Source organism: Pseudomonas sp. URIL14HWK12:I5 (genome assembly GCF_900176445.1).
Taxonomy (GTDB): Bacteria; Pseudomonadota; Gammaproteobacteria; order Pseudomonadales; family Pseudomonadaceae; genus Aquipseudomonas; species Aquipseudomonas monteilii.
In genome coordinates this window covers 172,710-288,052 of the sequence record NZ_FWXQ01000009.1, presented here as the reverse complement: position 1 = coordinate 288,052, position 115,343 = coordinate 172,710, and the positions used below count along the sequence as shown (strand labels likewise).

At 62.9% G+C, this 115,343-nt stretch carries 100 protein-coding genes, 3 pseudogenes and 1 riboswitch (2 of these 104 cut by a window edge); of the genes and pseudogenes, 55 read left to right on the top strand and 48 right to left on the bottom strand.

Features of this window, described 5'->3' with window-relative positions; all coding sequences use genetic code 11:
* Positions 1–838, bottom strand: the 5' portion of a protein-coding gene (locus tag B9A31_RS21215; protein WP_019099251.1) for an LLM class flavin-dependent oxidoreductase. The gene continues 497 nt to the left of window position 1, outside the view; only the first 838 of its 1,335 coding nucleotides appear in the window; its start codon is at positions 836–838; its stop codon lies off the left edge, out of view.
* A 31-nt stretch (positions 839–869) separates the two neighbouring features.
* The gene (locus B9A31_RS21210; protein ID WP_027609794.1) at positions 870–3,086 is read right to left on the bottom strand and encodes a TonB-dependent receptor; all 2,217 of its coding nucleotides are present in this window, start codon (positions 3,084–3,086) and stop codon (positions 870–872) included.
* Between the two features lie 260 nt (positions 3,087–3,346).
* Here B9A31_RS21210 and B9A31_RS21205 point away from each other — a divergent pair, with 260 nt between their 5' ends.
* The 8 genes from B9A31_RS21205 (at position 3,347) to B9A31_RS21170 (ending at position 11,253) form a co-directional block, all read left to right on the top strand.
* Entirely contained in the window at positions 3,347–4,393 is a 1,047-nt protein-coding gene (locus B9A31_RS21205) for a LacI family DNA-binding transcriptional regulator (RefSeq protein ID WP_025752926.1), read from the top strand.
* Between the two features lie 53 nt (positions 4,394–4,446).
* Positions 4,447–4,671: riboswitch (cobalamin riboswitch) on the top strand.
* 92 nt (positions 4,672–4,763) lie between these two features.
* Positions 4,764–4,952 carry a CbtB domain-containing protein gene (locus B9A31_RS21200; protein WP_084297334.1) on the top strand — a complete coding sequence of 63 codons (189 nt, stop codon included), beginning with the start codon at positions 4,764–4,766 and terminating at the stop codon, positions 4,950–4,952.
* Positions 4,953–4,961: 9 nt separating this feature from the next.
* The gene (locus tag B9A31_RS21195; protein ID WP_027615203.1) at positions 4,962–5,648 is read left to right on the top strand and encodes a CbtA family protein; all 687 of its coding nucleotides are present in this window, start codon (positions 4,962–4,964) and stop codon (positions 5,646–5,648) included.
* Positions 5,648–6,034, top strand: coding sequence for a cobalamin biosynthesis protein (locus tag B9A31_RS21190; protein ID WP_025752929.1), 387 nt, complete (start codon positions 5,648–5,650; stop codon positions 6,032–6,034). Before B9A31_RS21195 ends, B9A31_RS21190 begins: the two co-directional genes overlap by 1 nt.
* A 32-nt stretch (positions 6,035–6,066) precedes the next feature.
* Entirely contained in the window at positions 6,067–6,819 is a 753-nt protein-coding gene (gene cobM, locus B9A31_RS21185; protein ID WP_019099256.1) for a precorrin-4 C(11)-methyltransferase, read from the top strand.
* Positions 6,820–6,885: 66 nt separating this feature from the next.
* Complete coding sequence (locus tag B9A31_RS21180; RefSeq protein ID WP_084297333.1) at positions 6,886–7,128, top strand: DUF1272 domain-containing protein; 243 nt, start codon at positions 6,886–6,888, stop codon at positions 7,126–7,128.
* A 221-nt stretch (positions 7,129–7,349) separates the two neighbouring features.
* Positions 7,350–7,964 (top strand): response regulator transcription factor, encoded by a 615-nt coding sequence (locus tag B9A31_RS21175; RefSeq protein ID WP_019099258.1) that lies wholly within the window; start codon positions 7,350–7,352, stop codon positions 7,962–7,964.
* A 13-nt stretch (positions 7,965–7,977) separates the two neighbouring features.
* Positions 7,978–11,253, top strand: a complete 3,276-nt coding sequence (locus B9A31_RS21170; protein ID WP_019099259.1) for a transporter substrate-binding domain-containing protein — start codon at positions 7,978–7,980, stop codon at positions 11,251–11,253.
* Here the strand turns inward: B9A31_RS21170 and B9A31_RS27820 are convergent.
* The 3 genes and pseudogenes from B9A31_RS27820 to B9A31_RS21160 form a co-directional block, all read right to left on the bottom strand.
* A pseudogene (locus tag B9A31_RS27820) lies at positions 11,228–11,659 on the bottom strand (methyl-accepting chemotaxis protein); the annotation flags it as partial. The gene B9A31_RS21170 and the pseudogene B9A31_RS27820 overlap by 26 nt on opposite strands.
* A 102-nt stretch (positions 11,660–11,761) precedes the next feature.
* Positions 11,762–12,547, bottom strand: a pseudogene (locus B9A31_RS27815) (PAS domain-containing protein); the annotation flags it as partial.
* A 135-nt stretch (positions 12,548–12,682) separates the two neighbouring features.
* Positions 12,683–13,702, bottom strand: a complete 1,020-nt coding sequence (locus tag B9A31_RS21160) for an HTH-type transcriptional regulator GntR (protein ID WP_025752930.1) — start codon at positions 13,700–13,702, stop codon at positions 12,683–12,685.
* Positions 13,703–13,909: 207 nt separating this feature from the next.
* Between B9A31_RS21160 and B9A31_RS21155 the strand changes: the two genes are divergently transcribed.
* The 3 genes from B9A31_RS21155 (at position 13,910) to B9A31_RS21145 (ending at position 16,296) form a co-directional block, all read left to right on the top strand.
* Positions 13,910–14,449: a gluconokinase gene (locus tag B9A31_RS21155; protein WP_019099261.1), complete on the top strand. Its 540-nt coding sequence runs from the start codon at positions 13,910–13,912 to the stop codon at positions 14,447–14,449.
* Positions 14,450–14,559: 110 nt separating this feature from the next.
* Complete coding sequence (locus tag B9A31_RS21150; protein WP_019099262.1) at positions 14,560–15,912, top strand: GntP family permease; 1,353 nt, start codon at positions 14,560–14,562, stop codon at positions 15,910–15,912.
* Between the two features lie 84 nt (positions 15,913–15,996).
* On the top strand, positions 15,997–16,296 hold the full coding sequence (locus B9A31_RS21145) for a hypothetical protein (protein ID WP_019099263.1): 300 nt from the start codon (positions 15,997–15,999) through the stop codon (positions 16,294–16,296).
* A gap of 9 nt (positions 16,297–16,305) precedes the next feature.
* On the opposite strand, the gene B9A31_RS21140 is transcribed toward B9A31_RS21145, so the two are convergent.
* From B9A31_RS21140 to B9A31_RS21125, 4 genes are all read right to left on the bottom strand, one after another.
* A complete protein-coding gene (locus B9A31_RS21140; protein ID WP_019099264.1) occupies positions 16,306–17,733 on the bottom strand; it encodes a sigma-54-dependent transcriptional regulator in 1,428 nt (475 codons plus the stop codon).
* On the bottom strand, positions 17,702–19,195 hold the full coding sequence (locus tag B9A31_RS21135; RefSeq protein WP_027609797.1) for a sensor histidine kinase: 1,494 nt from the start codon (positions 19,193–19,195) through the stop codon (positions 17,702–17,704). Before B9A31_RS21135 ends, B9A31_RS21140 begins: the two co-directional genes overlap by 32 nt.
* Positions 19,196–19,486: 291 nt before the next feature.
* Positions 19,487–20,947 (bottom strand): sensor histidine kinase, encoded by a 1,461-nt coding sequence (locus B9A31_RS21130; RefSeq protein WP_019099266.1) that lies wholly within the window; start codon positions 20,945–20,947, stop codon positions 19,487–19,489.
* Between the two features lie 149 nt (positions 20,948–21,096).
* Complete coding sequence (locus B9A31_RS21125; RefSeq protein WP_019099267.1) at positions 21,097–21,690, bottom strand: lytic transglycosylase domain-containing protein; 594 nt, start codon at positions 21,688–21,690, stop codon at positions 21,097–21,099.
* Between the two features lie 185 nt (positions 21,691–21,875).
* On the opposite strand from B9A31_RS21125, the gene gspG reads away from it, so the two are divergent.
* From gspG to B9A31_RS21090, 7 genes are all read left to right on the top strand, one after another.
* Entirely contained in the window at positions 21,876–22,301 is a 426-nt protein-coding gene (gspG, locus tag B9A31_RS21120) for a type II secretion system major pseudopilin GspG (protein ID WP_003253843.1), read from the top strand.
* 11 nt (positions 22,302–22,312) lie between these two features.
* Complete coding sequence (locus B9A31_RS21115) at positions 22,313–23,503, top strand: type II secretion system F family protein (RefSeq protein ID WP_019099269.1); 1,191 nt, start codon at positions 22,313–22,315, stop codon at positions 23,501–23,503.
* 185 nt (positions 23,504–23,688) lie between these two features.
* Positions 23,689–24,930: a multidrug efflux RND transporter periplasmic adaptor subunit MexE gene (gene mexE / locus B9A31_RS21110; protein ID WP_019099270.1), complete on the top strand. Its 1,242-nt coding sequence runs from the start codon at positions 23,689–23,691 to the stop codon at positions 24,928–24,930.
* 12 nt (positions 24,931–24,942) lie between these two features.
* The gene (locus B9A31_RS21105; protein WP_027609798.1) at positions 24,943–28,122 is read left to right on the top strand and encodes an efflux RND transporter permease subunit; all 3,180 of its coding nucleotides are present in this window, start codon (positions 24,943–24,945) and stop codon (positions 28,120–28,122) included.
* Positions 28,119–29,534, top strand: a complete 1,416-nt coding sequence (locus tag B9A31_RS21100) for an efflux transporter outer membrane subunit (protein ID WP_025752935.1) — start codon at positions 28,119–28,121, stop codon at positions 29,532–29,534. Before B9A31_RS21105 ends, B9A31_RS21100 begins: the two co-directional genes overlap by 4 nt.
* 189 nt (positions 29,535–29,723) lie before the next feature.
* Positions 29,724–30,779, top strand: a complete 1,056-nt coding sequence (locus B9A31_RS21095) for a tetratricopeptide repeat protein (protein ID WP_019099272.1) — start codon at positions 29,724–29,726, stop codon at positions 30,777–30,779.
* 79 nt (positions 30,780–30,858) lie between these two features.
* Positions 30,859–32,475, top strand: coding sequence for a response regulator (locus B9A31_RS21090; protein WP_019099273.1), 1,617 nt, complete (start codon positions 30,859–30,861; stop codon positions 32,473–32,475).
* Between the two features lie 6 nt (positions 32,476–32,481).
* Here B9A31_RS21090 and B9A31_RS21085 read toward each other — a convergent pair whose 3' ends face one another.
* On the bottom strand, positions 32,482–34,545 hold the full coding sequence (locus tag B9A31_RS21085) for an ATP-binding protein (RefSeq protein ID WP_019099274.1): 2,064 nt from the start codon (positions 34,543–34,545) through the stop codon (positions 32,482–32,484).
* A 193-nt stretch (positions 34,546–34,738) separates the two neighbouring features.
* Here B9A31_RS21085 and B9A31_RS21080 point away from each other — a divergent pair, with 193 nt between their 5' ends.
* Both B9A31_RS21080 and B9A31_RS21075 read left to right on the top strand, forming a co-directional pair.
* Positions 34,739–35,431, top strand: coding sequence for a type 1 glutamine amidotransferase domain-containing protein (locus B9A31_RS21080; protein WP_019099275.1), 693 nt, complete (start codon positions 34,739–34,741; stop codon positions 35,429–35,431).
* A gap of 126 nt (positions 35,432–35,557) precedes the next feature.
* Positions 35,558–36,364 (top strand): CSS-motif domain-containing protein, encoded by an 807-nt coding sequence (locus B9A31_RS21075; protein WP_019099276.1) that lies wholly within the window; start codon positions 35,558–35,560, stop codon positions 36,362–36,364.
* A 22-nt stretch (positions 36,365–36,386) separates the two neighbouring features.
* Here B9A31_RS21075 and hppD read toward each other — a convergent pair whose 3' ends face one another.
* Positions 36,387–37,463 (bottom strand): 4-hydroxyphenylpyruvate dioxygenase, encoded by a 1,077-nt coding sequence (gene hppD, locus B9A31_RS21070; protein WP_016714000.1) that lies wholly within the window; start codon positions 37,461–37,463, stop codon positions 36,387–36,389.
* 299 nt (positions 37,464–37,762) lie between these two features.
* Here hppD and B9A31_RS21065 point away from each other — a divergent pair, with 299 nt between their 5' ends.
* Both B9A31_RS21065 and rarD read left to right on the top strand, forming a co-directional pair.
* A complete protein-coding gene (locus B9A31_RS21065) occupies positions 37,763–39,349 on the top strand; it encodes an EAL domain-containing protein (RefSeq protein ID WP_019099277.1) in 1,587 nt (528 codons plus the stop codon).
* Between the two features lie 33 nt (positions 39,350–39,382).
* A complete protein-coding gene (rarD, locus tag B9A31_RS21060) occupies positions 39,383–40,270 on the top strand; it encodes an EamA family transporter RarD (RefSeq protein ID WP_025752941.1) in 888 nt (295 codons plus the stop codon).
* Here rarD and B9A31_RS21055 read toward each other — a convergent pair.
* Positions 40,233–41,804: a TerC family protein gene (locus B9A31_RS21055; RefSeq protein WP_019099279.1), complete on the bottom strand. Its 1,572-nt coding sequence runs from the start codon at positions 41,802–41,804 to the stop codon at positions 40,233–40,235. The genes rarD and B9A31_RS21055 overlap by 38 nt on opposite strands.
* Positions 41,805–42,073: 269 nt before the next feature.
* On the opposite strand from B9A31_RS21055, the gene B9A31_RS21050 reads away from it, so the two are divergent.
* On the top strand, positions 42,074–42,655 hold the full coding sequence (locus tag B9A31_RS21050) for a LysE family translocator (protein ID WP_027609801.1): 582 nt from the start codon (positions 42,074–42,076) through the stop codon (positions 42,653–42,655).
* On the opposite strand, the gene B9A31_RS21045 is transcribed toward B9A31_RS21050, so the two are convergent.
* The 3 genes from B9A31_RS21045 to B9A31_RS21035 form a co-directional block, all read right to left on the bottom strand.
* Entirely contained in the window at positions 42,648–43,436 is a 789-nt protein-coding gene (locus tag B9A31_RS21045; protein ID WP_019099281.1) for an AraC family transcriptional regulator, read from the bottom strand. The two genes, B9A31_RS21050 and B9A31_RS21045, sit on opposite strands and share 8 nt — an antisense overlap.
* Before the next feature lie 43 nt (positions 43,437–43,479).
* Positions 43,480–44,598: a glycosyltransferase 61 family protein gene (locus B9A31_RS21040; RefSeq protein ID WP_019099282.1), complete on the bottom strand. Its 1,119-nt coding sequence runs from the start codon at positions 44,596–44,598 to the stop codon at positions 43,480–43,482.
* Positions 44,599–44,671: 73 nt separating this feature from the next.
* Complete coding sequence (locus B9A31_RS21035; protein WP_019099283.1) at positions 44,672–45,826, bottom strand: GNAT family protein; 1,155 nt, start codon at positions 45,824–45,826, stop codon at positions 44,672–44,674.
* Between the two features lie 457 nt (positions 45,827–46,283).
* Here B9A31_RS21035 and B9A31_RS21025 point away from each other — a divergent pair, with 457 nt between their 5' ends.
* The 3 genes from B9A31_RS21025 (at position 46,284) to B9A31_RS21015 (ending at position 49,726) form a co-directional block, all read left to right on the top strand.
* On the top strand, positions 46,284–47,903 hold the full coding sequence (locus tag B9A31_RS21025) for an NADP-dependent glyceraldehyde-3-phosphate dehydrogenase (RefSeq protein WP_025752943.1): 1,620 nt from the start codon (positions 46,284–46,286) through the stop codon (positions 47,901–47,903).
* 110 nt (positions 47,904–48,013) lie between these two features.
* Positions 48,014–48,481: a VOC family protein gene (locus tag B9A31_RS21020; RefSeq protein WP_025752945.1), complete on the top strand. Its 468-nt coding sequence runs from the start codon at positions 48,014–48,016 to the stop codon at positions 48,479–48,481.
* A gap of 63 nt (positions 48,482–48,544) precedes the next feature.
* Positions 48,545–49,726: a hypothetical protein gene (locus B9A31_RS21015; RefSeq protein ID WP_027609806.1), complete on the top strand. Its 1,182-nt coding sequence runs from the start codon at positions 48,545–48,547 to the stop codon at positions 49,724–49,726.
* Positions 49,727–49,835: 109 nt separating this feature from the next.
* Here the strand turns inward: B9A31_RS21015 and ilvA are convergent, their stop codons facing one another.
* On the bottom strand, positions 49,836–51,395 hold the full coding sequence (ilvA, locus tag B9A31_RS21010) for a threonine ammonia-lyase, biosynthetic (protein WP_084297332.1): 1,560 nt from the start codon (positions 51,393–51,395) through the stop codon (positions 49,836–49,838).
* 181 nt (positions 51,396–51,576) lie between these two features.
* On the bottom strand, positions 51,577–52,008 hold the full coding sequence (locus tag B9A31_RS21005; RefSeq protein ID WP_016713990.1) for a PACE efflux transporter: 432 nt from the start codon (positions 52,006–52,008) through the stop codon (positions 51,577–51,579).
* A 193-nt stretch (positions 52,009–52,201) separates the two neighbouring features.
* On the opposite strand from B9A31_RS21005, the gene nrfB reads away from it, so the two are divergent.
* The 4 genes from nrfB to B9A31_RS20985 all read left to right on the top strand — a co-directional run bounded on the left by nrfB (position 52,202) and on the right by B9A31_RS20985 (position 59,384).
* Positions 52,202–54,376 (top strand): cyclic di-3',5'-guanylate-activated glycosyltransferase NfrB, encoded by a 2,175-nt coding sequence (gene nrfB, locus B9A31_RS21000; RefSeq protein ID WP_019099288.1) that lies wholly within the window; start codon positions 52,202–52,204, stop codon positions 54,374–54,376.
* Positions 54,373–57,378, top strand: coding sequence for a phage receptor (locus B9A31_RS20995; RefSeq protein ID WP_084297331.1), 3,006 nt, complete (start codon positions 54,373–54,375; stop codon positions 57,376–57,378). Before nrfB ends, B9A31_RS20995 begins: the two co-directional genes overlap by 4 nt.
* Positions 57,378–58,217, top strand: a complete 840-nt coding sequence (locus B9A31_RS20990) for a DUF4434 family protein (RefSeq protein ID WP_019099072.1) — start codon at positions 57,378–57,380, stop codon at positions 58,215–58,217. Before B9A31_RS20995 ends, B9A31_RS20990 begins: the two co-directional genes overlap by 1 nt.
* A 75-nt stretch (positions 58,218–58,292) precedes the next feature.
* Entirely contained in the window at positions 58,293–59,384 is a 1,092-nt protein-coding gene (locus B9A31_RS20985) for a GGDEF domain-containing protein (RefSeq protein WP_084297330.1), read from the top strand.
* Here B9A31_RS20985 and B9A31_RS20980 read toward each other — a convergent pair.
* Positions 59,359–60,657: an ATP-binding protein gene (locus B9A31_RS20980; RefSeq protein WP_019099071.1), complete on the bottom strand. Its 1,299-nt coding sequence runs from the start codon at positions 60,655–60,657 to the stop codon at positions 59,359–59,361. The two genes, B9A31_RS20985 and B9A31_RS20980, sit on opposite strands and share 26 nt — an antisense overlap.
* 6 nt (positions 60,658–60,663) lie before the next feature.
* Positions 60,664–61,365: a response regulator gene (locus tag B9A31_RS20975; protein ID WP_019099070.1), complete on the bottom strand. Its 702-nt coding sequence runs from the start codon at positions 61,363–61,365 to the stop codon at positions 60,664–60,666.
* Between the two features lie 159 nt (positions 61,366–61,524).
* On the opposite strand from B9A31_RS20975, the gene B9A31_RS20970 reads away from it, so the two are divergent.
* The 3 genes from B9A31_RS20970 to mobA all read left to right on the top strand — a co-directional run bounded on the left by B9A31_RS20970 (position 61,525) and on the right by mobA (position 66,477).
* Positions 61,525–62,700 (top strand): efflux RND transporter periplasmic adaptor subunit, encoded by a 1,176-nt coding sequence (locus B9A31_RS20970; RefSeq protein WP_019099069.1) that lies wholly within the window; start codon positions 61,525–61,527, stop codon positions 62,698–62,700.
* An 11-nt stretch (positions 62,701–62,711) separates the two neighbouring features.
* Positions 62,712–65,840, top strand: a complete 3,129-nt coding sequence (locus tag B9A31_RS20965; RefSeq protein WP_084297329.1) for an efflux RND transporter permease subunit — start codon at positions 62,712–62,714, stop codon at positions 65,838–65,840.
* Between the two features lie 61 nt (positions 65,841–65,901).
* On the top strand, positions 65,902–66,477 hold the full coding sequence (gene mobA / locus B9A31_RS20960; protein WP_084297328.1) for a molybdenum cofactor guanylyltransferase MobA: 576 nt from the start codon (positions 65,902–65,904) through the stop codon (positions 66,475–66,477).
* 67 nt (positions 66,478–66,544) lie between these two features.
* On the opposite strand, the gene B9A31_RS20955 is transcribed toward mobA, so the two are convergent.
* The 5 genes from B9A31_RS20955 to peaA all read right to left on the bottom strand — a co-directional run bounded on the left by B9A31_RS20955 (position 66,545) and on the right by peaA (position 72,881).
* Complete coding sequence (locus B9A31_RS20955) at positions 66,545–68,218, bottom strand: fatty acid CoA ligase family protein (protein WP_084297327.1); 1,674 nt, start codon at positions 68,216–68,218, stop codon at positions 66,545–66,547.
* Between the two features lie 139 nt (positions 68,219–68,357).
* The gene (gene peaD / locus B9A31_RS20950; protein WP_025752967.1) at positions 68,358–69,479 is read right to left on the bottom strand and encodes a quinohemoprotein amine dehydrogenase subunit beta; all 1,122 of its coding nucleotides are present in this window, start codon (positions 69,477–69,479) and stop codon (positions 68,358–68,360) included.
* 32 nt (positions 69,480–69,511) lie between these two features.
* Complete coding sequence (qhpC, locus tag B9A31_RS20945; RefSeq protein ID WP_012272119.1) at positions 69,512–69,835, bottom strand: quinohemoprotein amine dehydrogenase subunit gamma; 324 nt, start codon at positions 69,833–69,835, stop codon at positions 69,512–69,514.
* Between the two features lies 1 nt (position 69,836).
* Complete coding sequence (gene peaB, locus B9A31_RS20940; RefSeq protein ID WP_084297326.1) at positions 69,837–71,267, bottom strand: quinohemoprotein amine dehydrogenase maturation protein; 1,431 nt, start codon at positions 71,265–71,267, stop codon at positions 69,837–69,839.
* Between the two features lie 48 nt (positions 71,268–71,315).
* Complete coding sequence (peaA, locus tag B9A31_RS20935; RefSeq protein ID WP_084297325.1) at positions 71,316–72,881, bottom strand: quinohemoprotein amine dehydrogenase subunit alpha; 1,566 nt, start codon at positions 72,879–72,881, stop codon at positions 71,316–71,318.
* Positions 72,882–73,329: 448 nt separating this feature from the next.
* Here peaA and B9A31_RS20930 point away from each other — a divergent pair, with 448 nt between their 5' ends.
* Positions 73,330–74,823 carry an aldehyde dehydrogenase family protein gene (locus B9A31_RS20930; protein WP_019099062.1) on the top strand — a complete coding sequence of 498 codons (1,494 nt, stop codon included), beginning with the start codon at positions 73,330–73,332 and terminating at the stop codon, positions 74,821–74,823.
* 90 nt (positions 74,824–74,913) lie between these two features.
* Positions 74,914–76,227, top strand: a complete 1,314-nt coding sequence (locus B9A31_RS20925; RefSeq protein ID WP_019099061.1) for an alginate export family protein — start codon at positions 74,914–74,916, stop codon at positions 76,225–76,227.
* A gap of 80 nt (positions 76,228–76,307) precedes the next feature.
* Here B9A31_RS20925 and B9A31_RS20920 read toward each other — a convergent pair whose 3' ends face one another.
* Positions 76,308–76,922, bottom strand: coding sequence for a 2-hydroxychromene-2-carboxylate isomerase (locus B9A31_RS20920; RefSeq protein ID WP_019099060.1), 615 nt, complete (start codon positions 76,920–76,922; stop codon positions 76,308–76,310).
* Positions 76,923–76,952: 30 nt separating this feature from the next.
* Positions 76,953–77,684, bottom strand: a complete 732-nt coding sequence (locus B9A31_RS20915) for an SDR family oxidoreductase (protein ID WP_019099059.1) — start codon at positions 77,682–77,684, stop codon at positions 76,953–76,955.
* A gap of 89 nt (positions 77,685–77,773) precedes the next feature.
* Between B9A31_RS20915 and B9A31_RS20910 the strand changes: the two genes are divergently transcribed.
* Together B9A31_RS20910 and B9A31_RS20905 are read left to right on the top strand one after the other, a co-directional pair.
* Positions 77,774–78,337: a TetR/AcrR family transcriptional regulator gene (locus B9A31_RS20910; protein WP_019099058.1), complete on the top strand. Its 564-nt coding sequence runs from the start codon at positions 77,774–77,776 to the stop codon at positions 78,335–78,337.
* On the top strand, positions 78,324–78,917 hold the full coding sequence (locus B9A31_RS20905) for an eCIS core domain-containing protein (protein WP_025752978.1): 594 nt from the start codon (positions 78,324–78,326) through the stop codon (positions 78,915–78,917). The genes B9A31_RS20910 and B9A31_RS20905 overlap by 14 nt, the downstream gene beginning before the upstream one ends.
* 47 nt (positions 78,918–78,964) lie before the next feature.
* Here B9A31_RS20905 and B9A31_RS20900 read toward each other — a convergent pair whose 3' ends face one another.
* Positions 78,965–79,957, bottom strand: coding sequence for a bile acid:sodium symporter family protein (locus tag B9A31_RS20900; RefSeq protein WP_371105380.1), 993 nt, complete (start codon positions 79,955–79,957; stop codon positions 78,965–78,967).
* A 120-nt stretch (positions 79,958–80,077) separates the two neighbouring features.
* Here B9A31_RS20900 and ampC point away from each other — a divergent pair, with 120 nt between their 5' ends.
* Positions 80,078–81,220, top strand: a complete 1,143-nt coding sequence (ampC, locus tag B9A31_RS20895) for a class C beta-lactamase (RefSeq protein WP_027609817.1) — start codon at positions 80,078–80,080, stop codon at positions 81,218–81,220.
* A 301-nt stretch (positions 81,221–81,521) separates the two neighbouring features.
* Complete coding sequence (locus tag B9A31_RS20890; protein ID WP_003253895.1) at positions 81,522–81,854, top strand: hypothetical protein; 333 nt, start codon at positions 81,522–81,524, stop codon at positions 81,852–81,854.
* Between the two features lie 46 nt (positions 81,855–81,900).
* Here the strand turns inward: B9A31_RS20890 and B9A31_RS20885 are convergent, their stop codons facing one another.
* The 6 genes from B9A31_RS20885 to B9A31_RS20860 form a co-directional block, all read right to left on the bottom strand.
* A complete protein-coding gene (locus B9A31_RS20885; protein WP_025752985.1) occupies positions 81,901–82,212 on the bottom strand; it encodes a hypothetical protein in 312 nt (103 codons plus the stop codon).
* Positions 82,213–82,354: 142 nt separating this feature from the next.
* Complete coding sequence (locus B9A31_RS20880; RefSeq protein ID WP_003253897.1) at positions 82,355–82,543, bottom strand: hypothetical protein; 189 nt, start codon at positions 82,541–82,543, stop codon at positions 82,355–82,357.
* A gap of 138 nt (positions 82,544–82,681) precedes the next feature.
* Complete coding sequence (locus tag B9A31_RS20875) at positions 82,682–83,002, bottom strand: YbjQ family protein (protein ID WP_084297324.1); 321 nt, start codon at positions 83,000–83,002, stop codon at positions 82,682–82,684.
* A gap of 69 nt (positions 83,003–83,071) precedes the next feature.
* Positions 83,072–83,956, bottom strand: a complete 885-nt coding sequence (locus B9A31_RS20870) for an O-acetylserine/cysteine exporter (RefSeq protein WP_019099052.1) — start codon at positions 83,954–83,956, stop codon at positions 83,072–83,074.
* A 121-nt stretch (positions 83,957–84,077) separates the two neighbouring features.
* Positions 84,078–84,833, bottom strand: a complete 756-nt coding sequence (locus tag B9A31_RS20865) for a class II aldolase/adducin family protein (RefSeq protein ID WP_019099051.1) — start codon at positions 84,831–84,833, stop codon at positions 84,078–84,080.
* Between the two features lie 33 nt (positions 84,834–84,866).
* Positions 84,867–85,910 (bottom strand): ABC transporter substrate-binding protein, encoded by a 1,044-nt coding sequence (locus B9A31_RS20860; protein ID WP_025752990.1) that lies wholly within the window; start codon positions 85,908–85,910, stop codon positions 84,867–84,869.
* Positions 85,911–86,087: 177 nt separating this feature from the next.
* Here B9A31_RS20860 and B9A31_RS20855 point away from each other — a divergent pair, with 177 nt between their 5' ends.
* The 3 genes and pseudogenes from B9A31_RS20855 to B9A31_RS27570 form a co-directional block, all read left to right on the top strand.
* The gene (locus tag B9A31_RS20855) at positions 86,088–88,040 is read left to right on the top strand and encodes an oxidoreductase (RefSeq protein ID WP_027609820.1); all 1,953 of its coding nucleotides are present in this window, start codon (positions 86,088–86,090) and stop codon (positions 88,038–88,040) included.
* 39 nt (positions 88,041–88,079) lie between these two features.
* Complete coding sequence (locus B9A31_RS20850) at positions 88,080–88,679, top strand: helix-turn-helix domain-containing protein (RefSeq protein ID WP_019098582.1); 600 nt, start codon at positions 88,080–88,082, stop codon at positions 88,677–88,679.
* Positions 88,680–88,723: 44 nt separating this feature from the next.
* Positions 88,724–88,834: pseudogene (locus B9A31_RS27570) on the top strand (hypothetical protein); the annotation flags it as partial.
* A 79-nt stretch (positions 88,835–88,913) separates the two neighbouring features.
* On the opposite strand, the gene B9A31_RS20845 reads toward B9A31_RS27570, so the two are convergent.
* A complete protein-coding gene (locus B9A31_RS20845) occupies positions 88,914–89,525 on the bottom strand; it encodes an FMN-dependent NADH-azoreductase (protein WP_019098581.1) in 612 nt (203 codons plus the stop codon).
* A gap of 133 nt (positions 89,526–89,658) precedes the next feature.
* Here B9A31_RS20845 and B9A31_RS20840 point away from each other — a divergent pair, with 133 nt between their 5' ends.
* Together B9A31_RS20840 and B9A31_RS20835 are read left to right on the top strand one after the other, a co-directional pair.
* On the top strand, positions 89,659–90,561 hold the full coding sequence (locus B9A31_RS20840) for a LysR substrate-binding domain-containing protein (protein ID WP_019098580.1): 903 nt from the start codon (positions 89,659–89,661) through the stop codon (positions 90,559–90,561).
* Positions 90,554–90,913 (top strand): MmcQ/YjbR family DNA-binding protein, encoded by a 360-nt coding sequence (locus B9A31_RS20835; protein WP_019098579.1) that lies wholly within the window; start codon positions 90,554–90,556, stop codon positions 90,911–90,913. The genes B9A31_RS20840 and B9A31_RS20835 overlap by 8 nt, the downstream gene beginning before the upstream one ends.
* Positions 90,914–90,971: 58 nt before the next feature.
* Here B9A31_RS20835 and B9A31_RS20830 read toward each other — a convergent pair whose 3' ends face one another.
* Entirely contained in the window at positions 90,972–91,385 is a 414-nt protein-coding gene (locus B9A31_RS20830) for a DUF1294 domain-containing protein (protein ID WP_019098578.1), read from the bottom strand.
* Positions 91,378–92,208, bottom strand: a complete 831-nt coding sequence (locus B9A31_RS20825) for an undecaprenyl-diphosphate phosphatase (RefSeq protein ID WP_025753007.1) — start codon at positions 92,206–92,208, stop codon at positions 91,378–91,380. Before B9A31_RS20825 ends, B9A31_RS20830 begins: the two co-directional genes overlap by 8 nt.
* Before the next feature lie 300 nt (positions 92,209–92,508).
* On the opposite strand from B9A31_RS20825, the gene mcpP reads away from it, so the two are divergent.
* The 11 genes from mcpP (at position 92,509) to B9A31_RS20770 (ending at position 104,260) form a co-directional block, all read left to right on the top strand.
* Complete coding sequence (mcpP, locus tag B9A31_RS20820) at positions 92,509–94,143, top strand: methyl-accepting chemotaxis protein McpP (RefSeq protein WP_019098576.1); 1,635 nt, start codon at positions 92,509–92,511, stop codon at positions 94,141–94,143.
* A 133-nt stretch (positions 94,144–94,276) separates the two neighbouring features.
* Positions 94,277–94,843 carry a nicotinamide riboside transporter PnuC gene (gene pnuC, locus B9A31_RS20815; protein WP_025753008.1) on the top strand — a complete coding sequence of 189 codons (567 nt, stop codon included), beginning with the start codon at positions 94,277–94,279 and terminating at the stop codon, positions 94,841–94,843.
* Positions 94,840–95,409, top strand: a complete 570-nt coding sequence (locus tag B9A31_RS20810; RefSeq protein ID WP_019098574.1) for an AAA family ATPase — start codon at positions 94,840–94,842, stop codon at positions 95,407–95,409. Before pnuC ends, B9A31_RS20810 begins: the two co-directional genes overlap by 4 nt.
* 297 nt (positions 95,410–95,706) lie before the next feature.
* Positions 95,707–96,147, top strand: coding sequence for a hypothetical protein (locus B9A31_RS20805; RefSeq protein WP_019098573.1), 441 nt, complete (start codon positions 95,707–95,709; stop codon positions 96,145–96,147).
* A gap of 1 nt (position 96,148) precedes the next feature.
* A complete protein-coding gene (locus tag B9A31_RS20800) occupies positions 96,149–96,727 on the top strand; it encodes an adhesin (protein ID WP_084297323.1) in 579 nt (192 codons plus the stop codon).
* Between the two features lie 51 nt (positions 96,728–96,778).
* Positions 96,779–98,230 (top strand): hypothetical protein, encoded by a 1,452-nt coding sequence (locus B9A31_RS20795; RefSeq protein ID WP_019098571.1) that lies wholly within the window; start codon positions 96,779–96,781, stop codon positions 98,228–98,230.
* A gap of 63 nt (positions 98,231–98,293) precedes the next feature.
* Positions 98,294–98,974: a C39 family peptidase gene (locus B9A31_RS20790; protein ID WP_016714146.1), complete on the top strand. Its 681-nt coding sequence runs from the start codon at positions 98,294–98,296 to the stop codon at positions 98,972–98,974.
* Between the two features lie 45 nt (positions 98,975–99,019).
* Positions 99,020–99,772 (top strand): hypothetical protein, encoded by a 753-nt coding sequence (locus tag B9A31_RS20785; RefSeq protein WP_025753012.1) that lies wholly within the window; start codon positions 99,020–99,022, stop codon positions 99,770–99,772.
* 46 nt (positions 99,773–99,818) lie between these two features.
* Positions 99,819–101,099, top strand: coding sequence for a hypothetical protein (locus B9A31_RS20780; protein WP_084297322.1), 1,281 nt, complete (start codon positions 99,819–99,821; stop codon positions 101,097–101,099).
* A gap of 136 nt (positions 101,100–101,235) precedes the next feature.
* A complete protein-coding gene (locus B9A31_RS20775) occupies positions 101,236–103,437 on the top strand; it encodes an LTA synthase family protein (protein ID WP_025753015.1) in 2,202 nt (733 codons plus the stop codon).
* 94 nt (positions 103,438–103,531) lie between these two features.
* Positions 103,532–104,260 carry a DUF899 domain-containing protein gene (locus B9A31_RS20770; RefSeq protein ID WP_019099109.1) on the top strand — a complete coding sequence of 243 codons (729 nt, stop codon included), beginning with the start codon at positions 103,532–103,534 and terminating at the stop codon, positions 104,258–104,260.
* Between the two features lie 108 nt (positions 104,261–104,368).
* Here the strand turns inward: B9A31_RS20770 and ureG are convergent, their stop codons facing one another.
* The 12 genes from ureG to B9A31_RS20710 all read right to left on the bottom strand — a co-directional run.
* Positions 104,369–104,992 carry an urease accessory protein UreG gene (gene ureG, locus B9A31_RS20765; protein ID WP_010953755.1) on the bottom strand — a complete coding sequence of 208 codons (624 nt, stop codon included), beginning with the start codon at positions 104,990–104,992 and terminating at the stop codon, positions 104,369–104,371.
* A gap of 11 nt (positions 104,993–105,003) precedes the next feature.
* Positions 105,004–105,678, bottom strand: coding sequence for an urease accessory protein UreF (locus B9A31_RS20760; protein ID WP_025753023.1), 675 nt, complete (start codon positions 105,676–105,678; stop codon positions 105,004–105,006).
* On the bottom strand, positions 105,678–106,223 hold the full coding sequence (locus B9A31_RS20755) for a HupE/UreJ family protein (RefSeq protein WP_084297321.1): 546 nt from the start codon (positions 106,221–106,223) through the stop codon (positions 105,678–105,680). Before B9A31_RS20755 ends, B9A31_RS20760 begins: the two co-directional genes overlap by 1 nt.
* Before the next feature lie 18 nt (positions 106,224–106,241).
* Complete coding sequence (ureE, locus tag B9A31_RS20750; protein WP_016714153.1) at positions 106,242–106,739, bottom strand: urease accessory protein UreE; 498 nt, start codon at positions 106,737–106,739, stop codon at positions 106,242–106,244.
* A gap of 10 nt (positions 106,740–106,749) precedes the next feature.
* The gene (gene ureC / locus B9A31_RS20745) at positions 106,750–108,453 is read right to left on the bottom strand and encodes an urease subunit alpha (protein WP_019099105.1); all 1,704 of its coding nucleotides are present in this window, start codon (positions 108,451–108,453) and stop codon (positions 106,750–106,752) included.
* The gene (locus tag B9A31_RS20740) at positions 108,450–108,767 is read right to left on the bottom strand and encodes an urease subunit beta (RefSeq protein ID WP_016714155.1); all 318 of its coding nucleotides are present in this window, start codon (positions 108,765–108,767) and stop codon (positions 108,450–108,452) included. The genes ureC and B9A31_RS20740 overlap by 4 nt, the downstream gene beginning before the upstream one ends.
* Before the next feature lie 19 nt (positions 108,768–108,786).
* Complete coding sequence (locus tag B9A31_RS20735) at positions 108,787–109,089, bottom strand: urease subunit gamma (RefSeq protein WP_003253929.1); 303 nt, start codon at positions 109,087–109,089, stop codon at positions 108,787–108,789.
* 9 nt (positions 109,090–109,098) lie between these two features.
* On the bottom strand, positions 109,099–109,932 hold the full coding sequence (locus tag B9A31_RS20730) for an urease accessory protein UreD (protein WP_019099104.1): 834 nt from the start codon (positions 109,930–109,932) through the stop codon (positions 109,099–109,101).
* A 279-nt stretch (positions 109,933–110,211) separates the two neighbouring features.
* Positions 110,212–111,126 (bottom strand): site-specific integrase, encoded by a 915-nt coding sequence (gene xerC, locus B9A31_RS20725; RefSeq protein WP_016714157.1) that lies wholly within the window; start codon positions 111,124–111,126, stop codon positions 110,212–110,214.
* Between the two features lie 227 nt (positions 111,127–111,353).
* Entirely contained in the window at positions 111,354–113,612 is a 2,259-nt protein-coding gene (locus B9A31_RS20720) for an ATP-dependent DNA helicase (protein ID WP_019099103.1), read from the bottom strand.
* Positions 113,609–115,258, bottom strand: coding sequence for a VRR-NUC domain-containing protein (locus tag B9A31_RS20715; protein WP_025753034.1), 1,650 nt, complete (start codon positions 115,256–115,258; stop codon positions 113,609–113,611). The genes B9A31_RS20720 and B9A31_RS20715 overlap by 4 nt, the downstream gene beginning before the upstream one ends.
* A 73-nt stretch (positions 115,259–115,331) precedes the next feature.
* A protein-coding gene (locus B9A31_RS20710) for an MFS transporter (protein WP_019098283.1) crosses the window boundary here: on the bottom strand, positions 115,332–115,343 show its final stretch. The gene runs 1,290 nt beyond the window's last position; only the last 12 of its 1,302 coding nucleotides appear in the window; its start codon lies beyond the right edge, outside the window — the gene reads right to left on this strand; its stop codon occupies positions 115,332–115,334.

Below are 115,343 nucleotides of genomic sequence, written 5' to 3'. Positions count from 1 at the left end.
CCTGGCTTTGCCCCACTACCACGAACACGCCGGGCATGATCTTCAGCGATTGCTCATCCCGCCCATGGCGGGCCAGGCGGCCCTTGAGGTCGGCGTAAAAGGCCTGTGCGCGTGCCAGGCTGGGCTGGGCGGTGAACACCACTTCGGCGCTTTGGGCCGCCAGTTCGCGGCCGGTTTCGGACGAGCCGGCCTGCACCAGCACCGGTCGCCCCTGTGGCGAGCGGGCGACATTGAGCGGGCCTTTGACACGAAAGTGTTCGCCGACATGGTCGATGGCCCGCACGGCTTGCGGGTCGTGGAACAGGCCACTGGCCTTGTCACGCACGAACGCGTCATCGGCCCAGCTGTCCCACAGGCCTTGCACCACTTGCTGGAATTCCCGGGCACGGGCATAGCGTTCGGCATGTGGAATATGCGCCTGGCGGCCGAAGTTACCGGCCTCGGCGGCAGCGTCGGAGGTGACCATGTTCCAACCAGCACGGCCTGCGGACAGGTGGTCCAGGGAAGCGAACTTGCGTGCCACATGGTACGGCTCGTTGTAGCTGGTGGTGGCAGTGGCGATCAGGCCGATGCGATCGGTAACAGCACTGAGTGCCGACAGCAGCGTCAGTGGCTCGAAGTACACCGAGCGGGCGCTGTGGCTGGCGAGTGCGTCACCGGGCGCAGCCACGCTGTCGGCGACGAACAAGGCATCGAAGCACGCGGCTTCGGCGATGTGTGCGGTGCGCTTGTAGGTGGCGAAATCCAGCGGGTCGGCGGGTACGTCCGGGTGGCGCCAGGCGGCCACATGGTGACCGGTGGCCATGAGAAAGGCACCCAGGTTCATTTGGCGGGGCATAGTGTTCTCCTTGGTCCGAAAAGCCACAGATTCAGAAATCCTTGCGCAGCTGCACGCCGAAGTAGCGCCCGTCATCGCGTGGTACCGAGCGGTAGATGTAGTCACCGCCACTGGCCAGCATCTGCGCATACGACTTGTCGCCCAGGTTCTTGCCCAGCAGCGCCACGCGCCAGCCGTCGTTGTAGTCGGCCAGGGCGATGCTGGCGTTCCAGATGCCGTAGGCGCCCTGCACGGTGTCCGGGTTCTGATCGAGGCTGAACTGCACCGCGTCCTGCCAGCTGTAATCGCTGCTCAGTTCCACATCCAGGCCGTTGTCCAGCGGGATCACGTAATCGGCGCGCAGGTAGGTCTTCCAGTCCGGCGTGAACGGCAAGCGGCCGCCATCGATGTTGCAGCTGGCCGCCGCACCCGCCGGGCAGTTGAAGTGATCGACGCGAGCCTTGGTGTAAGCCACCGCGGTCGACAGCTTCAGGCGCGAGGTGGCCTGGAAGCTGGCATCCAGCTCCACACCCTGGGTCTTGACCTTGCCCGCGTTGACCAGACGGGTCACCACCTGGTTGGCCACGGTGTCGTAGAAGTTGGCCTGATAGTTGTCGTAGTCGGTGTGGAATACGGCCAGGTTGGCGGTCAAGCGATTGTCCAGCGCCGTGCTTTTCAAACCGATTTCATAGGCATCGGAGGTCTCGGGTTTGAGCGCTTCGGTGTCGCGCGGCTGCATGTTGAAGAACACGTTGTAAGCCGGGCCTTTATAGCCGCGCGAATAGGTGACGTAACCGGTCAGGTTGTCGCTGAAGTCGTATTGCAAGCCGGTCCTCCCACTCCAGCCGTCCTCATCCACCGACCCCGAGCTGGCGGTAGAGGGCTGAATGCCGGTTACAGAAGTGGCCGAGGTGGAGACGCGGCGGTGGTCGTATTCGAGGTCGTCGTGGGTCCAACGCAGGCCGAAAATGGCACGCAAGTCGTCCGTGAAATTGAACGTGTTCTCGCCGAACAGCGCGACACTGTCGTTGGTGGTGGAATAGTCGGCACGGCCACTGTTGGCAACACCGCCGTTGACCGACAGGCGCTGGTAGGTCTCTCTGGACGTGCCATGCATGTAGAAGGCTCCCAGCACATATTCGTTGAACTGCCCTTTGGGCGAGGTCAGACGAAACTCCTGGCTGTACTGGTCATAGTCCACCGTGCCTTTGTCGTGGGACGCGGTCAGTGGCAGCAAGGCGCGGCGGTCTCCGTCCTGGTACTGGGTGTTGTCCCAGCCGCGCCAGGCGCTGATCGACGTCAGGGTGTAGTCGCCCAACTGCCAGTCCAGTTGCGCCGACAGCCCCTGGTTCTCGTCCTCGACGTGGGTCTTGAAGTCGCTGTTGATGTCGCGGTTGTGGGCGCTTGGCGTCACCGGACGCAACTGGTTGGCGAAGGCGGCGCTGGCGCTGGTGATCACACCGCTGGGCAAGGTGTCTTCGCCTTTCATGTAGTCGGCGATCAGGGTCAGGCGCAGGTCTTCGTTGGGCTCGAACTCCAGCTTGCCGCGGGCGCCTTTGCGCTCGTAGCCATTGACGTCGTGACCATTGGCAACGTTCTCGACATTGCCGTCATAGTCGCCCCACAGGGTGCTTAACGACCCTTTGAACTGCTCGCTCAGGCGCCCGCCAATACCGAAACGCAGGCGGTTTTCGTCGCCTCCACCAAAGTGCGAATAATCTACATAACCTTGGGTCTGTTCAGGGATGGCCTTGCTGACCACATTCAGCACGCCGGCCGAGGCATTTTTGCCAAACAGTGTGCCCTGCGGCCCGCGCAGTACCTCGATACGTTCCAGGTCGAGCAGGTCTAAGGTCGACTGGCCCGGGCGGCCGAATACCACGCCATCGACCACCGTGGCCACGGTAGGTTCTACGCCCGGCGAGGTGGAAATGGTGCCCACACCACGAATGAACAACGAGGTGTCCTTGTTCGAGGCCCCGGCGCGGTAATTGAGGGTAGGCACCTGCTGGACGATGCTGGCCACGTTGTTGCGGTTGTCTCGCTCCAACTGCTCGCCATCAATCACCGACACTGCCACCGGCACTTCCTGCAATGTGGCTTCGCGGCGTGTGGCTGTCACGGTAACCGCACCCAGTGCAGTGGCCTGCGCAGCCCCCGTTTCAGCAGGCTCGGCTGCTTGGGCGCCCTGCCCGAAAACGGCCAGCAGGATGGCTGCGGCCAACGGCCGGCGTTGCGTAGCGGGAAAAGGTGTACGGTTTTTCTGCATGGTGCTCACTGCCTCGGGAAACCAGACCAGGCCCCCATTGACGGGGCCGACACGAAGTTGCTGTGGTTGTCTGGTCTCGCTCGTGCGAGTGGCAGGCGCTTGCCAACAGCAGCGCTTGTTAGCGCTAACATGAGCAAGTATCTGTGGCCATCGTTTAGCACGTCAAATACTTAAAAGTCAGATTTATATGCAATAAAGCTATTTGCCAATCGCTGATCCGTTAGCGCTACCATCGGGCCATTTCCACAGGAGGCAGCCCGGTGAGCCAGGCCAAGGATCCCCCCCGCAAGCGACGCGGCGCAGGCCGTGTCACCCTCGCCGAGGTGGCGCGGGCTGCTGAGGTTTCAGCCATCAGCGTGTCGCGCTACTTCAACCAGCCAGACCAGGTTTCACCGCCGCTGCGTGAACGTATCGAGGCTGCTGTACAAGCGCTGGGCTATGTCCCTAATCTGGTCGCCGGGGGGTTGGCCTCGGCGCGCGGACGCATCGTGGGCATGGTGATCCCGAACATTTCCGGGCCGATCTTCGCCCAGACCATCCAGGCCTTCAGCGATACCCTCAGCCGGCATGGTTACCAGTTGCTGTTGGCGTCCAGCTACTTCAGCGAAGCGCAGGAAGAAAGCGCGGTGCGGGCGTTTCTTGGCTGGTCACCGGCGGCGTTGGTGGTGACCAGCCATTTCCACAGCCCGGCCACGGAAAAGATGCTGGCCGACGCAGATGTGCCTGTGGTGGAAATCTGGGATTACCGCCCGGAGCGGGCGCCCCTGCAGGTGGGCTTCCTTCATCACCAAGTGGGTGTACAGGCCTGCCGATACCTGCTGGACAAAGGCCATCGGCGCATCGCGTTCGTGCAAAACAGTGCAGCCGGCGACCTAAGTGCGCTGGAGCGGCGCGACGGCTATGTCGAGGCACTGGGTGAAGCCGGGCTGGAGCCTTGGGTATTCGTGCCCTCGGCAGACTGCGCGCCGTTCGAGGCGGGCAAGCAGGCGATGGAAGCGTTGATCCGCCGTAATCCACGGCCTGAGGCGATCATCTTCGCCAATGACAACCTGGCGGCCGGCGCCCTGTTGGCCGGCCAGCGGGCCGGCTTGCGCCTGCCTGAAGACATGGCCATTGTCGGCTTCGGCGACTACCCCTTTGCCAACATGCTGCTGCCCAGCCTCACCACCCTGCGCCCGCCCTCCCGGGAGATTGGCGAAGTGGCGGCGCTGCGGGTGCTGCAGCACCTGGGTGCGCTGGCGTGTGACGGTGAGGTACAGCGGCTGAACCTGTTGGCGTGCGAGTTGATTGCCCGCGAGAGCGCGTGATTCAGGGTACGGCCACTGAGGGTGGCATTGACGCCAAGCCCGCCCCATGCTCTCCTTATGCCTCACGTTCAGGTGCCCCCTTGGGGGTGAAACGGGAAACCGGTGCGTCGCAGGCCCTCCAACAGGGCCGGACAATTCCGGTGCTGCCCCCGCAACGGTAAGCGAGCGAAGCGTCTGTACCACTGTGCCCTTGTAATGCGGCATGGGAAGGTGACGCTTTCCAGGAGCCCTGCTCCTCCTCGCAAGCCCGGAGACCGGCCTGGCGTTCATGAACACCCCGCGGTGGGCGGGCGCTGTTGCATTCCCCTGGGCGACTACGCTCGGGGCTGCCGCGCTTGCCCATTGCCCACAAAAAGCAGAGGAACGCGTCATGCCCGTCACCAGCGCCAAGCAACACAGCCTTGCCACGCCTGTCACCCTCAGCCAGCGCATCGTCATCGCCGTCGGCGCCAGCCTGCTGGGCCTGTGCCTGGTGCACTTTGCCGGCTTCTCGCACATCGAGGCCGTGCACAACGCCGCCCACGACACCCGCCACAGCGCCGCCTTCCCCTGCCACTGAGTACGCCTGATGATCACGCGCATTGCCCGTACCGCGGGCTTCAGCGGGCTGCTTGCGGCCCTGTTTCTGACCTTGCTGCAAAGCTTGTGGGTCGCCCCGCTGATTCTTGAGGCGGAAACCTACGAGTCCTCGGCCCCTGCCGCCCACCACGAGCATGGCAGCGAGGTGCCCGCCCATGAGCACAGCGCCGAAGCCTGGTCGCCGGAAGACGGCTGGCAGCGTGTGCTGTCCACTACGGGCGGCAACCTGGTGGTCGCGGTCGGCTTCGCCCTGATCCTCGCCGCCCTGTACAGCCTGCGTGAACCGACCCGCGCCAGCACGGGTGCAGGGTGGGGGCTGGCCGGCTTCGCCGTGTTCTGTCTTGCCCCGACCTTGGGCCTGCCACCCGAACTGCCCGGTACGGCTGCCGCCGACCTGGGGCAACGTCAGGCCTGGTGGATCGGCACAGCCAGCGCCACCGCGCTGGGCCTGGCCTTGCTGGTGTTCGCTCGCCACTGGCTGCTGAAAGCGCTGGGCGCCGTGCTGCTGGTAATCCCCCATGTGATTGGCGCGCCACAACCCGAAGTGCATGAAAGCCTGGCCCCCGAAGCACTGGAAACCCAGTTCAAAGTGGCCTCCTGGCTGACCAACGCCGCCTTCTGGCTGGCTTTGGGCTTGCTCAGCGCCTGGCTGTTCCGCCGTTCCAGCCGGGCCTGATGCCGCACTTCTACGCCGGCTTCGGCTGCCGCCGGGGTTGCCCGGCGGATACCCTGCAACGCTTGCTGGACCAGGCCCTGGACAACCAGGGCCTGACATTGGCCGACCTGCGCGGTATCGCCAGCATTAGTCTGAAGGCCGACGAACCTGGCTTGCTACAACTGGCCGAACGCCTCGGTTTGCCCTTGGTGCTGTACCATAGCGTGCAACTGCAACCTTACGAACCCCTGCTCAGCCATCGCTCCGCCGCCGCCCATGCCCACAGTGGCTGCTGGGGTGTGGCCGAGAGCGCGGCACTGGCCCTGGCCAGCCAGCACCTTGGCGAGGCCAGGTTGCTGCTGGCCCGCCAGGTGCTTGGCCCGGCGACCCTCGCCCTGGCCGGCTGAGCGCTTCCCCCTCTTTCCTGCAAGGACTTTCCATGACGGTCTACTTCATTGGCGCCGGTCCCGGCGACCCGGAACTGATCACGGTCAAGGGCCAACGGCTGATTCGCCAGTGCCCGGTGATTATCTATGCCGGCTCATTGGTACCCGCCGCCGTGCTCGAAGGCCATCAGGCCGAGACCGTGATCAACAGCGCCGAACTGCATCTGGAACAGATTGTCAACGCCATGCGCACCGCCCACGAAGAGGGTCAGGATGTGGCCCGTGTACACAGTGGCGACCCCAGTCTGTACGGTGCCATCGGCGAGCAAATCCGCCACTTGCAGGCGCTTGGCATCGATTACCAGATCATCCCCGGGGTCACCGCCACGGCAGCCAGCGCCGCACTGCTCGGCTGCGAACTGACCCTGCCACAGGTGGCGCAAACGGTGATCCTCACCCGCTATGGCGACAGCTCGCCCATGCCGCCCGGCGAGCAACTGGGAGACCTGGCGCGCCATGGCAGCACCCTGGCGATTCACCTGGGGGTCAAGCACCTCTCGCGCATTGTCGAAGAGCTGCTGCCGCACTACGGCGCGCACTGCCCGGTAGCGGTGGTGCACCGGGCCACCTGGCCTGACCAGGACTGGGTGCGTGGCAGCCTCGGCGATATCGTCGAACGCGTGGCGGCCAAAGATTTCCGGCGTACGGCACTGATCCTGGTTGGCCATGTGCTAGGGGATACGCCATTCGCCGAGTCGGCCTTGTACCGTGCCGGGCACGCCCATCTGTATCGCTCTGCCGACTGAGCATTGCCAGGCTTGCCACAGGCGTAGCAGACTCCGGGTTCCCGCCTGCGAACAGGAGTTACGCCCATGCTGGAATTACGCCCTAACTGCGAGTGCTGCGATACCGACCTGCCGGGCGACAGCCCCGATGCGCTGATCTGCTCCTTCGAATGCACCTTCTGCCGCACCTGCGCCGAAACCCGCTTGCTGGGCCGTTGCCCGAACTGCTCGGGCCAGCTGGTGGCCCGCCCGACGCGGGTCGGCCAGGCGTTGGCCAACAACCCCTCCTCAGCCCAGCGCGTAAACAAACCGCATGCGGCCTGCGTCTGACCGACCGGAGAAAACCGGCATCACCGCTTTGATAGGGTGATGTCTATCCTGCTTTTTGTAGGATTTTTCAACAACAAGTGCGGGTGATTTCAACACTTCTATACTCGGCATTACCAAACTTCGGGATTGGTCGTATCTTGCAGCGCTTCCGATTAACCCACTTGCAGACGTATTCCTGAGTGATCCAGGAAGCGGACCACATCCCGACAGGAGTTTTCCCCATGACAACCGTGCTGATCGTCGACGACCACCCTATCGTTCGGGTTTCCTTGCGCATATTGCTTGAACGCGAGCGCTTCCATGTCGTCGGCGAAGTCGGCAATGGCAGTGAAGTGGCGCAGGTGGCCCGCGAACTGCGCCCGGACGTCGTCATTCTCGATATCGGCCTGCCTGGGCTGGACGGCATGGAAGTCATCAAGCGCCTGCAGTGCCTGGAGCCGGAGCCGAAGATCATGGTATTGACCGGCCAGGCCACCGACCTGTACGTGCGACGCTGCCTGGATGCCGGTATCGGCGCTTTCGTCACCAAGGAAGAAGACCACGAAGCGCTGCTGTTTGCCCTCAAGGCCCTGATCAAAGGTTATTCGACCTTTCCGCAGATGTCGGTCAACAGCAATTCGCTGGAAAGCGAGCCCGTGCGCCTGGCCAGCCTCTCCAACCGGGAGATGGAAGTATTGCGGCGCCTGGCGCGCGGCGAGAACAACAAGAATATCGGCACTTGCATGAACCTCAGCGCCAAGACCATCAGCACCTACCGGGGCCGCATCATGGAAAAACTCAAGACTGAATCACTGGTAGAAATGGTCGACCTGGCCAAACGCAACAGCGTTTACTGAGCGTTTGCACACCATGAAGCGCCTGCTGGCGAGCATCTTTCTGGCTACCGGCTTATTCGCTTCGGCCGATCTGTTGGCCAGCAGCGAACCCCGTCAGTTGCTAGCCCGATCGGCCAGTGCCGCCGCCCCCCTGTCGTTGTCCAGCGAAGACCGGCAGTGGCTGCAGCGACGCCAGCACCTGGTGCTGGGCAGCTCTCGGCCCGACTATCCACCGTTCGAAATCAACGTCAGTCAGCACGAATACGAAGGCCTTAGCGCCGATTACGCCGGGATTATCGCCGAGCAGTTGGGCATTCCCGTCGAGGTACGGCGCTACGACAGCCGCCACGAAGCGATCACCGCCTTGCGTGAGGGCAGCATCGACCTGCTGGGCAGCTCCAATGCCTTCGAGGCGGCTGACGCTCAACTTAGCCTCAGCACCCCCTATGCTGACGACCTCCCGGTCATCGTCACCCGCAAGGGGCACAGCCTGAAGGGCACACCTGACCTCGCCGGCCTGCGCCTGGCCATGGTCGATCATTATCTACCCGCCGCTGCCGTTCGAACGCTGTACCCCAAAGCGCAACTGAGCCTGTACCGCTCGACGCAAGCCGGGCTGGCGGCCGTCGAACTGGGCGAGGCGGATGCGTACCTGGGCGATGCCATCAGCACCGACTTTCTGATTGGCAGGAGTTACCAGGGCACGCTCAAAATCGATCACTTCTGCCAGGTGGCCCCCGGGGCTTTTGCCTTTGCCCTGGCCGATGACAACCCACGCATGCACCGTCTGGTCGACAAGGCGCTGGCGCGCATCAGTGAAAGCGAACGCCTGAACATCCTGCGCCGCTGGAGCAGCGGTAACACCAGCCTGCTGCTGCAGCGCCATCTCTCTGCCTTGAGCGCAGAAGAGGAGGCCTGGATCGCCGCCAACCCCTCCATCCGTGTGCTGGTCAATACCTCGCTGGCCCCCTTGACCTTCAACGACGCTCAGCATCGCCCCAGTGGCATAACCCTCGACCTGCTCAAGCAGATCTCGCTGCGCACGGGGCTGCAGTTCACACCCGTCGACAGTGCTTCAGCACAGGCCATGGTGGACCGCCTGGCCCGAGGCGAGGCGCAAATGATCGGGGCGCTGGGCTATGGTGCTGACCGTTTGAAGCAGTTGCGATTCACCCGCCCCTATCTGGTCAGCCCACGCGTGCTCGTCACCCGCAGCGACGTCGAATCTCCCGCACAAGCCAAGGCCATGAACGGCAAGCGCATCGCCCTGGTGCGTGGTTCACCGCAACGGGCCATACTGCATCAGCGCTACCCGCAGGCCAAGATAGTCGAAGTGGACAACCCGCTCGGCCAGATGGAGGCCGTGGCCAACGGTACCGCCGACGTTGCCCTTAGCAGCCATATCAATGCTGCCTACTACATCAGTCATGTGTTCAAGGATCGCTTGCGCATCGCCAGCGTGCTCGACGACGAACCGGCCGTTGCCGCCTTCGCCGTCGCCGCCGACCAGCCCCAGCTACAGGCCATTCTCGACAAGGCGCTGCTGAGCATTCCGCCCGAAGAGCTCGATCAACTGATCAACCGCTGGCGTACCAGCACCTTGGTCAGCGACAGCCCCTGGCGCGACTACCGCACCTTGGCCTTGCAGGTGCTGGTGCTGTCGGCCCTGCTGCTGGCTGGGGTCATATTCTGGAACAGCTACCTGCGCAAGCTGATCAACCAGCGTACAGAGGCCCAGCACGCGCTGCAGGCACAGTTGGCGCTGAGCCGCGGGCTGCTTGAGCAATTGCGCCAGGCCAAGGACGACGCCGAACAGGCCAGCCAGACCAAAAGCACGTTCCTGGCCACCATGAGCCACGAAATCCGTACCCCGATGAATGCCGTGATCGGCCTGCTGGAACTGGCACTGGAGGACAGCCGTGGCGGCCGCTGCGACACCCAGACCTTGCAGACCGCTTACGACTCGGCAATTGGCCTGCTCGAGCTGATTGGCGACATTCTCGACATTTCCCGCATCGAATCCGGCCACCTCAGCCTGCAGCCAGTGCCCACCGACCTTGTAGAGCTGGTGCGCGCCACACTGCGGGTATTCGAGGGCAATGCACGGGCCAAAGGCCTGCACCTGCACAGCGAACTGCCGGCAGAGCCAGTCTGGGTGCTGGCTGACCCCGTGCGATGCAAGCAAATTCTGTCCAACCTGGTCAGTAATGCCATCAAGTTCACCGACCGTGGTGAAGTGCAGGCGAGCCTGCTGCTGCCCAAGGTTGCCGGTCAGGGCATTCTGGCAATCGAGCTGAATGTGCGCGACACCGGTATTGGCATCAGCCCTGCCGACCAGGCCCGCTTGTTCAATGCATTTGTCCAGGCCGATGGCCCAAGGGCCCGCCAAGGTGCAGGCCTGGGGTTGGTCATCAGCCGTACCCTCGCCGAATTGATGGGCGGCGCCTTGAGCCTGCAGAGCGTGGAAGGCGTCGGCACCCGGGTGCAAGTCTGCCTGCAACTGCCCACCTGTGCGGCACCGGTAAAAGCCGAGCAGGCACCGCCAGCACATGAAAGCACTAGCGGCCCGCTCAACATTCTGGTGGTCGACGACTACCCCGCCAACCTGCTGTTGCTGGAGCGGCAACTGCATACCCTGGGGCACCGCGTGACCTTGGCGGAAAATGGCGAAATCGCCTTGGCGCGCTGGCAGGCCGCGCGCTTCGACCTGGTGATTACCGACTGCAGCATGCCGGTCATGGACGGCCACGAACTCACCCGGCGCATTCGCACCCTGGAGAGTGAACGCGGCCTGCCAGCTTGCAGGATTCTCGGCGTGACCGCCAATGCCCAGGCTGAGGAACGCGCCCGCTGCCTGGCCAGCGGCATGGACGAATGCCTGTTCAAACCCATTGGCCTGCGTTCGCTAAAGGCCCATCTACCCCTAGTCCGCCCTCAGCAACAAGAAACACCGACAACACGCCATAGCGGGTTCGACCTGGCTGAACTGCGCCACCTGACCCAGGACGACGAACAGCTGACGCGGCATTTGCTCGAACAGCTGTCGGTAAGCGTCGCCGAAGACCTGGCCGCCTTACGGGCCCTGGCACCAGACGCCGCCGACGAAGCCGTGCGGGCCCTGACCCATCGCATCAAGGGTGGCGCCAAGATGATCAGGGTCCGCATCGTGGTCAAGGACTGCGAAGCCATCGAGCTCGCCCACGCACAGGGGCTGCCGACGGTCGAGCAGCGCGCGCTGCTGCAAACCAGCCTGCAAGCCCTGCTTGACGAAATGCGCGATGCGCTCAATGCAATTGCAACGTCGAGCTGATCTGGCTGATGGCATCCACCACGTGCCGTGAGCCTTGCTGGATTTCCATGATCACCGTACCGGCCTCGTTGGCCAGCGCCACGCCGTGACCGGTGCGGTTCAGGCTCGACTGCATGCTGGCTACCGCCAGTAGGGACAGGTCGTGGTTTTGCCGCACCACATCGACAATCTCCAGGGTGGCCTTGCTGGTGCGCGCCGCCAGGTTACGCACCTCATCGGCCACCACCGCAAAGCCTCGCCCGTGCTCGCCGGCACGGGCGGCTTCGATCGCGGCATTCAGGGCCAGCAGGTTGGTCTGGTCGGCGATGCCACGAATGGTCAGCACGATCTGCCCGATTACATCCGATTGCTTGCTGACCGCATCGATGCTGCGTGCAGCGTCGTTAAGCTCCTGGGAAATCTGTTCGATTACCTGCACCGTCTGCTGCACCACTTCTGTCCCCTTGCGCGCGCAGGCGTCGGTCTGCATGGAACTGGCATGGGCGGCATCGGCGGCATTCTGCTGGGTGCAGACCTGGCGGGTAATGTCACTGGCGAACTTCACGACCTTGTTCAAGCGCCCCTTGCTGTCGAAAATGGGGTTGTAGGAGGCTTCCAGATAGACCATCCGGCCCTGCTTGTCGATACGCTCGAAACGGTGCGAATGGTATTCGCCACGGTTAAGCGACGCCCAGAACTCGCGGTACTCGACCGACTCGCGTTCATGCGCAAGGCAGAACAGGCCATGATGCCGGCCAACCACCTCGTCGAGGCGATAGCCCATGGTGTCGAGGAAATTCTGGTTGGCTTTGATCACCCTGCCCTGGGGGGTGAATTCGATCACCGCCATGGAGCGGCTGATGGCCTTGAGCAGGTTTTCGCTTTCATGCTCCTGCACCACCCGCTGGCTGATGTCGGCGGCCACCTTGATCACGCTGGTGACCTGACGCTGCTCGTCCAGCACCGGCATGTAGCTGGCCTCCAGCCATACCTCGCGACCGGCCTTGTCGAGGCGCTCGAAGGTACCGCTGATAGCCTTGCCCTGCCCCAGTTCACGCCACAGCTGTTGGTATTCGGCACTTTTTGCGTAGCCTGGATCGCAGAACAACCGGTGGTGCTTGCCACGCAACTCGTCAACGCTGTAACCCATGGCTTGGCAGAAACGCTCGTTGGCATCGAGAATGGTGCCATCGGGAGCGAACTCGATCATCGCCATGGAGCGGCTGATAGCGGCGAGTTTGGCCTGCGCGGTGGCCAAAGCCTGTTGGCTGCGCTGGATCTCGACCAAATCGGACTTGCGGTGGAAATCGAACATGACGCCGGGCTCCTTTATGCGCGGTTTCATGAGCATAGATCGCCATCATTAGCATGCAAGCACAGTGCTATCACTTTGTAATTAGTGCATTTTCATTACCAAGCGTCTGACACGCTTGCTGCCCAGGCGTGAAACTCAGGAGCTTTCCCGCACCATCAACTCAAAGCCCAAGTCCTGCTGTGCGTTGGGCACACGCTTGCCATCGAGCAGCGCCAGCAGCGCCTGCGCCGCCCCACGCCCCACGGCAGCCCGGGGCGTGCGAATCGATGTCAGCCTGGGCACCATGTGCGCCGAGGCCGGCAAATCGTTGAACCCGACCATCGCCACCTGGCGTGGTACCTCCACCCCCTGGCGCAAGGCCTGCAGCACCGCGCCTTGGGCAAGGTCGTCGTTACAGAAGAAAATGCCGTCGACATCCGGCGCCTGCTGCATCAGTTGGCTGAACAGTGCACTGCCCAGTGCAATCGATGACGGCTCCGGCGCCAGTACCTCCAGCTCGGTCGCCTGCAAACCGGCCTCGGCCAGCGCCTGGCGGAAACCTTCGGCTCGCTGCATCACCCGTGGGTCGAGCTGCGCGGCAATGAATGCCAGGCGCTTGCGCCCGCGCTCGATCAGGTGCCGGGCAGCGGCACGCCCGGCCTGCTGCTGCGAAAACCCGACCGACAATGCCCCAGGCTCGCCATTGAGCTCCATCATGTGCACACAAGGCACACCACTGGCAGCCAGCATCTGGCGGGCCGCATCGCTGCGCTCGAAGCCGGTCAGCAGCATGCCGCAGGGCTGATAGGCCAGGTAGTTGCGGATCAGGTTCTCTTCTTCAGCAAGGTCATAGTGATAGTTGCCGATCAACACCTCGAGCCCACGCGGGCGCATGACCTCGTGGATGGCCTCCAGGGTATCGATGAACAGCTGGTTGGACAGTGACGGGATCAACACCACCACCGACTGGCTACGCGCCGAGGCCAGCGCCCGGGCCGCCGGGTTGGCGACATAGCCAAGGTTTGCCGCTGCGGCGAAAACCTTTTCCACCAGCTCCGGCGCAACCGTGCTGACTCCGCGCAAGGCGCGCGAAGCGGTAATCGGGGAAACCCCGGAAAGCCTGGCAACTTCTGCCAGGGTGGGACGACCTGTAGTACGGGAGCCGGTGCGGGACATGGATGTTGTAATTTTACTACTTGCAAGGAGAGGGAACGGCCACTAAGGTAGCGCTGTCTCAGGACGCAGGCAATGTAATCTTTGGTAGCAGCCATCACGCGCTCGCCACCAGGCGTCCATACTGCGTAAGGACAAGACCAATAACACCGGGGAGGTCGTTGTTCGTCATTGACGAGACAGCGCTATCTCACCCCGCAGGAGGTACTGATGAATTCTCCCCTGTCCGCCATCGTGGTGATGGGCGTGGCCGGTTGCGGCAAAAGCTGCATCGGCGCCGCCATCGCTGCCAGAAGCGGCGGCCGCCTGATCGAAGGCGACGCTTTCCACCCTGCCGAAAACATCCGCAAGATGAGCGCTGGCATCCCGCTGGACGATGGCGACCGCGCCGGCTGGCTGGTACGCCTTGGTCAGGAGTTGCAGGCCACCACCCAGGCTGGGGAGCGCCCGATCCTGACCTGCTCGGCACTCAAGCGCCGCTACCGCGACACCCTGCGCGATGCCATGCCCGGGCTGGTGTTCGTGTTCCTTGAACTGTCACCTGCCGAAGCGGAAAAACGCGTGCGTGCCCGCCCCGGTCACTTCATGCCGGCCAGCCTGATCGACAGCCAGTTCGCTGCCCTGGAATCGCCACGCGGCGAGCCACTGACCCTGCCACTGGATGCGACCCAACCCGTCGAAGCACTGGCCGAAGCGGTGGACCGCTGGCTAAAGGCCTGCGGTGAGCTGGGGCTGGCGCAAACCGCCTGACCCTGGCGGTTTTCCGGCTCACCAAAGACAGCGCTACCCCATCCCGCAAACGCGGGAAAAGTTCCAAAAAGCTACGCCCAAAACAACGATAAGACCGAGGCCTTAAAACCATGTTCGGACTGGCTACTGATACCTTCCTGCTGCTCGACGCGCTGGTTACCATCGTCGGGCTGATCCTGCTGATCACCCACTTCAAAGTGCACCCCTTCGTCGCCCTTACCCTCGCGGCCGGCTTCCTGGGCCTGACCTCCGGCATGCCGGTGGCCAAAGTCATGAAATCGTTCCAGGACGGTTTTGGCGGCGTGCTGGGCTTTGTCGGCATCGTCCTTGCCCTGGGCACCATGCTCGGCAAGCTGATGGCCGACTCCGGGGGCGCCGACCAGATCGCGCAAACCCTCATCCGCGCCTTCGGCAAGAAGAACGTGCACTGGGCCATGATGTTCGCCGCGTTCCTGGTGGGCATACCGCTGTTCTTCGAAATCGGCTTCGTGTTGCTGATTCCACTGGTGTTCATCGTCGCCCGCCGCTCCGGGGTGTCGCTGGTGAAGATCGGCATTCCGCTGCTGGCCGGCCTTTCCGTGGTGCACGGCCTGGTCCCGCCTCACCCGGGCCCGCTGCTGGCGATCGGCATTTTCCACGCCGACATCGGCAAGACCATCTTCTATGGCCTGATCGTCGCACTGCCCACCGCGATCATCGCTGGCCCGCTGTTCGGTAACTTCATTTCCCGCTACATCCCGGGCAACCCGTCGCAGGAACTGATGGACCAGATCGCCAAGGAGTCCGACCAGGGCAACCTGCCAAGTTTCAGCATCACCCTCATCACCGTGCTGCTGCCAGTCGCGTTGATGCTGCTGAAAACCTTCGCCGACGTGGTGCTGCCGGCCGAGCACATCGTGCGCCAGTGGATGGACCTGATCGGCCACCCGATCACCGCCCTGCTCGCCGCCCTGCTGCTGGCTTTCTACACCTTTGGTTCGGCTCGCGGCTTCAACCGCCAGCAGATCATGAAGATGCTCGACCAGAGCCTGGCCCCCACTGCAGCCATCGTGCTGATCGTCGGTGCTGGCGGTGGCTTCAAGCAGATGCTGGTGGACACTGGCGTGGGCAACGTGATCGGGCAGATGGCCGTGCAGGCGGAAATTTCACCCATCATGCTGGCCTGGCTGGTGGCGGCAGTGATCCGCATCGCTACCGGCTCCGCCACGGTCGCCACCATTACCGGTGCGGGCATCGTTGCTCCGGTGATCGATCTGGTGCCGGGTGTGAACCGTGAGCTGTTGGTACTGGCCACCGGTGCCGGCTCGCTGATCCTGTCGCATGTGAACGACGCCGGCTTCTGGCTGGTGAAGCAATACTTCAACATGACCGTTGCGGAAACCTTCAAGACCTGGAGCATGATGGAGACCATTCTCTCGGTAGTCGGCATCATCTTCATCATGTTGTTGTCGCTGATGGTGTAACCGTTGATCGGGGCAATGGCACCTGGATGCGTCGGGTAGGGCCGAAGAAAAATATGAGCCCTACCCAACGCAATGGAGTCTGCCATGACCCGCACAAGCATTCTGCTGATCACCCTGCTTGGTTCGCCGCTGGCCTTGGCCGCCGGCACCGGCCCGACCTACCCTGACGACCCGCACAGTACTGCGCCAAGGCCAGGCGTGGACAGCACTCTCAACCCGATCGAGAAGCCCATGCCGCGGGATACCGACCCGCGCATCAAGGGTAACGACCCGGACAGCCCGCCGGCAGAGCAGAATGACAACCGTGACCTGCCGGGAATGGATGGCAGTGGCCAGGAGGGCATTCGCCGGCAAAGTGGCGCAGCTGACGATAGTCAGCACTAGACGCCTGCCCTACCACTGACGCTTGTCTGGCCGGGTCAGCCCCAGTTTCTCGATCCGGTAGCGCAGCATGTCCCGCGACAGCCCCAGCATCCGCGCCGACTTGGTCACGTTCCAGTCGGTACGGTCCAGGGTCTTGCACACCAGGTCGCGCTCCATGTCGGGCAGGCTGGTGCCCGGCTCCGGCTCGTGCCGTGGCATTTCGAACATTACGGGCGCCTGCTGAGCTGCCGATGGCTCGTCGATCAACGTCATGCACAGGTTCAGCTGGTGCGCCTGCACCACCTCGTTCGGTGCCAGCAGCACGGTCTGCTCCAGCATGTTACGAAGTTCGCGCACATTGCCTGGCCAGCTGTAGCCCAGCATCAGGCTCTCGGCTTCGGCAGAAAAACGCAGGTTCGGCTTGCCATAACGCCGACCATGGTGGGCCAGGAAATGCCGGGCCAACAGCAGAATGTCCTGCCCACGGGCATACAGGCGCGGCACCTTCAGGGCAATGATGCGCAGGCGGAAGAACAGGTCGCGGCGGAACTTGCCCTGCTGCACCATCTGCTCCAGGTTGCAGTTGGTGGCACTGATCACCCGCAGGTCAACCTTGCGCTCCTTCACCGCACCAATCCGGCGGATGCTGCGGTCTTCCAGCAGCTTGAGCAGCTTGGCCTGCAGCACCAGGTCCATCTCGCCAATCTCGTCGAGGAACAAGGTGCCGCCATCGGCCGCCTCCACCAGGCCTACCCGGCGCTCCTTGGCGTCGGTGAATGCACCTTTCTCGTGGCCGAACAGTTCGGCCTCCAGCAGGTTGGCCGGGATCGAGGCGCAGTTGAACTCGATGAACGGCCCCTTGCTGCGCGTGCCATCGAAATGCAGGGCGCGGGCCACCAGTTCCTTGCCGGTGCCGGTTTCGCCTTCGACCAGCACCGGTGGCAGGTCGTCACTGGCCATCCGCCGTTCGGCATCCAGCACCTGGCGCAGGGTGTGCTTGAGGGTCAGCATCGTAGGCGACTCGCCGATCAACGCCTGCAACCCGGACTTCTGCGCCTCTCGCTCCTGGTAGAACGACAGCGTGCGCTCCATGCGCTCGGCAGCCAGGGCCTTGTCCAGGGTCAGCTTGAGTTCGGCCAGCACCACGGGCTTGCTCAGGTAATGGAAGGCGCCCTCCTTCATCGCCTGCACGGCATCTTCGACATTGCCGTAGCCGGTCATCATGATCACTTTCAGGTCCGGCACCTGTGCCACCAAGGTCCGCAGCAGGTCGTGCCCGCTCATGCCAGGCAGCGAGTTATCAGTCAGCACCGCGTCGGGCCGGGCCCGTTTGATCTGCTCCAGCGCCAGCTCCGCGCTATGGCATACGGTGACCTCGTAGCCCTTGAGGCTGAGGTAGGTGCGAATGTTGTCGGCGAGAATTTCATCATCCTCGACTACCAGGATGCTGTGCTCCATGGTCCCCTCCCGCTGCGATATTGAATGTAAGGCTGACGCGGGTTCCTTCCTCTTCGCGGCTGCTCAGGCTGACCGAGCCGCCAAAACGTTCCATGATGCGTTTGACCAGGGCCAGGCCTATACCGAGCCCCCCCTGTTTGGTCGTGAAGAACGGTTTGAACACCATCCTTTCCTGCTGTTGGCTCATGCCCTTGCCCGTGTCGGTGAGCACGAATTCGGCACGCAGGCCACCCTGCACATTGACATGGGCATTCAACATACCGCCGCAGGGCATGGCCTCCAGAGCGTTGGAAAACAGGCTGTTGAGAATTTGCGTCAGCTGCAACGGCTGGCTGGCCACCCACTGCACGTCAGGCCCCTCGAAATGGAAGCGCACGCCGTTTCGTTCGATCTGCTGGGCGAAGGCCAGGTGGGTGTCTTCGATGGCGGCCACCAGGTCCACGGCTTCAGGTTCGTCGCTGGTCGGGCGCAACGACACCAGCAGGTCACGTACCCAGCGCGACATTCGGTCGACCTGGCTGATGATATCGGTGATGTTCTTCTGCGCGGCAACGTTGGCGGTTTCCTGGGCCAGCTCGGCGCTCGAGCGGATGTTGGCCAGCGGGTTGCGCAAGCTGTGGGCTACCGCTGACGACATCTCGCCCAGCGCCACGTAGGTTTCGCTGGCCACCAGCCGGTCCTGTTGCAGATGCAGCATCTGCGCCGCCCGGCGCACGATCCAGAACAGCCCGAAATAGATGAGCGCCCCGCCCACCAAGGTCGAAGCCCAGATCAGCACATAACCCCGCTGGATACGCCGCACCAGGTCCTGTGGCTCTTTGTAGATTTCCACCATGGCCAATACCTGCTCGCCCTGGCTGTCGAACAGCGGAATGTAGTTTTCGATGAAAAGGTAGCGCGGTTCACGCTGAAACTTCTGTTCTTCGCGATCTTCCTCGGCCTTGTGGTAGCTGGCGGACACCGCCTTGCGCGACCGGAAGGCACGGTCGAGGTCGCCGTCGGCTTCTATCCGCTTGCCGATCAGCTCGACGTTGGTGGACCACACGATGGTGCGGTCGCGGGCGTAGACGTTGGCCAGCAAGGTATCTGGCAAGTGCTCGACATGGTCCAGGAACTCGACCCGGGTCGACTCGGCCAGTGTGGGGGTGACCTGCAAGTGCTGCAGGTCCAGACGCGGGTCAAGCAGCTCACCCATGGTGGTGCCTGGCGGCAACTGCGAATGGCGTACCTCGGCCTGGGCCATGGCCTGAATGAACTGCGCGGTAAGCATGGCATCGCGCTGCACGCTGTCGCGAACCACGAACCGCGTTGACACATAACCCAACCCGCCCGCCACGGCGGTGATGATCAACAGGCTGATGACCGAAAACCACCGCAGCAGGTTGAACTCACGCAATGGCACAGCCAGACCGCTGGCGGTCGCACCGGGCTTGTCGCGAACTTCGTTTTCCAGCATCTGCATCGCGTGGTTCCCGCACAGGGCGTCCGTCCAGAAATGCCTCAAGGCCAACAGCCAATTGAAAGCACCCCGCCTGGGCAGCTTGATAGCTGCCTTGTGTTGCGTGTTGCGTGTTGCGCTCTGCACATCACGTAGCAAGAACTCAGCCAGCCAGTAACAAACCAATATAATTCAGTACGTTATAAAGCTTTTCTAAATACAGACTGAGGAAAAACCCCCACATTTGGGTAATTGCCACCCAACCCCTATAAAATCGTTAACCATCAATAGCTTAAATACTTTAATTAATGTTTGTTATAAGCAGGATACCAACCGGAACGTCAAAGATACCCGCGTACCATGGCCCTCGCTGCTGCCGAGCCGAACCGAACCGCCGAAGCGCTCCATGATGCGTTTCACCAGCACCAGGCCTACTCCTAGCCCACCCTGTTTTGTGGTGAAAAACGGCCGGAAGGCCATGCGCTGCTGCTCTTCGCTCATGCCCTTGCCATTGTCGGACAGGCGCAGTGTCAGGCAGCGACGGTTCTGGCGCACCACCTCGATACGCAGACGCCCGCCCTGCTCCATCGACTCCAGGGCATTGGCAACCAGGCTGCTGAACACCTGCCGCAGTAACGCCGGGTGCCCCAATACCTGCACTGCCGGTAACGGTTGCAGGTCAAGGCTTACCCCACTGCGTGCCAACGGCACGGCATAGGTCTGCAAGCTTTCCTGCAACGCCTGTGGCAAGTCCACCGCCACGGCCTCGTCGTTCAGCGGGCGCAGTGACTGCAGCATCTGGCGGATCCACTGCGACATGCGATCGACCTGGCTGATGATATCGTTGACTTGACGTTGCGCCGGGCCGTCGTCGAACGCCTGGGCCAGTTCGGCACTCGAGCGGATACTCGCCAGCGGGTTGCGCAGGCTGTGGGCCACCGCCGACGACACCTCGCCCAGTGCAACGTAGGTCTCGTTGTTAATCAGCCGCTTCTGCTGCACCGCCAGCAACCGCGCGGCACGGTGCATGATGCCGTACAGGCCGATATAGACCAGCGCGGCCCCCACGGTGATAGCCAGCCAGATCAGGATCAGGCCATGCTCGATGCGCACGATCAGGTCATGGGGCTCTTTATAGATTTCGACCATTGCCGTGACGTTCTCGCCATCGGCATCGAACAGCGGAATGTAGTTTTCGATGAACAGCTGCTCGGGCGGCGTAACGAATTTCTGCTCGGCGCGGGCCTGTTCGAAGTTATGGTAGCTGGCCGAGACCCGCATCTTGTACTCGAAGGCCCGCTCCAGGTCGTCGTCGCCATTGATCAGCTTACCGACCAGCGCCGGGTTGCTGGACCAGATCACCGTACGGTCCGGCGCATAGATATTGGCCAGCAGCATGTCGGGCAGGTGGGCGATATGGTCGAGAAACTCACCGCGCGCCTTGCGTCGGGCATCCGGGTCGACATCTGGCAGGTTGCTGCGGTCGGTACGCGGGTCGATCAGCTCGCCCATGGTGCGCACGTTGGGGATCGACACGTGGCGTACTTCGGCGTCGGCGATGGAGGTGATGAATTGCGCGGTGAGCAAGGCATCGCGCTCCACGCTCTCATCGATGATGAAACGGCTGGAAATCAGCCCCAGCCCGGCAGCCACCGACAGGATGATGGCCAGGCTGACCCAGGCATACCAACGCAAAAGGTTGAATGGCTTGCGCGGGGCAGCCAACTCGTTACCGACAGGCACTTCGATGGTCTCGGAACGAGGGGCGATGTCCATGGCGGACTCCACATCTGGGCACCTTCAGAAGGTTATAGCCCAGAGTTGGGGAAACCATAGTATTAAATTGATGGCATCCGCCGAAGGGTAACGTTTTTTTCACTTCGTACAGCCGGTCACTGCAGAAACGGCAGCCGTACCCGACCCCCTCAGAGAGCGCCATCGTCTGCCAACCCCTGCAATTTGCGGTATTCGCGCAGCACAGCAGGTACATAACGGCGAGTTTCGGCATATGGCGGCACCGCTCCGCGCCGCAACACGGCATCCGGCCCCGCGTTGTAAGCCGCCACGGCCAAGGTGATGTCGTTATCAAACAGAGTCAGCATGCGCTTCAGGTAGCGTGCCCCACCCTGCACGTTGTCTTCCGGGTCCAGGCGGTCTTCCACGCCCATCTCGCGAGCGGTATCGGGCATCAGCTGCATCAACCCCACCGCACCCGCCGGCGAACGGGCCTTGGGGTTATAGCCGGACTCGGCCTTGATCAGCGCGTGCAACAACGCCGGGGGAACATTGTGGATGCGTGCCGCAGTGGCAACCACCTCGGCATAGGGGCGCCCAGTGATCATCTGCGCATTGGCCGGGCCAGCCTGGGCCAGCGGTTCGTTGATCACCTTTTCATAGTGGCGTCCGGGCCGATGAACGTTGGTCAGTACGTAGCCACCCTTGGCATCGATTGAGATGTACACATCAGCCTGGGCAGCCCCTGCCGCCAGCCAGATCAAACCGAGGATGAGTCCACGCATGTCGGTCGCCTCTTCGTCGTGGCCCCCGATGTGGGGGAAATGCCCCGGAAAACCCGAGGTCGATGACCACGACGCAAGCACTGTGCCGCTTCCTGTGCCGCATGGCGCAAGGCCCCGAGGCAGACGTGCATGGCTGTTGCATGGTGCCTGTCAACGCGTGTTCCCATGCAGTGGAGGGCTTCACCATGCAGCGCAGAACCAACCCGCAACGTGGCTTCACCCTGCTTGAACTCCTGGTGGTACTGGTGGTGCTCGGCCTGTTGGCCGGCATCGTCGCGCCCAAGTACTTCAGCCAGCTCGGCCGCTCCGAGGCCAAGGTGGCACGGGCGCAGATCGAGGGGCTGAGCAAGGCCCTGGACCTGTACCGCCTGGAAGTCGGCCACTACCCCAACAGTGAGCAAGGCTTGCAGGCCCTGGTGGTCGCCCCCAGTGGCGAGGCTCGCTGGACCGGCCCGTATCTGCAGAAGGCCGTGCCGCAAGACCCATGGGGCCGGCCATATATCTACCGGCAGCCCGGCGAGAACGGCGGTGAATACGACCTGCTGTCGATGGGCAAGGACGGCCAGCCCGGTGGTGACGGGGAAAACGCCGAAATTACCAGTTGGCAGTAAGGAGAGCGGCCATGCGCTACAGCCTCAAGGCCCTGGGCAGACAGGGTGTGGTGCAATTGCAGATCGACGCCGAGGACGCCGACCAGGCCCGCCGCCAGGCCGAGGACCAAGGCCTGCGTGTGCTCAGCCTGCGCAGCAACGGCGGCGCCTTGCGCGGCATGGCCTGGCGCCGCGAGGCGGCGTTCGACCTGGTGCTGTTCAGCCAGGAGCTGTCGACCCTGCTCAATGCCGGCCTGCCGCTGATCGACGCACTGGAAAGCTTGGCAGAAAAGGCCCCCGCTGCCGCCACGCGCAAGGTGCTGGCCGAACTGGTGCGTCAGCTGTACGAAGGGCGCTCGCTGTCCCAGGCCCTTGGTCAGCAATCCCGGGTATTTCCGCCGCTGTATGTGGCGCTGGTGCAGTCCAGCGAACGCACCGGTGCGCTGGGCGACGCCCTTGCCCGCTACATCAGCTATCGCCAGCGCCTGGACCTGGTGCGGCAGAAGCTGGTGGGCGCATCGGTGTACCCGTTGCTGCTGTTGCTGGTAGGTGGCGGCGTGGTGCTGTTCCTGCTCGGCTATGTGGTACCGCGTTTCAGCCAGGTGTTCGAAGGCATGGGCACCGAGTTGCCTTGGCTGTCACGGGTGTTGATGCAGATCGGTCTGTTTCTGCACGCGCAGCAACTGCCACTGGCGCTGGGCACTGCAGGTGGCGTCACGGCGCTGTGGCTGCTGCGCCGCCACCCTCGGGTACGACGCTGGGCATCTTGTCAGTTGCGCCGGCTGCCAGCGCTGCACCAACGTTTGATGATGTACGAGCTGGCGCGCTTCTATCGCTCGTTGGGCATCCTGCTGCAAGGCGGCATTCCCATCCTCACTGCCATGGGCATGGCGCGCGGCCTGCTCGGCAGTGCCGCCGGCCAGGGCCTGGTACAGGCCAGCCAGCGGGTAGGTGAAGGGCTGCCGCTGTCCGATGCGCTGGAGGCCGGGCACTTGGTTACGCCGGTGTCGCTGCGCCTGCTACGGGCCGGCGAGCAGTCCGGCAACCTGGGCGAGATGCTGGAGCGCTGTGCCGACTTCCACGACCAGGAAATCGGCCGCTGGGTGGAATGGTTCGTCAAACTGTTCGAACCGCTGCTGATGACGTTCATCGGCCTGCTCATCGGCCTGATCGTGATCCTGATGTACATGCCGATCTTCGAATTGGCCTCAAGCATTCACTGAGACACCAAGCCCAAGGGTTCGCAATGACGTGGTGCGTTCATGTTCACATCTTTACAATCGCCCACGTCGATGTGTGATCCACACATATCATTCAGCGTGATAATAACCTTCGCGCCGTTCGATTCGTGCCTCACGCGCAACACACTCACACTCCGCCCACTACTAATACATTGGCGGAGTTCTCCATGGAACAATCACTCAAACCCTTACGCTTCCCCCTCGCTGCCCTGGCAGTGGTGGTGATCAGCGCTTGCGGTCGAACCCCCGACGCCGTGCAGGCTCCCGCCGCGCCGAAGGTCAGTGTGGCCAAGGTGATCGAGCAACCGATCAACGAATGGGACGAGTTCACCGGCCGCTTGGAAGCCCCGGAAACCGTCGAAGTACGCCCACGGGTCTCCGGCCAGATCGATCAGGTGGCCTTCACCGAAGGCGCCCAGGTCAAGAAAGGCGACCTGCTGTTCCAGATCGACCCACGCCCGTTCCAGGCTGAAGTCCGCCGCCTTGAAGCCCAGCTGCAACAGGCCAAGGCCACTGCCATTCGCAGTGCCAACGAAGCCCGCCGTGGCGAACGCCTGCGTGACAGCAACGCCATCTCCGCCGAGCTGGCCGAATCGCGCAGCAGCGCTGCCGCCGAAGCCCGTGCCGGGGTCGATGCCATTCAGGCCCAGCTCGACCTGGCACGCCTTAACCTCAGCTTCACCCGTGTCACCGCGCCTATCAGCGGCCGTGTCAGCCGCGCCGAGTTCACCGCCGGCAACATCGTCAGCGCCGATGTCACCCCGCTGACCAGCGTCGTGTCTACCGACAAGGTCTACGCCTACTTCGACGCCGACGAGCGCGTGTACCTCAAGTACACCCAGCTGGCCCGCGAAGGCCAGCGTGGCCAGAGCACCCCGGTGTACCTGGGCCTGACCAACGAAAGCGGCAACCCGCACCTGGGCCAGATGAACTTCGTCGACAACCAGGTCAACCCGCGTACCGGCACCATCCGTGGCCGTGCGGTGTTCGACAACAGCGACGGCCAGTTCACGCCGGGCCTGTATGCGCGCCTGAAACTGGTGGGCAGTGCCCAGTACGACGCCGTGCTGATCAACGACGAAGCCGTGGGCACCGACCTTGGCAAGAAGTTCGTGCTGGTCATGGACAAGGACAACAAGGCTGCCTACCGCGCCGTGGAGCTGGGGCCGAAGCTGGAAGGCCTGCGCATCGTGCGCAGCGGCCTGGGCAAGGATGACCGCATCGTGGTCAAGGGCCTGCAACGCGTGCGCCCTGGTTCACCTGTCACGCCGGAAGAAACCCAGATGGCCAGCGAACAGACCCTCGCCGCCCTCGCCCAGCAGCGCCAGGCCCTGGAGGCCAGCAACCCGGCGCCGAAGGTGGCGGGCAATAACGTGAAAGTCGCCAGCGCCCAGGCGCCACGCGGTTAAGGGACCACACCGATGAACTTCTCGAAATTCTTCATTACCCGGCCAATCTTCGCCGCGGTGCTGTCGCTGGTGCTGCTGATCGCGGGCTCCATCTCGCTGTTCCAGCTGCCGATCAGCGAATACCCCGAAGTGGTGCCCCCCACCGTGGTGGTGCGCGCCAACTTCCCCGGTGCCAACCCCAAGGTCATCGGCGAAACCGTCGCCGCGCCGCTGGAGCAGGCCATTACCGGTGTGGAGAACATGCTGTACATGTCCTCCCAGTCCACCGCTGACGGCAAGCTGACGCTGACCATTACCTTCGCCCTGGGCACCGACCTGGACAACGCCCAGGTACAGGTGCAGAACCGCGTTACCCGCACCCAGCCCAAGCTGCCCGAGGAAGTGACCCGCATCGGTATCACCGTCGACAAGGCCTCGCCCGACCTGACCATGGTCGTGCACCTGACCTCGCCGGACAACCGCTACGACATGCTCTACCTGTCCAACTACGCCATCCTCAACATCAAGGACGAACTGGCGCGCCTGGGCGGCGTAGGCGACGTGCAACTGTTCGGCATGGGCGACTACTCGCTGCGCGTGTGGCTGGACCCGAACAAGACCGCTTCGCGCAACCTCACCGCCAGTGATGTGGTCGCTGCAATCCGCGAGCAGAACCGCCAGGTGGCAGCAGGCCAGCTGGGCGCACCGCCCGCCCCCGGCTCCACCAGTTTCCAGCTGTCGATCAACACCCAGGGCCGTCTGGTCAACGAGGAAGAGTTCGAAAACATCATCATCCGTGCCGGTGCCAATGGCGAAATCACCCGCCTGAAGGACATCGCCCGAGTCGAACTCGGCTCCAGCCAGTATGCCCTGCGTTCGCTGCTGAACAACCAGCCGGCCGTGGCCATCCCGATCTTCCAGCGCCCAGGCTCCAACGCTATCGAGATCTCCGACGAAGTGCGGGCGAAAATGGCCGAGCTGAAGAAGGACTTCCCGGAAGGGATGGACTACAGCATCGTCTATGACCCGACCATCTTCGTGCGCGGTTCCATCGAAGCGGTGGTACATACCCTGTTCGAAGCACTGGTGCTGGTGGTGCTGGTAGTGATCCTGTTCCTGCAAACCTGGCGTGCCTCGATCATCCCGCTGCTGGCTGTGCCGGTGTCGTTGATCGGTACCTTTGCAGTCATGCACCTGTTCGGCTTCTCGCTCAACGCCTTGTCGTTATTCGGCCTGGTGCTGGCCATCGGGATCGTGGTGGACGACGCCATCGTCGTGGTGGAAAACGTCGAACGTAATATCGGGCTGGGGCTGAAACCGCTGGAAGCCACGCAAAAGGCCATGAGCGAAGTGACCGGGCCGATCATCGCCACGGCGCTGGTGCTGTGCGCCGTGTTCGTGCCAGCGGCGTTCATTTCCGGCCTTACCGGGCAGTTCTACAAGCAGTTCGCCCTGACCATTGCCATTTCCACGGTGATTTCGGCCTTCAACTCGCTGACCCTGTCGCCGGCCCTGGCTGCCGTGCTGCTCAAGGACCACCACGCACCCAAGGACCGTTTCTCGCGCGTCCTGGAAAAACTGCTGGGCAGCTGGCTGTTCGCGCCGTTCAACCGCTTCTTCGACCGCGCCTCGAACCGCTACGTCGGTGGCGTACGCCGGGTCATCCGCTCCAGCGGCATCGCGCTGTTCGTGTACGCCGGCCTGATGGGCCTGACCTACCTGGGCTTCTCCTCCACCCCGACCGGCTTCGTGCCGGCGCAGGACAAGCAGTACCTGGTGGCCTTCGCCCAACTGCCTGACGCCGCCAGCCTTGACCGCACCGAGGCGGTGATCAAGCGCATGAGCGAAATTGCCCTGAAACAACCCGGTGTTGCCGACTCGGTAGCCTTCCCGGGCCTGTCGATCAACGGTTTCACCAACAGCCCGAACAGCGGCATCGTGTTCACCCCGCTCAAGCCGTTCGATGAACGCAAGGACCCGAGCCAGTCGGCGGCAGCCATCGCGGCTGCACTGAATGCACAGTTTGCCGACATTCAGGATGCCTACATCGCCATCTTCCCACCGCCGCCGGTACAGGGCCTGGGTACCATTGGTGGCTTCCGCCTGCAAATCGAAGACCGTGGCAACCTGGGTTACGAAGCACTGTACAAGGAAACCCAGAACATCATCGCCAAAAGCCACAACGTGCCAGAGCTGGCAGGGCTGTTCACCAGCTACCAGGTCAACGTGCCGCAAGTCGATGCCGCCATCGACCGGGAAAAGGCCAAGACCCATGGCGTGGCGATCACCGACATCTTCGACACCCTGCAGGTTTACCTGGGTTCGCTGTACACCAACGACTTCAACCGCTTTGGCCGCACCTACCAGGTCAACGTCCAGGCCGAGCAGCAGTTCCGCCTCGATGCCGAGCAGATCGGCCAGTTGAAGGTGCGTAACAACCTGGGCGAGATGATCCCGCTGGCGACCTTCCTCAAGGTCAGCGACACCTCCGGGCCAGACCGGGTCATGCACTACAACGGCTTCATTACCGCAGAAATCAACGGTGCCGCCGCCCCGGGCTACAGCTCTGGCCAAGCCGAAGCTGCGATCGAGAAACTGCTGAAAGAGGAACTGCCCAACGGCATGACCTTCGAGTGGACCGACCTGACCTACCAGCAGATCCTCTCGGGCAATACCGCACTGCTGGTGTTCCCGCTGTGCGTACTGCTGGCGTTCCTGGTACTGGCTGCCCAGTACGAAAGCTGGAGCCTGCCACTGGCGGTGATCCTGATCGTGCCGATGACCCTGCTGTCGGCCATTACCGGTGTGATCGTGTCGGGTGGCGACAACAACATCTTCACCCAGATCGGTTTGATCGTACTGGTGGGCCTGGCGTGCAAGAACGCGATCCTGATCGTCGAGTTCGCCAAGGATGAACAGGCCAAAGGCCTCGACCCGCTGGCTGCGGTGCTGGAAGCCTGCCGCCTGCGTCTGCGGCCGATCCTGATGACCTCGATCGCCTTCATCATGGGTGTGGTGCCACTGGTGTTCAGCTCCGGTGCAGGTTCCGAAATGCGCCATGCCATGGGTGTGGCAGTGTTCTCGGGGATGATCGGCGTGACCGTGTTCGGCCTGTTCCTGACCCCGGTGTTCTTCTTCCTGATTCGCCGTTTCGTCGAGCGTCGCCAGGCCCGCAAGGCCGAACACGTTCAAGTGCTGGAGAACCATGCATGAACCTGCTCAAACCCCTGACCCCAAGCCTGCTGGCACTGGCCCTTGCGGCCTGTGCGGTAGGCCCGGACTACCAGGCCCCGGCCACCGAACCTGCGCAACTGAACAGCGACGCGCAGGCCAAGGCCTACGACCGTAGCCGCTTCGAAAGCCTGTGGTGGAAGCAGTTCGATGACCCGGTGCTGAACCAGTTGGTGCAGGCCTCGCTTGACGGCAACCGTGATTTGCGCGTGGCCTTCGCCCGTTTGAAATCGGCGCGGTCGATCCGTGAAGACGCCGAGAACGACCAGTTCCCGGTGGTCACCAGCCGCGCCAGCAGCGACATTGGCAAGGGCCAGATCCCCGGCCAGACCACGCAGCGGGTGAACAGCGAGCGCTATGACCTGGGCCTGGACATGGCCTGGGAGCTTGACCTGTTCGGCCGCATCCAGCGCCAGATCGAGGCCAGCGAAGCCCAGGAAGCGGCGGCCGCCGCCGACCTGCAGCAGTTGCAGGTGAGCCTGATCGCCGAGCTGGTCGATGCCTACGGGCAGCTACGCGGTGCCCAGTTGCGCGAGAAGATCGCCCTGGCCAACCTCAAGACCCAGCAAGAATCGCGGACCATTACCGAAACCCTGCGCGATGCCGGTGTGGGCAACGACCTGGACGTGGTGCGTGCCGATGCACGCCTGGCCGGGGTCGAGGCCACTGTGCCGCAACTGCAGGCTGAACAGGCTCGGGCGCGTCATCGCATTGCCACCCTGCTCGGCCAGCGCCCAGAGGCACTCAGCGTAGACCTGTCGCCCAAGGCCCTGCCGGCCATCGCCAAGGCGTTGCCGGTAGGCGATCCGGGCGAACTGCTGCGCCGCCGCCCGGATATCCGCAGCGCCGAACGCCAACTGGCGGCCGCCACCGCCAACGTAGGCGTAGCCACGGCAGACCTGTTCCCCCGCGTCAGCCTCAGCGGCTTCCTGGGCTTTACCGCCGCGCGTGGCTCGCAGATAGGCTCCTCGGCCGCCAATGCCTGGGCACTGGGCCCAAGCATTACCTGGGCGGCCTTCGACCTGGGCAGCGTGCGGGCCCGCCTGCGCGGCGCCAAGGCCGATGCCGAAGGGGCGCTGGCCAATTACGAGCAGCAGGTATTGCTGGCTCTGGAAGAGTCGGCCAATGCCTTCAGCGATTACGACAAGACCCAGCAGCGGCTGCTGTCGTTGATGCGCCAGAGCGACGCCAGCCGCAAGGCGGCAGAGCTGGCCTCGATTCGCTATCGCGAGGGTACGGTCGACTACCTGGTGCTGCTGGATGCCGAGCGTGAGCGGTTGAGCGCAGAAGATGCGCAGGCTCAGGGCGAAGTCGAGCTGTACCGCGGCATTGTCTCGATCTACAAGGCCCTGGGCGGCGGCTGGCAACCGGAGACTGTGGCCAGCGCACACTGATACACCCCCGTCTCAACGACTCCTTTGGTTGGTTCCTCCCCCAACCGTTTGCCCCGCTGGCCCTGGTCTGCGGGGCTTTTTTATCGTGGATAAGCATTGGCGACGTTTTGCCGCCAAACTACAAGGGCTCGGTTGCATTTACCCCCCACCTGGCCCAAGCTCTGCCCTTCCCCCGCCACGGATCGTCCGATGCCCAGACGCAACCGCTACCTGATCGCCTTGCTGTTGTTGATCCTGGTATCGGCCCTGTTCGGCTACCTGTGGCGCGACACCCCGCCAGCCGCACCGACCCTGCCGGCACACAGCTACGCCAAGGCCCTGCGCCAGGCCCACGAAGGCCAGCCCGGTGCGGCACGGGTGCTGTATCAGCAATTGCAACGTAACGACTTGCCCGCCATCCGGCGTGCGGCCCTGTACGCCGAGTTGCCCAACTACCCCTCGCCACTGGCATTGAAGCTCGCCCGCCAGGACCTGGAGCATGCCGACCCACTGGTGCGCCGAGCGGCCATTGCCGGTATCCGCCGCCTGTTACCGGCGGCGCAGCGTAGCCTGGTGCTCGGCCCGCTGCTGGACGACGACGAGCAAAGCGTGCGTTTTGCCGCCGTGGATGCCCTGCTGGGCCTCGACCCCGACGCCATCGGCCTGTATTTCGGCCCGCTGCAAGCAGCCCTCGAGCAATACCAGCAAGCGCTGGAGCAACAGCCCGAGGATGCCGATGCCCAAGTGCACCTGGCACGCCTTTATCTGCATGAAAACGACTACACCCAGGCCGCCACAGCCCTGCAACGAGCGCTGGCGGTCGCCCCCGGCAACCTTGACGCCCTGGCTACTCAGGTACGCCTGCTCGAGCGCCAGGGGCATCACGATGCCTCGCGCCAGGTGCTGGGCCAAGCCTTGGCGCTAAGCCCCGACTCGTCCTTTCTGCAGTACGAGCTAGGGCTTTGGCTGAACCGCCACGAACAGCGCGAATATGCCTTGCTGGCCCTGTCCCGCGCCGTCGAGCTGGAGCCGGACAACGCCGACTACCGCTATACCCTGGCAGTTACGCTGCACGAGCTGGGCCAACTCGACGCCGCACAGAAGCAACTGGAAACCGTGCTCAATCGCCAGCCTGCCAACCGCCGGGCGCGGGTGCTGCTGATTCAGTACTGGAAAGAGTCCGGCCAGCTGCAGAACGTCCAGGTGCTGCTGGCCGAGCTGGAGCGGCAAAACCCTGACGACCCCGTGCTGCAACAGGGTTTGTAGGTAACGACTGACTTTTGTTGAACCCTGAGTCTGTGCCCAGGGTCCAGTGGATATCAGGTCACCCTACAGGAGAGTCGTGTTGGCCAATTCATTGGCGCTGGACGAACGTGCCTTGATCCTGGCACCCCCGACGCTGGCGGCGGATACCTCGCGTCTACTCGCCTCCGCCGGCATCGATAGCCTGTGCGCGGTCGACCTGGCCAACCTGCAGGCGCGCCTGGCCGAAGGTGCAGGGTTGGCGATCATCGCCGAACAAGCGTTCAGCCAAGGCCCAAGCGCATCGCTGCAGGCGTTCATCGATCAGCAACCGAGCTGGTCGGATTTGCCTATCGTACTGGTCACCGAGGGCGCCTGGTCGGCCAGTGGCGTTAGCAACCATCCAGTGGGCAACCTGGTATTGCTGGTCGCCCCCTTTGAAAATGCCCAGCTGTTGCACATGACCCAGTCCGCCCTGCGCAATCGGCGCAGGCAGTACCTCACACGCGACCAGTTGCACGGCCTGCAGCAACGCCTGGAAACCCGACGTTCGCCGCCAGACAACGAACCCGAACACGACGAGTTCGCCCGCTACCAGGCACGCAAGATGGAAGCCATTGGCCAACTGGCCGGCGGCGTTGCCCACGACTTCAACAACCTGCTCACCAGCATCGGCGGCAGCTTTGAACTGATCGACCGACGCCTGCGACAGGGCCGTAGCGACGGTCTGGACGGGCTGCTGCGCATGGGCCGCGAGGCCGTATCACGGGCCGCCCGCCTGACCCACCGCCTGCTGGCTTTCTCGTCGCGGCAATCGCTGCACAGCCAACGCATAGACCTGCATACCCTGCTACAGACCAAACGCCTGAAAGCCTGCCTTAACCCGGCGGTATCCCTTCAGGTACACATGGCCAAAGGCCTCTGGGCCGTGGAGGCTGATGACGAGCAGCTGCACGAAGCCCTGGACAACCTGACGGCCAATGCCTGCGAGGCCATGCCCAGCGGCGGCCTTTTGCGCATCGAAGCAAGCAACCTGCACGTGACCTCTGGCCAGTTCGCCAGCGGCGCCCTGGCCAATGGCGATTACGTGCGGCTGCGTATCATCGATGACGGCCAAGGCATGGCGCAAAGCACACTGGAACATGCATTCGAGCCATTTTTCAGCACCAAGGCGATAGGCCAAGGCATCGGTCTTGGCCTATCGATGGTGTACGGTTTCTGCAAACAGTCTCATGGGCATGTGACCCTGCACAGCCAGACCGGCCAGGGTACCCGGGTAGACCTTTACCTGCCGCGTCATACCGGCCCGGCGAGGCAATCGGGCCAGCCGGTGCAACCTGCGTACCCTGACGGCGGCCGACATGTACTGGTCGTCGAGGACGACCCGCATGTGCGCCAGTTGCTGTGCCAAGCGCTGCGCGATGACGGCTTCACCTGCCACAGCGCCGCCAACGGCAACGAGGGGCTGAAGATGCTGCGCTCGGCGCAAACGGTAAATTTACTGATCAGCGATGTCGGCTTACCCGGTATGAACGGCCGGCAACTGGCCGAGATAGCCCGCACACTGCGCCCCCAGCTGCCGGTGCTGTTCATCACTGGGTACGCGGAAACGGCCATGGCCCGAGCCGGCTTTCTGGGGGCAGGCATGCACTTGATCTGCAAGCCGTTCGAGCTGAAGCAGCTGCAAGCACAAGTGACGCAGATTCTTGGCAAGCCGTGATGCCCACTATGCATCAAGCATGCGCAGTGCGTTGTCAGCAAGCTCTGCCAGCAGGAACGGCTTGTTCATCAATGCGGTGCCTGGTTGATCAAGCAATTGCGCTTCGATGGGCTGGTCCGCATAACCGGTGATGAACAGGATTTTCTGTTGCGCAATCTGCATGCGCATGGCCCTGGCCACTTGCCGGCCACTGAAGCCACCTGGCAAGCCGATGTCGGTGATCACCAGGTCGAAGGGGCCATCATGGCGGAAGCGCGCCAGGGCAGTATTCGCATCGCCTGCTACCGTCACGTTGAAACCACGCTCGGCCAGGTATTCATGCATGACCACGCGCAAATTCACTTCGTCATCCACCAGCAGCAGACGTTCGCCCCGGGCCATACGCTGCGACGGCGGCACAGGCTTGGGCTCTTCCGGGACCGGGTCATGACACCTTGGAAAAAGCATGGAAACTTTGGTGCCCTGCTCCGGGGCAGACTCGATCCAGACATACCCTCCCGATCGGCTGACGAAACCATACACGGTCGATAACCCTAATCCGGCTCCCCGACCGATGGGTTTGGTGGTGAAGAACGGTTCAAAGGCCCTGGCGATGTCCGCTACCGACATTCCAAGGCCGTCATCCTCGACATCCAACGCTACATAATCGCCAGGTGGCAGGCCACATGCATCCGTGAATGGGGCGGTCAACCGCTTGTTGACAGTACGCAGCGTAACATTGCCCTGCGTCAGGCATGCTTCCCGGGCGTTGGTACAAAGGTTGATCAAGGCACCTTCAAGCTCACTAACGTCCAGGTCTACCGCCCATGCCACTACATCCAGCTGCCAGTGCAAGCCGACCTCCGCGCCCAACGTCTTAAGCAGTAATGGCTCACAAAGGCGCAGTTGCCGATTCAAGTCCAGCGGCCGCTTGGCCAAGGGTTGTTGGCTAGACAACGCCAGCAAGCGGCGGGTCAGTTCCATGGCGCGCTGCACCGACTCGCGGGCTACTTCCACGTAGGCCTCCACCCGCTCCAGGCGCCCCTCCTGCAGGCGCCGTTGCAACAACTCAAGACTGCCGCCAACACCGGACAGCAGGTTATTCATTTCGTGGCCCACGCCCCCCGCCAATTGGCCGACCACCTGCATACGCTCGCTGTTGCGAATCAGCGCCTTGGACTGCCGTACAGCCTCTTCACGGTCTGCGGTGATGTCCCGGCCAACCGCCGTCAGCAGCCTGCCATCAAACCGCGCGCTCCAGCGAAACCAGTGGTAATGACCATCACGGTGCCGCAGGCGGGTCTCGATCTGTTCCGGGTTGATGCCTTGCAGCAGCCCCGACACTGCCAGCTGCACGTCGGTGCGATCTGCCGGGTGTACCAGTTCCAGCACCGGCATATCCTGCACCTGCTCTTGGGTCCAGCCCAGAATACGGTACCAGGCCGGGTTCACGGCACGCAGTTTCAGTTCCGCAGTCACCGTCATCATCGCGTCGCGCGACAGTTGCCAGAACTGTTCGCGCTCAGCAACATAGCGTTCGGCCTGCTGCTCGAACCCCAGCGCCTGCGCGCGCCAATGGCGGTGCGCCTCGACACTGGCCGTGGTTTCAATCACCGTATGCAGAAAACCCGCCACATTGCCCAGCTCATCATGCAACGGTGCAAAACCGAACGCGCACCATATCGGCTCCTCGTCCGCGACGCCGGGAATACTCAGGGGGGGATCCTCGACAAAACTCGAGCGCCCCTCCAGCGCCTGGAACACCTGGGGTCCCACTGCCGGCCAGACATCGTGCCACAGCCTGTCGAACGCTGTACCCAAGGCGTCCGGCACGGCCCGCAGCGCCCTGTAGCCTTCGTTGTGCAGCACACAAAGGTCAGCCCCCCAGACCACGGCACAAGGGAACGGTGACAAATGCATCATGTCGACGGCAATACGCAACGAAGCCGGCCAGCGCGGCAATGGCCCGAGCGAAGTACGCCCCCAGTCGAAACGTGCAATCCGCTGCGCCATCAAATCGACCGGTTGGGAAACAGGCGGCTGCGGCATGGCCGGCTGCGAAGGCCCGCGTGGCGTACTGTTTGCGACCAATATCGTGACTCCAGCAATGCTCCGGGTTGGCCACGGTGCTGCCTGAACAGACAGGCTCACCCATGGAATCTGTTCACGTTAGCACAGCACGCACCACTTACCATGGCGCACTTGCAGGGGGCAGCTATGCTGATTAGGTTTTCCCTTGGGCCAGGGAGCATCGGCTATCCAGGCTGCAGAAAGGAGCACGGTCATGAGCAAGAAAATGCTGGTGGTGCTGACCAACACAGCCAAATACCCAACCCTCAAGCGGGCGACCGGGTTGTGGCTGGGTGAGGCCGTGCACTTTGTCGAGAAGGTCGATGCGGCCGGCTATACGGTGGACTATGTCAGCCCACAGGGCGGTTACGTGCCCATCGACCCGCACAGCCTGCAGATGGCGCCAGACTTGGACTGGCAATGGTATGACGACAAACGCTTCATGACACGCTTGGGCACCACCTTGAGCCCCGGGCAGGTGAAGGCCGACGATTACAGCGTCATCTATTACACCGGTGGGCATGGAGTGATGTACGACTTTCCCGACAATCAGCCGCTGCAAGAGTTGGCGCGCAAACTCTACGAAAATGGAGGCATCATCGCGGCGGTCTGCCATGGTGTAGTTGGCCTGCTCAATATCAAACTGAGCGACAATAGCCTATTGCTGAAACACCGTCAGGTCACCGGCTTTTCCAACACCGAAGAAAAGCTGGCCGAACTGGATAAGGTGGTTCCCTTTCTGACCGAAAACGAGATGGTTGGCCGCGGCGGCGTTTACAGCAAGCATGATGATCCGTGGATGCCACACGTGGTCGAAGATGGTCGATTGATCACTGGGCAGAACCCGGCCTCGACCGCCTTGCTCGCCGAACACGTGCTGGCGCAACTCAAGCCGGCCAAAGCCTGACATCAACCTTGTAGTTTTCCTCTGCCGCACACTGCAAAAGGACTACAGCCGATCGGTCATTGAGTGCATAGGCTCAGGGTTCAGTTGTTCACCACGAACAGCCTCGGCCCGGAGAGCGATTGCCCTATGTTGAAAATCCTGAACGCAGGATACCGCCTGCGAGAGCTGCTACTGCTCTCCACGGTGGGCCTCGTGCCTGTGATCTCCGGTTTGCTGGTAATGGTTGTTCAACTGGAAATGAAACTTGCGGAAAATGCCGCCATCTCCGTTCAGGAGGCAGTGTTCAGCATTGACCAGGCGCTGAACCGGATGCATGAAGCTGCCCAGCGTGCCTTGCCGCTCGCAGGCAAGCCTTGCGACAGGGTCAGGAGCGCATTACAGGAGCAAGTTGTGAGCCGCTCCATGATCAGATCGCTGACCTTGGTAGAAGGTAATGAAGCCTCCTGCAGCAGTACTTCAGATTCTCTGGAATACCTATCGTCCTTTGCCGGATCCGGCCAGCAGGTCGAGTTGTCCTATGGGCAACCCGACAAGCGCCGCAAGCTGCTGGTCAACTATTACTTGCAGGGGAATCATGGCGGGGTGATCGTGACCGCCTATGCCATTTCGCTACGCAACGAACTGGACGCTTTTCAGGATGGGCTGACACTGCTGCTGGAGTTCGACGACCGCTACATCTGGAGCAAAGGCGATAGTCGAGACCCACAGCGCCCTTCGCAGTCCGAGTTTTTTGCGAGCGCGCTGTCGAGCAAGTATGGGTATAGGGTCAAAGGCGGTTACGCCGAAGGCTTCACCGCCCAGGAAATACAGCAGTCAATGGTGCAGATCTTTCCCTCACTGATGCTGGTAGGGATCGTGACCGGCTCGATCGTGTATCTGGGCCTGTACAGGGCGAGCGCCCACAGGCGTGAGGCGACCACCAAGCATGCATGATGGCGGCGCCCCTCAGGTCGGATCAGTCAGTGCTCAGCACACCACGGCGCACCTGGTCCCGCTCGATGGATTCGAACAGCGCCTTGAAGTTGCCTTCACCAAAGCCATCATCACCCTTGCGCTGGATGAACTCGAAGAACACCGGACCAAGCAGGGTTTCCGAGAAGATCTGCAGCAGCAGGCGCTTGTCTTCAGGTTGCGAGGCGCCATCGAGCAGGATGCCTCGCGCTTGCAGCTGATCCACCGGCTCGCCGTGGCCAGGCAGGCGCTCTTCGAGCATTTCGTAATAGGTCTGCGGTGGCGCCGTCATGAAGCGCATGCCAAAGCCCTTCAGCGCGTCCCAGGTCTTGAGCAAGTCGTCGGTGAGGAAGGCTACGTGCTGGATGCCTTCACCGTTGAACTGCATCAGGAACTCTTCGATCTGCCCGGCACCCTTGGACGACTCTTCGTTGAGCGGGATGCGGATCATGCCATCGGGCGCAGTCATGGCCTTGGAGGTCAGGCCGGTGTACTCACCCTTGATATCGAAATAGCGGATCTCACGGAAGTTGAACAGTTTCTCGTAGAAGCCGGCCCAGTAAGCCATGCGCCCGCGGTAAACGTTATGGGTGAGGTGGTCGATGATTTTCAGGCCGGCACCTACCGGGTTGCGATCCACGCCTTCGATAAAGTTGAAGTCGATGTCGTAGATCGAACTGCCTTCGTCGAAGCGGTCGATCAGGTACAACGGCGCACCGCCAATGCCTTTGATTGCCGGCAGGCGCAACTCCATCGGGCCGGTTTCGATTTCTACCGGCTGGGCACCCAGCTCCAGGGCGCGGGCATAGGCTTCATGGGCATTGCGCACGCGGAACGCCATGCCGCACACCGAAGGGCCGTGTTCCGCCGCGAAGTACGAGGCGATGCTCTTGGGTTCGTTGTTCAGGATCAGGTTGATGCCACCCTGGCGATACAGGTGCACATCCTTGGAGCGGTGGGTAGCCACCTTGGTGAAACCGAGTATCTGGAAGACCGGCTCGAGTACGCCAGGCGTAGGCGAAGCCAGCTCAATGAACTCGAAGCCCATCAGGCCCATTGGATTGTCGAAGATATCAGCCATGTTCGTGTCCTCATCTGCAGCGAAAAATTATTGATTGCGTGGGATGTGGAACAGAAACGGCGGTGAGCACGGGATGCCCCGCACGCTGCGGGCGAGGAAGTCACCTATGATCAGCTTGAACCCATGGTATGTCATATGGACCCATTCTCGGCGGGCTTGATCCTTCGGAGCTGAAGGACCTTATTGTTGTATTCGTAAACGGATTCTACATTGCGTAAAATGGTTTGTCGCGTTTTAGTTGGTCCTGAGCGCCGACAAACGGCTATTCTCTCGTTATCTCTCATCGTAGCCAGGTCAGCATGCCCCTTACCGTAAAACGCCGCGCCGCATTCAGCTGGCGTACCCTGTTGCCCTGGGGCGTCGGTGTGCTGCCAGTGGTGTGCGGCCTGGCCATCATGAACTGGCAGGTCGAGCGCGAGATGCAGGCCAGCAGCCAGGCCACCACCCGCCAGACGGTGGAGCACGTCGAGCGCATCCTCGACAACTTATCCAGTGCTGCCAATGCATTGCTGCCCCTGGCTGGCAGCCCCTGCGATCAGACCCAGCTTACGCTGCGTGCCCAGGTGACCCGCAACGCCTTCGTGCGCTCGACCAACCTGTTCAGGCACAACAACCTGTATTGCACCTCGCTGTTCGGCGAGTTCGACGAACCGGTCAACGCCACCGACTATACCGACGGCAAACTGTGGCTGATGGACGGCAACTCGGTCACCCCGGGGCACGCGCTGCTGGTGTACCGTGCCAGCGAGGGCGACAAAGGGGCAATCACCACGGTGGATGGCGACCACCTGCTAACGGCACTGCGCCTGATCGGCCCTGACGAAGACTTGCAAATCCGCGTGGGCGATGCCTGGATGGGCAAGGACGGTGTCGTGCACAAAGGCGTACCACCTGCCGCCGCCAGCGCCAACGTACTGCTGGGTTCGACCCGTTACCCGTTCAGCGTGCAGGGCGGCTACAGCACCGGCAAACAGGGCCAGCTGTTACGCAGCCACTACCCTGCCCTTATCAGCTTGCTGCTGGTGCTGGGTGCCGTGGCGGCGCTGGTATGCCGCTGGCAGATTCGCCGGGCCACCTCACCCCGCGCCGAGCTGGACCGCGCGCTGCAGGCCGACGAATTTCTGCCGTATTTCCAGCCTGTGGTGCGCAAAGGCGACTACCGCTGGGCCGGCGCCGAAGTGCTGATGCGCTGGAACCACCCGCGCGAGGGCCTGGTAAGGCCCGACCTGTTCATCCCTTATGCCGAGCACAGCGGGCAGATCGTCGCCATGACCCGGGCGCTGATGATGCATACCGCGCAAAGCCTGGCACCCTATGCCGGGCTGCTGGAGGACGGGTTCCATATCGGTGTCAACATCACCGCCGATCATTGCCGCGACCTCAGCCTGCTGGACGACTGCCGCACCTTCCTGCAGCACTTTCCGCCGGGCCGGGTGGTGCTGACCCTGGAACTGACCGAGCGCAAACTCATCGAGCCTACCCCGGTGACCCTGGAACTGTTCGAAAAGCTCCACGCCATGGGCGTGATGATTGCGCTCGACGACTTCGGCACCGGCCAGTCGAGCCTCAACTACCTGCGCCAGTTCCAGGTCGACTACCTGAAGATCGACCAGAGCTTTGTCGCCATGATCGGCGGCGATGCGCTGTCCGTGCACATTCTGGAAAGCATCATCGACCTGTCGGCCAAGCTGGGCCTGGGTATCGTGGCCGAAGGTGTGGAAACGAACACCCAGCGCGACTACCTGGCCTGCCATGGGGTGGACTTCCAGCAGGGCTACCTGTTTGCCAGGCCCATGCCGGCCGCCCAGTTCCTGGAGGCACTGGCCACACGCCCGGGCGCTGCGCAGTTGCCGCAACGCGCGGCCCCTGAGATCATGCGCGGCTGATCCACCCGCTCAACTCCCCTATTCGAGGCACTCGTGTCAAAAGGCATCGTTTCATCGGTCATGGCGTCCTGTCTGTTCGCTGTGATGTACTTCTATACCTCGCTGCTCACGCCACTGGATGGCGAAGAGATCTTTGGCTGGCGCACCCTGCTGACGCTGCCCTGCCTCACCTTGTTCATGCTGGTCTCGAAAGACTGGAAACGGGTGGGCGAGCTGCTGGCCCGGGTAAAGCGCACGCCTGTGCTGTTGCTGGGCATGGTCGGCACGTCGTGGCTGATGGGCGTACAGTTGTGGCTGTTCCTCTGGGCACCCTTGCATGGGCGCAGCCTGGAAGTGTCGATGGGCTATTTCCTGCTGCCACTGGCCATGGTTCTTACCGGGCGGCTGGTGTACGGCGAGCGCCTGTCACGCCTGCAAAAGGTGGCCGTGGCTTGTGCCGCACTGGGCGTGGGCCACGAGCTGTACCAAAACGGCAGTTTTGCCTGGGAAACCCTGTTGGTGACGATCGGCTACCCGATCTATTTCGTGCTGCGCCGACGCTGCCGCACCGACCACCTGGGCGGCCTGTGGTGCGACATGTGCCTGCTGCTACCGTGGGCGTTGTACTTCGTTATCCAGGGCCCGCTTTCCAGCGCTGACCTGCAAACCCACCCTGGGCTGTATGCGTTGATCCCGATCCTTGGGGCGATCAGCGCCTCGGCCCTGATCGCCTACGTGCTGGCCAGCCGCATGCTGCCATTCAGCCTGTTCGGCCTGCTCAGCTACGTCGAGCCCGTACTGCTGGTGGGCGTGGCATTGCTGCTGGGCGAAACCATCGGCCCGGATCAGTGGCTGACCTACCTGCCGATCTGGGCCGCAGTGCTGGTGCTGGTGCTCGAGGGTTTCAAGCACCTGCTGCGTCAACGTCGCCGTTCGGTGTAAGCCGAACCTGGCGCACCCGCCGCTCTTCCACCGCCTCCACGGTCAGCGTCCAGCCATTCCAGGCCAGGCGGTCACCCACCATCGGCAGGCGGTCGAGCAGGCTCATCACCAAGCCCGCGAGGGTCTGGTAATCCTCGGTAGCACGGGCACTGAAGCCGGTACGCGCCTGGACCTGGCTCAGGTTCAGTGCACCACTGACCACGAAGCCCTCGCCCTCCTGGACGATGCCGGGGCCTTCAACCTCGCTGGCATCCGGCAGTTCACCGGCAATCGACTCAAGGATGTCGGTCATGGTCAGCAGGCCGGTGAAGTCACCGAACTCGTTGACCACGAAGGCGATGTGAGTCGACTGGCCTCGCATCTGCTCCAGGGCGTTGAGAATGCTGAAGCTCTCCAGCAGGTTCAGCGGCACACGCGCCATGCCTTCCAGGTCCGGCTGGCTGCCCGACAGCAGCTCCTTGAGCAGTTCCTTCTTGTGCACGAAGCCCAGAGGATCGTCGACACGGCCATTGCGGATCAGCGGCAGGCGCGAGTACGGCGAGTTGGCCAGGGCCTGGGTAATGGCGTCGGCCGGTTGCGCCAGGTCGATCATGTCGACCTCGGTGCGGGCGGTCATCACCGTACGGATAGGCCGCTCGGCCAGGTTCAGCACGCCACTGATCATCACCCGCTCACGCCGGTCGAACAGCACCTGCTCCTCACCACCCTCGACCAGGTCGGCGATTTCCTCACCCACTTCGTCCGCCTCGACACGGCGGCCACCCAGCAGGCGCAGCACGGCATGGGCAGTGCGTTCACGCAACGGCCGGTGCTGCTGCAAGCTGCGCTTGCGGCGGGCACGGGCCAGCTGGTTGAACAGCTCGATAAGGATCGAGAAGCCGATGGCCGCGTACAGGTAGCCTTTCGGGATATGGAAGCCCAAGCCTTCGGCGGTCAGGCTGAAACCGATCATCATCAGGAAGCCCAGGCACAGCATGATTACCGTGGGGTGGGCGTTGACGAAGCGGGTCAGCGGTTTGCTGGCAACGATCATGATACCGATCGAGAAGATCACCGCGATCATCATTACCGACAGATGTTCGACCATGCCCACCGCGGTAATGACCGCGTCCAGCGAGAACACCGCGTCAAGCACCACGATCTGCGCAACGATCGGCCAGAACGCCGCATGACGTACCGCCCCACTGGCCTGGGTTACATGGCCCTCAAGGCGTTCATGCAGTTCCATGGTGGCCTTGAACAGCAGGAACACACCACCAAACAGCATGATCAGGTCACGGCCGGAGAAGCTCTTTTCGAACACTTCGAACAGTGGCGCGGTGAGGGTGACCATCCACGAGATACTCGCCAACAAGCCCAGTCGCATGATCAAGGCCAGGCTCAGGCCAATCACCCGCGCACGGTCACGCTGATGCGGCGGCAGCTTGTCTGCCAGGATGGCGATGAACACCAGGTTGTCGATACCCAGCACCAGCTCAAGGACGATAAGCGTCAACAGGCCTAGCCAGGCCGTGGGATCGGCTAGCCATTCCATTAGCGGGTACTCACCGGGGAAGCGTCACGAGGACGGGGGAAGGATGGCCAGAACGGCCGAAAACTGGGGGGCTCCGCGAAGGTGCTCATATAGACCTTGTTAAAAAATTGGGAAAATGATCGTACAAGCAGCGCTGGTTTCTGTGATAGCGCAAAACTATTACAAAACCTGTATCAGTTGTGAGGCGGTATTTGGGGGTACTTTTCTTCAATACCCTCGACAGCCAACGGCTGAAAATCACGGTTCCTTCCAGCCACCGGATCTTTCTCATGAGCCTGTCCCTGTCCATGGCCGCCTTCGCACTGGCGGCGTCGATTTCCCCCGGCCCGGTCAACATCGTTGCCCTGAGCAGCGGCGCCAACCATGGCTTACGCGCCAGCCTGGCGCATGTGGCCGGCGCCACGCTGGGCTTCTGCCTGTTGCTGGTGCTGGTCGGGCTGGGCCTGCATCAACTCCTGCTACGCTGGCCGCTACTGGGCATGCTGCTGCACTGGGGCGGGGTCGCGTTTCTGCTGTACATGGCGTGGAAGCTGGCCAGCGACAACGGCCGGCTGACCAATACACACTCGACAACAGCGCCTTCAGCCTGGCACGGCGTGGCGATGCAATGGTTGAATCCCAAGGCTTGGCTGGCAGCAGTGGCCGGGGTCGGCGCTTACACGGGGGGTGAGCAGCACCTGCTGTGGCTCTTTGCCTGGATATATGGCCCGATCTGTTTTGTTTCGGTCGCGTGTTGGGCATGGGCCGGGAGCATGATTCGCCAGTATCTGGGCAACCCACGGCACGTGCGCTTGCTCAATCGAGGGTTGGCGGTATTGCTGGTGGGCAGTGCGGTCTACCTGGTTATCTGACGCCAGCGGCATCGCGGTAATGCCCCGGTGTCGCCGCCAGGTGCTGCTTGAATGCCCGCTGCAGGTGCGCCTGGTCAGCAAACCCGGCCTCCTGCGCAACCTCGGCAATCGCGCGGCCTTGGCGCAGCTGCGCCCTGGCCAGCTGTACGCGCTGATCGAGCAGGTAGCCATGCGGCGTCAGCCCGAAGCGTTGACCAAATGCACGAATCAGGTAGGAACGTGACAGGCCGCAGGCGGTGCAGATGTCTTCCAGGCTCAGCGGATCGCTACGATGGGCACGTATGAAGGCTGCCGCCGCGTCCAGCCGTGGGTTACCTGCTTCACCCGTGCCAGTTTCACCCGAGAGAAAGCCCGGCAATGCACTAAACAGGGTCGCCAGGCGCGCCTCCCTGTCAGGCACGCTGGCGTCGAACAGGTCGGCAAAGGCCTGCATCAAACGTTGGTACAACGCAGGCGAGCTACTCCAGGTTTGCGTCGGCAAGGTGAAACCCAACGCCTGTAGCCAGGGCAAGTCGACGAACAGCATCAGGTAGGACCAAGGCTCGCGATCGATGGGGTTGCAGGTATGCACCACGCCCGGGTTCATCAGCACCGTGGTGCCGGCCCCCACCTCAATGCGCAGGCCCCCGTTCAGGTAAGTGCTGCGCCCACCGGTGATCACCCCGATGGAAAAGCTCTCGTGGGAGTGTGCGGCATAACACACCTGCCGCCCGTCCCCTACCCGCCGGGCTTCGACAAAGGGCAACGCAGGGTCACGCCAGAACCGTGATACCTCGATCATCCCCTCGCCCACACGTTGCTCAGATCCCCCCGATACTACACGGTTATCGCGCAAACAGATCGAGCGTGCGTTCAACTTCACCAATATCGATCCTGAAACCATCGCCCTCCGGTATGCCCACCACAAAGCCGAACTGCTGGTGGTCGCGGTCCGTCAGGTATTTGTAGTAGCTGACGAACCGGTTAGGCGGCTGCAAGGTCAGCAGGCTACCGCCAGGCTGCAGCACATTCACACCATGCACCAGTTGGCTACCCTCTACGCCAATGACCACTTTTGCCCCGGCACAGGCTGCGACAATGCTCGGCACGTCAGACTTGAGCGGGTTGACCACGCGAAAACCACGCGTAACCCGCAAGTGTTCGGCAAGCTCCAGCTCATTACGCAGCAGACGCAGGTCGCCATCACCGCCCCGCAGCAGGAACACACCCGGGTGTGGGGCATGCGGCACATGCGACAGCAGCTTGTCCCCCATGGCCCGGTAGCGGGCGTGCCGGCTGCGGTTGTTGCTCTGGTCGTCGAACAGCACCAGCTCACGGAAAAACGCACTGCGCAAGCGCAGCGGCTTCATATCCAGCCAGTCTTCATAGGCGGGCGCCTGGGTAAACAACGGGTACTTGGCAGAGGGTGCGGTGGTCACCGGGACGCCCTCGTTGCAAGCCAGCGCATAGGTCGGGCAATCTTCCATCAGCCAGGTACCGAACCAGGAATTGCCGTTTTGCGTGCAATAAATGGCTGCCCGGTCAATTTCGTTGTCCACGATGATGCCCGGAAAGGTGCTGGGTTTGAGTGACAACCAATGGCTGGCCTTGCCCTTGTACAACGCACCATCGACCAACCACACATTCTTGATCAGGTAGCCCCGGGTTGGCCCTTGCAGCGTACTGATGCCGCCCTCCATGGTGCGCGCAGGGTGTACGTAGGGGTAAAAACGCTTGCCCTCCCAGCCCGTCACCCGCTCCAGCTGGCCGGGCAGGTAGATGGCTGGTGGCGACACCGTGGTCTCGCCCGGCGCAATGTCCCAGCTCTTGGCAGCCACACTCTTGAGGTCGATGGCCGTGTTCTTGCCCAGGCGCTTGCGGGCCATGTAGCGGTAGGCAGCCAGTGTCCAGGTGTGCTGCCTGGCTGCGAGCGATGCACTGAACTGCGAGATGTCGCTTCCCATGAAGCGTCCTCCCTTGGTAACGAAATGAGAAACCGGGCGCATCGCGCCCTCTCTACGCATCCCTGGCTAACACTCAGTTGGACATCACCCTTTCCATCGCGGGAGGGGATTGCAGGTTGGCATACCGGCTGCGCAGCGCTTCCACGAACGGTTCGCCTGCGCCGTTGCCGCCATACAGGTAAATCTTGTGCAGCCCGCCAAACACCATTTCGTGGTAGCGGCTGGCAAATTCTTCTTCACTCGGCCCCTCGGGCAACCCCAGGTGCAACGTGAGCTTGTCGCCTTCGACCGCGAACATCGGCGTGTCCCACAAAAACTTCGCCGCGCCGGCCTTGGGCAAGCGAACGAACAGGTAGGCATGGTTGCCCAACGAGTCGATATCGCCGCCACGCCGGCGCTTCCACTTCAACAGCCCGTCATCTGGCCGCGCCAGGCACAGGCCAATGTCGTAATAATCGAAGCCCTGTTCCAAGGCCCACTCAAGGGCCATGAACGTGGTGATGGAGTTCACCTCACGCAGCTTCTTGGCATCGGAAAACACCGCTTCGCAATAGCCAAAGCGCAAGGTGCTCCAGTAGCGTTTGCCGCCGCGCACCACTTCGCACCCCAAGTGGCAGCCGATTACCTCATCGCCCAAGGTAATCAGGTCGAGCCGGCCAACGCTCTTGGCAATCCGGAACACTTCGTCCGTGGGGAACTGTGCCGCATGAATGCCTTGCCTGGCCGTGGCATAGGGGCGCAGCAGGTCCCGGTCAGCCATGGCGATCTCGTCGTCCGAGAGGGTTTTACGCATCTGGTAAAGCGGGCGGTTCTTGCGGATGCTGCGGCGCAGTTCGCTGTCGTAGCGGGCCGTGATGTCTTCCAGCGGGCGCCCCAGCGGAACCACGGCGCTCAGGTAATGTGGCACCGACAACGCGCCCGACGTCGGCATTTCGCTGATCACCACAACATGGTTGGCCGCCGCAGTCGCGCTTGCACCCTCCACGACCGATGCGCTGCCCTGGCCCTTGCCGCCAATCAGCAGTTTGGCCATTTCCCGTTGCTGCTTGCGCCCTATGTAGAGGATTTCGTACGGGCTTTCCTCCTGCATCCGAAACCTGGCAACTTCCCAACGCCAGAAACAGGCACGCGCCAACACTTCACGCACCTTGCTGGCCAGCAGCCTCATTTCGTAGCGCATGGAGGGCGACAGGAATTTTCGCGCCACAGCCGTCAAGGTCTCTTTCATTTCTTCTTCGACGTCCTTTGAAGTGCTCTATGGTCTATCGGAAAAAGAGAAAAAATCAGCAAAAACACCTAACGTCTTGATTTTTATAGTATGGACTTAAACTTCTTTATCACATTCAGTAACAATTTAAGATGCCTGCAAACGCTTTGGCAAGCGGCTCCCCGCTAACTTTAGATCAAGTTTAATGGCGTCAAAATTCCTGCATGAAGTGCATACCCAACAAGTACTTTGCTATAACCGTGCCCGGCGCGCGCCGCTGCAATTATCACTTCGCTATCAATTGATAACCCTTGATGCCGTCTTTGCATAACAGCCCTGGAACCCTACGTTGACCTGTCGACAAGCACGAGGGGCCATGTTGAGCCAGACTGGTGTTTTTTCGGCAGCCGGTGCATGCTCGCAGCTGAAGCGATTCACCCGGCTTGAAAACCGCCCTGCCAAGTGAGGTGCAGTACCCATGGACCGTCTGCTCGATTCACTCTTCCCCAACGCCGAAAGCATCCCCCAAATCTGGCGCCTGGAAGCCCCCCTGGAACAACGTGATTACCTGGTGAACGGCGAGCTCAGGCGCTGGGACGGCCCCCTGGCCACGGTGCGCAGCCCGGTCTGGCTCAAGGAAGGCGGCGAAGAACGCCAAGTGGTGCTTGGCAGCGCCCCACTGCTTGATGCCGACACCGCCCTTACCGCGCTCGACGCTGCCGTTCAGGCCTACGACAAGGGCCGCGGTGCCTGGCCGAACATGCGTGTGGCCGAGCGTATCCAGCACGTCGAAACCTTCCTGGCACGCATGCGCGAGCAGCGCCAGGCTGTGGTCAAGTTGCTGATGTGGGAGATCGGTAAAAACCTCAAGGACTCGGAAAAGGAATTCGACCGCACCTGCGACTACATCGTCGACACCATCAACGCCCTCAAGGACCTCGACCGCCGCTCCAGCCGCTTCGAGCTTGAACAAGGCACGCTGGGCCAGATCCGACGGGCGCCGCTGGGTGTCGCCCTGTGCATGGGCCCCTACAACTACCCGCTCAACGAAACCTTCACCACGCTGATCCCCGCGCTGATCATGGGCAATACCGTGGTGTTCAAGCCCGCCAAGTTCGGTGTGCTGTTGATCCGCCCGCTGCTCGAAGCCTTCCGTGACAGCTTCCCGCCCGGGGTGATCAACGTCATCTATGGTCGAGGCCGGGAAACCGTCAGCGCGCTGATGGCCAGCGGCAACGTCGATGTGTTCGCCTTCATCGGTACGCACAAGGCCGCCAGCGACCTGAAAAAGCTGCACCCACGCCCTCACCGCCTGCGCGCCGCACTGGGGCTGGATGCCAAGAACCCGGGTATCGTGCTACCGCAGGTCGACCTCGACAACGCCGTCGAAGAGGCGGTGACCGGTGCGCTGTCGTTCAACGGCCAGCGCTGCACGGCACTGAAAATCCTGTTTGTCCACGAGGATGTGGTCGACGCCTTCCTCGACAAGTTCCAGCGCAAACTGGCCGCGCTCAAACCTGGCATGCCGTGGGAGCCCGGTGTAGCACTGACACCGCTGCCCGAGCCTGGCAAGGTCGACTACCTCGACTCGTTGGTCGCCGATGCCACGGCCAAGGGCGCACGCGTGCTCAACGAAGGTGGCGGGCAGAGCCGCGGCTCATTCTTCTACCCCGCCTTGCTGTACCCGGTTAACCACGAAATGCGCATATACCATGAAGAGCAATTCGGCCCCCTGGTGCCTGTAGTGCCCTACCGCGACCTGCAAACCGTGATCGACTACGTACTGGACTCCGATTACGGCCAGCAACTGAGCCTGTTCGGCAACGACCCGGCTACCATCGGCAGCCTGGTCGACACCTTCGCCAACCAGGTCGGGCGCATCAACATCAACGCCCAGTGCCAACGTGGCCCGGACACCTACCCGTTCAACGGCCGCAAGAACAGCGCCGAAGGCACCCTGTCGGTGCATGACGCCTTGCGTGTGTTCTCCATCCGCACACTGGTCGCCACCCGCTTCCAGGAGGCCAACAAGGCGCTGATCAGCGAAATCATCCGCAACCGCCAGTCGAGCTTCCTGACCACCGACTACATCTTCTGACGGCCGCGCTTATAGGAAATCGATCTAGCGCCCTTGTCGATTTTCCACCGGTGCAAACGACTCTAAGCAACAGGGCGCCCTCCGGCGCCCACTGCGAAGGAGAGTCGAACATGGCAGCCAAACCCATCCCCGAAGGCCAGCACAGCATTACCCCGTACTTGGCCATCAACGACGCCGCCAAGGCCATCGAGTTCTACAAGCAGGCCTTTGGTGCGGTCGAGATGTTCCGCCTCGATGCGCCAGGTGGCCGTGTGGGCCATGCCGAGCTGAAAATCGGTGATTCGTCACTGATGCTGGGCGACCCCTGCGACATGGAGGGCGGCCTCACCGCCAGCCAGAAACTCAGTGGCGCAGGCGTGGGCCTGCACCTGTATGTCGAGGACTGCGACAAGGTCTACGCCCAAGCATTGGCGGCCGGCGGCACCCAGTTGCATCCGTTGACGGACCAGTTCTACGGCGACCGCAGCGGCACCCTGAAAGACCCGTTCGGCAATATCTGGTTCGTCTCCACCCACAAGGAGGACCTCACCCCGGACGAAATTCGTGCCCGCGCCGCGAAGATGTTTGGCGGCAACTGAGCGGCAAGTTGAAAGCGGCGCGACTTTGCTTGAAGCTTGAGGCTCGTAGCTCGGAGCTGCTTCATGCGAATCATCGACAAATCCGCCGCACAGGTGCGCAGCCTGACCCCCGCCGAAGAAGAGCTGCTGGTCGGCTTTGCCACCGGCAGCCTCGGCGGCCCACGCCTGCTGCAGGCCAACCAGCTGCTGATGAAAGTGCGCAATGCAAACCAGTGGCTGGCCTGTGACTGCCGCAGCGACGCCTTGCCGGTGCTCAATGTCACCCTCAACGGCAGCACCGGCACGCTGTTTCTCAAAAACAACCCGGGCACGGCAGAACACACGCCCGGCTGCCCGTTCACCAAGGACGAGCGTGAGGCCGACGAGCGTGAAAACGACCCTGCCCCCCCTGCAGCCTGGCTGCCGCCCGACACGCCACTGCGCCTGATCGGCGACTTTCGCAGCGCCACCAGCAGTGCCAGCGGCGATAGCAACGACCGCCGCGAACAACAGCGCCTGCTGTCACTGTTGCTGACCTGGATCGAAACCAGCGGCCTCAATCTTTACGCCACCCACCTGAAAAAGGACCTGACCACCCAGTTTGCTGAATTGCGCAGCGTGGCCAGCCGCTATCCGCTGCTGGAGCGGGTGCCCGCCAGCAATTACCTGGAAACCCGCCTGGACATGAAGCACATGATGATGCTCAAGTCCCGACTTCGCGAAGCCACGGTGTTCGGTAACCACCGCCGCCACGGCTTGCTGCTGGACTGTGTCGACCAGATCAAAGGGCGCAAGCTGTTCAACAACCGCAGTGAAGATGGTTTCGACTTCCAGGGGCACCACCTGTATTGGGGCGGTAGCCGTACCACCGGGCCATTACTGGCGCTGATGATCTACTCACCCACCAGCGCCGGTAGCCATTTCTATGAGCTGATCCATGTGGCCAGCGTACCGGTGCTGTCCCGTGCCCACTTGTTCCCTGTGTATCGCGATGAAGAGCGTGAGCCGCTCAAGGCGCTGGTGTCGTTGATTGACTGGATGGCCAGCAAAGGTGTGAAAGTGCAAATGCGCCGGCCGGTCATCGGCGGGCAGGTCATGGATGAACTGGTGCTGACCTCGGACCAGGACCGCGTGCTGTCGGTGTCATTGCTGGACCAGCCGATCGGGCCCGAGCCAGATGCCGAGAACTTCAAGCGCTATGCCGACTTCAAGAGCCTGGAAACCTTCCGCAAGTTCGTTGCCGGCTTTTTCATGCGTGAACGCTGAAATCCTAGGGCCGCTTCGCGGCCCAGCGCCGGCAAGCCAGCTCCCACGGGGACCGCGCAATGCTGAATAGCTACGCAGTACTCAGTACAGGCAGCCCCAAGCTTTCAGGTCACCCTAGGAACAGCTTGTAAGCCGGGTTATCCGTCTCATCCCAATACCAATACCCCATCTCATCCAGCGCCAACGGCAACCCCGCTACCTCGTCCCCCGGCACCTCCAACGCCGCGAATACCCGGGCCTCCGCCGCCCCATGGTTGCGGTAGTGGAACAGGCTGATGTTCCAGCGCTTGCCCAGCCGCTCCAAAAAGCCCAACAACGCCCCAGGCCGCTCGGGGAACTCGAAGCGCATGACCCGCTCATCCGCACCCGGCGCGGCGTGGCCACCCACGGTATGACGCACATGCAGCTTGGCCAGCTCGTTTTCGGTCAGGTCCAGCACGCTGTAGCCCTGCTCGCGCAGGTTGGCCAGCAACTGCTCACGCGGGTCGTGAACAGGGTGGGTCTGCACCCCGACAAACAATCGCGCCTCTTTGCCGGGGTAATAGCGATAGTTGAATTCGGTGATCTGCCGTTTGCCCAGCGCCTGGCAAAACGCGCGGAAGCTGCCCGGCTGTTCCGGAATGGTTACGGCAATGATCGCCTCGCGCTGTTCCCCCAGCTCGGCCCGCTCGGCCACATGGCGCAGGCGATCGAAGTTGACGTTCGCCCCGGAATCGATGGCCACCAAGGTCTGCCCCTGTACGCCATCGCGTGCCACGTACTTCTTGATCCCGGCCACCGCCAAGGCGCCGGACGGCTCGGTGATCGAGCGGGTATCGTCGTAGATGTCCTTGATCGCCGCACACAGCTCATCGCTGCTCACGGTCACCACCTCGTCGACGAAGTGCCGGCACAGCTCGAAACAATGGGCGCCGATCTGCGCCACCGCTACACCATCGGCGAACGTGCCGACTTGCGGCAGGATCACCCGCTCACCAGCAGCCATGGCAGCCTGCAGGCAGTTGGAGTCTTCCGGCTCCACGCCGATCACCTTCACCTCCGGGCGCAGGTATTTCACATAGGCAGCAATGCCAGCGATCAAGCCGCCACCACCGACCGGTACGAAGATGGCATCCAGCGCACCCGGGCGCTGACGCAGAATTTCCATGGCCACCGTGCCCTGCCCGGCGATCACGTCCGGGTCATCGAACGGCGGCACGAAGGTAGCGCCTTCGCTGTCGGCCAGTGTCAACGCGTGTGCCAGGGCGTGCGGGAAGCTCTCACCGTGCAGCACTACATGGCCGCCACGCGAACGCACCCCTTCCACCTTCAGCGATGGCGTGGTGGTGGGCATGACGATGGTAGCCTTCATGCCCAGATGCGAGGCTGCCAGGGCCACACCTTGGGCATGGTTGCCGGCCGAAGCGGTAATGACCCCCCGCTCACGCTGCGCACGGGTCAGGCGCGACAGCCGGGTGTAGGCACCACGGATCTTGAACGAGAAGGTCGGCTGCAGGTCTTCGCGCTTGAGCAATACCTGGTTACCCAGGCTGGCAGACAAGGCAGGCGCGGCTTGCAGGGGCGTTTCGATGGCCAGGTCGTACACCGGGGCGGCAAGAATGCGCCGCACCTGTTCCGACAGCAGTTGCTGGGGGGTGACTGCAGTACGCGGGACGCTGAAGCTGGTCATCGATGACTCCTTGGCTGTTTTCAGTGTGCCCAGGAGTCAGAGAGAAGAAACCCGCCTCCAGGGCGGGTTCGGTGCACGTACGCGCTAGCCCGCCAAGCTGATAATGGCGGTAATAATAATGGCGTTCACGTGCGGGAATGTATTCATGGGGTAGGAACTTAGCCGGTAGCGCAGCACAAAGTCAACACTTGGCTTGCTGCGCCGAAAGCGGCACATCGAACACCTTGTCGAACCCCCACTGGAAGACAAAGGCGTAAACGAAGAAGAACACGAACAACGCCAGGTTGGTCAGCAGCGCCGCCCACAGGCTGACGTCCAGCCAGTACGCCACCAGCGGCAGCAAAATCACCACCAGACCACCCTCGAAACCCAGCGCATGCAGCAAGCGCCGCATGAAGGTGCGCTCACGCTGATGCTGGCGCGCTTCCCAACGCTCGAACACCCAGTTGTAGCCCATGTTCCAGCTCATCGCGATGCCCGACATCAGCACCGACAGCACGGTCGACTGCGCCATGCCTGCACCGAACGCCAGCTCCAGTGCAGGCGCCACGCAGGCCACAGCGATGGCCTCGTAAAGAATGGCCTGGACGATCTTGCGCGCCTTGCCTTGCATGTTCAGCTCCCTGGGTAAACGACCTGTAAAACTACAAGATGTGGCCCACAAGAAAAAGCCCGAAATTTGGACAACCTCGTATTCGGCTGCTTGTATCTATCCCGTACAAACGGCGACATGTCGTACAACTTCGTCGAGGGAACCGAGCGAGGATACAGACGATGGCCTACTCCACCCTGCCGGTGACTGCCGCATGAGCCTGGCATTCATCGATTTTCTCACCTATGTGCTGTTCGGCCTGAAGATCCTGGCGATCACCCTCGCCTCGCTGATGTTCCTGCTGGGCCTGGACGACCTGTTCATCGACCTGTGCTACTGGGGGCGAAAGCTGATCCGGCGTTTTCGCATCTACGACAAGTTTGAGAAGGCCGACGAGAAACGCCTGTACGAAGTCCCGGAAAAACCTTTGGCCATCATGGTCCCGGCCTGGAATGAAGTGGGCGTGGTCGGTGAAATGGCGCGCTTGGCGGCCTCCACCATCGACTACGAGAACTACCAGATCTTTGTCGGCACCTACCCGAACGACCCGCAAACACAGGCCGACGTCGACGCGGTGTGCCTGCACTACCCCAACGTGCACAAGGTGGTGTGCGCCCGCCCCGGCCCCACCAGCAAGGCCGACTGCCTGAACAACATCATCGACGCGCTGCTGCGCTTTCAGCAGGACGCCGGTATCGAGTTCGCCGGTTTTATCCTGCACGACGCCGAAGACGTGATTTCGCCGATGGAACTGCGCCTGTTCAATTACCTGCTGCCGAACAAGGACATGATCCAGATCCCGGTGTACCCCTATGCACCCGAATGGAAGGGCTTTACCGCCGGCCACTATGTCGACGAGTTCGCCGAAAACCACGGCAAGGACGTTGTCGTTCGCGAAGCACTCACGGGCCAGGTACCCAGTGCCGGGGTCGGTACCTGTTTCAGCCGTCGCGCCATCAGTGCACTGCTGGAGGACGGCGACGGCATCGCCTTCGACGTGCAAAGCCTCACCGAAGACTACGACATTGGTTTTCGCTTGAAGCAAAAAGGCATGAAGTGCATTTTCGCCCGCTACTCCATCAGCGACCCGGCGCTGACCCTGAAACAGGAATGGCGCCCGGGCATGAGCCGTGAGTTTTCCCAGGTAATCTGCGTGCGCGAGCACTTCCCGCGCGACTGGCAGCATGCCATCCGGCAAAAGTCGCGGTGGATCGTCGGCATTGTGTTCCAGGGCACCAGCAACCTGGGCTGGAGCCGCAAAGGCGCGCTCAACTACTTCCTGTGGCGCGACCGCCGCGGGCTGTTCGCCTATTTGCTGAGTTTTCTGGTCAACCTGTTGCTGCTGGTATTGCTGGCGATGTGGCTGGTCACGGTGATTGCGCCGGATTCGTGGCGCTTCATGTCGATCCTTAGCGACAGCTGGCTGCTCTCGACCCTGCTGTGGCTCAACGGTCTGATGCTGTTCAACCGCCTGTTCCAGCGCGGCTGGTTCGTTACCCGTTTCTACGGCATTGGCGAAGGCCTGCTGTCGGCGCCGCGCATGATGTGGAGCAACTTCGTCAACTTCTTCGCCAACCTGCGTGCCCTGCGCCAGGTTATGGAGATGGGCGACTCGCGGCGTGTGGCCTGGGACAAGACCACGCACGAGTTCCCCGCCATCGCTGCCCCTGCCCGCACGCCACTGGGCCAGCGACTGGTGGCCAAAGGGTTGATCAGCGACGAACAGCTGCAACAGGCAATCAACAGCCCTGTACGCCGCCGCCTGGGCCGCGAACTGCTGCTGCGTGGCTGGGTAAGCAGCGAACAGTTGGTGGCCACCCTGGCCGAGCAGCTAGACATACCATGGGCCCCGCTGAACCCGTTCAAGCTCGAACCGCAACTGATCGCCAAACTGCCGCGTAAACTGGCGACGCACTATGGCGTGCTGCCGGTGGCCGAGGACGGCGACACGCTGATCCTGGCCAGCGAAAGCCCGGTCAGCCAAGTGTCACTGGGGGTAATCAGCCGCCACCTCAAGCGCCCGGTACGCGTGCGCCTGGCACCACAAGGCCGGGTAACCCTGGGCCTGCGCTACCACTACCCAAGCCCCTGGCAGAAGCCGGAAACCCGCGACATGCTGGCCACGCTCGCACGCCATCAGGACGACGAGGCGCTGCTGGAACGGGTCAGCCACCACCAGGTCATGCTCGGTACCCTGCTGCAGGTGCGCGGTATGGTGCCCGTCACCTTGTTCAACCAAGCATTGATCGACTTCGACGCCGAACACCAGAGCCTGGGCGAGCACCTGATCGCTCGCGGCATCATCACCGAGCAGGTGTTGCAGCAAGCACTCGACGAACAGGCCAGCGAACAGCAGGCTGCCCTTGACCTGACCCGGGAGGTGGCATGAAGCCGCGTTTTACTCTCACCTTCACTGGCCTGTTGCTGTGCTCCGCCGCACTGCCCGTCGCCGCCTCGGCACCGATGACTGATTTCCAGCGGTTCACCAGCTTTCCGTTCATGGACCGCAGTTATCGTGAGGCCAAGAAAGAGAACTGGGCCGAGGTCGAGCGCCTGACCCGTCACGTGCTGGGCCGCGTGCCGAACAACGACGAAGCCCGCGCACTGCTGGTAGAGGCCCTGGCCCACCAACGCCGCTACAAGGAGGCCGAAGCGCTGGCCGAACAACTGGACGGCAGCCCCGAATACGCCGACGCGCTGCTCGAACTTCGCCTGACGTGGATCGAGCAGGATCCACCGCCAGCCAGCCATGTCGAGCAATGGCTGGCCAGCAGGGATGGCATGCACCGGGTACGCCTGTGGCAGGCTTACAGCCTGAGCCTGGCCAAGTTCGGGGGTGCTGGCAAAGCGCTGGAATGGCTCAACCAGCTGCCACCGCGCGATGATGGTCAGGTACTGCGCCTGGCCCGCGCCAACTTTGCCGAACAGCTGCGCAACTGGAAGGAAACCATCGAGCAACTGCAGCCGCTCGCCGACAAGGGCCAGTTACCCGCCGAAGACTGGCAACGCCTGGCCAATGCGTATATCCAGCAGGTGGACGAAAAAGGGCTGAACAGGCTGCTGGCCAGCGCGCCTTCCCCCCAGGCAGCCAACCAGGCACGCCTGGCCATGGCCAACCGCGCCATTGCCGTGGGCCACAACCAACAGGCCCAACGCTGGTTGCAGTCGCTGCCGCCCGATCAGCTGAATCAGCCCGACCAGCGCCAGGAATTGTGGGAGCTGGCCCGCGAAGGTGATGATGCCGTACTGCTGCGCCGCCTGAGCAACGACCTGCAGCGCCCCTGCCTGGAAACCGTCGACTGGTTGTCACGTCAGGACCCTGACCAAGCCCGCGAGCAGTTCAAAGGCTGCACCCCCAGCACCGATCCACGCGCCTACGCTGTGCTCAAGCAACGCCTGTACGGCGACCCGCCACAGCCGCCGCAACCGCGTACCGCCAGCGAATGGGAAAAGCGCTACCGACAAAGCGGCGACCTGGCCGCGCTGGAGCAAGCCACCTTCCTGTTGGTGGAACAAGGCCAGGTGGCACATGCCCGGGAACTGCTGGAGCACGCCTACGACCGCCGCCAAGGCCGCCTCAGCCCGTCGTTGCTGCAGCGCCTGGGCAACCTGTATGCACGTACTGACGGGGCGCTGGACAGCCGCCGCATGCTTGGCCTGATACCCCGGGTGGATGCCAACACCCGCGCCCAGTTGCTCGGCCGCCTGGCCGAAGCCGGCCAGTGCGATGCCGTACACCAGGCGATACCGGCCACCCCGAGCGAACCCGGCCAGTACCGCGCACTGGGCCGCTGTGCCATGCCTGACCAGCCCGGCGAAGCGGTGGTCTACTACCAGGCCGCCGAACGTTTTGGCGGCGGCGGCGATCGCCTGCCCTTGGCCTATGCCCTCGAAGCGGCGGGCGACTCCGAGGCGGCCCTGCCCATCTGGCGCAGCGTCCCGGACGGCGCCTGGACCGACAACGCCCGCCTCACTGCCGCCCGTGGCGCGCTGAATGCCGGCGATGCAGAAGCCGCTCGACGCTACTGGGACGCCGCCGCGCACCACAGCGCTGATGACTGGGCGCTGGGCGCCGCCATTGCCCAGCGCCAGGGCGATTACCCGTCCGCCTTGGGCTTCCAACGCCAAGCCTTGGCCAGCAACCCTCGCGCCGACCACTACTATGCGGCCGCAAGCACCGCGCAGCTGGCCGGCGACAGCGCGCAGAGCATGGCCTGGCTGGCCGAAGCGGTGCGCCTGGCCCCCGATCAGCCACGCTATCGCGCCGATTACGGCATGCGCCTGGCCGGCGCCACAGACAAGGCCCAGCGCCGCCAGTCGATCCCATACCTGGAGCGGGCGACCCACGACTTCCCCGAGGACTACCGCCTCGGCGAAACGCTGGCCTTGCGCTACGACGAAGCCGAAGACAGCGCCTCGGCACGCCGCGAACTGCGCCGTATCCTCGATGTGGAGCAGAACCTGGTCGACGGTGACGACGAGTACGGCAGCCTGGAAGCCCGCAAATACCGCCAGCGCAGGGCCCATGAAGCCCTGTCACGCCGTGACACCATCACCCTGGCCAGCACCTGGTCGCCCGCCGGCACCTCGACCAACGACAAGTTCCTCGACAACGGCCAGCGCAGCGGCAGCTCGCGCCGCGCACAATCGCAAAACGTGCAACTGGCCATGTGGGACCACGCCCTGGGTGAAGAGCCCAGCCGCAACGGCAGCACCTTCTCGGTCTATGGCAGGGTACTGTTCGGTGGTCAGAGCCGTACCGATTACGCGCAAAGCATGGGCACCGGCGTTGGCCTGCGCTACAAGCCGCTCGGCCAGGCCAACCTCAACCTGTACGCCGAGCTGTATCACCAACGACAGATCGACGAAGATCATTATCGCGGCCTGAGCCTGGGGCAGTTGTTGAGCCCGGCCAAGGTCGGCGGTAATTGGGGCGACCTGCGCCACAACGCCGAGTCGAGCAACGACCTGTTGCTGCGCGCCACGGCCTCATTCCTTGACCAAGGTGACTGGCGCAACGACTGGCGGGTGGATGAAGACGACTGGAACGAGCGCTTCCTGTATCTCGACGCCGCCTGGTGGACACGCGCCGGCGACCATGCCTGGCTGTCGCGCTACCAGCAGGGGCATGCCTGGAAGCTGCCGGGCAGCTCACCGCAAACCATAATGCCCTACGGTTTTGTCGAGTTCTCCAGCCAGGACCCGAGCAACGACTGGCGCCAGGACGCCCGTGCGGGGGTGGGTGTGCGTTGGCAATGGTGGTTCGACGACGACCGCTACAACGCCTACCGCGGCTCGCTGAAAGTGCGCGCCGAATACCAGCAGTCGCTGGGCGGCAATCTTTACGAGCGCGCCAACGGCGTGCTGGTCCGTGCGGAGATGACCTTCTGATGCGCAAGATCCTCGCCTTCTGCCTGCTTGCCCTGTGCCTGCCGGCCACAGCTGACCAACGCCTGTTCTACCAACCCCTGAACCGCGACGCCAGTATCACCCCTGCCCAGTGGCAACAGCTGTGGCACGCCACCGTGGCGCAGGGTGGCAAGACCCTGATCGTGCAGTGGAGCGCGTATGGTGACAGCGATTTTGGCGGTGCCCAGGGCTGGCTGGCAAACAGCCTGCGCTCGGCGCATGCCCAAGGGCTGCAACTGGTCTTGGGGTTGTACATGGACCCGGCCTATTACCAACGCCTTGAAGCGTTGGACGGCGAAGGTCAGAACAGCTACTGGAAAGCGCAGTTGGGCCGCTCGCTCAGCCAATACCAGCACCTGCGCAACGCCTGGCAGTTGCCGGTGGATGGCTGGTACCTCCCCATGGAGCTGGACGACCAGCATTTTCGCGAGGCTGAACGGCGCGATGCGCTGTACATCCAGTTGCAGGCCTTCAACCGCCAGCTGGACAAACCGTTGCATATCAGTGCGTTCAGCGCGGGCAGATTGTCGCCAGGAATCAACGCCGCGTGGCTGGAGCAACTGGCCGGGTTGGGCTTGACTGTCTGGTGGCAGGATGGCGCCGGGACCGGGCGTTTGCCCGCGTTGGTGCGCCAAAGCTACGAACAGGCTTTGCCGTGCCGGGTGGGCGTGGTGCGCGAGGCGTTCCGCCAGGTGAGCGGGCCAGGGCAGGCATTCAGGGCTGAGCCTGCCGAACCGAAGCTGGGTAGCGGGTGCCATGCCGAGGCGGTGTTCGCCTTGCGCTACCGGCCCTGGGCCCGAGGTGTGTTGCCACAGAATTGAGTCACCAGGCCCGGCCCTATCGCCGGCCAGCGATAGGGCCGGGCCTGGACAAGCAGTAGTCTCAGGAGCCCACCGATGTTCAAGACCATCGAAGCACACGTACGCCAGCAGGTCGCCCCCGCCGCCCTGCGCGCCGAATTCCGCCAGCACGAATTCGAGTCCATGCGCCCGTTCTGCCTGCTGGTGTTCTGCATCAGTATCCTGATCTGGCTGGTCTTCGACCTGATCGTCAGCTTCCTCGGCGGCCAGGGCTTCACCTGGCTGTCCTACCTGTTCATCGCCCTGCTGGGCTGCCTGACCATCGTGCTGCGCTTCACACGGCGCAGCCATCACTTCGACGTGCTCAACCTGCTGTTCATTACCGTCATCACCTTGGGCATGCGCCTGGTGATCGAAGGCATCCCGGTAGCCCTGCGCCCGGTGTGGCTGGTGCTCGGCGTCTCCACCGTGCTGTATGCCGTGTCGGTGCAGCCGGTGCGGCGCTGGTCGTTCTTCTGCGCCATGGTCATCACCTGGGTGATGCTCAACCCCTTCTACCACACGCGCATTGAACCGGACGCACTCGAAGGCGCCATGCTCATCAGCTACGCCATTTTTCTCAGCAGCCTGGTGAGCTACAGCTACCTGCAAATCCGCAAGGCCAAGCTGCACAATTTCTACCTGTCGAAGGTGCTGCTTGAGCAGGCTTATGTCGACGCCCTCACCGGAATCCCCAACCGCCGCTCGTTCATGGCAAAAACAGAGCAGCAATTGAAACGGGCGACGCCCAGGCAGTATCTGGCGATGGTCGACATAGACAATTTCAAGAAGGTCAATGACCGTTTTGGCCACGACGTGGGTGACGAAGTGCTCAGACGCGTGGCACTGCACATCAAGGCGGCGATGGTCGATTCCGAGTTTGCAAGATTGGGCGGTGAGGAATTTGCCATTTTTCTTGAAGGGCTCAACCAGCAAAGTGCTGAACAGCAGGTGGAGGCATTGGTACGCAGAGTGCGTGAAGATGCAGGCACACACCCGGTAACCATCAGTATCGGCCTGGCGCAGGTGTCCCCAGGCGATACGTTGACCATGGCGCTGATCAAGGCTGACCAGGCGCTGTATGAAGCCAAGCACACGGGCAAAGACCGGTTTGTGTTGTGGACTACCCGGCTGGCAGCCGAATCCTGAACTGCGCACCGCCCAGTGCCGACTGCGCGACCGTCAAGGTCCCGCCCTGCCCCTCGATCGCTCGCCGGCTGATCGCCAAGCCAAGGCCAAACCCGCCGGTGTTGCGATCGCGGCTGCGGTCCAGGCGGTAGAACGGTTGGAAAATCCGCTCGCGCTCCTCAACCGGTATGCCAATGCCGTCATCCTCCACTGTCAGCAGGCAGGCACCATCGCCCTCCAGCCGCAGGCGCAGCAACAGGCTTTCATCGCAATAACGCATGGCATTGCGCACCAGGTTCTGCACCGCACGCGCCGTCAAGCGCGGGTCCAGCACGAACCGGGGCAGATTACCCTCGGCCTGCACTTCCCAACGGATACCCCGGCCATCGAGTTCCTCGGCAAAACCACCGAGCACGCTGTCGACCAGCTCCAGCAACGATACTTCAACCCGCTCGCGGGCCTGGTCAGCATTGTACAGCCGGCTGTACGACAGCAGTTCCAGCACCAGTTCATCCAGCTCACGCACATGCCCCACCAGTTCCAGCAGACGTTTGCGGCTGGCCGGCGGTACTTCGTCGAACAGCAATACCAAGCCGAAATCCAGCCGGGTCAGGGGTGTGCGCAATTCGTGCGACACTGCATTCAGCAGCTCGCGCTGCTGGTTGACGTGGCGCTCCAGGTCGCTGGCCATGGTGTCGAACACGCCGGCCAGCTCACCAATGTTGGAATGCGGCGAAATGTGCGTACGTTCGGCCATCTGCCCCTGGCCCAGGCGCCGGGCGGTTTCCTTCAGGCGCTCCAGGTCGCGCCAGTGCGGCCATACCCACAGCAGCAGGCACCCCAGCATGGCCGCACCGATCAGTACGGTCACCCCCCACGACAACACGTTGATGTCCAGCGGGTCTGGCGGTGAGTGCAGGCGCACCAGCCATTCCTTGTCCAGCGGTGCCAGCACCGTTTCGTAGTAACCCCACTCGGCAATGCGCACCGCGTACAAACCATGCTCCAGGCGCGCCTGTTCCTCATCGCTCAGGCTGGCCTGGTCAATGCGCAGCAGTTGCAATTCCAGCGGCGCGAAATCGCTGGCCAGTTCTTGCGCCACGGCTGGCCACTGCTCGCGCGGGGCCTGGCGGAACTGGCGCACGATCAACGCCTGCACGCCCTTGGCCTGGTCCAGGTTGTAGGCCATGAAGCGGTCGCGGAACAGGCCGACAATGGTGTCGGGGATGAACAGCAACGCACCGGCGTAGGCAACGATGATCACCAGGTACAGCCGCACCAGGATCTTGAGCATGGTCGATCAGCACTCCCACTCGACACGGCTGAACAAGTAACCCTTGCCCCACACGGTCTTGATCTTGCGTGCTTCGCCGGCGTTGTCGTCGAACTTGCGCCTCAGTTTGGAGATGGCCACGTCCACGGAACGATCGGTGCCATTGAACTCGATACCGCGCAGTTGTTGCAGGATACGGTCGCGGTTCATCACCTCGCCCGCATTGCGTGCCAGCACCACCAGCAGGTTGTACTCACCACTGGACAGCTCCACTTCTTCGCCACGCCAGCTGACCGTGCGCTCGGCCAGGTCGATGCGCAACCCCCCGATCAGGATCAGGTCGTGGTCCAGGCGCGGCTCATTGATGCTGCTGCGACGCAGCAGCGTACGCACCCGGGCCAGCAGCACGCGTGGTTCACAGGGTTTGGTCACGTAATCATCGGCCCCCATTTCCAGACCCAGTACCTGGTCATGGCTGTCATCACGAGCCGTCAGCATCAGGATGGGCAGGCTCTGCGACTCCTGGCGCAACAGGCGGCACAGTTGCAAGCCGTCGATGCCCGGCAGCATCAGGTCGAGGATGACCAGGTCCGGCTTTTGCCGGCGGTACTCGTCCAGCACATGGTCTCCCCGGGCGATCACCTGGACATGAAAGTCGTTGCGTTGCAGGTAGCTGGCGATCAGTTCGGACAGGGCGCTGTCGTCTTCGACCAGGAAAATATTCGGCATAGGCGATAGAGAATCCGGGTGCAGGTGTACGCAGAATATATAACCCTACCGGCCCAGAGGATTGATCTTCACACTTTTTCACACTCACCCTACAGGTATTAACAGCCGCCAGTGCAACAGCTGCCGTAGCATACACCCGGTCATCATCGGAAGATCCGCATGCCTACTAACTTCCCCCCTCGCCTGCGCCCAGTGGCGCTTCTGACGTTTATGAGCTTGTCCCTGGCCGGCTGTGGCGACAGCGCCGAGCAAGACGAAAAGGCCCCTACCCCGCAGGTGCGGGTGGAAACCCTGCAATTGCAGCCCTTGGCGATAAGCAGCGAGCTCAGTGGCCGCATTCTCGCCCCGCGCACCGCCGAAGTGCGCGCACGGGTCGCGGGCGTGGTACTCAAACGCGTCTACCGCGAAGGCAGTGACGTGAAGCAAGGCGATGTGCTGTTCCTGATCGACCCGGCGCCATTCAAGGCCGACCATGACAGTGCCCGCGCCACCCTGGCCAGGGCCGAGGCCACCCTGTACCAGGCACGCCTGCAAGAGCAGCGCTACCGCGAGCTGGTCGACGACAAGGCCGTCAGCCGCCAGGAATACGACAACGCCAAAGCGAGCTTCCTGCAGGCCGACGCCGACGTGGCCGCCGCCAAGGCCGCCCTGGAGCGCACCCGCCTGAACCTCGGCTACGCCACGGTAACCGCGCCGATTTCCGGCCGTATCGGCCGCGCCCAGGTCACCGAAGGCGCCCTGGTCGGGCAAAACGAAAGCACGCCGCTGGCGACCATCCAGCAGCTGGACCCGATCCATGCCGACGTCACCCAGTCCACCCGCGAGCTCAACGCCTTGCGCCGCGCCTTGCGCGCAGGCGAGCTGCAGCAGGTGGGCGACGGCCAGGCCCGCGCCACGCTGATCCAGGACGATGGCAGTGCCTACCCGCTGCCAGGCAAGCTGCTGTTCTCCGACATCAGCGTCGACCCCAGCACCAACCAGATCACCCTGCGCAGCGAGTTCCCCAACCCGGACCTCGACCTGCTGCCCGGCAGCTATGTGCGTGTGCGCCTGGAGCAGGCCGTACAACCCAAAGGCCTGAGCGTGCCGCAGCGGGCCATCCTGCGCGACAGTGCCGGGGTGCCCAAGGTGCTGGTGGTCGACGCACAGGCCCGGGTCAGCGACCGCCAGGTGGTACTGGGCAGCGCCCAGGGTGATCGCTGGGTCGTCAGCGAAGGCCTGACGCCAGGCGAGCAGGTGGTGGTCGAAGGCCTGCAACACGTCAAGGCCGGTGACCAGGTGCAGGTCGACAACGCAACGGGCACAGCGCCCATCGCACAGCACACCGGCCAGTGAGGGCCTGATTCATGCCGCAATTCTTCATCGACCGCCCGGTGTTCGCCTGGGTGGTCGCACTGTTCATCCTGTTGGCCGGCGCGCTGGCCATCCCGCAGCTGCCGGTAGCCCAGTACCCGAACGTGGCCCCGCCGCAGGTGGAAATCTACGCCGTATACCCAGGCGCCTCCGCCGCGACCATGGACGAAAGCGTGGTCAGCCTGATCGAGCAGGAGCTCAACGGCGCCGACAACCTGCTGTACTTCGAGTCGCAAAGCAGCCTGGGCAGCGCCACCATCACCGCCACCTTCGCCCCGGGCACCAACCCGGACCTGGCCCAGGTTGACGTGCAGAACCGCCTGAAGGTGGTCGAGTCGCGCCTGCCGCGCCCGGTCACCCAGCAGGGCCTGCAGGTAGAAAAGGTGTCTACCGGTTTCCTGCTGCTGGCCACCCTCACCTCTGAAGATGGCAAACTCGACGAAACCGCGCTGTCGGACATTCTCGCGCGCAACGTGATGGACGAAATCCGCCGCCTCAAGGGCGTCGGTAAAGCCCAGCTGTACGGTTCGGAACGCGCCATGCGCATCTGGATCGACCCGCGCAAGCTGATCGGCTTCAACCTCACGCCCAACGATGTGGCCGAGGCCATTGCCGCGCAGAACGCCCAGGTCGCGCCCGGCAGCATTGGCGACCTGCCCAGCCGTGGTACCCAGGAGATCACCGCCAACGTGGTGGTCAAGGGTCAACTGAGCACGCCCGAAGAGTTCGCCGCCATCGTCCTGCGCGCCAACCCGGACGGTTCCACGGTCACTGTCGGTGACGTCGCCCGGGTCGAGATCGGCGCCCAGGAATACCAGTACGGCACGCGCCTGAATGGCAAGCCGGCCACCGCGTTCAGTGTGCAGCTGTCGCCGGGGGCCAACGCCATGGAAACCGCCACCCTGGTGCGGGCGAAAATGGAGGACCTGGCGCGCTACTTCCCGGAAGGCGTCAAGTACGACATCCCCTACGACACTTCGCCGTTCGTCAAGGTGTCGATCGAGCAGGTCATCAACACCCTGTTCGAAGCCATGCTGCTGGTGTTCGCAGTGATGTTCCTGTTCCTGCAGAACCTGCGCTACACCCTGATCCCGACCCTGGTGGTGCCAGTGGCCCTGATGGGCACCTTCGCGGTCATGCTGGCGATGGGCTTTTCGGTCAATGTGCTGACCCTGTTCGGCATGGTGCTGGCCATCGGTATCCTGGTCGACGATGCGATCGTGGTGGTGGAAAACGTCGAACGCATCATGGCCGAAGAGGGCCTTCCGCCCAAAGAGGCTACGCGCAAGGCCATGGGCCAGATCAGCGGCGCGATCGTCGGCATCACCCTGGTGCTGGTGGCGGTGTTCCTGCCCATGGCTTTCATGCAAGGTTCGGTGGGGGTGATCTACCAGCAGTTCTCGGTGTCGATGGCGGTATCGATCCTGTTCTCGGCATTCCTGGCTCTCAGCCTGACCCCGGCGCTGTGCGCCACCTTGCTCAAACCGGTCGCCAAGGGTGAGCTGCATGAACGCAAGGGCTTCTTCGGCTGGTTCAACCGCCGCTTCGAAAGCCTGAGCAATGGCTACCAGGGCTGGGTGATGCAGGCGCTCAAGCGCAGCGGCCGCTACCTGCTGGTGTACGCGGTGCTGCTGGCGGTGCTGGGCTACGGTTTCAGTCAGTTGCCCACAGCGTTCCTGCCCACCGAAGACCAAGGCTACACCATTACCGACATTCAGCTGCCACCCGGCGCCAGCCGCATGCGCACCGAACAGGTGGCCGCGCAGATCGAGGCGCATAACGCCGAGGAAGCGGGCGTAGGCAACACCACGCTGATCCTGGGTTTCAGCTTCTCGGGTAGCGGGCAGAACGCAGCACTGGCATTCACCACGCTCAAGGACTGGTCCGAGCGTGGTGCCGACGACAGCGCCCAGTCGATTGCCGACCGCGCGACCATGGCCTTCACCCAGCTCAAGGATGCCGTGGCCTATGCCGTGCTGCCGCCGCCTATCGACGGCCTGGGCGAGTCCACCGGCTTCGAATTCCGCCTGCAGGACCGTGGGGGCATGGGGCACGCCGCGTTGATGGCTGCCCGCGACACGCTGCTGGCCAGTGCCGGCAAAAGCAAGGTATTGACCAACGTGCGTGAAGCATCGCTGGCCGAAAGCCCGCAGGTGCAACTGGAAATCGACCGCCGCCAGGCCAATGCCCTGGGCGTTTCGTTTGCCGATATCGGCTCGGTACTGGACGTGGCGGTGGGCTCCAGCTATGTCAACGACTTCCCCAACCAGGGCCGCATGCAGCGGGTGGTGGTGCAGGCCGAAGGCGACCAGCGCAGCCAGGTCGAAGACTTGCTGAAAATTCACGTGCGCAATAACAGCGGCAAGATGGTGCCACTGGGCGCGTTCGTCCAGGCCAAGTGGGTGAGCGGGCCGGTGCAGCTGACCCGTTACAACGGCTACCCGGCAGTGTCGATTTCCGGCGAACCGGCAGCAGGCTACAGCTCGGGCGAGGCGATGGCGGAAGTCGAGCGCCTGGTCGCCCAGCTGCCGCCTGGCGCCGGCCTGGAATGGACGGGGCTGTCGCTGCAGGAACGCTTGTCCGGCAGCCAGGCACCGATGCTGATGGCGCTGTCGTTGCTGGTGGTGTTCCTGTGCCTGGCGGCGCTGTACGAAAGCTGGTCGATACCCACCGCTGTGCTGCTGGTAGTGCCCCTCGGCGTATTGGGTGCGGTGCTGGCCGTGACCCTGCGCGGCATGCCCAACGACGTGTTCTTCAAGGTTGGCCTGATTACCCTGATCGGTCTGTCGGCGAAAAACGCCATCCTTATCATCGAGTTCGCCAAGCACCTGGTCGACCAGGGCGTGGATGCCGTCGACGCTGCGGTGCAGGCCGCCCGCCTGCGCCTGCGCCCCATCGTGATGACCTCGCTGGCATTCATCCTCGGCGTGGTACCGCTGGCCATCGCCAGCGGCGCCAGCTCGGCCAGCCAGCAGGCCATCGGTACGGGGGTGATCGGCGGCATGCTCAGCGCCACCTTGGCGGTGGTGTTTGTGCCGGTGTTCTTTGTAGTGGTGATGCGGCTGGCGGGGCATCGCCAGGCGCATTACGCCGACACACAACCGGTTGCCAAGGAAAGCTGACTGGACAAGCCCCGCGTGACATGGGAGGGTTCCCGGCAATGACTGCCCGGAGCCCTTTTTCATGCCTGATTCACTCCCCCCCTGCTCCACCCTCATCCTTGCCGGCGGCCGTGGCCAGCGCATGGGCGGCCGTGACAAGGGGCTGATCGAATGGAAGGGCGAACCGCTGGTGGCGCATGTGCAGCGGGTGGTGCGGCCACTGAGCGACGACCTGGTGATTTCCTGCAACCGCAACCAGGAGGCCTACCGGGCGTATGCCGACCAGCTGGTGGGCGATGCCGAGGCGGACTTCCCCGGCCCGCTGGCGGGGGTGATTGCCGGGCTCAAGGTGGCGCGGTATGAGTGGGTGGTGCTGCTGGCATGCGATGCGCCCCAGGTTGACCGCGCGTTGATCGAGGATCTGCTGCGGTTGGCAGTGGCGAATGACAGTGCGGCGATGGTGCGCCAGGGTGGGTATTGGCAGCCGATGTTCAGCGTGTTGCCACGGCGGGTGCTGCCGGTGCTGGAGCAGGCTTGGGCACAGGGTGAGCGGAGTTTGCAGAGGGCCTTGCTGCGCGAGTCGGTTCAGGGGTTGGAATGTACCGAAAATGATTCCCGGTTGAGCAACTTCAATAGCCCGGAGTTGCTGAAAGGCTGAAGGCATCTCCCGCCTGTTCCGGCCTCTTTGCGGGCGAGCCCGCGAAGAGGCCGGAACAGGCAGTAAGTCATCCGGCAGACAATTCCTCGACACTGATCTCTCGCATCCTGAACTTCTGTACCTTGCCAGTCACCGTCATCGGAAACTCGTCGACAAAGCGGAAGTACCGGGGCACCTTGAAGTGCGCAATCCGCGCCCTCGCCCACTCACGCAGTTCATCCTCACTGGCGGTATGCCCCGGGTGCAGCCGCACCCAGGCCACGATCTCTTCGCCGTACTTGCTGCACGGCACGCCAATCACCTGCACATCGGCCACCGCCGGGTGGGTGAAGAAGAACTCTTCCAGCTCGCGCGGGTAGATGTTTTCGCCGCCACGAATGATCATGTCCTTGCTGCGCCCGACGATGCGCACATAGCCCTGCTCGTCCATCACCGCCAGGTCACCGGTGTGCATCCATCCCTCTTCATCGATACTTTCGGTCGTGGCCTTGGGGTTGTTCCAGTAACCGAGCATCACGCTGTAGCCACGGGTACACAGCTCGCCTATCTCGCCACGCGGCACGGTGTTGCCGTCAACGTCGACCACCTTGTTCTCCAGCCGTGGCTGGGTACGACCGACACTGGTCACCCGGCGCTCCAGGTCATCGTCCGGCCCGGTCTGCAATGACACCGGGCTGGTCTCGGTCATGCCGTAGGCAATCTGCACCTCGGCCATGTGCATTTCGCCGATTACCCGGCGCATCAGCTCGATCGGGCAGGTCGCACCGGCCATGATCCCGGTGCGCAGGCTCGACAGGTCGAATTCCGCGCGTTGCGGGTGGTCCAGTTCGGCGATGAACATGGTCGGCACGCCATACAGCGCGGTCGCCTTTTCCTCTGCCACAGCGCGTAGCGTGGCCAGTGGGTCGAAGGCATCGTTGGGGTAGATCAGGGTGCTGCCGTGGGTCATGCAGCCAAGGTTGGCCATGACCATGCCAAAGCAGTGGTACAGCGGCACCGGCACCACCAGCCGGTCGTGCTCGGTCAGGCCCAGGCTTTCGCCGACCATGTAGCCGTTGTTGAGGATGTTGCTGTGGCTGAGGGTCGCGCCCTTGGGGAAACCGGTGGTACCCGAGGTGTACTGGATGTTGATCGGGTCGTCGCAGCGCAGTTGCGCCTGGCGCTCGGTCAGGGCCTCACAGCTGATGGCATCGGCACGGGCCTGTAATTCATGCCAGGCCAGAAATCCTGATGGTGGTACGGCCGCCAGGCTGACCACGCCGCGCAGCTCCGGGAAGCGCTCGCAGATCAGCGCCCCCGGCTGGCCTGTACTCAGGCCCGGCACCAGGCCCAGCAGCATGGCGTGGTAGTCGGAGGTCTTGAACGCGTCGGCGCAGATCACCCAGCGGCAGCCGGACTGGCCCAGGGCGTAGTCCAGCTCGCTGGAGCGGTAGGCCGGGTTGATGTTGACCAGGATCGCGCCAACCTTGGCACTGGCGAACTGGGTGATGCACCACTCGGCGCAGTTGGGTGCCCAGATGCCCAGGCGGTCGCCGGGTTGTACGCCCAAGGCCATCAGGGCGCGGGCGTGCTGGTCGACTGCAGCGGCCAGTTGGCGCCAGGTGTAGCGCAGGGCTTGGTGGCGGACTACCAACGCTTCGCGGTCGGGGTAGCGGGCGACGGTCGCGTCGAAGGCATCGCCGATGCATTGGCTGAGCAGGGCTTTGTCGGGGTTGCCCTGGGAGTAGCTTGGCTGGGGCATGGGCGCTCTCTTGTTGTTCTTGTATTGTTTTGACTGGCCTCTTCGCGGGACAAGCCCGCTCCCACAAAGAACCCACAAGATCCGCATGCGGTGCAGTCTTGTGGGAGCGGGCTTGCCCCGCGAAGGATCCAGCACTGAACTACCTGATGAACACCTGCGGCGTCGTGGTCGACATGTCACCACCCGGCAACTTGATGTTGTTCACTTTCTCCAGCGTATCCGGGTTGAACACCGCCAGGTCGTTGAAGGTGCCGCCCAGGTACAGTTTGTCGCCCTTCTTGTCGAAGGTGACGCAGTAATAGGTGTGCTCCAGATTAGCCGCCTTGATCAGCTTGCGCTGCTTGATGTCGTACTTGGCCAGGCGGTTGAGCACGCCGTAGATCTGGTTCGGGTCCTTGGGCGAACGCAAGCCGGTGAAGTACAGCTCGGTCAGGTCGGCGAACTCCTGCGTGTGGGTCTTGCCGGTCTTCAGGTCGACGCTCAGGTAGCCGTACAACAGCTCGGCCTCGTTCGGGTCCTGCTTGGCATCCTTGAACTTGGCAATGGTGTACAGCATCGAGAACTCGTGGCGGGGGTTCTGGTGCGGCCAGAAGTACAGCACGTCCGGGGCGCTGTAGCCTTTACGGTTCCAGTTGCGCAGCGGCAAGGCCACCGAATGCTTGCCGGTCTTCACGTCCATCTTGTAAATATCCGGCCCGGCAAAATACAAGGTGCCATCGTCGGCGGTACGCATCAGGTACACCTGACGCGGCATCGGGAAGGTCCGCACTGGCTTTGCCTGCAATCCATCGGCGGTGTTGAACACTTCCAGCCGTGGTGGCTTGACCACGTAGTGGTCGTTCAGCATCTGGGTCGGGTTGACCGTGGCGTACACTTCCTTGCCGTCGGGGCTGATGGCGAACGAGTACATCGACCGGCCCACTTCGCCTGCCACGCTGGACAGGTTGGCGTGGAAGGTGTTCTTGCAGGTGTCCAGGTCGATGCCGTAGATGTCACCGTAGTGGTTGTTCAACACGTAGGCAGTGCGGTTGTCCGGCGCCATCATTGCGGTGCCGGGGCCGAACTTGTCGGGCATGACACAGCTCTTGTACACCGTATCAGTGGCCACATCGACCACATGCAGGTTGTTCGGGTAGTTGGTCACGATCATGTATTCGTGGCCAGCCTTCAGTGCCGGCCCGGTATCGTCGGCCTGTGCCAGGCCGGTACACGCCATGGCGGCGATGGTGAGCGCGAGTGACGCGCAGCGTCCAGCTTTCATGCGGTTTCCCCTTGTCATTCTTGTTGGGCCGGTCACTTGTCTTTCGGGAACACAGTGCCGAGGTTGCGCCAGTCATCCGCCGAGTTGGTGGCCTGGGCGTTCCAGTCCTGATAGGTGCTCATCATGTCCGGCACCTGGGCCGGCCACCAGCAAGGGTCGGAGCAACCATACAGGTCGGCTTCCATCGGCTGACACAGCGAGCTCACGCCACCAAAGGCGTCCACTTCCCAACCCGGGTCGGTGGTGGCCGTACAGCCGGCCACTGCACTCATGGCCATGACTTCTTCGACGCGGTCTTCGGCAGCGGCCTGTTCGAGGATGCGCGCCTTGTTGTTCAGGGGCTTCAAGTGCTTCATGTCAGTGCGCCTTCCGCGGAGTGATGTAGCGATCGATGAAGGCCGGGTTGGCGGCCATGATGCGGCTGTAGACTTCGATGCCGAAGTCGACCCAGTCGCGCATCAGTTCGCAGTAGTGATACGTCGGGTGCTGCGGGTCGCCGTAGCGCGCATAGCTTTCGTGGTAGCAGCCGCCAGAGCACAGGTTGCGGATACGGCAGCTCTCGCAGCCGGTGTTGCTGCGGTCCAGGCGCTGCGACAGGAAGTTGTTGAGCTGCGCCTGCTTCACGCCCTGGTGCACGTTGCCGAAGGTCGGCAGGCTAGAGCCGGTGAAGCGGTGGCACAGGTTCAGCTCGCCTTCGTGGTCCACCGCCAGCATCTTCAACCCGGCGCCGCACGGCAGCGCCTTCTTGTGGCCTTCGTGGATGTCGGTAATCAACTGGTGCAGGTTGGAGAATCCGATGTTGCGGTGCTCCAGCGCCGCCTCCAGATACTTGCGGCCCAGCGCTTTCATATTGGCGAACACCTGCACCAGCTCTTCGCCAGTGAGGTTGAAGTCGGCCATGTCGCCGGAGGTGACCGGGGCAAAGCCCACTTCGGCGAAGCCCATTTCGTTGAACAGGTGGTTCCAGATGGTCTCGACGTCGGTGATGCCACGGGTTAGCGTGACCCGCGCGCCCACCGGGCGGCTGGTGTAGCGCGACAGCAGCAGGTCGGCCTTGCGCCGCACCACGTCATAGGTGCCCTGCCCGCCCACGGTGATGCGGTTGCGGTCGTGCACGGTCTTCGGGCCGTCGATGCTGATCGACAGGCCGAAGCGATGGGCGTTGAGCCAGTCGATGATCTCTTCGGTCAGCAAGGTGGCGTTGGTGGTCATGATGAACTCCACCGCTTTGCCTGCCTCGGCGAAACGCCGCTCGCAGTAAGCCACCATGTGCTCGATCAACGGCCGGTTGGACAGCGGTTCGCCACCGAAGAACACCACGCTGTAGCGGTCCTCGTTGGGCGATTCCTTGAGCAGCATCTCCACCGAGGCTTCGGCGGTGGCGGTGCTCATCTTCTTGCCGGCGGACGGTTTGTCCAGGTCTTCCTTGTAGCAATAGGTGCAGCTGAGGTTGCAGCCGGTGTTGACGTTGAGCACCACGGTATTCAGCGCAGTGCGCTCGACCTGCCTGAGGGCGATTTCCGGGGTCAGCGGCGAGCCGTCGCTGACCAGCTCCAGCGCGATCAGTTCGCGCAGGGTGTCCTGGATATCGTCGCCGGCAAACTGCTGGCCCAGGCGCTGCATCAGCTCCTCGGCCGAACAACCTTGCTGGCGCAAGGCGTCGATGATGCTGCCTGTCACGGCATCTGTGGCAAACAGCGAACTGCTGGGAATATGGAACAGCATGCGGTCGGCATCGACCTGCACTTCATGCAGGTTGCGTTCGACCAGGTTCAGTAGCGCGCCCATGGCGACCTCCCGATAATCGATCCGTTGGAAAACCGTTGCGCCCTGCCGTTACGGCAGCGGCGGGTTGTTCCAGCGCTGAACGGTGACGATCATGTGCCCTTCGCCAGTCTGGCCACCGTCGGCCAAGGTGGCGATGACCTTCAGGTTACCGGCGTTGTTGGTCATCATTTTGCGCTCAGGGTTGGGGCCGGCACCGCCTGGCACGAACACGCCATCGGCCTGCATCTTGCCGGCGAACTTCACGTCCTCATCCTCGACCGCACGTTCGTTGAACGGCTCGACTTTCCAGGTGGCTGGCAGGTAGCCGATGCGCAGAGGCTGGCCGCTGGCGTCTTTACCCCAGGCCTCGGCTTCGAAACGGCCCTGCACTTTCGGTACCGAAGCACCGTTCTCGCCAATGCGGGCAATGGAGAATGCCGGCACGACCTTCACTTCCTCGACCTTGTCGTATACCGCCAGGCTTGCACCTTTGAGCGCGCCCACTGCAACCTCGCGCTGGCCAGGCTTGGCATCGGCGGCTGCGCGGGCCTTGACCCGCACCAGGGTCGGGGTTTGCTCCAGCACTTCGGTCACCTCCACCCCGGCACCCAGGTCGGGCTTGCCGTCCAGGCCGCTGCCTACCAGAGTGATCTCGCTTTCGCCGCCCGCCTTGATAAATGCCGGCTGTACGGCAAGCAGGCGTGCCTTGCCTTCCTTCACCGCAGTGAAGTCCAGGCCACGTTCATCGTGCTCGGCCTCGAACATGCGGCCTTTCATTTCGCCATCCAGTGCCGCGAACACCTGACGCAGGTTGGCGTCTCCCACCTTGACGTTGCCGCGCCATTCATAGCCGTTGTACAGGATTGCCGTGCCACTGCCATTGAACGGCGTGCCATCGGCATAAGCGCCCTTGACCTCCACCTTGAAGGTATCGCCCTGGTCGGCGGTGACGCTCATCACCCCGCGCACATCGCCCTTGGCCAGCATGTGCCCGCTGAAGGCCCATTGCCCCGGCAGCACATCGGCGCTCGGCTTGGCCTTCTGCCACTCGGCCCAGGCCGGGTTGTCCAGCGGGTAACGCTTGGCAAGTTCCGGTACCACCTGTTGCAGGGCAATCGGCAGCCAGTCGCGGTCACGCGCCTGGGCCTGGTATTCGAGGGACGGCCATTGGCCGAGGTGGAAGTTGACCAGGTGCTCCCATTCCTTGGCCGGGCGACGCTGCAAGGCCACGCGGGCACCGGAGTGGCAACGGCCACAGGTTTCACTGAGCTGGGTATTGAAGTGCTCGACGGTGTTCAGCCGGCGTTCCATGGCGTAGCGCACACCATCGGTTTCGCTGGGCGCCAGGCCCTGCTTGTCGGCCAGGTACTTGACCAGCGTGCGACGGTCGTCGTCGCTGATCTGCAGGCCGTGCATCACCTGCATGCGGGCGATGCTCATCAGCCAGCCTTCCGGCGTTTTTCGCTGGTGGCTGATGCGGCTGTAGGTATCGTTGCCTTCGGGGATATGGCACCCCATACACTTGTTCTGCAACAGGCTCGGGCCCTGCTCGGCCGCCATGGCCTGGGTGCTCAGCAGCGCGGCGGCGACCAGCGCCAGTTTGCCCGCATGCCGCCGGAGTCGAGTCGTCTTCAAGGTCAGACCTCCACGGTTGTTGTTCTTATCGTTTTTCGCACGCTTTGGTACAGCAGGTGTGCATGTGGCAGTTGTGATACAGGAACTGTGCCAGATGCTGCAAAAGCGTTGTCTTTCAGGCTTTTAGGCCGTTTTCTGGTCTTGGCCAGCATCCAGGATGGCTAATTGCAGCGTGCCATTTCGCGACAGGGTGTTTCATCCTGAGACAGGGCCTGCTGCACAGGCCTTCGCGGGCTCGCCCGCTCCCACAGCAATTGCGAAATGCCTGAGTACAGCCACTGTTTCACCACCGTCTCACAGCGTCTCAATGTGCAACAGCGCACACCTGCAATCACAGCCTTGCACTCAGGCAAAACCCAATGCCTTCAACACCTTGCGACCAATTGCCCACCTTGGCACGGCCATTGCGCCTGTGCCCGTCACACCCAATGACAAGAGGCACAGCCCCATGCTTTCTGAACTGCCCATCCTGCCCGCCACCCGCGCCTTTCTCGAACGCAAGCTGAAGATGCGCATCGGCGCCGACTGGCAGGAGGCCGCCAGCGGTCGCACCCTGTCGTTCCGTAACCCGGCCACTGGCGAAGTGCTGGGTGAAGTGCCCGCCGCCGAGGCCGAAGACGTCGACCGCGCCGTGCGCGCCGCACGCCAGGCCTTCGACGACTCGCCATGGAGCCGCCTGCGCCCGCGTGAACGGCAAAACCTGCTGTGGCGCCTGGCCGACCTGATGGAGCGCGACGCCCGCCAGCTGGCCGAGCTGGAATGCCTGAACAACGGCAAGAGCGCCGCCGTGGCTCAGGTGATGGACGTGCAGTTGGCCATCGATTTCCTGCGTTACATGGCCGGCTGGGCCACCAAGATCGAGGGTAGCACTGTCGAGGCCTCCATGCCGTTGATGCCCAACGACCAGTTCCACGGCTTCGTGCGCCGTGAGGCCGTCGGCGTGGTTGGCGCCATCGTCGCGTGGAACTTCCCGCTGCTGCTGGCCTGCTGGAAGCTCGGCCCGGCCCTGGCCACCGGCTGCACCGTGGTGCTCAAGCCAGCAGATGAAACCCCGCTGAGCGTGCTCAAGCTGGCCGAACTGGTCGACGAAGCCGGTTACCCGGCGGGCGTGTTCAACGTGATCACCGGTACCGGCCTTAATGCCGGTGCCGCGCTCAGCCGCCACCCCGGCGTGGACAAGCTGACCTTCACCGGCTCTACCGAAGTCGGCAAGCTGATCGGCAAGGCGGCCATGGACAACATGACCCGCGTCACCCTGGAGCTCGGCGGCAAGTCGCCAACCATCGTCATGCCCGACGCCAACCTGCAGGAAGCGGCTGCGGGTGCGGCCACAGCGATCTTCTTCAACCAGGGCCAGGTGTGCTGCGCCGGCTCGCGCCTGTATGTGCACCGCAAGCACTTCGACAACGTGGTGGCCGACATCGCCGGCATCGCCAATGGCATGAAACTGGGCAGCGGCCTGGACCCGGCCGTGCAAATGGGGCCGCTGATTTCGGCCAAGCAGCAGGACCGCGTCACCGGCTACATCGAGCTGGGTCGCGAGCTGGGCGCGACCATCGCCTGCGGAGGCGAAAGCTTTGGCCCGGGCTACTTCGTCAAGCCGACGGTGATTGTCGATGTCGACCAGCGCCACCGCCTGGTGCAGGAAGAAATCTTCGGGCCGGTGCTGGTGGCGATGCCGTTCGATGACATCGACGAAGTGATCGGCATGGCCAACGACAACCCCTATGGCCTGGGCGCTAGCATCTGGTCCAACGACCTGGCAGCGGTGCACCGGATGATCCCGCGTATCAAGTCGGGGTCGGTCTGGGTCAACTGCCACAGCGCGCTGGACCCGGCATTGCCATTTGGTGGCTACAAGATGTCTGGCGTCGGCCGTGAGATGGGCGCAGCGGCCATCGAACATTACACCGAGCTCAAATCGGTGTTGATCAAACTCTGATCTTTTTCCTGTACCGGCCCTTCGGGTTCACCCGCGAAAGGGCCGGCACAGGCAGCCCGAAAACAACAATAAAAAACCATGGAGCACACCATGAGGCACACTCTCGCCTGCACGCTGACCCTGCTGATCACCGCCCCCCTCACCCAGGCCCACGAGCTGTACAACCACAACGGCACCACCCTCAACGCCGACCTCGAAGCCCTGTTTGGCGTGTTCCACAGCGACGAAAGCTTCAACCAGGCCGGCAACCGCCAGCCCGGCAGCACCGCCTGGCAGGAGGGCTACGTCAAATACGGCCTCAGCGGCAGCCAGGCCCTGCCCGATGCAGGCGCATTCTACGGCGCGTTCAACCTGCTCAGCTCCGCCACCTGGGGCGACGGCGACGCCGCCGGCCTGACCTTGGGCGACGAACGCCGCACCGCCATCGAAGACCTTTACCTGGGCTGGCGCTCGGCCAACCTGTTCCCGGCTTTGGGCGAAGATGGCGTAGACATTTCTGGCGGCCGCCAGGTGGTGACACTGGGTGACGGCTTCCTCATTCAGGGTGACCCGGTGAACCTGGGCAAGGTCGACCTGGGCGCCAACTTCGACCGTGGCGGCGCCTACTACCTGGCCGCCCGTAAAGCCTTCGACCGCACCGCAGTCCTGCGCCTGGGCGGCAAACAAGGCTGGCGCGGCGACCTGATGTGGCTGAAGTCCGACAACCATTACCAGGCCGACACGTCGCTGGCAGTAGCCAACCTGGAACACGTCGCCGACGCCGGCACCGTGGGCCTCAGCTGGATACGCGGCCTGGACGTTGACCAGCGCTACGCGCAGATCATGGGTCTGGAGCACCGCGACGGCATGGACACCGCCAGCCTGCGCGGGCGCGGTAACCTGGGCGTGAAAGACCTGGAGCTGGCCGCCGAATACGTGACCCAGGACAAGGCCGGCGGGCGTGAGAATGCCTGGTACCTGGAGGGCAGCTGGACGTTCTCCGAGCTCCCCTGGTCGCCCACCGCCACCTACCGCTACAGCCGCTTTTCCGAAGGTTTCGACCCACTGTTCTATGGCCTGAGCCGGGGTTATGGCACCTGGTTCCAGGGTGAAGTGGCGGCCAACTATGCCGGGCCGTTCAACAAGAACAGCCAAGTGCACCACATGGCGCTCAAAGGCAAGCCGCGGGACAACCTGACTGTGGGCGCACTGTACTTCGACTTCGACACGCTGGACACGGACCCGGGCAACCTCGGCGGGCGGGAGCTGGACCTGTATGTGGAATGGATGGTCAACGACCACCTGCTGATCAGCCCGTTGGTGGGGTTCTACAAGCCGGAGCGCAGTGCGGATAATGGGGGCACGCAACTGGGTAGCCGGGATACCGGAGCCTATATGCAACTGATTGTCGGCACCTTCTTCTGACTCAAGGCCCTATCGCAGGCAAGCCAGCTCCCCCGGTACTGCACAAAGCCTGAGCCTTGTGCAGTACCGGGGGAGCGCACTCAGCTGGAAAAGCTGCTAGCCCCTTGACTCAACGCCTCCTCGACAAAGTCCAGGCGGTCCTGCCCAAAGAACATCGCCTCACCCACAAAACAGGTCGGCGCACCAAACACCCCACGCGCCACAGCCGCTTCGGTCGCCTGCTTGAGCGCCGCCTTCACTTCACCGTCAGCCGTCAGTGCGTGAAAAGCCTGTGGATCGAAGCCTGCCGCTGTCAGTGCTTCATCCAGAACGGCGCTGTCGCCCAGGTTACGCCGCTGCCCCCACAGCCCATTGAACAGCGCCGACAGCAATGACTCGAACCGCTCCGGTGAATGCAACTGGGTGCCGATCACGCCGCGCATCAAGCTCAGCGTATTGACCGGGAACCCCGGCGGCATGCCGAAGGGCACGCCATACCGAGCGGCAAAGCGCGCCAGGTCGGTGAACATGTAGCGGCCCTTGGCCGGGATCATGGCCGGCGAAGCATTGCCAGTCGCCTGGAAAACGCCTCCCAGCAAAATTGGCCGGTAGCGCAGTGTGGCACCCTGGCGAGCGCACAGGCCCGGCAGTTGCGTCCAGGCCAGGTAGCTGGCCGGGCTGCCCAGGTCAAAATAGAAATCGAGGGTGTTGTGCATGGGTTTCGGTCCTTGCTGGGTGAGAGGGGCTTACCAACGTTCCATCCAGGGGCGCAGGTCCAGTTCGAATGTCCAGGCGTCTCGCGGCTGGGCGTGCAAGAACCAGTAACTGTCGGCAATGTGCGCGGGGTCGAGGATGCCATCCTGATCCTTGAGGGCGTAACGCTCGGGGAAGCTGTCACGGATGAATGCCGTGTCGATGGCCCCGTCTACCACCACATGCGCGACATGGATGTTCCGCGGCCCCAGCTCGCGCGCCATGCTCTGGGCCAGGGCACGCAAGCCATGCTTGGCCCCGGCAAAAGCGGCGAACCCGGCTGCACCACGCGTGCCAGCCGTGGCGCCAGTGAACAGAATGGTGCCACGCTCACGTTGGACCATGCGCCGGGCAACTGCTTGAGCCGTGAGAAAACCGGCAAAGCAGGCCATTTCCCAGATCTTGAAGTACTTGCGCGGGGTTTCTTCAAGAATGCTGCAGGGAACATTGGCACCGATATTGAAGACAAACGCCTCGATAGGGCCAATATCACGCTCGATAGTCTCGACCAGCGCGGCCACTTCATCCTCCTTGCGCGCGTCAGAACCAAACCCATGGGCCTGGCCGCCGGCAGCGTGTATTTCCTCCAGCAACGGTTGCAGTTTTTCGGCCTGGCGCCGGGTCACGCAAGCGACATAACCCTCGCGGGCGAAGCGCTTGGCAATCTCACCCCCGGTGGCGTCGCCCGCACCAATCACCAGCACTACTTTTTGTTGTTCTGCCATGCCTGCCTCCATTGGTGAATGATCGTTTAGTAAACGAACGCTATGTTAAGATCGCGATCATCGTCAAGTCCGTGTGCAGAGGCATGTGAATGCGCTACTCCCATGAACACAAACAGCAAACCCGCGAGCGGCTGCTGGCCAGCAGCGGCGCGCTGGCCAAGCGGGGAGGTTTTTCCAGCACCGGCGTGGCCGGGCTGATGAAAGCGATCGGCCTGACCGGCGGCGCCTTCTACAACCACTTCCCGTCCAAAGACGACCTGTTCACTGAAGTGGTACGCCAGGAGCTGTGCAACAGCCCGCTGGCACGCCTGGCCAGTTCGGGGGCAAGCCGCGAGCGGCTGGGCCGTTGCCTGCAGCAATACCTGAGCCTGGCCCACCTGAACAATGCCGAGGGTGGCTGCCCGCTGCCGCCGCTGGGTGTGGAAATCGCCCGGGCCGCCGCACCCGTGCGCGAAGAGGCCGAGCACTGGCTGGTCAGCCTGCATCAGGCCTGGAGTGCAACACTGGAGGATGATCAACTGGCCTGGGTGCTCATCAGCCAATGCGTCGGTGCGTTGATGGTCGGGCGCATGCTGGCCACTGAGCGGGTGCAGTCGCAGGTGCTGGACGCAAGCCGCCAGTTTGTCGAAAAGGCTCTGCATGAAGCGGATTAGCCTGCTACTGGGCCTCACGCTGGCGCTGCCCGCGCTTGCCGAACAAGCGTGCCCACCCGGGCAATACCAAGTGTGCCTGATGGGGTGTTTTTGTGCACCGATAGACCCTGGTCAGGCCGGCCAGATTCTCAAGGATGTGGAGGTCATGGCGTCTTCCAGCCTGACGTTCGCCTTGCGCCAGGCCAGGGATGAGGCCACCGCCAACGGCGTCGAGCCAATCCCGCTGCATATCCGGGCGCAACTCGAACCTTGGTACGACTTTGCCGTGCTTGACGCAGCGCGCTTCCGGGTGGGTGACGAACAGCAGATGAGCGCGGCCAATGCATTGTTGCAAAACCCTGATGTGAACGCTGTGACGCTGATCGACACGATCATCTTCCGCCGGGCCGACGACGCCGAAAACAACGTGGCCTTGTGGGCGCATGAGCTCAAGCATGTGCAGCAATATCAGGAACTGGGGGTAGAGGAATTCGCCCGGCGCTATACGCGCGACTACGACGACCTGGAGGGACCGGCCTACAAGATCGAGGCAGAGGTGGGCAAAGCACTGCGCGAACGCGGCTCGGGCCAGGCCAGATAGCAGCAGCGGTGCGCGACGCTGTGGGCGCGTCCGCTGCGCTTGGTTTTTCAGGACGCCGCCGATGCCTCTTCTGCCACCTGCTCTCGGCTGGCATAACGCTGCGCCAACACCGCGCAGACCATCAGCTGGATCTGGTGGAACAGCATCAGCGGCAAGATCATCGCACCAATGCCGCTACCCACGAACAACACCTGGGCCATCGGTACGCCGGTCGCCAGGCTCTTCTTGGAGCCGGCGAACAGGATGGTGATACGGTCTTCCAGGTCAAAGCCCAGCACCTTGCTCAGCAGACGAGTGCCGAACAGCACCACCGCCAGCAAAATCCCGCACACGGCGAACAACCCGGCCAGATGCTGCGGCGATACCGTGTGCCACAGCCCGGTGACGACTGCCTCGCTGAAGGCGGTGTACACCACCAGCAAGATCGAGCCCTGGTCCACCACCTTGAGCCAACGGGCATTGCGCTTGACCCAGGCGCCGATCCAGCGCCGCGCAATCTGCCCCGCCACGAACGGCACCAGCAGTTGCAGGGTGATCTTCAGCACGGCATCCAGGCCAGAGCCGGTGTCGCCACTGGCGCCCAGCAGCATCATCACCAGCAACGGGGTAAGGAAGATGCCCAGCAGGCTGGACGCGGCAGCACTGCAAATGGCCGCCGGCACATTGCCACGGGCCAGCGAAGTGAACGCGATGGCCGACTGCACGGTAGCAGGCAAGGCACACAGGTAGAGCACGCCCAGGTACAGTTCATTACCCACCAGCGGCACGAACAGCGGCTTGAAGGCCAGGCCCAGCAGCGGGAACAGCACAAACGTGCAGGAGAACACCAGCAGGTGCAGGCGCCAGTGCCCGGCACCGGCAATGATCGCCTCACGCGACAGCTTGGCGCCGTGCAGGAAGAACAGCAGGCCGATGGCCAGGTTGGTCAGCCAACCGAAATACACTGCGCCATCGCCCGAGCAAGGCAGCACGGTGGCTATCAGCACCACCCCGAGCAAGGCCAGGGTGAAATTGTCGAATAACATGCGCAAATACTTCATCACTGTGTCCATCTTGTCATTGTGCAAGGGCAAACGATAAGGTCTGCGGCTTTTCGCCGCTAACGCCGGAACCCCCACTGGTATCGCTCAACGGACACGCTCCACAAAAGGACCCCCACCATGCCCCTCTCCCGCCTGGCCGCGCTCGCGGCCGCCATTACCCTCACCTTGGGCCATGCCAACGCCAAGGCCGATGACCAGCTGCAAGCCAAGGTAGACCGTATCATCCGCCCACTGATGCAGGCGCAAGGCATCAGTGGCATGGCCGTGGCCATCTACGCCCGCGACCACGCGCACTACTTCAGCTACGGCGTGGCCAGCAAGGCCGACAACGTGCCGGTGAGCCGTGACACGCTGTTCGAGATCGGTTCGGTGAGCAAGACCTACACCGCCACCCTGGCTGCACTGGCCAGTGCCGAGGGCCAGTTGGACCTCACAGCGCCGGCCAAGCGCTACCACCCGGCGCTGGCCGGCACGCCCATCGGCGACGCGACGGTGCTGGAACTGGGCGCCTACAGTGCCGACTGCCTGCCCTTGCAGTTCCCGGATGCAGTGCAAAGCCCGCAGCAGGTCGTCGATTTCTTCCGACACTGGCAGCCCCACGCCAAGCCCGGTACGCAACGCTGCTATTCCAACCCTAGCCTTGGCTTGTTTGGTGACCTTGCCGCCCGCGCGCAGCACCAGCCGTTCGCCACACTGATGACCGAAGGCCTGCTGCCGAAAATGGGCCTGGGGAACACGTACCTGCACATCCCGGCCAGCGCCCAGGGCCTTTATGCCCAAGGGTACGATGCCGCCGAAAAACCGGTGCGCGTTGGCCCCGGCCCGTACGCCGACGAAGCCTACGGCATCAAGACCAGTGCCAGCGACTTGCTGCGTTACGTGCGCCTGCAGATGCAGCCTGAAGGCTTGCCACCGGCACTGGTGAAAGCCATCGACATCACCCAGCAAGGCTACTTCCAGGTCGGCGCCATGACGCAGGGCCTGGGCTGGGAACGCTACCCCTACCCGGCAACCCTGGCCACGCTGGTCGATGGCAACAGCCCGCGGCTGATCCGTGAACCCCAGGCAACCACACGCTTGCAACCGGCCCTGCCCGCCCAGCCGGCTGCCTGGTACAACAAGACCGGTTCAACCAACGGTTTTGGGGCCTACGCCGCGTTCGTGCCTTCCGAACAGCTGGCGATCGTGTTGCTGGCCAACCGAAACTACCCGAACGAAGCGCGGGTGCGCGCCGCCTTCGAGATACTGTCCGGCCTGTAGTACGAGCAGCGATTGTCGAACAAAACGACAGAAATGTAGTGCCAAAAAATATTCACTACAAAATGGTTGACGCCGTTCATCGCCCTTGTGCATGATGAAGCCGTCTCCCCGATCGGGAGCGGTGGCAAGGGTGTTCCAGACGGCCTGCGCGGTAACGCAGGCCGTCCGTGGAGAGGGAAACTGTCCAAAAGGCAGCGTGAGAAAGCCCCTGTTGCGATGCTGCTGTAGCAGCCTTGGTAGTGCGCTACACCGTGGTAGCGCCAACTGTGAAAATCACCTACGAATGGGTAATGGGGGCTTTATGATGAACTTGAACAACAATCCGACTATCGACCAATTGGCCCAGCTGTTCGCCGTGCGCAAAGACAGCCTTGACGACCACCTGCTGTGGGTCAGCCAAACCGGTGAAGTGCGCCTCGACCGCCTGCCACCGAACACCGTCGAAGATGAATTTGAAGAGCACCTGCCCAGCATGCGTGCACGCTTCAAGGTCTACCGCCGTGGCCAGGGCTACGTCGGCAAGAAGGCCGCCGCCGACACCGAGTTCGTTGGCCGCGTGCTGCAGACCCTGCAACAAGAATGGCCCGCTGCCCGTGAGCAGCAGGCAGTCAAGGTGATCGAACCGCTCAATTGAGGGTTCCCGCCTATACCTGAGCCCGGCCCACTTTGGCCGGGCTTTTTCATGCCTGGCGCCGCTGGCTGCAGTTTTCTGGCAAGGGCAAGGCACCGGTTGCCATCGCCCGGGCGCGGTTGACACCCCATACCAGGGCGCGGGTCATGGTCTCACCCGGCCGTGTCGGGTAGTACTCCTCCAGCAGTGCGCGCCCATCTCCAGCGTACAACCCCAAAAACAGCTGGGTGGCCCCCAGGCGTGACAGGCGCACCTGCACATCCAGCGTGGTGCCGTCACTGAGGGCTTCATCGTGGCTGCGGCTGTGCAGTTGGGCGTCGGCCCACTGCCAATAGGTCTGTTCCCTGACTCGCATGAGCATTCAATCCTCCGTTACTGGAATGCCCCACCAGAAAACCACAACCTCGGCCAGCCGGCGAGTGCTACCCGGCAATGCCATGAGGCGGATCAACAAAGCGCAATAAAAACCCCGCCATTCAGCGGGGTCATGTAGGGGGCGGGATTCACTTCTTCAGCGGAACCCGCGGCATGAAGCGGCCTTTTTTGCTGCGCTGCAGGTGTGCAGGCTGGAGCTGTTCGGAATCATCCAGCGTCATGTGGGCGAAGCCCAGACGAAAGGCCGCCTGGCCGCAACGCACCTGGCTGTTGATCGGGAACGCGTCATTCAGGTCTTCGAAAAAGGATTCGCTCATGCCCTGTCTCCCTCCAGTGGCGGTCGCGTCGGCAACCAGAAGAGCTGCCCAGGAAACGCGGCCTGTGAAAATGAGACTAGCTGGTCATTTGCGGACCGCCCGGACAAGATTCCGGCACCCGACCAGTGGCAACCCGCTCTACTTCAAGCGCACTGCCGTACCGGTGGCAAATACCACGACCATACCGCCCTGTACCGACGGAATACTGATCTCGAAATCCACACCCACTACCGCATCGGCTTGCAACTGGCGTGCCCGAGCCTTGAGTTCTTCGGTTGCCTGCTCGCGCGCCTCGCGCAGCGCGCGCTCCAGGGTTTGCGAACGGCCGCCGAACACATCACGAAAGCGTGCAAAGAAATCGCGCACGAAGTTGATGCCCTGCACCGATTCGAAGCTGACCACGCCCAGGTATTCGGCAATCGTGCGGCCTTCGAGCTGGCTGGTGGTAGAAATGATCATGGGTGCGCTCCGCTGGCCTGGCAAAAGAGGCCGATTCTAACAGAGCGCAGTCCGGCAGATGGGGCCGCTTTACGCGTTGGCCGCGCGCAAGCGTTGGCCAAGCCGCGCACCAAACACGTTCACCAGCAACCCGGCCATCACCAGCAATGCCCCCCAACCTTGGGTTGCGGTCAGCCGTTCGCCCAGCAGCAATGCAGACGAACTCAGGCCAATCACCGGCACCAGCAACGAAAAAGGTGCCACCTTGCCAGCCGGGTGGCGTGACAACAGCTTGCTCCACAAGCTGTAGCCAAGCATGGTGGCGACAAAGGCCAGGTACGCCAACGCCAGCACCGAGCTCCAGCTGATGTTGGCCAGCGCATGACCAATGCGCTCAGGCCCTTCCAGCCACCAGGACAACGCCAGGAACGGCAACGGCGGGATCAGGCCGCCCCAGATCACCAGTGCTACCAGGTCAACCGAACCAAACCGCCGGGTGATGATGTTACCCAGGCCCCACATGGCACCGCCGCACAGGGTCAGCACCAGCGCCAGCATGGGTACATGGCCGCCGTCTTCGCTGCCGATCAATGCCAGGCCGCTGGCCGCCACCAGCAGCCCCAGCACGCTGGCCAGGCGCAGCCGCTCACCCAGGAACAATGCCGCGAAACCGAGGGTGAAGAACGCTTGCGACTGCAAAATCAACGAGGCCAGCCCTGGCGGCATGCCGCTGTACATGGCCTGGAACAGGAAGGCGAACTGGCCCAGCGAAATGGTGGCCCCGTAGGCGATCAGCCAGCGCCACGGCAGTTTGGGCCGCCTGACCAGCAAGATCGCCGGAAACGCCACCAACAAGAAGCGCAATGCTCCCAGCAACATCGGCGGCAAGCCATCGAGGCCAACCTTGATGACCACGAAGTTGACTCCCCAGGCGACAATCACCACCAGGGCGATGAGCAGGTCCTTGAGCGGCATTGCGGGTTCCTTCTTCAGGCTTTTCTAGACATATTTCGTTACAGCATAAGGCTATTCCTTCGGCAGCGACCAGCACAGTTGTGGCCAAGGGTTGCGCAACAGTGACTGTTACTGCATCCGTTCAATCCCGAAAGCCAGGCGCGGTCTTTTCCAGCATCCGCAATAGCGCCGCCCATGCCAATTGCAGTGCATCCGGGTCCGCCAGCTCCCCCTGCTTCACCCCCCTGCCCGGGTCATTGAATTGCCGCTCGGTATGCGCGCACACCGCCGGGGGCGGAAAAACCAGTTGCCCGGCACTCTGCGCCGCCAACTGGATCTCGCAGGCTTTCTCCAGGTAATACATGCGTAGAAAAGCTTCGACCACGCTGCGCCCGGTTGTCAGCAGGCCATGGTTGCGCAGGATCATCACCGGCTTGTCGCCCAGATCGGCCACCAGCCGTTGCTGCTCATCCATGTCCAGCGCAATACCCTCGTAAGCGTGGTAAGCCACCTTGCCGTAAAACTCCATAGACATCTGGTTCACCGGCAGCAGCCCACATTCCAGCGCCGCTACTGCACACCCGGCCCGGGTATGCGTGTGCAGCACGCACTGGGCATCCTCGCGGGCGGCATGAATGGCGCTATGAATGACGAAGCCGGCCGGGTTGACCGAGTGCGGCGTGGGTTCCACCAGCCTGCCCTGCAGGTCGATCTTCACCAGGCTGGAGGCCGTGATTTCATCGAACAGCAGGCCGTACGGGTTGATGAGAAAGTGATGCTCCGGCCCCGGCAGGCGCAGGGAAATGTGGGTGAAGATCAGGTCACTCATGCGAAAGTGCGCGATCAGCCGATAACAAGCCGCCAACTCCTGGCGCAAGTGCTGTTCCGTTGCGGTCATGGTCATTGCCCTGATTGATGAAATGGCACGAAACTACTTGGTCGCCCAGGCATTGAAGCGCTGTTCCAGCTCTTCGCCATGGTCAACCCAGAATTCCACATTCATCGCCAGCGCCCCTTGCAGGTTCTGTGGCGAAGTGGGCACCCAGTCGGCCAAGGCCGGGTCAAGCCTGGCAGCAGCCTGGGTATTGGTAGGCCCATACGGAATCTGCTGCACATAACGCACCTGGGTATCCGGTTGATTGGCATAGGCAATCAGCCGATTGGCCTGATCCACATGCCGCGAGCCTTTTATGATCGCCCAGTAATCCATGCCATACAGGCTACCGGGCCACACGACGGCCAGCGGGCTGCCCTGTTGTGCTGCCACGGCGATGCGGCCGCTGTAGGTGGAGGTCATCACCACATCGCCTGCAGTCAACCACTGCGCTGGCTGGGCGCCCGCGTCCCACCACTGGATGTAGGGCTTGAGTTCACTCAGTTTGGCGAAGGCACGTTCAACCCCGGCCGGAGTCGACAGTACTTGGTAGACATCTTCAACCTTGACCCCATCGGCCAGCAGGGCGAACTCCAGGTTGTACACCGCACGCTTGCGCAGGCCGCGCTTGCCCGGGTACTTGTTCACATCCCAGAAGTCGGCCCACGATGTCGGTGCCTGGGCCAGCTTGTTGCGGTCGTAAGCGATCGCCACGCTCCACACCAGCGCAGCCGAGCCGCAGTCCTGCGCTGCATCAGGGATCAGTTCGGCGGCATGGCCCAGGCGTTTCCAGTCAAGGTGCTCGTACACGCCCTCGTCACAGCCACGCATCAAGTCCGGCCCTTCGATCTGCACCACGTCCCAGTCGACGTTACCGGTGTCGGCCATCACCTGGATCCGCGCCATCTCGCCGTTGTATTCGCTCTGGATCAACTTGCTGCCGTCCTGCGCACTGAACGGCTTGAAGATCGCCTCGTCCTGAGCCTTCTGGCCAGCACCACCATAAGCGACCACGACCATCTCTGGCGCGGCCTGCGCACTGCCCAGGCCAAGGGCCAGCAGCGCCGTACAAAGGCCGCTCACACATGGGAATACCTGCATCGTAGTTTCCTCCTTCCGGTGCCGCGAAGGCCCGTTTTCTTGTTGTTGTGAGGTCACGCCCTCGCCGTGAGGGTGAACAAAACCTAGTCGCGCACCAGTAAAAAAACAAGTTGATTTTTTACTGGCGCTACACTTTCATAAACAAAACAAGAACAACACCGCACCGGAGCCGCCTGTATGCAGACCGCCTTCCCTCACCTGTTCGAACCCTTGCAGATCCGCGGCAAACGCCTGAAGAACCGCATCATGTCCACCGGCCACGATACCTGCCTGCCTACCGACAATCTGGTGAATGACAAACTGATCGCCTACCAGCGTGACCGCGCCGCCGGGGGCGTAGGCCTGATCGTGCTGCAAGTTGCCGGGGTGCATGACAGCGCCCGCTACACCTCGCATGTGCTGATGGCCACCGACGATGCCTGCATCGACGGCTACCGCCAGCTTGCCGAGGCCTGCCATGCGCACGGTACCGTGGTGCTCTCGCAGCTGTTTCACCCCGGGCGGGAGATCATGGAGTCGGCAGACGGCCTGTTGGCGGTGGCGTACTCGGCGTCTTCGGTGCCCAACGAACGCTTCCGCGTCATGCCGCGCGCGCTGGACCAGGCGATGATCGATGAAATCGTCCAGGGCTACGCCAGCGCCGCCCGTCGCCTGCACCAGGCCGGGCTGGATGGTGTCGAGGTGGTGGCCAGCCATGGCTATCTGCCCGCGCAGTTCCTCAACCCACGTGTGAACCTGCGCAGCGACGGCTACAACGGTGAACTGGAACAACGCCTGAGGTTCCTGCGTGAAGTGCTGGCCGCCGTGCGAGCCGCCACCGGCGAGCAGTTCATCATCGGCCTGCGCATCAGCGCCGACGAACGTGACAGCCAGGGCCTGAGCGAGGATGAGTCACTGGCCGCCGCAGTTGCCTTGCAGGGCCAACTCGACTACCTGCACATCGTCGCCGGCACTTCAGCATCACTGGGTGGCGCCCTGCATATCGTGCCGCCCATGGCCATCGAGCCCGCCTACCTGGCCCGCGAGGCCGCTACCTTCAAGCAACAGCTGGCTATCCCGCTGTTCGTGACCGGGCGCATCAACCAGCCCCAGGAAGCCGAACTGATTCTGGCCCGCGGCCAGGCGGATGTCTGCGGCATGACCCGAGCCTTGATCTGCGACCCGTTGATGCCGAACAAGACCGAACGCGGCCAGGTCGAAGATGTACGCGCCTGCATCGCGTGCAACCAGGCGTGCATCGGCCACTTCCACCGTGGCCTGGCCATCTCCTGCATCCAGCGCCCCGAAACCGGCCGAGAACTGCAATACGGGCAACTGACGCCCACGGCCAGCCCCAAGCGCATCCTCGTGGCCGGCGGCGGGCCAGCTGGCATGAAGGCCGCCGCCGTGGCCGCTGCCCGAGGGCACCAGGTAACACTGTACGAGGCCGGCCCCCAGCTCGGCGGCCAGGTGCTGCTGGCCCAGTTGCTACCGCGCCGCGCCGAGTTCGGTGGGGCCAGCACCAACCTGCAGCGGGAAATGGCCCTGGCCGGCGTGGAAGTCGTGCGCAACACCCGGGTCGACCGCACCTTGGTCGAGCGCGAGCGCCCCGACCTGGTCATTGCCGCCACCGGTGCCACCCCTTACTGGCCAGCGTTCGAACGCACCGGTGACTTGCAGGTGGTCGACGCCTGGCAGGTATTGCGCAATGAAGTGAAGCCGGGGCGCTCGGTGCTGGTCATCGACTGGCGCTGCGACTGGATCGGCCCAGGCATCGCCGAACGCCTGGTGCGCGAGGGGCATCACGTGCAGCTGGCGGTTAACGGTACCCATTGCGGCGAAAGCCTGCCGCTGTACGTGCGTGATCAACTGGCCGGCGAGTTGCATCGCCTGGGCATCCCCATCACCCCTTACGCGCGCCTGTATGGCAGCGACGACAACACGGTGTACTTGCAGCACACCGCCAGTGGCGAGCCGATGATCTTCGAGGGTATCGACACCCTGGTGCTGTGCCTGGGTCATCAGCCTGAAGACAGGCTGGCCAGCGAGCTGGCTGGCCTGGTGGAAGTGCGGCGCGTTGGCGACTGCCTGGCGCCGCGCACCGCCGAAGAAGCGATTCACGACGGCCTGACGGTTGCCTGGTCGCTCTGAGGCTGTACATACTGCGGCTTTTACGATGGACCGACGTGCATGAGCCAACTTCCCCAGCCCCCCGCCAGTGAAGCCGGGGGCGCAGCGCCGCAGTTCCTGGGCACCCGCATCCGCGGCCTGCGCAAGCGCCGTGGCATGACGCTGGCGGAGTTGGCTGCACACAGTGAACTGACTGCCGGTTATATCAGCCAGCTGGAGCGCAACCTTTCCTATCCGTCGATCCCCGCGTTGTTCAACATCGCCCGCAGCCTGGGCGTGACCATCCAGTGGTTCTTTGCCAGCGAAGCCACCACCGCCCCCGAAGACCAGGGTTACGTTGTCCGGCGCAACAGCCGCCTGAGCGTGCATTACGAAGATGGCATTGTCGATCAGTTGCTTACCCCGCAACCCAACCGCCAGCTGGAAATCCTGCACTCACGCTTCCCCCCGGGCACCTACAGCCAGCAAAGCTACAGCCATGAGGGTGAAGAAGCTGGCTACCTCCTCAGCGGCAGCTTCGAGCTTTGGGTGGGCGAGCGGCATTTCCAGCTGGGTGAAGGCGACAGTTTCAGCTTTTCCAGCCAGGAACCCCATCGCTATGGCAACCCCGGCGAAGTGGATGCCGTGGTGATCTGGGTGATCACGCCGCCAACATTTTGAAGCACTCCCGCAGGCCTTGGTAACACTGCTGACCCTCGATAGGGTCTACCTTGAGGCCGGCACGGCTGCGCAAAATCCTGGGTGAAGACGCCGCGTTACGCGTGGTAGTGGTCGACCGCGGCGCAAAAATCGGTGCCGCCTTGGGCGACGAGCTTGGCAACTACGCGGTGATGTCCTGCCAGCATGCGATTCCACTGGAGCGCAATGGGGCCGTGACAGGCCCCATCCTTGCCATCAGGCAGCAGCAAACAGCTCGTTGGCAATCTGAGCCTGGGCAGCGTCAATCGCCTGGCTACGGTGTTCCGGGCCATAGGCCAGGCCATGGGCGCGGACGATTTCCAGGTCGGTGACACCGATGAAGCCCAGGAATACTTTCAGGAAGTCCTCATGCCCCGCGCCCGTCGGCTGGCCAGCGTGCAGGCCACCGGCGGTGGAAACCAGCACCACCTTCTTGTCGCCACACAGGCCTTCCGGGCCAGCTTCGGTGTAGCGGAACGTTTTGCCGGCAACGGCCACGCGGTCTATCCAGGCCTTGAGTTGGGTCGGTACTGTGAAGTTGTACATCGGCGCGCCAATGACTACAGCATCAGCAGCCAGGAATTCTTCCAGGGTTTCAGCACTGAGCTTGGCTTCAAAAGCCTGGGCAGCATCGCGCATGTCTTCAGGGGTACCGGCAGCTACCAAGGTGGCGGCGGAAAAGTGGGCGATGGCGTCAGCGGCCAGGTCACGGTAAACCACTTCCACGCTTGGGTCGGCTGCTTTCCAGGCCTCGACCACTTCGCGGCTCAGCTGGCGGGAGGCGGAATTGTCGCCCAGGATGCTCGAATCGATGTGCAACAGTTTCATGGGACTCTCCTGTGATTGAAGACCGCGTCAGTGGGCGATCACGATGGGGAGAATCCTACCGGGGTGCGCAATGGCTGATAAGGAGGCAAAAATGCGTTAGTTTGTCCCACAGGTGGAACAGTGAGACAGGCCCATGCAAGACCTTAACGACCTTTTTTACTTCGCGCGCGTCGTCGAAGCCGGTGGATTCGCCGCAGCCGGGCGCCAGCTGGGCATCCCCAAGTCGCGCCTGTCGCGGCGCATCGCCGAACTGGAAGAACGCCTTGGCACGCGCCTGCTGCAACGCACCACGCGGCAGCTCAAGCTCACCGCAGTAGGTGAACGCTACCTGCATCATTGCCAGGCCATGCTGCTGGAAGCCGAAGCTGCCGATGAAGCCGTAGCCAGCATGAGCAGTGAACCGCGCGGGCGCTTGCGGGTGTCATGCCCGGTGGCGCTGGCACACGCGTTCCTGCCAGATGTGATCAGCCGTTTTCTTGAGCAGTACCCGCTGGTGCAACTGGACATGGTGCTGCTCAACCGCCGGGTCGACCTGATTTCCGAAGGCATCGACGTGGCGCTGCGCGTGCGTGACCTGGGCGATGAAGACCCGGCGCTGGTCACCCGCCGCCTTCGCCAGGCGCAAATGCAGCTGGTGGCTGCCCCCGGGTTCGCCGATCACATTCGCGAACCTGCAGAGTTGGCGTCGTTGCCCGTGCTGGGGGCCGCCGAAGCCGACCGCTTGGTACACTTCCGCCTGCTCGGTCCACAGGGCAAGCAGCAGGAAATTGCTTTGGAGCCGCGCCTGGCCATTGATGATTTCGTAGTACGTAATGCTGCTGTACGGGCCGGACTAGGGTTCACTGCGCTGCCCAGCATGTTCTGCGAAGAAGAACTGGAACGCGGCGAACTGGTGCGCCTGCTGCCAGACTGGTCGCTACCGGGTGGCTACCTGCAAGCGGTATACCCCCACCGGCGGGGTGTACTGCCTGCAGTTCGGGTATGGATCGATCACCTGGCGGCATCATTCGAGGCCTGTGGAGAACGGTATGTCTGAGGGGAAGATGAGCGAAGCCGAAGTGGCAGCGTTTTGCCTGAGCCTGCCGGGTGCCCGAGAAGACTACAAATGGGGTGGCATTCGGGTGTTTTCAGTAGCGGGCAACAAGATGTTCGCCGTGCTCGACCTGGCCGGTGCGGGTTTGTCGTTCAAGGTGGCCGATGAACTGTTTCTCGGCTACTGCGACCGCCCAGGGGTAAGACCTGCGCCCTATCTGGCGCGGGCAAAATGGATCAGCATGGCGCAGCCCTACTCCATGGGGCGTGATGAGCTGACAGATTTGCTGCAGCGCTCGCACCAGTTGGTGGTGCGCCGGCTGCCGAAGCGCTTGCAGGTAGGGTTGATGATGTGAACTACCTGTACCGGCCTCCTCGCGGGCTTACCCGCGAAGAGGCCGGTACAGGCAATAATCAATTGAAGGGCAGATAACGCCCCTCAAAAAACAGCCAGTCCGCCCAGAACACCTGGTGCACCAGCACAATCCCCCAGCACACCAGCTGGTACGAAACCTTGCGGGTCTTGTGCCGGAACACCTGCTGCGCCACCAGTGCCCCCGGCCAGCCACCCAACAGCTCACTGGCATGCAGCACTTTCTCGGGCGTACGCCAGGCCTGGGTACGCGCCTGTTGCTTATCCTGCCAATACAGCAACAGGCTGATCAGGCTCATGGCCGGGTACAGCGCCAGCGGCCACCAGGCCTGGTCGTTCCAGGCCATGCGCGCAGCGCCCAACCCGGGCAACAGGCACAATACCCCCAACAGCAGCAGTTTCAGGCGCACATTGCGTACGCCCTGCGCCCGTTGCCCGCGCAACACCTCAGCCATGAGCTGTCGACCAGTCAACCCAGCCGAACTGCCAGGTCGCCAGAATCAGCAGGCCGAACACAATGCGATACCAGGCAAACGCCGCGTAGCTGTGGTTGGCAATGAACTTGAGCAACGCGCGCACGGCGATCATGGCGAAGATGAACGACGTCACGAAGCCAATGGCAAACACCGGCAGGTCACTGGGCTGGAACAGGTCACGGTACTTGTAACCCGAATACACCGCTGCACCGACCATGGTCGGCATCGCCAGAAAGAACGAAAATTCGGTCGCGGCCTTGCGCGACAAGCCGAACAGCAGGCCGCCAATGATGGTCGAGCCCGAGCGGGAAGTGCCCGGAATCATTGCCAGGCACTGGATGAAGCCGATCTTCAGCGCATGGGTCCAGCGCATGTCGTCCACATGGTCCACCTGCACGCGGTGCTCGCGGCGCTCGGCCCAGAGCATGATGACGCCACCCACCACCAATGCCGCCGCCACGGTGATCGGGTTGAACAGGTACTCGTGAATCAGGTCGGCGAACAGCACGCCCAGAACGACCGCCGGCATGAACGCCAACAGCAGGTTGCCGGTGAAACGCCGCGCCTTGGGCTGGCTGGCCAGGCCAAACACCACTTCAAAAATTTTGCCACGAAACTCCCACACCACCGCCAGGATCGCTGCCAGCTGAATGATGATGTTGAATGCCATGGCCCGCTCACCGCCAAAACCTATCAGGTCGGCGACGATGATCTGGTGCCCGGTACTGGAGATCGGCAGAAACTCCGTCAGCCCTTCGACCACGCCTAAGATGATTGCCTGGAAGGCAGTCCAAAAATCCATCATTCCCCCGGATGGAGCGCCGCTTGCTGCGGGCCCCTTGTTCTTGATTTGCTTGAATTTGCCGCACGCGGCCCGGCTGTTTTACAGCGACTGTTGGGCGCAACGCCAGTAGAAAAGTTCACGCCCGCTAAAGGTTTCATCTTGCGCGGCCGAAATCCTAGCAGAGCGCCTTTGCAATCGCTTTACGCGACCTGCTGCAGACTATTTCAAAGATAGCACTTAGCCATTAGTCGGGTGGGGGCCTGTCGCAAAGCATGCTTGGATGCACCTCAATAAAAAGAACAATGCGGGAGCTCCTGGATGAACACGTTGAGATCGATGTCGATCAGCCGGCGCCTGTGGCTGATCCTTGTGGTGGCGGTGGCCATGTTGGTAGTGCTGGGCCTGCTCATGCTGCGCCAGATCCACGGTGACCTTTACCAGGCCAAAGCGGAAAAAACCCGCCATGTGGTGCAGACCGCCGCTGGCGTGCTGGCCTATTACCAAGGGCTGGAGGCCGCCGGCACGCTCAGCCGCGAAGCCGCCCAGCAACAGGCACTGCAGGTGGTACGTGCGTTGCGCTACGACCACGATGACTACTTCTGGATCAACGACCTGGGGCCAAAGATGATCATGCATCCGGCCAACCCCAAGCTCGATGGCCAGGACCTTTCTGCCATTCGCGACCCCGACGGCTTTGCCGTGTTCAACGAAATGGTCGCCTTGGCCCGCCAGCAGGATGCAGGGCCGGTCAACTACCGCTGGCCCAAACCCGGTGCCAGCGAGCCGGTGGCCAAGACTTCCTATATACAGCTGTTCAAACCCTGGGGCTGGATCATCGGTTCGGGCGTGTACGTCGATGACGTGCAGGCCGAATTCGCCCGCCAGTTGCGCGATGCCTCGCTGGTGGGTGTGGCTATTGCCTTGCTGATGGCACTGGTGGTCCTGCTGATTGCGCGAAGCATTGCCCGCCCCTTGCAGGAGGCTGTGCAGGCCATGGGCAATATCGCCAGCGGCGAAAGCGACCTGACGCGGCGCCTGGACACCCACGGCCGTGACGAAATCACCCACCTGGGCGAGCACTTCAACCGTTTCAACGGCAAGCTGCAGGGTGTGGTCGGCCAGCTGCAAGGGGCGGCCCACGCGCTGGCTCAGTCCGCCGGGCACGTCGGCGACAATGCAGGCGCCGCACAGCAGCACAGCGCCCAACAATCGCTACAGATGGACCAGGTAGCCACCGCCGTGAACGAGGTGACCTATGCCGTGCAGGACGTGGCCAAGACTGCCGAACAGGCCGCCGGGGAAATGCGCACCGCACAGCAGCAGGTAACCCATGGCCAGCAAGCGATTCATGGCAGCCTGGCGCAGATCGACCGGTTGTCGCTGACCATCGACCAGGCCGTGCAGGTGATTCGCGACCTGGCCGGCCACAGCACGCGCATCGGCGGTGTGCTCGATGTCATCCGCTCCATCGCCGAGCAGACCAACCTGCTGGCGCTCAATGCGGCCATCGAAGCGGCGCGGGCCGGGGAACAAGGCCGAGGCTTTGCCGTGGTCGCCGACGAAGTTCGCCTGCTGGCCCAGCGCACGGCACAATCGACGGCCGAGATCCATACCATGATCGAACACCTGCAAAGCCAGTCGGATGCAGCGGTCAAAGCCATCGACACCAGCAGTGAAGCCTCGCGCCAAACCGTCGAGCAGGCCCGCGAAGCCGGCGCCAGCCTGGACGCCATCAACCAGGCACTGACCAACCTGACCGTGCTGAATGCCTCCATTGCCAGCGCCACCTTGCAGCAGTCGCATGTGGTCGAGGAGATCAACCGCAATGTGCTGGATACCGCCGGGTTGTCCCAACAGACGGCTGATGCGGCACGTCAGTCCAGTGATGCCGGGGTGGCGTTGGGGCAATTGAGCGAGGAATTGGAACAGTTGCTGCGCCAGTTCCGGGTTTGACGCCGGCCTCTTTTGTGGGAGCGGGCATGCCCGCTCCCACAGAGAACCGATGCATCCCACCTACTGCGCCCTACACCTTCCCCAGCCGACCCGCTACAATCGCGCCCCTCCCCACAGCCGCCAAGGATCGCCGATGTCCGGCCTTGAACTCATCGCCGCCGTCCTCGGCGTCACCGCTGTCTGGCTCACGGTCAAACAAAACACCTGGTGCTGGCCAATCGGCCTGGTCATGGTGCTGATCTATGGCTGGCTGTTCTACGAGGTAAAGCTGTACTCGGGCATGCTGCTGCAACTGGCCTACGCCATCCTGCAACTGTACGGCTGGTGGCAATGGAAACGCCCCGGCCACACCGAAGATGCCCGCCAGGTATCGCGCCTGCAAGGCCCAGCGTTATTTGCCGGCCTGGCTGCCGGGGTACTGCTGAGCGCAGCCCTGGGCACGGCCATGGCCAACTGGACCGATGCCGCCCTGCCCTGGCTCGACGCCACCCTGACCGGTTTCAGCCTGGTGGCGCAACTGTGGATGGCCCAGAAGCGCCTGCAATGCTGGCCGCTGTGGGTGGCCGTAGACATCGTCTATGTAGGCCTGTACCTGCACCAGCAGCTGTACTTCACGGCAGGCTTCTTTGCCGTGCTCACCCTGATTGCCGTACGCGGCTGGCTGGAATGGCGCCGCGACCCGGCGTTGGCGCAAGCATGAGCACACAACACGCCATGAAGGTCCTGGTGCTGTGCGGCCCCGAATCCAGCGGCAAGAGCTGGCTCAGCGGTGTGATCCAGGCGCATTTCGGCGGTGTGGTGGTGGCCGAGTACGTGCGCCACTTCATCGACCAGGAGTGCCGCGATACCTGCTATGCCGATATCCCTGCCATCGCCCACGGCCAGCTGGCCTGGGAAGACCGGGCGCGCGAACAGGCACCACCGCTGCTGATCCTCGACACCCACCTGCTCAGCAACATGCTCTGGAGCCGCGCCTTGTTCAATGACTGCCCGGCCTGGCTGGAACAAGCCTTGCTTGAACGGCACTACGACCTGCACCTGCTGCTGAGCCCACAGGGGGTGGACTGGGTTGCCGATGGCCAGCGCAGCCAACCCGACATCAACGACCGCCAGCGTTTTTTCGACGACAGCCTGGCCTGGCTGAAACAGCATAATCAGGCGCACCAGATAGTTGAGGGCAATTGGCCGCAGCGCCAGTTGCTGGCCTTGCAAGCCGTTGCTACGCTACTTGATAGCGATGCGCCATCCTGCCCCGCCGAGTGTTAACCCACTGACACACTCTAGTGGGGCAAAGCCCCCGGAATTGCGGGCTTTTCCCCCGTTTCGGGGGCAGTGTCAACCCCATGAAACACCCCTGCAAAAACCCTTCCAATCAAGGCCACAGCTGGCTTGGCCAGCAATGCGCACGGCTGGCTGTTTCACCGCTGAGACAGAATGCGCCGCAGTTTGTCAGCCTTTCGCCCTAACTGTCTGATCTGAAAAAGATTCTCAAAAGCGGCACACCATCTGCTCTGTCCTTTGCATCGCTGAACAAGGCCAGCGCTCAAAGAAGGAGTTGCCGTCGTGAGGAAGAGTGACAAACGCCTCTATCACCTGTTGTTGGCGGGTTGTGTACTGGGGGCGATGAGCCTCACGGCCCACGCAGACAAAGGAATCATCATCATCAAGCGCGACGTACAGGTGCGCAACGCGACGATCCCGCCCTTGATCCCTGACCCGAGCCCGACCACTGTCAACGCCAACCCTTCTGCCCACGTGCTCAAGCAAACCAACGAACTGAGCGATGGCGATTTCGCCAGCATCAGCAGTGGCGCCGGCATCAGCAACATGATTACCCAGCAGACCAACAACCTGGGGGGCAACCTCGGCAACCAGAACCAATTGCCCAACCTGTCTGGCGGCCGTGGCACCGGGGGCGCGGGTAACGGCATCTCCAACATGGTCAACTCAAGTGTGCAACGCGGCCTCGCGCCGTTGCAGATTCTGACCGGCGGGGGCAAGTGACATGAAGCACATGCTGCTGATTCTGGCCACCCTGTGCAGTACGCCAGGCTTCGCCGATTCCCTGGTTCCCGTCATCAACAATGCCAACATCGACAGCTCGGGCAGCCGCTATCAGGGCAACCTCTCCGTCAACCAGGCCGCCGGTGACAAACAGCAACAGGCCAATGCGCGGGCCATCGCCGTCGGGCCTCAAGCGAATGCCAGCACGCAGATCCGGCAACGGCTGAACACACCCGCCGACCCGACGATGGATGCCCGCTCGACCATTCAAGGCAACGCGTTCAGCAACGGCAGTGGTGCGCTGGGCGTCAACCAGAGTGCCGGCGCCAATACCCAGCAAGCCAATGCCCTGAGCATAACCCTCAGTGCTCAACCGCAAAGCATCGACGACAGCGTCCTCATGCAACAGAACGTGACGCTGCTCAACAACTCCGGTCCAACTGACACCCCAACAGGCCATCGCCAGGTCACCACCAGTGACCAGGCCTTCACCGGTAGCCGCGGGGTGATCCAGTTGAACCAGAGTGCCGGGGTGGGAAACCGAATGGCCAACACCTTGAGCATCCGGGTCGCGGATTGACCCTTTCAGTTAAGAACGACACTTAACCAACATAGAGTACGGAGAATCACCATGAAACCCTCGATGGCAATCAAGCCTCTGGTGTTCGCAATTGCTGCGGTCATGGCTGTTGCTGTACAAGCTGGGCAGAACGATCGGCGCAATGACCACCACAACGGCCACCATAACAATGGTCATCACACGCCTCCTCCAACCAAAATCCCTGTGTATGCAACGGCCAATGCCTGGGATACCCAAACCAGCACCGATAACCGTATCAGCAATCAAGGCACCATCAACGAAGCCGAGATGAACCAGTCGGGCGAAGGCTCCAGTGGCAACGTCGGTATCAACGTGGCGGCCGGTAACGGCAACCAGCAGGATAACGCCGCAGCCATTGCCAACGCCGGCTCCGAGTCGAGCCTGGACAACAGCTTCGTGTTCGGCATGGCCAGTGCTACTGCCGATGTCGTGCAAACCAGCGACAACAACCGGGTCGACAACTATTCGACCCAGTCGTCTGCTGTGATGAGCGGCTCGGCCAGCGGGGCTGAGGGCAACATCGGCATCAACATCGCCGGTGGCGACCTCAACCAACAGAAAAACACCATGGCCATCGCCAACACCGGTGCGCCTCTGGGTAACGCCACTGCCACGGCTTCTGCCGAACAGGACGGGCCAGGCCTGGTCGTGAACAACAGTGCTGACCGCACTTACCGCGTCGACACGATCACCATCACCACCTCGGCCAGCGGTTCGAGCTCGCGTGATGGTACGTTCAACTCGACCGACGACCGCAGCTCCTCGTCGAGCTTCAGCGTGGCCGGCTCGCAAAGCGCCAGCTCCAGCGGCTCTAGCGGCTGGAACTCCAGCGGCTCGAAATCCAGCAACGCCAGTGGCTCCAGCAGCATGTCGGCAAGCGGTTCCAACGGCTGGAATGCCAGTGGCTCTGCCAGCGGCAGCAACAGCTCGTCGAGCAGCGCCAGCCTGAACGCTTCGCTGGATGCCGCAGCCAATGCTACGCGCACCTTCACCACTGATGATGGCCGCCGCGAACGCACCCGCTCCAGCACCTTCGATGGCTCGCTCAGTGCATCGTTGGACGTATCGGTCGACAAGTCGCACGAAAGTGCATACGACTCGTCGTTCGAGAAAGCCTTCGACTCCAGCTACGACAAGACGCGCGAATCGTCTTACGACAAGTCCAAAGACTCTTCGTACACCAAGTCTCACGACTCTTCGTACGAGAATGCTTCGGCCTCGGCGTTTGAAAAGTCTGGCGAGAAATCGAAACAATCCTCGAACGACGTTTCGAAGAGCTACAGCGAAAGCAGCGCTTACGACTTGAGCAATACTGTGTCCTTCCAAGTGCTGACCCCGACCGGCTGGGCCAACCCTGTTACCAATACTGCAACCCTTAGCGGTTCGGTCAACGGTGGCAGCGGCAACCTGGGCGTGAACGTGGCAGCCGGTGTGGGCAACCAGCAGAGCAACTCGCTGGCCATTTCCAACACCTCGTTCTAAACACTGCGCTTGAGGCCCCCTTCGGGGGGCCTTTCTTCAACACCCACCGGAAGGCATCCGATCATGCGCATTATTGCCTTGGCGTTTTTGCTGTGCCTGGCCAGCGTGAGCGAAGCCGCACAAATGCCGCTGTCCGTCCTGCCGGGCGGCGCCGTGGTGTTCAAACCCATCCAGAGCGTGCGTGAACGCAAGTTCGCCGACCTGGTGCAACAAAAAACCGACTTCAGTTGCGGCGCCGCCGCGCTGGCGACCATCCTGCGCCAGGCCTACTGGCTGGATGTGGACGAACATCAGATCATCGAGGGCATGCTGGCCCACGCCGACCAGAACCTGGTGCGCACGCAAGGCTTCTCGATGCTCGACATGAAACGCTACGTCGAAAGCCTGGGGATGCGTGCCCGCGGCTACCGGGTAGCACCCGACACCCTGCACAGTGTGCGCATCCCGGTCGTGGTGCTGATGGACGTGCGCGGCTACAAGCACTTCGTGGTCATGCAAAAGGTCGACAAAGGCTGGGTGTACATCGGTGACCCGGTGCTGGGCCACAAGCGCTACAAGATCGATGATTTCCTCAAGGGCTGGAACGGCATCATCTTCGCCGTGATCGGCCAAGGGTACGACAAGAACAATGTCCTGCTCGATCCGCCCCTGCCACTGACTGCCAAGGGCCGGGTGAACAACTTCACCCCAGTGAAGGACACCGAGCTGCTGGACTTCGGCTTCATCAAAAGCGACTTCTTCTAACGACTGTTCTAATGACAAGGAGCATGAGGCTCCAGGGAGCATTTCATGAAGACTTCATTGTGGCTGGCCATGGCCTGCCTGGCCGCCAGCCTGCCAAGCCACGCCGAGGCGCTGAAACCCATCGAACTCAAGGACCAGGAGCTGGCCAACCTGCGTGGCCGCTATGTGATGCCGGGGCGCATCGTGAGCTTCGGGATTGTCATGTCTAGCACCTGGCAAAATGCCAAAGGGGACGTGATCGGGGCGACATCCACGCTGCAAGTCCAGCAGTCGACCATCAAGCCCCAGTTCTATGTCTCGATGATCGACGAAAAAGGCACCGGTGCCGCGTCGAGCGGTGCCGCTTCTGCGGGCACGGGCGTGGTCACAGGTGGAAACGGGCTGACCACCACCGAGGGTGTCACCCAGGTAGTGCGTGCAGCTGGCGACAACAATACGGCCTACAACAACGTTGATATCAACGTCACCAAAGCCAACCAGGCCCCCGCTGTGCAGCAGCAAGGCCAGGTACTGGCCGCTGGCCAGACCCTGGTCGGTGAAAACGGCGCCGGCTCGCTCAGCGTGTCCTCGACCGGCGTGGGCGTGCAGCTCAACATCAATGCCAGCAACAACCAGGGCAGCAGCGTGCAGCGCCTCGCCCAGGGCGGCCTGATGCAGAATTCGACGCTGCTCGGCAATGGCAACCTGGTCAACAACGTCACTTCCCTGAATGTGGTCATGCGTGAAAGCGTGCCAACGGCCGCCTCGCTGAACGGTAGCCTCGACCAGCTCAAAGGTCTTCGCACCTTCGGATACTGATCTACGCTCAGTCTCATCAAAAGTAGTCGGAAGGGACGGCAAATCCATGCACCGATCTTTAACGCTCAACGCTTTTGTGTGTTTGACTACCCTGGCCCCGGCCACAATGCTCCATGCAGCTGCCGACCCTCAGGTCGAGGCCCTCAAACAGGAACTGATCGAGCTTAAACGCCGTTACGAAGCCCAGCAGCAAGCGCTGATGGTGCTGGAGCAGCGCGTGCGACAGGTCGAGGAAGCCCCGGCGGCGGCGCAACCCAAACGCCTGGTCAAATCCCCCGCTGAAGGGGTCAAGGGGGCACAAACTGTCGCATCCGGCGCGCCGGGCACCACCGGCAGCTCCTACGGCCAAGCACTCACCGCCGACTCGGAGCCGGCACAAAGTGTGTCCAACCTGTATGACGAAGCCAGCGGCTTCTTCGGTGGCGGCAAGTTCAGCTTCGAAACCGGCCTGACCTACACCCATTACGATACCCGTGCGCTCACGCTCAACGGTTTCCTGGCGCTGGACTCGATTTTCCTCGGCAGTATCAACCTGGACCGCATCAAGGCCGACAACTGGACCCTGGACATGACCGCGCGCTACAACCTGGCGCAGCGTTGGCAGTTCGATATCAACGTGCCCGTGGTGTACCGCGAGTCTACCTACTCGTCCGGCGGCGCGGGTGGCGCCGGGGCCAGCACCTCCGACGCCAGCGTGACCCGTGACCCGGAAATCGGCGACATCAACGTTGGCGTAGCGTACAAGTTCCTCGACGAGGACGAGACCTGGCCTGACGCTGTGGCCACCCTGCGTATCAAGGCACCGACCGGCAAAGACCCCTATGGTATCAAGCTCCGCGAGGTCGACGGCAACAGTAACCTGGCAGTACCGGAAAGCCTGCCGACCGGTAACGGTGTGTGGTCGATCACACCGGGCATCTCGCTGGTCAAGACCTTCGACCCGGCCGTGCTGTTTGGCAGCCTGTCCTACACCTACAACATGCAAGACTCGTTCAGCGACATAAGCCCACAGGTCAACAGCAAGGTGCCGGGAGACGTGAAGCTCGGCGACTCCTGGCAAATTGGTGGTGGCATTGCCTTCGCCTTGAACGAAAAAATGAGTATGTCGTTCTCGGTGTCAGACCAGTTCGCCCGCAAGAGCAAGATCAAACCGGATGGTGGTGACTGGCAATCGATCTCCAACAGTGACTACAACGCCGCCAACTTCAACATCGGCATGACCTTCGCCGCCACCAACAACCTGACCATTGTCCCCAACCTGTCCATTGGTCTGACCGATGATGCGCCAGACTTCTCCTTCAGCCTGAAATTCCCCTACTACTTCTGATACTTGCCTTCAGCCATGCCCGTGCAAGCGGGCATGGCTTTTGGTTACCAGCCTTGTAGCCAACCGCTTTCCACTTCCCGGCCTGTTATCATCCAGCACAGATGCATGACGATTTAATGGCAAAAGGGAAGTTTTTGTGAAGAACCTGTCCGACCACCCACGTACCCGGCTTGCCGCCTTGGCAGCCCTGGTGCTGGTGATCCCACTGGGTACGCGCGCCATGCTGGGTTGGTCCAACCCGCTCGGTTACCTGTCCGACCTCGCCCTCGGCAGCCTGCTGGTCTTGCTGCTGCACCGCCGGCCATGGTGGCTGGCCCTGCCCGTGCTGCTGGCCTGGGCAGCCCTGTGGGTGGCCTCGGCCGAACTCGTCAGCGCAGTGGGCCGGTTGCCCACCAGCGCCGACCTGACGTACCTCGTCGACCCGCAATTCATGGAGAACTCTACCGGCGGGGGCCTGGCCCATGCCTGGCTGCCTTGGGTAATGGGCGCAGGCCTGTTGGTCTGGCTGGCCTGCGCGTGGCGCAGCCGCACCCGGCGCAGCCAGCCGTTGCCGCGCAAGGCCTGGGCCGTTCCCGCGCTGCTGTTCGCTACCCACTGGGGCAGCCAGCAGCTGGTACCCAGCGACGCCGATCAATGGCGGCAATACAACCTCACCCACCAACTGATGTCTGCCGGGGTCGGCACCCTGGAGCGCAAGGTCGAGGGCTGGATGGGTCGCACGCAAACGTTCACGCCGCTGGCCAGCAGCGGCCTGACGCAATCAGACCTGCATGGCCAGCGCCTGCTGGTCGGGCCAGGCAGTGCTCGCAACCTGCTGGTCATCACGGTGGAAGGTATCCCCGGGGCCTACCTGCGGCCCAATCGCCAGGCCCTGCACAGCCGCTTCGACGAAGACCTGATGCCCAAGGTCAGCCAGTGGGCCGAGCGCGGCATGAACACCCCGGACTACGTGCTGCACACCCACCAGACCATCCGCGGCCTGTACGCGATGCTGTGTGGTGACTACGACAAACTGGCCAACGGCACGCCCAAGGGCGTCGAGCTGCTAACCCAGAACGAACGCAACCAGGCCTGCCTGCCGGCGCAACTGCGCCAGGCCGGCTTTACCACCCACTACCTGCAAGGTGCCGGCCTGCGCTTCATGGCCAAGGACCGCATCATGCCGCACATCGGCTTCGATTCGGTGCACGGCCTTGAGTGGTTCCGCAACAAGAACTACCTGGACTTCCCTTGGGGCAAGGATGACCGGGCCTTCTTCGAAGGCGCCCTGGACTACGTCGGCCAGCTGCAAAAGCAGGACAAACCCTGGATGCTGACCCTGCTCACCGTGGGCACGCACCAGCCGTATTCGGCACCCGCCGAGTACCTGGAACGCTATGACACGCCCAAGCAGGCTGCGGTGGCCTACCTGGACGATGCGCTCGGGGCGTTTCTCGATAACCTGGAACGCCAGGGCGTGCTCAAGGACACATTGGTGGTGGTGACCTCCGACGAGTCCCACGGCATCGACGGTGTGCGCCTGGCCTCGTCCTGGGGCTTCAACCTCACCCTGGCGCCGGAACAGGCGCAACTGCCCCACATCAAGCGCGGCACATACGGCCATATCGACCTGGCCACCTCCGTGCTCGACTACTTTGCACTGCCCATTCCAATAGCGCTTGGTGGTCGCTCGCTGTACCGCGACTACGATACCGGCCGCGAAATGATTTCCTACACCAATGGCATGCTGCGCTATCACAACGGCCAAGGCGTCTTCACCGAATGTGACTTCCAGCAGCGCTGTCGACGTTACGCCAGCGAGGGCTTCATTGCCGACCAGGCCCGCTATCTGGGCCCGGGCGACAGCCTGCTCGGCCAGCAGATCGGCGCCCTTGCCGGGGTGCTCGACCAGTCACTGCTGCAAACCCCGCTCAACCTGCGTTACCAGTTCGGCGGCCCTTCGCCGATCAAGCTGCGCAAGCGCATTCACGATGACTGGGCCGATAACCTGATCGGCGCCCAGTACCTTGAAATGCCGGAAGGCTCGCACACCCGCGTGCGGGTGAAGGTGCGCTCGCTGGACCCCAAGCGTGTCGCCTACATCCAGCTCAAGGCCAAGCAACTGGAGCAGGATGTGCCACTGGGCCTGCCTGCCGAGGTGAAGGTCACCGCCGACGAACCGCTGGAGATGGAGTTCAGCTTTGACAACCCGACCGAGCGCAAGGCGTTTTCCTTCCATTTGCTGGGGTATGGCGGCGGTAAGGTGGAAGTCAGTGACTTCAGCGTGATCACCGCGCTGCCCGGAGAGGATGACGCCGCAGATGAACTGACCGAGGGCCACATTGCCCATTCGGGCTGAGCGGATAACCACTCATCGCCCGGCTACCGGTGCCTGTCGAATCGGCAAACGCGTGCTCGACTAGTGTGTGAACCCCCAGCGTGGAGACAGCACCATGAGCACAAGCGAAAGCAGGCACCCGGTGGTTTCCCGTAGCCAGTGGCTGGCGGCACGCCGGCAACTGTGGCTGCACGAAAAGGCCTTTACCCACCACCGCGATGCGCTGTCCGCAGCCCGCCGCGCCCTACCCTGGGTCAAGGTCGAGCAAGGCTATCGCTTCCAGGGGCCGGACGGCGAACTGAGCCTGGCTGACCTGTTCGAAGGCCGCAGCCAGCTACTGCTTTATCACTTCATGTTCGCCGAAGGCTGGAGCGAAGGCTGCCCCGGCTGTTCGTTCCTGGCCGACCACTTTGACGGCGCCAACCTGCACCTGGCGCACCACGACGTGTCGCTGGTCGCGGTGTCACGGGCCCCCTATGCCGAATTTCAGGCGTTTCGCCGTCGCATGGGCTGGCAGTTCCCCTGGTACTCGTCACAGGGCAGTGGTTTCAACGAGGACTTTGGCGTCAGTGTGGGCTGCGAGGGGGAACGGCAGTACAACTATGAGCCGTATGACGGCAATGAAAGCGAGTTGCCTGGCCTGAGTGCGTTCTACCGTGAAGCGGACGGCAGCGTTTACCACACCTACTCGACCTATGCCCGTGGGTTGGACATTCTGGTCAATACCTACAATTTCCTGGACATTGCGCCACTGGGGCGCAATGAAGGCGGGACCATGGACTGGGTGCGGCACCACGACCGGTATCAGGGGCAGCCAGACAAGCCCCACTGCTGCCACACTTAAGCTCCAAGGCACCCCAGCGGGCGTGCCCGCGAACACCGGCAAAGCCGGTGCCAGGCACCAAGTCGCCTGCTTCGCGGGCACGCCCGCTCCCACAAGGGCCGCTTTTAGTCAGCCGCGAACCCCCAGCATCCCGCGCTCGACGATAAAGTCGATCACCGCCTGCAACCCCTCGCCCTTCTTCAGGTTGCTGAACGTCCACGGCCGCTGCGGGCGCATGCGCTGGGTGTCGCGCTCCATCACTTCCAGCGAAGCCCCCACATAGGGCGCCAGATCAGTCTTGTTGATCACCAGGAAGTCCGACTTGGTAATGCCCGGACCGCCCTTGCGTGGAATCTTCTCGCCCTCAGCCACGTCGATCACATAGATAGTCAGGTCGGCCAGCTCCGGGCTGAACGTGGCGCTGAGGTTGTCACCGCCGCTTTCCACGAAAATGACCTCAAGGTTACCGAACTTGCGCGCCAGCGCCTCAACGGCGGCCAGGTTCATCGAAGCGTCTTCGCGAATGGCCGTGTGCGGGCAACCGCCGGTTTCCACGCCCACGATGCGCTCCGGCTCCAGGGCGCCGGCTTCGGTGAGGATGCGCTGGTCTTCCTTGGTGTAGATGTCATTGGTAACCACAGCGATCTGGTAGTGATCGCGCATGGCCTTGCACAGCGCTTCCAGCAGTGCGGTCTTGCCAGAGCCGACCGGGCCGCCGACACCGACGCGCAGGGGTTGTTGATAGCTTTGCATGAAGGCAGTCCTCAGGAACGGAACAAACGGGTGTATTGGGTTTCGTGACGCGATGAGGCAATGGCCAGCAATGGCAGGCCGCCACCGAGCTGGTCATCGGCCAGCGCCAGGGCCTGCTCAAGTGCAGCGGGCAATTCGGTGCCCAGGTCGCGCAGCAAGGTCTGGGCCGCCTGCTGGCCGAACGGCACCAGCTTGACCCCGGCCATGACCGCGCCTTCCAGCCAGGCAAAGCCATGGCCCAGGGCCAGCTGACGCAGTGGAATGCCCCAGTGCGCAGCCAACCAGGCCATACCGCCCAACTGGGTCAATTCCAGGCTGGTGCGCCACGCCGGCGCCTGGCCCAGTTGCCAGCCATCCAGAAGCCGCGCCAAGGCCGCACCACGCTGCTGCTCTTCCAGGCGCAGCTCGGCGGTTTCGCGGTTGGCCAGCAAGAAGCGGCTCCAGTGGCCGAAGGCCTCGGCGTCCTCGGCCTGACAAGCGTGATACAGGCGCGCCAGCACCGGCCAGTCCAGGCAAGCCAAGGTGTCTTCGACCTGCTCGCGCTGCCAGGCTGCGAAGCCATCCACGCCCTTCACCCAGCCCGCCTCGACCGCCCACTCCAGGCCTTGCGAATACGTGAAACCGCCCACCGGCAGGCCGGGACTGGCCAGCTGCAACAGGCGCAGCAACGCCAGGTCGCTGTCCATCAACCGGCCAGCACCAGCGCGGCACCGGCCAGCAGGCCACCACCGAAGGCTTTCTGCAGGCCACTGTGCCGGCGCAGCAGGCACCCGACGGCAAAGCCCGCCGCCAACAGCAAGCCGCTGACCGTGACAAAGCCGGCGCTGAACTGCCAGAACGCGCTCGGCGTGGCTTCCACGCCATGGGCCCAGCCGTGGAACAGGGCAAACACCGGCATGGCCATGGCCAGCAGCAACTGCCGGCTTGGTAGCAGCACCGCCCCGGCGGCCACCAGCAGCGACCCGGCAATCAAGGTTTCCATGCCCAGCACGTCACCGAACAAGTGGCCACAGACTGCCCCGCCAAACATCGCCGCCAGGGTTGCCAGGGGCAGTGTCAGGCTGCGCCGGGTCAGTGCAGCGAGTACGCCAGTGCCCAACAGCATCAGCAGGTGGTCAAGGCCCGTCAGCGGGTGCAGCAGGCCATCGTGCAACGGATTGCTGTCATGCCCAGGGTGAGCGAAAGCCGGCAGCGCCAGCATCAGTAGAAACAGGGCGAACGTCTTTTTCATGGGTTGCTCCAGGGCAGTTCAGGAATGGGCAGGCAGGCGAACGAACGGGTGATCGTTGCCGTGGGCATGGCTGTGGCCATGCGGCGCGCTCTGATAGGCGCCCGCTTCGGGCTCGAACGGAGCCTGTTCGGCCTCCACCGTCAGGCCCAGACCACGCAGCATGTCGTCCAGCACATGGTCGTGCTGGAAACGCAGCAGGCCAGGCTCGATCTGCAGGGGCACGTGGCGGTTCCCCAGGTGATAGGCCGCACGGGCCAACAGGTGCGGGTCGGCACAGCGCACCGTCGACACCGTTTCGGGTGCCGCCAGCACGCGAATCAGCTGGCTGCCATCGGCATCGGCAAGCAACTCTCCCCCGCGTAGCAGGTGGCCGCGTTCGAGCATCAGGCCGGCTTCGCGGCCATCGTCCAGGGTCACACGCAGGCGGCTCTTGATACGGCTGTCCACATCCAGGGTGACGGTGCCGGTTTCGGTGAGCGTGCCGGGCTCGGTGATGCGGCGGGTCAAGACAATCATCGGTGCTCCTTCAAAACAGGAAATAACGCTGAGCCAGCGGCAACTCGCTGGCCGGCTCGCAGACCAGCAGCTCGCCATCGGCACGCACCTGGTAGGTTTGCGCATCGACCTCGATCAGCGGCTGCAAAGTGTTGTGGACCATGTCCGGCTTGCGCACCCGGCGGCAGCCGTTGACCACGCCTACCAGGCTGCGCAGGTTCAGCTCTTCTGCCAGGCCGCGGTCCATGGCCGCCTGGGGCAGGAAGGTCATGCGTGTGGCATGCCGCGCCGCGCCCAGGGCGCCGAACATGGGCCGGTAGTGCACCGGCTGCGGCGTGGGGATAGAGCCGTTGATATCGCCCATGGGTGCGGTGACGATCATTCCGCCCTTGATCACCAGCGCCGGCTTGACCGCGAAGAACGCCGGCGACCACAGCACCAGGTCGGCCAGCTTGCCCGCCTCCACCGACCCCACTTCGTGGCCGATGCCATGGGTGAGTGCCGGGTTGATGGTGTACTTGGCGATGTAGCGTTTGACCCGGAAGTTGTCGCTGTAGGCGGTGTCAGGTGCCAGAGGCCCGCGGCGCAGCTTCATCTGGTGCGCGACCTGCCAGGTACGCAGTACCACTTCCCCGACCCGGCCCATGGCCTGGGAGTCGGACGACGTCATGGCAAAGGCGCCCATGTCGTGGAGAATGTCCTCGGCCGCAATGGTTTCGCGGCGGATGCGTGATTCGGCAAAGGCCACGTCCTCGGCAATGCTTGGGTCCAGGTGGTGGCAGACCATCAGCATGTCCAGGTGCTCGTCAACGGTGTTGACCGTGTACGGCAAGGTCGGGTTGGTCGAGGAAGGCAACACGTTGGCCTGCCCCGCCGCGCGGATGATGTCTGGCGCATGGCCACCGCCGGCACCTTCGGTGTGGAAGGTATGGATGGTGCGGTCGCCGATGGCCGCCAAGGTGTCTTCGATGCAGCCGGATTCGTTGAGTGTGTCGGTGTGGATCGCCACCTGGATGTCCATTTCCTCGGCCACGCCCAGGCAACAGTCGATGGCTGCAGGCGTAGAGCCCCAGTCTTCATGCAGTTTCAGGCCGACAGCGCCCGCAGCGATCTGCTCACGCAGCGCTTCAGGCCGCGAGGCATTGCCCTTGCCCAGCAAACCGATGTTGATCGGCAGGCTGTCGGCGGCCTGCAGCATGCGCGCCAGGTACCAGGGGCCGGGCGTGCAGGTTGTGGCATTGGTGCCGGTGGCCGGCCCGGTGCCGCCGCCAATGAAGGTGGTGACGCCACTGTTCAGCGCCTCGTCCACCTGCTGCGGGCAGATGAAATGGATATGCGAGTCCACGCCGCCGGCGGTGACGATCTTGCCCTCGGCCGCGATCACTTCGGTACCTGGCCCGACCGGTACGTTCACGCCCGGCTGCACATCGGGGTTGCCGGCCTTGCCGATCACCGCGATACGCCCGTGCTTGATGCCGATGTCGGCCTTGACGATGCCCCAGTGGTCGATGATCAGCGCATTGGTCAGCACCAGGTCCATGGCTTCGGCGGCCAGCATCTGGCCCTGCCCCATGCCATCGCGGATCACCTTGCCGCCGCCGAACTTCACTTCTTCGCCATAGATCGTGAAGTCCTTCTCTACCTCAACCCACAGCGCCGTGTCGGCCAGCCGCACGCGGTCGCCCACCGTGGGGCCGAACATGTCGGCATAGGCCTGGCGGGAAATACGGCTCATACCCTGCCCTCCAGTGCACCCATCACCTTGCCCTGAAAGCCGTAGACCTCACGCTTGCCGGCGTAGGCCACCAATTGCACGGTGCGCGCCTGGCCTGGCTCGAAACGCACGGCAGTGCCGGCCGGAATGTCCAGACGAAAGCCCAGGGTGGGCGCTCTGTCGAACACCAACGCGTCGTTGACTTCGAAGAAGTGGTAATGCGAGCCGACCTGCACCGGCCGGTCACCGTGGTTGGCCACGCTGACGCTGACGGTTTCCCGGCCACTGTTCAGTTCGATGTCGCCAGCAGCGACCTGGATTTCACCTGGGATCATGCGGGGCTCCTTGGCAGGTTCAGACGATGGGGTCATGCACGGTCACCAGCTTGGTGCCATCCGGGAAGGTCGCTTCGACCTGCACGTCGTGGAGCATTTCGGCAATGCCGGGCATCACCTGCTCGCGGGTCAGCACTTCGCGCCCGAGGCTCATCAACTCGGCCACAGTGCGGCCATCGCGTGCGCCTTCGAGCACGGCGGCGCTGATCAACGCCACCGCTTCCGGGTAGTTAAGCTTCAGGCCACGGGCCAGGCGCCTTTCCGCCAGCAAGGCAGCGGTGAACAGCAGCAGTTTGTCTTTCTCTCTTGGGGTCAGCTCCATGGCGCTCTCTCAGGTGGCCCAGATGCGTGGTGGGCAAGCTGGCAGGCCGAGGACGGCCGGGCGCAGCACATGCCACAGACGTTGCAGGGTGCGTTGCAGGTGTTGGTTGTCGTGGTCGAGCACACGGATGACCAGCAACGACCCCAGCAGGGTCGCGCCGGCCGGGGTGTCCAGTTCATCCAGCAGCGGGCGAACCTGCTCCAGCACCGCCTGGTCGGCCGGTGCCGCACAGAACGTGGCGAGCAGCGGGTGGCCGCCGAGCTTGTCCAGGCGCCCGCCTTCGATGCGCAGGCGTTCGTGCAGGCCGACTTCGTCGGGCAGTTCAATGTGCAAACGGCTGTCCAGCCTGCCCTGCTCGAAACGCTCGCTCATGACCGGGCGGCCGAGGCACAAGGTTTCCCAGGCCAGCAGCCGCGCCCCGGGTTCCAGGGTGAAACGGCTGTCGAGGCTGGCGCGGGCGCCGGAGAAGAAGATGCTGTCTTGCGGCAGCCATTCCAGGGTGCTGCCAGCCGCCAGCCGAAATCGCTGGGTCAGCCGTGCGGTGGGGCCGATGCTGCGGTAGAACTTGCTGGCGCCGGGCATGGTCAGCAGCGCGTGGCTGCCAGGTTCCAGGTGGATATCCAGTTCCAGGCGGTCGCCGGCGACAATGCCACCCGGCGGGTGCAACACATAGACATGGCACGGCGCACCTTCAGGATAGAAAGGCCGCTGCACCAAAAGAGGTCCGAAATGGCGCCACGCACCAAGGCGGGTCACGTCGTCGCGCCTGACAAAGCGCAACTGCAGGTGGGCGCTCCAGCCTGCATCGTCTTGTTGTTGTTCGATCTGCTCCGCGAGCGACATCCTGCGGCCCCTGAAATCCGTGGCCTGATGGCCGTTTAGAGGGTCCGGCGCGGGCGGCTGCTAGCGCGCACGGCCTGACCACTCGATCAAATTCGCAGGCTGGATATAGCAGTTTGCGGGCCAACTCCGCAGGTGAAGGCAGATGAAACTTTTTTCGTAGCCGCTCTGGCACAGGGCATACGGGGGAATGGCGCACAAAGCGGGGGCGCGCACTGGCCCTGTTTCGGTGCCAACAGATGTGCCATCGGGGCTGCAAAGCGGCCCCAAACACATCAAGACTCAGTAGTCGAAGCGGTCCACCGCACGGCGGCGTTCGTTGTCATCACGCCGGTCATAGATGGCCGTGGTCTGGATATTGGCATGGTGTGCCAACTTCTGCGCAATCGACAGGTCATGCTCTTCGATCACCCGGGTGATGAATGCCCGGCGGAAGTCGTGCGGCATGATCTTCACCCCCACCTGTGCACCGCGCTGGCGGGCGATGTAGTAGATGGCATGTTTGGTAATGCGCGCCCGGGTTATGTGGCTGCCACGGCGGATGCGGTTGAACAGGAACGGGTCATCCTCCGCACCGGCAGGCAGGTCCTGGCGGCGCAGGTCGAGCCAGGCCTGCAACTTCTCGAATGCCCACGGTGGTGCGTACTTGACCAGTTGGTGGTTGCCCTTGCCCACCACCTGCAGGCTGCGCGCCTCGAAATCGACCTGGTTCAGGTCGATGTCGACCGACTCCGACTTGCGCATGCCGGTTCCGTACAGCAAGGCAATGATCGCGGCATCGCGTACGCCCTGCGGCCGAGGGTCGGCCGCGCACACGTCCATCAATTCGCGAATCAGGCTGCGCCGCAAGTTGCGCCCGGGTGGCAGGCGGGTGCCAGTGGCCGGCTTGACCTCGCGAATGCGCAACAGTTGCTCATGATCGATCAGGCCCTGGCGCCAGGCCTCGTTCATCACGCCGCGAATCGCGTTGACGTACAGCGACGAGCTGTTGGGGGCGTATCCGTCGGCACGCAGGGCAGCCACCAGCGCGATCACATGGCCGGGCTCGAGCCGATGCCAAGGCACATCGACGATGTTGCAGTCGACAAAGCCCAGCCGGTCGGCGGCGTCCTGAAGGATGTAGCGCATGGTTTGCTGGCTGGATGGGGCCAGGCGGGCCATGTACTGCAGCAGCGGATTGTTGGAAAGATCGGACAAAACGTGAATCCTGTAGCGAAGCGGCGGCCGGTATTGAGCTGGCCAGCATCTCAAGCAAGTTGAAACGATTGATGAACGAGGGCCAATGACGTTTCAAGCGCACGCCATTCGAACCCGAAGAAGTGCCATCATCTTGATATTCATGGATTTTATAACTGACACGGGCCAGATCTTAACCCATTTACAGCGTCAAGGGCCGCCCGTACGGCGCCAAGCCTGCCAGCCAACTAAATGGCCGTCGGCCACCACCCTGGAAACATCTGCTGCACCCGGGGCTCGGCAAAGCGCTCATCAATCAGCACCAGTACGCCACGGTCCTGGTCACCTCGGATAACCCGGCCCGCCGCCTGGATCACCTTGCGCACCCCCGGGTAGAGATAGGCGTAATCGAACCCCGCACCAAACTGCCGCCCAAGGCGCTGCTTGAACTGCTCGTTGACCGGGTTGACCTGCGGCAGCCCGAGTGTTGCGACAAACGCGCCGATCAAGCGCGTGCCCGGTAAATCCACCCCCTCACCAAAAGCACCGCCCAATACGGCGAAGCCGATGCCCTGCCCGTCGCTGACAAAACGATCGAGAAATGCCTGACGGGCCGCCTCGTCCATGCCCGGTTCCTGTGCCCATTGCGGAATCTGCGCATGCTGCTCTGCCAACAGCCCTGCCACCTGCTGCAGGTATTCGAAACTGCTGAAGAAGGCCAGGTAGTTGCCCGGCATCCGCTCATACTGCCGGGCAATCAGCTCGACGATTGGCGCCAGAGAGGCGTGACGCTGCTGGTAACGGGTAGACACCTGGCTGGCAATCCGCACCTCAAGTTGCTCTGCGCGAAACGGCGCGGCCACTTCCAGCCAGGCGGTGTCGGCTGGCATGCCCAGCAGGTCGCTGTAGAAATGCCGCGGGCTCAGTGTGGCGGAAAACAGCGTCACGCTACGCGCCGCCTGCATGCGCGGGGCCAGCAAGCGCGCCGGGGTGACATTGCGCAGGCACAGCGTGGCCAGCCGGCGCTTGCGTGGGCCCTGGCGCTGGCTGATGTCGAACAGGAAGTGCTCGTCGAACAGCTCGGCCACCCGGGTGAATTGCAAGGCGTGGTAGAAGAACTGCAACACCTGCGGGTCCATGTGCGCGGGCGCCTGGTTCATCTGATCCTGAATCAACCCGATGCACTGCTGCAAGGCGCGCAACAAGCCTTCGGGCAACGACTCGCTGGCCTGATACGGCGCACGCTGCTCTTTATACAACGCGTTCCATTGCCGGTTCAGCCGGTCCAGCGCACTGCCAAGCCCGGGTGGTTTGCTCTGGCGCAATGCCAGCAACTGGCCCTGGTCGAGGCTGGCGCTGTACATGCCGCGCCCACGCTCGACCAGGTTGTGCGCTTCGTCCACCAGCACGGCAACGCGCCACTGGTTGAGCTGGGCAAGGCTGTACAGCAGCGCATGCGCATCGAAGTAGTAGTTGTAGTCGGCGACCAGCACGTCGACCCAGCGCGCCATCTCCTGGCCCAGGTAGTACGGGCATACCTGATGTGCCAAGGCCACTTCACGCAGGTTGGCGCGGTCGAGCAACGGCAGTGCTGCCGCCGCTTCGCGCGCCGCCGGCAAGCGGTCGTAGAAGCCCGCCGCCAATGGGCAGGACTCGCCATGACAGGCCTTGTCCGGGTGCTCGCAGGCTTTGTCGCGGGCGATCAGCTCCAGTGTGCGCAACGCGGGCTGGGGCGTTGCATCGGTAATCTGGCGCATGGCGTCCAGCGCCAGCGCCCGGCCCGGCGTCTTGGCCGTGAGAAAGAACAGTTTGTCCAGCTGCTGCGGCACCATGGCCTTGAGCAGCGGGAACAAGGTACCGAGGGTCTTGCCAATGCCGGTGCTGGCCTGGGCCATCAGGCAACGGCCGGTACTCACCGCCTTGTACAAGGTTTCGGCCAATTGCCGCTGGCCCTGGCGGAACTGTGGGTAGGGAAAGCTCAGTGCCTGAAGGCCCTGATTGCGTTCGGCCAAACGTTGCTGCTGGCATTGAGCCCAGCCCAGAAAGCGCTGACACTGGATTTCGAAGAAGGCCCGCAGTTCAGTAGCCGTGAAATGCTCACTGAACAGCGTCTGCCCATCGCTGTCGACGTCCAGGTACACCAACGCCACCTCGATGGCCGACAGTTGACGTGCCTGACACATCAGCCAGCCATAAACCTTGGCCTGCGCCCAGTGCAACTGCCGGTGGTTGGCCGGCTGGCGCGCCAGGTCGCCACGGTGTGTCTTGATCTCTTCCAGGCGATTGCTGGCCGGGTCGTAACCATCGGCACGGCCGCGCACCTTGAGGGTTTCGAACTGGCCTTCGAGGGTAATTTCCGACTCGTAGCCGGCAGCACGCCGTGCCACCACCCGCTGGTGCCCTTCAATGCCCTCTTGAGCGGTGGGCGACGGGGTGAAGCGCAGGTCCAGGTCACCGACCTTGGCACTGAACTCGCACAAGGCGCGCACCGCCACACTGTAGCTCAAGGTGTTTCGCTCCAGCGTACATGGCACACCGCGACCGGCAGTCCGTGTTGCCGGCAGAATTCCAGCCAGCGCAGTTGGTTATCCTGCAGGCGGTCACCGGGCCCCTTGACCTCGACCATGCGATAACGGCCCTGCTCGGGCCAGAACTGGATCAGGTCGGGCATGCCGGCACGGTTGCTGCGAATGTCCTGCAACAGGCGCAGGAAGCACTGCTTCAACTGGGCCGCCGGCAGGCAAGCCAAGGCCTGCTCCAGCAGTTCCTCGCTGAGCATGGACCAGAACACGAATGGCGACTGCAAACCCTGCTTGGCCTTGTAGCAGTCGAGAATCGCCTGGCGATGGCTACCCTCGTCGAGCCGACCGAGGCAGTGATCGAACAGCGCACTGCGCCGTTGCTGGAAGTCGCTGTCGTGCAGGTCTTGCGGCCCTGCCTGGAACGGGTTGAAGAACGCGCCGGGCACCGGAGCAAAGATGGCCTCCCAGCACAACAGGCCAAACAGGCTGTTGAACAGCGTGTTCTCCACGTAGTGTGCCTGGCCTCCCGCTTGTGCCAGATGCTGGCGCACGGCTTCCTCCACGCCGAGTGCTGCGTGCTCGCGGGGCAGTTCGAGTTCGATCAGCTCCAGTGGCGCAACCCGCTGGCGCCGCTGTGGCGGGCCGCCGAGTTTTCGCGCCAGGCGCGGCAGCATGCGCTCCAGCGCCTGCACCTCCAGCGCATTGGCAGGTGCCGCAGCCAGCTGCAACGCCAATGCGTGGGCCTGGGGCCATTGTTCGCTGCGCTCCAGCACCCGCACCTGGCGGATACGTGCCTGAGCATGGTTGCACTGCGCATACACGGCCATGGCCAGGTCCCATTCAGCTAGGCGCTCGCAGTGTTGGCCCAGGGCGAATTGCAACCGCGCATGGCGCCGCGCCAGCCAGGGGTTGTCGCTGTGCAGGCCCTGCAACGCCGCGAGGATTGGCAGCGGGTCGCCGCCCTGCTCCAGGCGCTCGGCGCACTGGTGCAGCGCCATGGCCAGGTCGACTTCGGCACGTTGCTGCAAGGCACGTGAATCGGTGCTGAACGGTACCTGCTCGTAACGCAGTACCCCCAGGTCAGCGAGGACGAAGTCAGACCAGTCCTGGTACAGGTTGCCGAAGAACAGCAGACGCATGCGGTCGCACAGGGGCTGCAGGCACCACTGGACAATGCGTACCTCGCTGTCAGGGAACCACTCGCTCAGAGGTCGGGCAGCCAGCTCCAAGGGTTGCAGCTGTGCCAGCAGATCCTGCTTGGCGGCGCGGGGGCGGCTCAATTGCGGGGCGAAGCAACGGGCCAGCTCGTCTTTGCGCAGCAAGGCGAACAGTTGCTCCAGTGCCAGTTGCTCGGGCTCCCGTACCCAGCCGAGGGCCTGCAACGGCTGCAGCGCCAGCGCGGTATCGCCGATTTCGACGTAGTCCAGCCGGTCGCTGCGAAACAACTCGCCCTTGCGCATGACCATGCGCACCATCAAGGCCTGAGCGGGTGCCTCCAGTTGATTGAAGGCCTGGATGAACGCCAGCTCCTGGTCATCGAGCAGGTCCTGGTAGCGCTGTTCTACCCACAGCAGCACCTGGCGGAAATTGTGCAGGTAGTAGAACGGGTCGTCGACGGAATGAGCGATCACAAGTACAGAGTCAGGCGGCTGGAACAACCACTGGTTATACATACAGACCAGCGCGCCTGGCAAGTACCGTGGGTCACTCCGTCGC

Bases quoted from the DNA above. Each gene is read 5' to 3' on its own strand.
- B9A31_RS21210 (WP_027609794.1), bottom strand. From the start codon at position 3,086: ATGCAGAAAAACCGTACACCTTTTCCCGCTACGCAACGCCGGCCGTTG.
- B9A31_RS21200 (WP_084297334.1), top strand. From the start codon at position 4,764: ATGCCCGTCACCAGCGCCAAGCAACACAGCCTTGCCACGCCTGTCACC.
- B9A31_RS21195 (WP_027615203.1), top strand. From the start codon at position 4,962: ATGATCACGCGCATTGCCCGTACCGCGGGCTTCAGCGGGCTGCTTGCG.
- B9A31_RS21190 (WP_025752929.1), top strand. From the start codon at position 5,648: ATGCCGCACTTCTACGCCGGCTTCGGCTGCCGCCGGGGTTGCCCGGCG.
- cobM (WP_019099256.1), top strand. From the start codon at position 6,067: ATGACGGTCTACTTCATTGGCGCCGGTCCCGGCGACCCGGAACTGATC.
- B9A31_RS21180 (WP_084297333.1), top strand. From the start codon at position 6,886: ATGCTGGAATTACGCCCTAACTGCGAGTGCTGCGATACCGACCTGCCG.
- B9A31_RS21175 (WP_019099258.1), top strand. From the start codon at position 7,350: ATGACAACCGTGCTGATCGTCGACGACCACCCTATCGTTCGGGTTTCC.
- B9A31_RS21170 (WP_019099259.1), top strand. From the start codon at position 7,978: ATGAAGCGCCTGCTGGCGAGCATCTTTCTGGCTACCGGCTTATTCGCT.
- B9A31_RS21160 (WP_025752930.1), bottom strand. From the start codon at position 13,702: ATGTCCCGCACCGGCTCCCGTACTACAGGTCGTCCCACCCTGGCAGAA.
- B9A31_RS21155 (WP_019099261.1), top strand. From the start codon at position 13,910: ATGAATTCTCCCCTGTCCGCCATCGTGGTGATGGGCGTGGCCGGTTGC.
- B9A31_RS21150 (WP_019099262.1), top strand. From the start codon at position 14,560: ATGTTCGGACTGGCTACTGATACCTTCCTGCTGCTCGACGCGCTGGTT.
- B9A31_RS21145 (WP_019099263.1), top strand. From the start codon at position 15,997: ATGACCCGCACAAGCATTCTGCTGATCACCCTGCTTGGTTCGCCGCTG.
- B9A31_RS21140 (WP_019099264.1), bottom strand. From the start codon at position 17,733: ATGGAGCACAGCATCCTGGTAGTCGAGGATGATGAAATTCTCGCCGAC.
- B9A31_RS21135 (WP_027609797.1), bottom strand. From the start codon at position 19,195: ATGCAGATGCTGGAAAACGAAGTTCGCGACAAGCCCGGTGCGACCGCC.
- B9A31_RS21130 (WP_019099266.1), bottom strand. From the start codon at position 20,947: ATGGACATCGCCCCTCGTTCCGAGACCATCGAAGTGCCTGTCGGTAAC.
- B9A31_RS21125 (WP_019099267.1), bottom strand. From the start codon at position 21,690: ATGCGTGGACTCATCCTCGGTTTGATCTGGCTGGCGGCAGGGGCTGCC.
- gspG (WP_003253843.1), top strand. From the start codon at position 21,876: ATGCAGCGCAGAACCAACCCGCAACGTGGCTTCACCCTGCTTGAACTC.
- B9A31_RS21115 (WP_019099269.1), top strand. From the start codon at position 22,313: ATGCGCTACAGCCTCAAGGCCCTGGGCAGACAGGGTGTGGTGCAATTG.
- mexE (WP_019099270.1), top strand. From the start codon at position 23,689: ATGGAACAATCACTCAAACCCTTACGCTTCCCCCTCGCTGCCCTGGCA.
- B9A31_RS21105 (WP_027609798.1), top strand. From the start codon at position 24,943: ATGAACTTCTCGAAATTCTTCATTACCCGGCCAATCTTCGCCGCGGTG.
- B9A31_RS21100 (WP_025752935.1), top strand. From the start codon at position 28,119: ATGAACCTGCTCAAACCCCTGACCCCAAGCCTGCTGGCACTGGCCCTT.
- B9A31_RS21095 (WP_019099272.1), top strand. From the start codon at position 29,724: ATGCCCAGACGCAACCGCTACCTGATCGCCTTGCTGTTGTTGATCCTG.
- B9A31_RS21080 (WP_019099275.1), top strand. From the start codon at position 34,739: ATGAGCAAGAAAATGCTGGTGGTGCTGACCAACACAGCCAAATACCCA.
- B9A31_RS21075 (WP_019099276.1), top strand. From the start codon at position 35,558: ATGTTGAAAATCCTGAACGCAGGATACCGCCTGCGAGAGCTGCTACTG.
- hppD (WP_016714000.1), bottom strand. From the start codon at position 37,463: ATGGCTGATATCTTCGACAATCCAATGGGCCTGATGGGCTTCGAGTTC.
- B9A31_RS21065 (WP_019099277.1), top strand. From the start codon at position 37,763: ATGCCCCTTACCGTAAAACGCCGCGCCGCATTCAGCTGGCGTACCCTG.
- B9A31_RS21055 (WP_019099279.1), bottom strand. From the start codon at position 41,804: ATGGAATGGCTAGCCGATCCCACGGCCTGGCTAGGCCTGTTGACGCTT.
- B9A31_RS21050 (WP_027609801.1), top strand. From the start codon at position 42,074: ATGAGCCTGTCCCTGTCCATGGCCGCCTTCGCACTGGCGGCGTCGATT.
- B9A31_RS21045 (WP_019099281.1), bottom strand. From the start codon at position 43,436: ATGATCGAGGTATCACGGTTCTGGCGTGACCCTGCGTTGCCCTTTGTC.
- B9A31_RS21040 (WP_019099282.1), bottom strand. From the start codon at position 44,598: ATGGGAAGCGACATCTCGCAGTTCAGTGCATCGCTCGCAGCCAGGCAG.
- B9A31_RS21035 (WP_019099283.1), bottom strand. From the start codon at position 45,826: ATGAAAGAGACCTTGACGGCTGTGGCGCGAAAATTCCTGTCGCCCTCC.
- B9A31_RS21025 (WP_025752943.1), top strand. From the start codon at position 46,284: ATGGACCGTCTGCTCGATTCACTCTTCCCCAACGCCGAAAGCATCCCC.
- B9A31_RS21020 (WP_025752945.1), top strand. From the start codon at position 48,014: ATGGCAGCCAAACCCATCCCCGAAGGCCAGCACAGCATTACCCCGTAC.
- B9A31_RS21015 (WP_027609806.1), top strand. From the start codon at position 48,545: ATGCGAATCATCGACAAATCCGCCGCACAGGTGCGCAGCCTGACCCCC.
- ilvA (WP_084297332.1), bottom strand. From the start codon at position 51,395: ATGACCAGCTTCAGCGTCCCGCGTACTGCAGTCACCCCCCAGCAACTG.
- B9A31_RS21005 (WP_016713990.1), bottom strand. From the start codon at position 52,008: ATGCAAGGCAAGGCGCGCAAGATCGTCCAGGCCATTCTTTACGAGGCC.
- nrfB (WP_019099288.1), top strand. From the start codon at position 52,202: ATGAGCCTGGCATTCATCGATTTTCTCACCTATGTGCTGTTCGGCCTG.
- B9A31_RS20995 (WP_084297331.1), top strand. From the start codon at position 54,373: ATGAAGCCGCGTTTTACTCTCACCTTCACTGGCCTGTTGCTGTGCTCC.
- B9A31_RS20990 (WP_019099072.1), top strand. From the start codon at position 57,378: ATGCGCAAGATCCTCGCCTTCTGCCTGCTTGCCCTGTGCCTGCCGGCC.
- B9A31_RS20985 (WP_084297330.1), top strand. From the start codon at position 58,293: ATGTTCAAGACCATCGAAGCACACGTACGCCAGCAGGTCGCCCCCGCC.
- B9A31_RS20980 (WP_019099071.1), bottom strand. From the start codon at position 60,657: ATGCTCAAGATCCTGGTGCGGCTGTACCTGGTGATCATCGTTGCCTAC.
- B9A31_RS20975 (WP_019099070.1), bottom strand. From the start codon at position 61,365: ATGCCGAATATTTTCCTGGTCGAAGACGACAGCGCCCTGTCCGAACTG.
- B9A31_RS20970 (WP_019099069.1), top strand. From the start codon at position 61,525: ATGCCTACTAACTTCCCCCCTCGCCTGCGCCCAGTGGCGCTTCTGACG.
- B9A31_RS20965 (WP_084297329.1), top strand. From the start codon at position 62,712: ATGCCGCAATTCTTCATCGACCGCCCGGTGTTCGCCTGGGTGGTCGCA.
- mobA (WP_084297328.1), top strand. From the start codon at position 65,902: ATGCCTGATTCACTCCCCCCCTGCTCCACCCTCATCCTTGCCGGCGGC.
- B9A31_RS20955 (WP_084297327.1), bottom strand. From the start codon at position 68,218: ATGCCCCAGCCAAGCTACTCCCAGGGCAACCCCGACAAAGCCCTGCTC.
- peaD (WP_025752967.1), bottom strand. From the start codon at position 69,479: ATGAAAGCTGGACGCTGCGCGTCACTCGCGCTCACCATCGCCGCCATG.
- qhpC (WP_012272119.1), bottom strand. From the start codon at position 69,835: ATGAAGCACTTGAAGCCCCTGAACAACAAGGCGCGCATCCTCGAACAG.
- peaB (WP_084297326.1), bottom strand. From the start codon at position 71,267: ATGGGCGCGCTACTGAACCTGGTCGAACGCAACCTGCATGAAGTGCAG.
- B9A31_RS20930 (WP_019099062.1), top strand. From the start codon at position 73,330: ATGCTTTCTGAACTGCCCATCCTGCCCGCCACCCGCGCCTTTCTCGAA.
- B9A31_RS20925 (WP_019099061.1), top strand. From the start codon at position 74,914: ATGAGGCACACTCTCGCCTGCACGCTGACCCTGCTGATCACCGCCCCC.
- B9A31_RS20920 (WP_019099060.1), bottom strand. From the start codon at position 76,922: ATGCACAACACCCTCGATTTCTATTTTGACCTGGGCAGCCCGGCCAGC.
- B9A31_RS20915 (WP_019099059.1), bottom strand. From the start codon at position 77,684: ATGGCAGAACAACAAAAAGTAGTGCTGGTGATTGGTGCGGGCGACGCC.
- B9A31_RS20910 (WP_019099058.1), top strand. From the start codon at position 77,774: ATGCGCTACTCCCATGAACACAAACAGCAAACCCGCGAGCGGCTGCTG.
- B9A31_RS20905 (WP_025752978.1), top strand. From the start codon at position 78,324: ATGAAGCGGATTAGCCTGCTACTGGGCCTCACGCTGGCGCTGCCCGCG.
- B9A31_RS20900 (WP_371105380.1), bottom strand. From the start codon at position 79,957: ATGAAGTATTTGCGCATGTTATTCGACAATTTCACCCTGGCCTTGCTC.
- ampC (WP_027609817.1), top strand. From the start codon at position 80,078: ATGCCCCTCTCCCGCCTGGCCGCGCTCGCGGCCGCCATTACCCTCACC.
- B9A31_RS20890 (WP_003253895.1), top strand. From the start codon at position 81,522: ATGATGAACTTGAACAACAATCCGACTATCGACCAATTGGCCCAGCTG.
- B9A31_RS20885 (WP_025752985.1), bottom strand. From the start codon at position 82,212: ATGCTCATGCGAGTCAGGGAACAGACCTATTGGCAGTGGGCCGACGCC.
- B9A31_RS20880 (WP_003253897.1), bottom strand. From the start codon at position 82,543: ATGAGCGAATCCTTTTTCGAAGACCTGAATGACGCGTTCCCGATCAAC.
- B9A31_RS20875 (WP_084297324.1), bottom strand. From the start codon at position 83,002: ATGATCATTTCTACCACCAGCCAGCTCGAAGGCCGCACGATTGCCGAA.
- B9A31_RS20870 (WP_019099052.1), bottom strand. From the start codon at position 83,956: ATGCCGCTCAAGGACCTGCTCATCGCCCTGGTGGTGATTGTCGCCTGG.
- B9A31_RS20865 (WP_019099051.1), bottom strand. From the start codon at position 84,833: ATGACCGCAACGGAACAGCACTTGCGCCAGGAGTTGGCGGCTTGTTAT.
- B9A31_RS20860 (WP_025752990.1), bottom strand. From the start codon at position 85,910: ATGCAGGTATTCCCATGTGTGAGCGGCCTTTGTACGGCGCTGCTGGCC.
- B9A31_RS20855 (WP_027609820.1), top strand. From the start codon at position 86,088: ATGCAGACCGCCTTCCCTCACCTGTTCGAACCCTTGCAGATCCGCGGC.
- B9A31_RS20850 (WP_019098582.1), top strand. From the start codon at position 88,080: ATGAGCCAACTTCCCCAGCCCCCCGCCAGTGAAGCCGGGGGCGCAGCG.
- B9A31_RS20845 (WP_019098581.1), bottom strand. From the start codon at position 89,525: ATGAAACTGTTGCACATCGATTCGAGCATCCTGGGCGACAATTCCGCC.
- B9A31_RS20840 (WP_019098580.1), top strand. From the start codon at position 89,659: ATGCAAGACCTTAACGACCTTTTTTACTTCGCGCGCGTCGTCGAAGCC.
- B9A31_RS20835 (WP_019098579.1), top strand. From the start codon at position 90,554: ATGTCTGAGGGGAAGATGAGCGAAGCCGAAGTGGCAGCGTTTTGCCTG.
- B9A31_RS20830 (WP_019098578.1), bottom strand. From the start codon at position 91,385: ATGGCTGAGGTGTTGCGCGGGCAACGGGCGCAGGGCGTACGCAATGTG.
- B9A31_RS20825 (WP_025753007.1), bottom strand. From the start codon at position 92,208: ATGGATTTTTGGACTGCCTTCCAGGCAATCATCTTAGGCGTGGTCGAA.
- mcpP (WP_019098576.1), top strand. From the start codon at position 92,509: ATGAACACGTTGAGATCGATGTCGATCAGCCGGCGCCTGTGGCTGATC.
- pnuC (WP_025753008.1), top strand. From the start codon at position 94,277: ATGTCCGGCCTTGAACTCATCGCCGCCGTCCTCGGCGTCACCGCTGTC.
- B9A31_RS20810 (WP_019098574.1), top strand. From the start codon at position 94,840: ATGAGCACACAACACGCCATGAAGGTCCTGGTGCTGTGCGGCCCCGAA.
- B9A31_RS20800 (WP_084297323.1), top strand. From the start codon at position 96,149: ATGAAGCACATGCTGCTGATTCTGGCCACCCTGTGCAGTACGCCAGGC.
- B9A31_RS20795 (WP_019098571.1), top strand. From the start codon at position 96,779: ATGAAACCCTCGATGGCAATCAAGCCTCTGGTGTTCGCAATTGCTGCG.
- B9A31_RS20790 (WP_016714146.1), top strand. From the start codon at position 98,294: ATGCGCATTATTGCCTTGGCGTTTTTGCTGTGCCTGGCCAGCGTGAGC.
- B9A31_RS20785 (WP_025753012.1), top strand. From the start codon at position 99,020: ATGAAGACTTCATTGTGGCTGGCCATGGCCTGCCTGGCCGCCAGCCTG.
- B9A31_RS20780 (WP_084297322.1), top strand. From the start codon at position 99,819: ATGCACCGATCTTTAACGCTCAACGCTTTTGTGTGTTTGACTACCCTG.
- B9A31_RS20770 (WP_019099109.1), top strand. From the start codon at position 103,532: ATGAGCACAAGCGAAAGCAGGCACCCGGTGGTTTCCCGTAGCCAGTGG.
- ureG (WP_010953755.1), bottom strand. From the start codon at position 104,992: ATGCAAAGCTATCAACAACCCCTGCGCGTCGGTGTCGGCGGCCCGGTC.
- B9A31_RS20760 (WP_025753023.1), bottom strand. From the start codon at position 105,678: ATGGACAGCGACCTGGCGTTGCTGCGCCTGTTGCAGCTGGCCAGTCCC.
- B9A31_RS20755 (WP_084297321.1), bottom strand. From the start codon at position 106,223: ATGAAAAAGACGTTCGCCCTGTTTCTACTGATGCTGGCGCTGCCGGCT.
- ureE (WP_016714153.1), bottom strand. From the start codon at position 106,739: ATGATTGTCTTGACCCGCCGCATCACCGAGCCCGGCACGCTCACCGAA.
- ureC (WP_019099105.1), bottom strand. From the start codon at position 108,453: ATGAGCCGTATTTCCCGCCAGGCCTATGCCGACATGTTCGGCCCCACG.
- B9A31_RS20740 (WP_016714155.1), bottom strand. From the start codon at position 108,767: ATGATCCCAGGTGAAATCCAGGTCGCTGCTGGCGACATCGAACTGAAC.
- B9A31_RS20735 (WP_003253929.1), bottom strand. From the start codon at position 109,089: ATGGAGCTGACCCCAAGAGAGAAAGACAAACTGCTGCTGTTCACCGCT.
- B9A31_RS20730 (WP_019099104.1), bottom strand. From the start codon at position 109,932: ATGTCGCTCGCGGAGCAGATCGAACAACAACAAGACGATGCAGGCTGG.